The sequence below is a fragment of the Robertmurraya beringensis genome (assembly GCF_042433785.1).
Classification (GTDB): domain Bacteria; phylum Bacillota; class Bacilli; order Bacillales; family Cytobacillaceae; genus Robertmurraya_A; species Robertmurraya_A beringensis.
In genome coordinates, this window is sequence record NZ_JBHLUU010000009.1 from 1 (window position 1) to 92,834 (window position 92,834).

At 38.2% G+C, this 92,834-nt stretch carries 87 protein-coding genes, 21 tRNA genes, 1 rRNA gene, 1 pseudogene, 1 riboswitch and 1 other annotated feature; of the genes and pseudogenes, 86 read left to right on the plus strand and 24 right to left on the minus strand.

The features are described 5' to 3' along the window. Positions 1-189: 189 nt before the first annotated feature. The 27 genes from rrf to ACFFHF_RS01275 all read left to right on the plus strand — a co-directional run bounded on the left by rrf (position 190) and on the right by ACFFHF_RS01275 (position 11,141). A 5S ribosomal RNA gene (gene rrf / locus ACFFHF_RS01145) occupies positions 190-305 on the plus strand. 6 nt (positions 306-311) lie between these two features. After that, positions 312-387 (plus strand) — tRNA-Val (locus tag ACFFHF_RS01150). Positions 388-459: 72 nt separating this feature from the next. Then, positions 460-535, plus strand: a tRNA-Thr gene (locus tag ACFFHF_RS01155). Between the two features lie 8 nt (positions 536-543). Continuing rightward, a tRNA-Lys gene (locus tag ACFFHF_RS01160) sits at positions 544-619 on the plus strand. Positions 620-665: 46 nt separating this feature from the next. Continuing rightward, a tRNA-Leu gene (locus ACFFHF_RS01165) sits at positions 666-747 on the plus strand. Positions 748-782: 35 nt separating this feature from the next. Then, positions 783-857: transfer RNA gene (locus tag ACFFHF_RS01170), tRNA-Gly, on the plus strand. A gap of 12 nt (positions 858-869) precedes the next feature. Beyond that, positions 870-958: transfer RNA gene (locus ACFFHF_RS01175), tRNA-Leu, on the plus strand. A gap of 69 nt (positions 959-1,027) precedes the next feature. Further along, positions 1,028-1,104: transfer RNA gene (locus tag ACFFHF_RS01180), tRNA-Arg, on the plus strand. Positions 1,105-1,117: 13 nt separating this feature from the next. Then, positions 1,118-1,194: transfer RNA gene (locus ACFFHF_RS01185), tRNA-Pro, on the plus strand. A 14-nt stretch (positions 1,195-1,208) separates the two neighbouring features. Beyond that, positions 1,209-1,281 (plus strand) — tRNA-Ala (locus tag ACFFHF_RS01190). Between the two features lie 56 nt (positions 1,282-1,337). Then, positions 1,338-1,414, plus strand: a tRNA-Met gene (locus ACFFHF_RS01195). A 23-nt stretch (positions 1,415-1,437) separates the two neighbouring features. Beyond that, positions 1,438-1,514: transfer RNA gene (locus tag ACFFHF_RS01200), tRNA-Ile, on the plus strand. Positions 1,515-1,526: 12 nt separating this feature from the next. Then, positions 1,527-1,619 (plus strand) — tRNA-Ser (locus tag ACFFHF_RS01205). 16 nt (positions 1,620-1,635) lie between these two features. Beyond that, positions 1,636-1,709: transfer RNA gene (locus tag ACFFHF_RS01210), tRNA-Met, on the plus strand. Positions 1,710-1,746: 37 nt separating this feature from the next. Further along, a tRNA-Asp gene (locus ACFFHF_RS01215) sits at positions 1,747-1,822 on the plus strand. Positions 1,823-1,961: 139 nt separating this feature from the next. Next, positions 1,962-2,037 (plus strand) — tRNA-Phe (locus ACFFHF_RS01220). A gap of 21 nt (positions 2,038-2,058) precedes the next feature. Beyond that, positions 2,059-2,134 (plus strand) — tRNA-His (locus tag ACFFHF_RS01225). A gap of 10 nt (positions 2,135-2,144) precedes the next feature. After that, a tRNA-Gly gene (locus tag ACFFHF_RS01230) sits at positions 2,145-2,218 on the plus strand. Between the two features lie 5 nt (positions 2,219-2,223). Then, positions 2,224-2,300 (plus strand) — tRNA-Ile (locus ACFFHF_RS01235). A 35-nt stretch (positions 2,301-2,335) separates the two neighbouring features. Continuing rightward, positions 2,336-2,411 (plus strand) — tRNA-Asn (locus tag ACFFHF_RS01240). 3 nt (positions 2,412-2,414) lie between these two features. Continuing rightward, a tRNA-Ser gene (locus ACFFHF_RS01245) sits at positions 2,415-2,505 on the plus strand. 3 nt (positions 2,506-2,508) lie between these two features. Then, positions 2,509-2,580, plus strand: a tRNA-Glu gene (locus tag ACFFHF_RS01250). Between the two features lie 621 nt (positions 2,581-3,201). After that, complete coding sequence (gene glgB / locus ACFFHF_RS01255) at positions 3,202-5,139, plus strand: 1,4-alpha-glucan branching protein GlgB (protein ID WP_160549757.1); 1,938 nt, start codon at positions 3,202-3,204, stop codon at positions 5,137-5,139. Then, a complete protein-coding gene (locus tag ACFFHF_RS01260) occupies positions 5,087-6,283 on the plus strand; it encodes a glucose-1-phosphate adenylyltransferase (protein ID WP_377057446.1) in 1,197 nt (398 codons plus the stop codon). Before glgB ends, ACFFHF_RS01260 begins: the two co-directional genes overlap by 53 nt. After that, the gene (locus ACFFHF_RS01265) at positions 6,276-7,295 is read left to right on the plus strand and encodes a GlgC family sugar phosphate nucleotidyltransferase (RefSeq protein WP_160549755.1); all 1,020 of its coding nucleotides are present in this window, start codon (positions 6,276-6,278) and stop codon (positions 7,293-7,295) included. Before ACFFHF_RS01260 ends, ACFFHF_RS01265 begins: the two co-directional genes overlap by 8 nt. After that, positions 7,292-8,743: a glycogen synthase GlgA gene (gene glgA, locus ACFFHF_RS01270; RefSeq protein WP_340904992.1), complete on the plus strand. Its 1,452-nt coding sequence runs from the start codon at positions 7,292-7,294 to the stop codon at positions 8,741-8,743. Before ACFFHF_RS01265 ends, glgA begins: the two co-directional genes overlap by 4 nt. After that, positions 8,733-11,141 carry a glycogen/starch/alpha-glucan phosphorylase gene (locus tag ACFFHF_RS01275; RefSeq protein ID WP_160549754.1) on the plus strand — a complete coding sequence of 803 codons (2,409 nt, stop codon included), beginning with the start codon at positions 8,733-8,735 and terminating at the stop codon, positions 11,139-11,141. The genes glgA and ACFFHF_RS01275 overlap by 11 nt, the downstream gene beginning before the upstream one ends. A 42-nt stretch (positions 11,142-11,183) precedes the next feature. Here the strand turns inward: ACFFHF_RS01275 and ACFFHF_RS01280 are convergent, their stop codons facing one another. Next, on the minus strand, positions 11,184-12,122 hold the full coding sequence (locus ACFFHF_RS01280) for a 1,4-dihydroxy-2-naphthoate polyprenyltransferase (RefSeq protein ID WP_340904991.1): 939 nt from the start codon (positions 12,120-12,122) through the stop codon (positions 11,184-11,186). Between the two features lie 319 nt (positions 12,123-12,441). Between ACFFHF_RS01280 and ACFFHF_RS01285 the strand changes: the two genes are divergently transcribed. The 6 genes from ACFFHF_RS01285 (at position 12,442) to menC (ending at position 19,933) form a co-directional block, all read left to right on the plus strand. Continuing rightward, positions 12,442-13,845, plus strand: coding sequence for an isochorismate synthase (locus ACFFHF_RS01285; protein WP_160546880.1), 1,404 nt, complete (start codon positions 12,442-12,444; stop codon positions 13,843-13,845). Then, positions 13,845-15,596, plus strand: coding sequence for a 2-succinyl-5-enolpyruvyl-6-hydroxy-3-cyclohexene-1-carboxylic-acid synthase (gene menD, locus ACFFHF_RS01290; protein WP_340904989.1), 1,752 nt, complete (start codon positions 13,845-13,847; stop codon positions 15,594-15,596). The genes ACFFHF_RS01285 and menD overlap by 1 nt, the downstream gene beginning before the upstream one ends. After that, positions 15,596-16,414, plus strand: coding sequence for a 2-succinyl-6-hydroxy-2,4-cyclohexadiene-1-carboxylate synthase (gene menH, locus ACFFHF_RS01295; RefSeq protein ID WP_340904988.1), 819 nt, complete (start codon positions 15,596-15,598; stop codon positions 16,412-16,414). Before menD ends, menH begins: the two co-directional genes overlap by 1 nt. A gap of 18 nt (positions 16,415-16,432) precedes the next feature. Next, positions 16,433-17,251, plus strand: a complete 819-nt coding sequence (gene menB / locus ACFFHF_RS01300) for a 1,4-dihydroxy-2-naphthoyl-CoA synthase (RefSeq protein ID WP_160546883.1) — start codon at positions 16,433-16,435, stop codon at positions 17,249-17,251. Between the two features lie 110 nt (positions 17,252-17,361). After that, the gene (locus ACFFHF_RS01305; RefSeq protein ID WP_377057449.1) at positions 17,362-18,834 is read left to right on the plus strand and encodes an o-succinylbenzoate--CoA ligase; all 1,473 of its coding nucleotides are present in this window, start codon (positions 17,362-17,364) and stop codon (positions 18,832-18,834) included. Next, complete coding sequence (gene menC, locus ACFFHF_RS01310) at positions 18,824-19,933, plus strand: o-succinylbenzoate synthase (protein WP_377057450.1); 1,110 nt, start codon at positions 18,824-18,826, stop codon at positions 19,931-19,933. Before ACFFHF_RS01305 ends, menC begins: the two co-directional genes overlap by 11 nt. A gap of 55 nt (positions 19,934-19,988) precedes the next feature. Here the strand turns inward: menC and ACFFHF_RS01315 are convergent, their stop codons facing one another. The 3 genes from ACFFHF_RS01315 to ACFFHF_RS01325 all read right to left on the minus strand — a co-directional run bounded on the left by ACFFHF_RS01315 (position 19,989) and on the right by ACFFHF_RS01325 (position 23,540). Continuing rightward, complete coding sequence (locus ACFFHF_RS01315; RefSeq protein WP_160546886.1) at positions 19,989-21,041, minus strand: cytochrome d ubiquinol oxidase subunit II; 1,053 nt, start codon at positions 21,039-21,041, stop codon at positions 19,989-19,991. Positions 21,042-21,075: 34 nt separating this feature from the next. Continuing rightward, entirely contained in the window at positions 21,076-22,437 is a 1,362-nt protein-coding gene (locus ACFFHF_RS01320) for a cytochrome ubiquinol oxidase subunit I (protein WP_377057452.1), read from the minus strand. Positions 22,438-22,595: 158 nt separating this feature from the next. Next, complete coding sequence (locus ACFFHF_RS01325; protein ID WP_377057453.1) at positions 22,596-23,540, minus strand: metal ABC transporter solute-binding protein, Zn/Mn family; 945 nt, start codon at positions 23,538-23,540, stop codon at positions 22,596-22,598. A 215-nt stretch (positions 23,541-23,755) separates the two neighbouring features. On the opposite strand from ACFFHF_RS01325, the gene ACFFHF_RS01330 reads away from it, so the two are divergent. Continuing rightward, complete coding sequence (locus ACFFHF_RS01330) at positions 23,756-24,322, plus strand: beta-class carbonic anhydrase (RefSeq protein WP_160546889.1); 567 nt, start codon at positions 23,756-23,758, stop codon at positions 24,320-24,322. Here the strand turns inward: ACFFHF_RS01330 and yidD are convergent. Beyond that, positions 24,319-24,552 (minus strand): membrane protein insertion efficiency factor YidD, encoded by a 234-nt coding sequence (yidD, locus tag ACFFHF_RS01335; RefSeq protein ID WP_160546890.1) that lies wholly within the window; start codon positions 24,550-24,552, stop codon positions 24,319-24,321. The genes ACFFHF_RS01330 and yidD overlap by 4 nt on opposite strands. 150 nt (positions 24,553-24,702) lie before the next feature. Between yidD and ACFFHF_RS01340 the strand changes: the two genes are divergently transcribed. Further along, positions 24,703-25,176, plus strand: a complete 474-nt coding sequence (locus tag ACFFHF_RS01340) for an S-ribosylhomocysteine lyase (protein ID WP_160546891.1) — start codon at positions 24,703-24,705, stop codon at positions 25,174-25,176. A 34-nt stretch (positions 25,177-25,210) separates the two neighbouring features. Here the strand turns inward: ACFFHF_RS01340 and cls are convergent, their stop codons facing one another. Together cls and ytzI are read right to left on the minus strand one after the other, a co-directional pair. Further along, the gene (cls, locus tag ACFFHF_RS01345) at positions 25,211-26,659 is read right to left on the minus strand and encodes a cardiolipin synthase (protein WP_377057456.1); all 1,449 of its coding nucleotides are present in this window, start codon (positions 26,657-26,659) and stop codon (positions 25,211-25,213) included. Between the two features lie 10 nt (positions 26,660-26,669). After that, on the minus strand, positions 26,670-26,828 hold the full coding sequence (gene ytzI / locus ACFFHF_RS01350) for a YtzI protein (protein WP_160546893.1): 159 nt from the start codon (positions 26,826-26,828) through the stop codon (positions 26,670-26,672). Between the two features lie 148 nt (positions 26,829-26,976). Between ytzI and ACFFHF_RS01355 the strand changes: the two genes are divergently transcribed. Then, positions 26,977-27,423 carry a Dps family protein gene (locus tag ACFFHF_RS01355; RefSeq protein ID WP_377057457.1) on the plus strand — a complete coding sequence of 149 codons (447 nt, stop codon included), beginning with the start codon at positions 26,977-26,979 and terminating at the stop codon, positions 27,421-27,423. Between the two features lie 631 nt (positions 27,424-28,054). Further along, positions 28,055-29,050, plus strand: a complete 996-nt coding sequence (locus ACFFHF_RS01360; RefSeq protein ID WP_377057458.1) for a methyl-accepting chemotaxis protein — start codon at positions 28,055-28,057, stop codon at positions 29,048-29,050. Positions 29,051-29,120: 70 nt separating this feature from the next. Here the strand turns inward: ACFFHF_RS01360 and ACFFHF_RS01365 are convergent, their stop codons facing one another. Continuing rightward, entirely contained in the window at positions 29,121-29,378 is a 258-nt protein-coding gene (locus ACFFHF_RS01365; protein WP_119709552.1) for a DUF6154 family protein, read from the minus strand. A gap of 165 nt (positions 29,379-29,543) precedes the next feature. Between ACFFHF_RS01365 and ACFFHF_RS01370 the strand changes: the two genes are divergently transcribed. Beyond that, positions 29,544-29,873: a hydrolase gene (locus ACFFHF_RS01370; protein ID WP_377057459.1), complete on the plus strand. Its 330-nt coding sequence runs from the start codon at positions 29,544-29,546 to the stop codon at positions 29,871-29,873. A gap of 143 nt (positions 29,874-30,016) precedes the next feature. Further along, positions 30,017-30,487 (plus strand): RNA deprotection pyrophosphohydrolase, encoded by a 471-nt coding sequence (gene ytkD / locus ACFFHF_RS01375; RefSeq protein WP_377057460.1) that lies wholly within the window; start codon positions 30,017-30,019, stop codon positions 30,485-30,487. A 29-nt stretch (positions 30,488-30,516) separates the two neighbouring features. On the opposite strand, the gene ACFFHF_RS01380 is transcribed toward ytkD, so the two are convergent. The 3 genes from ACFFHF_RS01380 to ACFFHF_RS01390 are packed head-to-tail and all read right to left on the minus strand — an operon-like array spanning position 30,517 to position 33,103. After that, positions 30,517-31,323, minus strand: a complete 807-nt coding sequence (locus ACFFHF_RS01380) for an ABC transporter permease (protein WP_377057461.1) — start codon at positions 31,321-31,323, stop codon at positions 30,517-30,519. Then, on the minus strand, positions 31,313-32,080 hold the full coding sequence (locus ACFFHF_RS01385) for an ABC transporter ATP-binding protein (protein ID WP_377057462.1): 768 nt from the start codon (positions 32,078-32,080) through the stop codon (positions 31,313-31,315). The genes ACFFHF_RS01380 and ACFFHF_RS01385 overlap by 11 nt, the downstream gene beginning before the upstream one ends. A 27-nt stretch (positions 32,081-32,107) precedes the next feature. Then, on the minus strand, positions 32,108-33,103 hold the full coding sequence (locus ACFFHF_RS01390) for an ABC transporter substrate-binding protein (RefSeq protein WP_160546900.1): 996 nt from the start codon (positions 33,101-33,103) through the stop codon (positions 32,108-32,110). Positions 33,104-33,233: 130 nt separating this feature from the next. Here ACFFHF_RS01390 and ACFFHF_RS01395 point away from each other — a divergent pair, with 130 nt between their 5' ends. Further along, positions 33,234-34,013: an alpha/beta hydrolase family protein gene (locus tag ACFFHF_RS01395; protein WP_160546991.1), complete on the plus strand. Its 780-nt coding sequence runs from the start codon at positions 33,234-33,236 to the stop codon at positions 34,011-34,013. A 34-nt stretch (positions 34,014-34,047) separates the two neighbouring features. After that, positions 34,048-34,290 carry a DUF2584 domain-containing protein gene (locus ACFFHF_RS01400; protein ID WP_160546901.1) on the plus strand — a complete coding sequence of 81 codons (243 nt, stop codon included), beginning with the start codon at positions 34,048-34,050 and terminating at the stop codon, positions 34,288-34,290. A 36-nt stretch (positions 34,291-34,326) separates the two neighbouring features. On the opposite strand, the gene pckA is transcribed toward ACFFHF_RS01400, so the two are convergent. Beyond that, positions 34,327-35,913 (minus strand): phosphoenolpyruvate carboxykinase (ATP), encoded by a 1,587-nt coding sequence (pckA, locus tag ACFFHF_RS01405; RefSeq protein WP_377057463.1) that lies wholly within the window; start codon positions 35,911-35,913, stop codon positions 34,327-34,329. Positions 35,914-36,291: 378 nt separating this feature from the next. Beyond that, positions 36,292-36,430, plus strand: a riboswitch (SAM riboswitch). A gap of 230 nt (positions 36,431-36,660) precedes the next feature. On the opposite strand from pckA, the gene metK reads away from it, so the two are divergent. Together metK and asnB are read left to right on the plus strand one after the other, a co-directional pair. Then, on the plus strand, positions 36,661-37,863 hold the full coding sequence (gene metK, locus ACFFHF_RS01410; protein ID WP_160546903.1) for a methionine adenosyltransferase: 1,203 nt from the start codon (positions 36,661-36,663) through the stop codon (positions 37,861-37,863). A gap of 242 nt (positions 37,864-38,105) precedes the next feature. Beyond that, positions 38,106-40,001, plus strand: a complete 1,896-nt coding sequence (asnB, locus tag ACFFHF_RS01415) for an asparagine synthase (glutamine-hydrolyzing) (RefSeq protein WP_377057465.1) — start codon at positions 38,106-38,108, stop codon at positions 39,999-40,001. Here asnB and ACFFHF_RS01420 read toward each other — a convergent pair whose 3' ends face one another. Further along, a complete protein-coding gene (locus tag ACFFHF_RS01420; protein ID WP_377057467.1) occupies positions 40,002-40,862 on the minus strand; it encodes a C39 family peptidase in 861 nt (286 codons plus the stop codon). Between the two features lie 94 nt (positions 40,863-40,956). Continuing rightward, complete coding sequence (locus ACFFHF_RS01425) at positions 40,957-41,469, minus strand: gamma carbonic anhydrase (RefSeq protein WP_160546906.1); 513 nt, start codon at positions 41,467-41,469, stop codon at positions 40,957-40,959. 87 nt (positions 41,470-41,556) lie between these two features. On the opposite strand from ACFFHF_RS01425, the gene ACFFHF_RS01430 reads away from it, so the two are divergent. Next, entirely contained in the window at positions 41,557-42,360 is an 804-nt protein-coding gene (locus ACFFHF_RS01430) for an alpha/beta hydrolase (RefSeq protein WP_377057469.1), read from the plus strand. Positions 42,361-42,374: 14 nt separating this feature from the next. Beyond that, complete coding sequence (gene tbcS / locus ACFFHF_RS01435; protein WP_377057471.1) at positions 42,375-43,460, plus strand: tetraprenyl-beta-curcumene synthase; 1,086 nt, start codon at positions 42,375-42,377, stop codon at positions 43,458-43,460. Positions 43,461-43,492: 32 nt separating this feature from the next. Here the strand turns inward: tbcS and mnmM are convergent, their stop codons facing one another. Together mnmM and mnmL are read right to left on the minus strand one after the other, a co-directional pair. Next, positions 43,493-44,068 (minus strand): tRNA 5-(aminomethyl)-2-thiouridylate-methyltransferase MnmM, encoded by a 576-nt coding sequence (gene mnmM / locus ACFFHF_RS01440; protein ID WP_377057473.1) that lies wholly within the window; start codon positions 44,066-44,068, stop codon positions 43,493-43,495. Beyond that, positions 44,065-45,027, minus strand: coding sequence for a tRNA modification radical SAM protein MnmL/YtqA (mnmL, locus tag ACFFHF_RS01445; protein WP_340904967.1), 963 nt, complete (start codon positions 45,025-45,027; stop codon positions 44,065-44,067). The genes mnmM and mnmL overlap by 4 nt, the downstream gene beginning before the upstream one ends. A 179-nt stretch (positions 45,028-45,206) precedes the next feature. Between mnmL and ACFFHF_RS01450 the strand changes: the two genes are divergently transcribed. The 4 genes from ACFFHF_RS01450 (at position 45,207) to ACFFHF_RS01465 (ending at position 47,242) form a co-directional block, all read left to right on the plus strand. Continuing rightward, positions 45,207-45,470 (plus strand): YtzC family protein, encoded by a 264-nt coding sequence (locus ACFFHF_RS01450; protein ID WP_160546910.1) that lies wholly within the window; start codon positions 45,207-45,209, stop codon positions 45,468-45,470. A gap of 10 nt (positions 45,471-45,480) precedes the next feature. Continuing rightward, on the plus strand, positions 45,481-45,660 hold the full coding sequence (locus ACFFHF_RS01455) for a glycogen biosynthesis protein GlgD (protein ID WP_160546911.1): 180 nt from the start codon (positions 45,481-45,483) through the stop codon (positions 45,658-45,660). Between the two features lie 155 nt (positions 45,661-45,815). Continuing rightward, positions 45,816-46,232, plus strand: coding sequence for an MFS transporter (locus ACFFHF_RS01460; RefSeq protein WP_160546912.1), 417 nt, complete (start codon positions 45,816-45,818; stop codon positions 46,230-46,232). A 446-nt stretch (positions 46,233-46,678) separates the two neighbouring features. Then, complete coding sequence (locus tag ACFFHF_RS01465) at positions 46,679-47,242, plus strand: tyrosine-type recombinase/integrase (protein ID WP_160546913.1); 564 nt, start codon at positions 46,679-46,681, stop codon at positions 47,240-47,242. A gap of 130 nt (positions 47,243-47,372) precedes the next feature. Here ACFFHF_RS01465 and ACFFHF_RS01470 read toward each other — a convergent pair whose 3' ends face one another. Further along, positions 47,373-48,065 (minus strand): universal stress protein, encoded by a 693-nt coding sequence (locus ACFFHF_RS01470; protein ID WP_160546914.1) that lies wholly within the window; start codon positions 48,063-48,065, stop codon positions 47,373-47,375. 168 nt (positions 48,066-48,233) lie between these two features. Between ACFFHF_RS01470 and ACFFHF_RS01475 the strand changes: the two genes are divergently transcribed. From ACFFHF_RS01475 to ACFFHF_RS01525, 11 genes and pseudogenes are all read left to right on the plus strand, one after another. Next, positions 48,234-50,651, plus strand: coding sequence for a Na+/H+ antiporter subunit A (locus ACFFHF_RS01475; RefSeq protein WP_160546915.1), 2,418 nt, complete (start codon positions 48,234-48,236; stop codon positions 50,649-50,651). Then, entirely contained in the window at positions 50,635-51,060 is a 426-nt protein-coding gene (locus ACFFHF_RS01480; protein ID WP_160546916.1) for a Na(+)/H(+) antiporter subunit B, read from the plus strand. Before ACFFHF_RS01475 ends, ACFFHF_RS01480 begins: the two co-directional genes overlap by 17 nt. Continuing rightward, positions 51,060-51,398 (plus strand): Na(+)/H(+) antiporter subunit C, encoded by a 339-nt coding sequence (locus ACFFHF_RS01485; RefSeq protein WP_160546993.1) that lies wholly within the window; start codon positions 51,060-51,062, stop codon positions 51,396-51,398. The genes ACFFHF_RS01480 and ACFFHF_RS01485 overlap by 1 nt, the downstream gene beginning before the upstream one ends. Continuing rightward, positions 51,391-52,881 (plus strand): Na+/H+ antiporter subunit D, encoded by a 1,491-nt coding sequence (locus ACFFHF_RS01490; RefSeq protein WP_160546917.1) that lies wholly within the window; start codon positions 51,391-51,393, stop codon positions 52,879-52,881. The genes ACFFHF_RS01485 and ACFFHF_RS01490 overlap by 8 nt, the downstream gene beginning before the upstream one ends. 169 nt (positions 52,882-53,050) lie before the next feature. Continuing rightward, entirely contained in the window at positions 53,051-53,539 is a 489-nt protein-coding gene (locus ACFFHF_RS01495; RefSeq protein WP_377057486.1) for a Na+/H+ antiporter subunit E, read from the plus strand. Then, the gene (locus tag ACFFHF_RS01500) at positions 53,536-53,820 is read left to right on the plus strand and encodes a Na(+)/H(+) antiporter subunit F1 (protein ID WP_160546919.1); all 285 of its coding nucleotides are present in this window, start codon (positions 53,536-53,538) and stop codon (positions 53,818-53,820) included. The genes ACFFHF_RS01495 and ACFFHF_RS01500 overlap by 4 nt, the downstream gene beginning before the upstream one ends. After that, a complete protein-coding gene (gene mnhG, locus ACFFHF_RS01505) occupies positions 53,798-54,157 on the plus strand; it encodes a monovalent cation/H(+) antiporter subunit G (RefSeq protein ID WP_160546920.1) in 360 nt (119 codons plus the stop codon). The genes ACFFHF_RS01500 and mnhG overlap by 23 nt, the downstream gene beginning before the upstream one ends. Before the next feature lie 231 nt (positions 54,158-54,388). Then, positions 54,389-54,644 (plus strand): annotated as a pseudogene (locus tag ACFFHF_RS01510) (SDR family NAD(P)-dependent oxidoreductase); the annotation flags it as partial. A 96-nt stretch (positions 54,645-54,740) separates the two neighbouring features. Then, positions 54,741-54,959: a binding site (T-box leader), on the plus strand. Between the two features lie 53 nt (positions 54,960-55,012). Next, entirely contained in the window at positions 55,013-57,427 is a 2,415-nt protein-coding gene (gene leuS / locus ACFFHF_RS01515; RefSeq protein ID WP_377057474.1) for a leucine--tRNA ligase, read from the plus strand. Between the two features lie 117 nt (positions 57,428-57,544). Next, positions 57,545-57,844: a rhodanese-like domain-containing protein gene (locus ACFFHF_RS01520; protein ID WP_119709527.1), complete on the plus strand. Its 300-nt coding sequence runs from the start codon at positions 57,545-57,547 to the stop codon at positions 57,842-57,844. 91 nt (positions 57,845-57,935) lie between these two features. Then, positions 57,936-58,118 (plus strand): sporulation protein Cse60, encoded by a 183-nt coding sequence (locus ACFFHF_RS01525; RefSeq protein ID WP_066057499.1) that lies wholly within the window; start codon positions 57,936-57,938, stop codon positions 58,116-58,118. A gap of 13 nt (positions 58,119-58,131) precedes the next feature. Here ACFFHF_RS01525 and ACFFHF_RS01530 read toward each other — a convergent pair whose 3' ends face one another. Beyond that, positions 58,132-59,403 carry a BaiN/RdsA family NAD(P)/FAD-dependent oxidoreductase gene (locus ACFFHF_RS01530; protein ID WP_160546995.1) on the minus strand — a complete coding sequence of 424 codons (1,272 nt, stop codon included), beginning with the start codon at positions 59,401-59,403 and terminating at the stop codon, positions 58,132-58,134. A gap of 202 nt (positions 59,404-59,605) precedes the next feature. Here ACFFHF_RS01530 and ACFFHF_RS01535 point away from each other — a divergent pair, with 202 nt between their 5' ends. Both ACFFHF_RS01535 and ACFFHF_RS01540 read left to right on the plus strand, forming a co-directional pair. Further along, on the plus strand, positions 59,606-61,222 hold the full coding sequence (locus ACFFHF_RS01535; RefSeq protein ID WP_160546921.1) for a putative polysaccharide biosynthesis protein: 1,617 nt from the start codon (positions 59,606-59,608) through the stop codon (positions 61,220-61,222). Between the two features lie 22 nt (positions 61,223-61,244). After that, the gene (locus tag ACFFHF_RS01540; RefSeq protein WP_160546922.1) at positions 61,245-61,964 is read left to right on the plus strand and encodes a pseudouridine synthase; all 720 of its coding nucleotides are present in this window, start codon (positions 61,245-61,247) and stop codon (positions 61,962-61,964) included. 39 nt (positions 61,965-62,003) lie between these two features. Here the strand turns inward: ACFFHF_RS01540 and ACFFHF_RS01545 are convergent, their stop codons facing one another. Further along, positions 62,004-62,225: a DeoR family transcriptional regulator gene (locus tag ACFFHF_RS01545; RefSeq protein WP_066057490.1), complete on the minus strand. Its 222-nt coding sequence runs from the start codon at positions 62,223-62,225 to the stop codon at positions 62,004-62,006. Between the two features lie 349 nt (positions 62,226-62,574). On the opposite strand from ACFFHF_RS01545, the gene ACFFHF_RS01550 reads away from it, so the two are divergent. The 3 genes from ACFFHF_RS01550 (at position 62,575) to dat (ending at position 66,274) form a co-directional block, all read left to right on the plus strand. Next, positions 62,575-63,840, plus strand: coding sequence for a M48 family metallopeptidase (locus ACFFHF_RS01550; RefSeq protein WP_160546923.1), 1,266 nt, complete (start codon positions 62,575-62,577; stop codon positions 63,838-63,840). 142 nt (positions 63,841-63,982) lie between these two features. After that, positions 63,983-65,395: a dipeptidase PepV gene (gene pepV / locus ACFFHF_RS01555; protein WP_377057475.1), complete on the plus strand. Its 1,413-nt coding sequence runs from the start codon at positions 63,983-63,985 to the stop codon at positions 65,393-65,395. Between the two features lie 24 nt (positions 65,396-65,419). Then, positions 65,420-66,274 (plus strand): D-amino-acid transaminase, encoded by an 855-nt coding sequence (gene dat / locus ACFFHF_RS01560; RefSeq protein ID WP_160546924.1) that lies wholly within the window; start codon positions 65,420-65,422, stop codon positions 66,272-66,274. A gap of 40 nt (positions 66,275-66,314) precedes the next feature. Here the strand turns inward: dat and cysK are convergent, their stop codons facing one another. Continuing rightward, entirely contained in the window at positions 66,315-67,241 is a 927-nt protein-coding gene (gene cysK, locus ACFFHF_RS01565; protein ID WP_160546925.1) for a cysteine synthase A, read from the minus strand. Between the two features lie 209 nt (positions 67,242-67,450). On the opposite strand from cysK, the gene thpR reads away from it, so the two are divergent. The 5 genes from thpR to ACFFHF_RS01590 all read left to right on the plus strand — a co-directional run bounded on the left by thpR (position 67,451) and on the right by ACFFHF_RS01590 (position 73,128). Further along, positions 67,451-68,014, plus strand: coding sequence for an RNA 2',3'-cyclic phosphodiesterase (gene thpR / locus ACFFHF_RS01570; RefSeq protein WP_160546926.1), 564 nt, complete (start codon positions 67,451-67,453; stop codon positions 68,012-68,014). A gap of 29 nt (positions 68,015-68,043) precedes the next feature. After that, positions 68,044-69,024: an NERD domain-containing protein gene (locus ACFFHF_RS01575; RefSeq protein ID WP_160546927.1), complete on the plus strand. Its 981-nt coding sequence runs from the start codon at positions 68,044-68,046 to the stop codon at positions 69,022-69,024. A 20-nt stretch (positions 69,025-69,044) separates the two neighbouring features. Further along, on the plus strand, positions 69,045-70,013 hold the full coding sequence (locus ACFFHF_RS01580; protein ID WP_160546928.1) for a diacylglycerol/lipid kinase family protein: 969 nt from the start codon (positions 69,045-69,047) through the stop codon (positions 70,011-70,013). Beyond that, the gene (gene pulA / locus ACFFHF_RS01585; protein ID WP_160546929.1) at positions 70,010-72,148 is read left to right on the plus strand and encodes a type I pullulanase; all 2,139 of its coding nucleotides are present in this window, start codon (positions 70,010-70,012) and stop codon (positions 72,146-72,148) included. Before ACFFHF_RS01580 ends, pulA begins: the two co-directional genes overlap by 4 nt. A 194-nt stretch (positions 72,149-72,342) precedes the next feature. Continuing rightward, on the plus strand, positions 72,343-73,128 hold the full coding sequence (locus ACFFHF_RS01590) for a phosphotransferase (protein ID WP_160546930.1): 786 nt from the start codon (positions 72,343-72,345) through the stop codon (positions 73,126-73,128). On the opposite strand, the gene ACFFHF_RS01595 is transcribed toward ACFFHF_RS01590, so the two are convergent. Beyond that, positions 73,116-73,394, minus strand: coding sequence for a YtzH-like family protein (locus ACFFHF_RS01595; RefSeq protein ID WP_160546931.1), 279 nt, complete (start codon positions 73,392-73,394; stop codon positions 73,116-73,118). The two genes, ACFFHF_RS01590 and ACFFHF_RS01595, sit on opposite strands and share 13 nt — an antisense overlap. 178 nt (positions 73,395-73,572) lie before the next feature. Between ACFFHF_RS01595 and trmB the strand changes: the two genes are divergently transcribed. Then, entirely contained in the window at positions 73,573-74,217 is a 645-nt protein-coding gene (gene trmB / locus ACFFHF_RS01600) for a tRNA (guanosine(46)-N7)-methyltransferase TrmB (RefSeq protein ID WP_160546932.1), read from the plus strand. A gap of 89 nt (positions 74,218-74,306) precedes the next feature. Next, positions 74,307-75,116 (plus strand): adenosylmethionine decarboxylase, encoded by an 810-nt coding sequence (gene speD, locus ACFFHF_RS01605; protein ID WP_377057476.1) that lies wholly within the window; start codon positions 74,307-74,309, stop codon positions 75,114-75,116. Between the two features lie 132 nt (positions 75,117-75,248). On the opposite strand, the gene ACFFHF_RS01610 is transcribed toward speD, so the two are convergent. Next, positions 75,249-75,560, minus strand: coding sequence for a PepSY domain-containing protein (locus ACFFHF_RS01610; RefSeq protein ID WP_160546934.1), 312 nt, complete (start codon positions 75,558-75,560; stop codon positions 75,249-75,251). A gap of 161 nt (positions 75,561-75,721) precedes the next feature. Between ACFFHF_RS01610 and ACFFHF_RS01615 the strand changes: the two genes are divergently transcribed. From ACFFHF_RS01615 to murC, 7 genes are all read left to right on the plus strand, one after another. After that, on the plus strand, positions 75,722-76,795 hold the full coding sequence (locus ACFFHF_RS01615) for a M42 family metallopeptidase (protein ID WP_160546935.1): 1,074 nt from the start codon (positions 75,722-75,724) through the stop codon (positions 76,793-76,795). A 60-nt stretch (positions 76,796-76,855) separates the two neighbouring features. After that, on the plus strand, positions 76,856-77,386 hold the full coding sequence (locus ACFFHF_RS01620) for a DUF84 family protein (protein WP_160546936.1): 531 nt from the start codon (positions 76,856-76,858) through the stop codon (positions 77,384-77,386). Between the two features lie 82 nt (positions 77,387-77,468). Continuing rightward, complete coding sequence (locus tag ACFFHF_RS01625) at positions 77,469-77,987, plus strand: hypothetical protein (protein ID WP_160546937.1); 519 nt, start codon at positions 77,469-77,471, stop codon at positions 77,985-77,987. Positions 77,988-78,105: 118 nt separating this feature from the next. Then, on the plus strand, positions 78,106-78,420 hold the full coding sequence (locus tag ACFFHF_RS01630) for a thioredoxin domain-containing protein (protein ID WP_160546938.1): 315 nt from the start codon (positions 78,106-78,108) through the stop codon (positions 78,418-78,420). 89 nt (positions 78,421-78,509) lie between these two features. After that, positions 78,510-79,313 carry a DUF1444 family protein gene (locus tag ACFFHF_RS01635; protein WP_160546996.1) on the plus strand — a complete coding sequence of 268 codons (804 nt, stop codon included), beginning with the start codon at positions 78,510-78,512 and terminating at the stop codon, positions 79,311-79,313. Between the two features lie 188 nt (positions 79,314-79,501). Continuing rightward, a complete protein-coding gene (locus tag ACFFHF_RS01640) occupies positions 79,502-82,132 on the plus strand; it encodes a DNA translocase FtsK (protein ID WP_377057477.1) in 2,631 nt (876 codons plus the stop codon). 234 nt (positions 82,133-82,366) lie between these two features. Then, positions 82,367-83,662 (plus strand): UDP-N-acetylmuramate--L-alanine ligase, encoded by a 1,296-nt coding sequence (gene murC, locus ACFFHF_RS01645; protein ID WP_377057478.1) that lies wholly within the window; start codon positions 82,367-82,369, stop codon positions 83,660-83,662. 35 nt (positions 83,663-83,697) lie between these two features. Here the strand turns inward: murC and ACFFHF_RS01650 are convergent, their stop codons facing one another. After that, positions 83,698-84,813, minus strand: a complete 1,116-nt coding sequence (locus tag ACFFHF_RS01650) for an aminopeptidase (protein ID WP_377057479.1) — start codon at positions 84,811-84,813, stop codon at positions 83,698-83,700. A 192-nt stretch (positions 84,814-85,005) separates the two neighbouring features. On the opposite strand from ACFFHF_RS01650, the gene ACFFHF_RS01655 reads away from it, so the two are divergent. From ACFFHF_RS01655 to ytxJ, 3 genes are all read left to right on the plus strand, one after another. After that, positions 85,006-85,479 (plus strand): DUF948 domain-containing protein, encoded by a 474-nt coding sequence (locus tag ACFFHF_RS01655; protein WP_377057480.1) that lies wholly within the window; start codon positions 85,006-85,008, stop codon positions 85,477-85,479. Positions 85,480-85,493: 14 nt separating this feature from the next. Then, entirely contained in the window at positions 85,494-85,955 is a 462-nt protein-coding gene (locus ACFFHF_RS01660; protein WP_377057481.1) for a YtxH domain-containing protein, read from the plus strand. A 108-nt stretch (positions 85,956-86,063) separates the two neighbouring features. Then, positions 86,064-86,390: a bacillithiol system redox-active protein YtxJ gene (gene ytxJ, locus ACFFHF_RS01665; RefSeq protein WP_160546944.1), complete on the plus strand. Its 327-nt coding sequence runs from the start codon at positions 86,064-86,066 to the stop codon at positions 86,388-86,390. A 20-nt stretch (positions 86,391-86,410) separates the two neighbouring features. Here ytxJ and pilM read toward each other — a convergent pair whose 3' ends face one another. Further along, the gene (gene pilM / locus ACFFHF_RS01670; protein ID WP_377057482.1) at positions 86,411-88,576 is read right to left on the minus strand and encodes a pilus assembly protein PilM; all 2,166 of its coding nucleotides are present in this window, start codon (positions 88,574-88,576) and stop codon (positions 86,411-86,413) included. 241 nt (positions 88,577-88,817) lie between these two features. Here pilM and ACFFHF_RS01675 point away from each other — a divergent pair, with 241 nt between their 5' ends. From ACFFHF_RS01675 to motS, 4 genes are all read left to right on the plus strand, one after another. After that, the gene (locus ACFFHF_RS01675; RefSeq protein ID WP_160546998.1) at positions 88,818-89,894 is read left to right on the plus strand and encodes a bifunctional 3-deoxy-7-phosphoheptulonate synthase/chorismate mutase; all 1,077 of its coding nucleotides are present in this window, start codon (positions 88,818-88,820) and stop codon (positions 89,892-89,894) included. 236 nt (positions 89,895-90,130) lie between these two features. Beyond that, on the plus strand, positions 90,131-91,129 hold the full coding sequence (gene ccpA / locus ACFFHF_RS01680; protein WP_377057483.1) for a catabolite control protein A: 999 nt from the start codon (positions 90,131-90,133) through the stop codon (positions 91,127-91,129). 60 nt (positions 91,130-91,189) lie between these two features. Beyond that, complete coding sequence (gene motP, locus ACFFHF_RS01685) at positions 91,190-92,008, plus strand: flagellar motor protein MotP (protein ID WP_160546945.1); 819 nt, start codon at positions 91,190-91,192, stop codon at positions 92,006-92,008. Next, entirely contained in the window at positions 91,995-92,813 is an 819-nt protein-coding gene (gene motS, locus ACFFHF_RS01690; RefSeq protein WP_377057484.1) for a flagellar motor protein MotS, read from the plus strand. Before motP ends, motS begins: the two co-directional genes overlap by 14 nt. The last annotated feature ends 21 nt before the right edge of the window (positions 92,814-92,834 follow it).

Genomic DNA, 92,834 nt, shown 5'->3' on the forward strand with positions numbered 1-92,834 from the left:
AATCACGCAAGAAGGCCTGCCTTCTGGAGGGATTTGGCTTATGACCTCGAGCGGCTAGGCGCTGTAGCTGGACAACGATGAAACGTATTTCTTTCTTCTTCATTCATTATCTAGTTTTGAGAGAATGGTTAAAAATTTCTCTTGAAAAATTGTGAAAAACTATTATAATAAATAGTGTCGCATAAATAGTCTGGTGGCGATAGCGAAAAGGTCACACCCGTTCCCATACCGAACACGGAAGTTAAGCTTTTCAGCGCCGATGGTAGTTGAGGGTTTCCCTCTGTGAGAGTAGGACGTCGCCAGGCGTTAATGGAGGATTAGCTCAGCTGGGAGAGCACCTGCCTTACAAGCAGGGGGTCGGCGGTTCGATCCCGTCATCCTCCACCAAGATTTTTTTCACTAAGTGAAAAATAATCATCCATTAAAAATTCACTCAGTAAAAATATTATTCCTTTTCTCGCCGGCGTAGCTCAATTGGTAGAGCAACTGACTTGTAATCAGTAGGTTGGGGGTTCAAGTCCTCTCACCGGCACCATTTAGTACGAGCCATTAGCTCAGTCGGTAGAGCATCTGACTTTTAATCAGAGGGTCGAAGGTTCGAGTCCTTCATGGCTCACCAAAGTTTTTTGCTTCAGCAAAATAACTTTCCATTAATTAATATTTATGCGGGTGTGGCGGAATTGGCAGACGCACTAGACTTAGGATCTAGCGCCGCAAGGCGTGGGGGTTCGACTCCCTTCACCCGCACTTAAGTTTTTCTCTAGCAAAATAACTTATTATTTGCGGAAGTAGTTCAGTGGTAGAATACAACCTTGCCAAGGTTGGGGTCGCGGGTTCGAATCCCGTCTTCCGCTCCAAGAACTTCTTTTGCCGGGGTGGCGGAACTGGCAGACGCACAGGACTTAAAATCCTGCGGTAGGTGACTACCGTACCGGTTCGATTCCGGTCCTCGGCACCAAGGATTTTTACAAAGTAAAATATCCTTCCATTAAACTATCTTGTTACTTTGAGAGTAAATTAAAATAATGCGCCCGTAGCTCAATTGGATAGAGCGTCTGACTACGGATCAGAAGGTTATGGGTTCGACTCCTTTCGGGCGCGCCATATTAGATTTAAACGGGGAGTAGCTCAGCTTGGTAGAGCACTTGGTTTGGGACCAAGGGGTCGCAGGTTCGAATCCTGTCTTCCCGACCATCTAACTTTATTATGGGGCCTTAGCTCAGCTGGGAGAGCGCCTGCCTTGCACGCAGGAGGTCAGCGGTTCGATCCCGCTAGGCTCCACTTAGATTTTTTCACGAAACGTAGTGTAGTGAAAAAATCTTCATTAAATTAAATTTGGCGGTGTAGCTCAGCTGGCTAGAGCGTACGGTTCATACCCGTGAGGTCGGGGGTTCGATCCCCTCCGCCGCTACCAAAATTACTAAATTAGTTATCCTTGGACCTTTAGCTCAGCTGGTTAGAGCAGACGGCTCATAACCGTCCGGTCGTAGGTTCGAGTCCTACAAGGTCCACCATTTACGATATTTGGAGGTATACCCAAGTCCGGCTGAAGGGATCGGTCTTGAAAACCGACAGGCGGGTCAAACCGCGCGGGGGTTCGAATCCCTCTACCTCCTCCATATAATTTAATATCGTCGCGGGGTGGAGCAGTCTGGTAGCTCGTCGGGCTCATAACCCGAAGGTCGCAGGTTCAAATCCTGTCCCCGCAATTAAAAAGTTATTTTCAAGGAAACTTGAAAAAACTCTGGTCCCGTGGTGTAGCGGTTAACATGCCTGCCTGTCACGCAGGAGATCGCCGGTTCGATCCCGGTCGGGACCGCCATTAAATAATTCAAAGTTGGCTCAGTAGCTCAGTCGGTAGAGCACGATGAATAAGCTACAAAGCAAAACAGCCAGCGTACCGATTGAAAATCGGGACGAAGGACGAAACATAACTTTATCTAGGGTATTATCTTAAGTATGGCTCAGTAGCTCAGTTGGTAGAGCAAAGGACTGAAAATCCTTGTGTCGGCGGTTCGATTCCGTCCTGAGCCACCATTTATTTTCAATATAATTATGGCGATTGTGGCGAAGTGGTTAACGCACCGGATTGTGGTTCCGGCATTCGTGGGTTCAATTCCCATCAGTCGCCCCATAATATTTTTGCGGGTGTAGTTTAATGGTAAAACCTCAGCCTTCCAAGCTGATGTCGTGAGTTCGATTCTCATCACCCGCTCCATTTAAGGGCCTATAGCTCAGCTGGTTAGAGCGCACGCCTGATAAGCGTGAGGTCGATGGTTCGAGTCCATTTAGGCCCACCAGAACTTTTTGCACTACCTAAAAAACTTACCAATATTCCACAGTAGCTCAGTTGGTAGAGCATTCGGCTGTTAACCGAACGGTCACAGGTTCGAGTCCTGTCTGTGGAGCCATATGGGGAAGTACTCAAGAGGCTGAAGAGGCGCCCCTGCTAAGGGTGTAGGTCGGGTAACCGGCGCGAGGGTTCAAATCCCTCCTTCTCCGCCATATGGCCCCTTGGTCAAGCGGTTAAGACACCGCCCTTTCACGGCGGTAACACGGGTTCGAATCCCGTAGGGGTCATAAAAAACATTGAACATTTGTTCAATGTTTTTTTCTATTTGGTAAGTTCTTCACTAGTTAATGATATCAGAAGTAATTAACTAACCATATTAAAGAATACCTCTTTGCGTCTTTTTCCAGGTGCAAGGGTATCTGTTCTTAACTCTTCTACTAACCCTCTATTGATGACAATTTACTATCAATAGAGGGTTTATTTATCTCTTCTATTAAATGTCCTCTAACCAATTGTTAAGGTTTCCAATTTTCGACAAATGAATGAAAACCCTTTCATTTTTCAGCATAAAAATGACCTTTTCACACAAAGAAATCCTCTTAAATATATTATTCTAAATTCAATTATTTCATAATTCAAAATACACATTTTATTCATTACAACCAAATAATTAGCATATATCTCTATATCTGCATCATAAAATTTATTATCTATTAAAAAATAATTTCTATCATTTTTTGCAGTTTGCTGCGTTAAAGGGATGAATGCCGTCGAAATCATATGTCTAATAGCTAATTGTGTCGAAATGGAGAGTTAATTGTCAGAAAAATTAAAAAGGGATTTGAAAGATTGGCAAGAATTATACAGTAAAAGTAATGTACAAAACTAATGAATAGGTAGGGAGTAGAATGATTTTGGATTTGATTCATCCAACTGAATACCAGCTTCATTTATTTCATGAGGGTAATTTCTTTGAATGTTACCGTTTGTTTGGAGCCCATGTTCTTACTATTGATGAAAAGACATGCACGAGATTTTGCGTGTGGGCACCAAACGCAACAAAAGTATCTCTTGCTAGTGATGTAAACAATTGGAATGGAAGTGGTTATGAATTTAAAAAGGTGAATGATGAAGGAGTTTGGATGCTCATTGTTGAGCAGGATTTAACGGGCTGCCTTTATAAATATGAAATTCATACATCCACGGGAGAAGTATTATTGAAATCTGATCCTTATGCGTTTTTCTCTGAAGAACGGCCAAAAACAGCATCCATTTGTTACCCCTTAGATGGTTTCCAATGGAACGATCAAAAATGGCTTCAGAAAAAAGAGAAAAACAAAGTGTATTCAAGTCCTACTGTTATCTATGAGATGCATGTTGGATCATGGAAAAAGAAAGAGGACGGCAGCTTTTTAACGTATCGTGAATTAGCTGATGAGGTCATTCCTTATGTACTTGACCACGGATTTACTCATATTGAGCTATTGCCATTAGTGGAACACCCTTTAGATATATCTTGGGGCTATCAAGGAACAGGATATTTTTCCGTTACTAGCCGTTATGGAACCCCTCATGATCTGATGTATTTTATTGATCAATGTCACCAAAATCATATTGGAGTAATTATGGATTGGGTACCAGGTCATTTCTGTAAAGACGCCCACGGATTACACCGATTTGATGGATCTTGGGTTTATGAATATGAGACAGAGATTGATCGTGAAAATTACACTTGGGGTACTGCTAATTTCGACTTAAGTAAAACAGAGGTACAGAGTTTCTTAATTTCTAATGCATTGTTTTGGATGGAATACTTTCATGTGGACGGATTTCGCGTAGATGCAGTTTCAAACATCATTTATTGGCCTAATTCAGATGGTCAACGAGTAAATGAATTTGGTATTGCATTTTTAAAGAAGTTAAATCAAATTGTATATCAATATGATTCAAACCTATTGATGATTGCCGAGGACTCTACTGATTGGCCACAGGTAACTTCCCCAACTCACTACGGTGGATTAGGTTTTAACTACAAATGGAATATGGGCTGGATGAACGACATGCTTTCCTATATGGAAAAAGGGTCAAATGAACGCTCACAATTTCACGATAAAGTCAGCTTCTCCCTTCTTTATGCATTTTCGGAGAATTATATCCTTCCATTTTCACATGACGAAGTTGTTCATGGAAAGAAATCGTTACTTGATAAAATGCCAGGAGATTATTGGCAAAAATTTGCTCAACTAAGGCTACTATTAACATATATGTTTGGACATCCAGGGAAAAAACTTCTGTTCATGGGATTTGAGTTAGGTCAGTTCTCTGAATGGAAAGATGAAGAGGAATTGGATTGGCATTTATTAGATTATGAGATGCATGGAAAAATGAATCTTTTTGTAAAAGAATTGATCAAGGTGTATAAGCGCAATAAACCTTTATATGAGCTTGATCATTTACATGAAGGATTTGAGTGGATTGATGTAAATAACCGTGATCAATCGATTTTCTCTTTTGTTAGAAAAGGGGAAGAAGGAGATCCATTGGTCATCGTGTGTAATTTTACAGAAAAGACATATGAAGATTATAAAATCGGTGTTCCAAAAGAGGGAACGTATCGAGAAATATTGAATACAGATGCGGTTGATTTTGGAGGGTCCGGTGTAATTAATAAAAAGCCACTAGAAGCGATTGATGAAGAGTTTCATGGAAGAGAGCATCACATTATGATGAGGATACCTCCATTTGGGGTTTCTATATTGCGTCCAGTTAAACATCGAAAGGAGAGAAAAGGAAATGGCAAAGAAGAAGTGCGTAGCTATGCTGTTAGCAGGAGGGCAAGGAAGTAGGTTACATTCCTTAACTTCAAATTTAGCAAAACCAGCTGTACCGTTTGGAGGGAAGTACCGAATCATTGATTTTACTTTGAGCAATTGTACGAACTCAGGAATTGATACGGTGGGTGTCCTTACTCAGTATCAACCACTAGTGTTAAACTCGTATATTGGAATTGGAAGTGCATGGGACTTGGATCGAAAAAATGGTGGGGTGACTGTTCTTCCACCTTATAGTGAGTCCAAGGAGATGAGATGGTATACAGGTACTGCTTGTGCCATCTATCAAAATTTAAATTATTTAATTCAATATGATCCGGAATATGTACTCATTCTGTCCGGAGACCATATATACAAAATGAATTATGAGTTAATGCTAGATTTCCATATTGCTAGAGATGCTGATGCTACCATTTCAGTGATTGAAGTGCCTTGGGATGAAGCAAGTCGATTCGGTATTTTAAATACGGATAGTGATATGAAGGTTGTCGAATTTGATGAAAAACCTGCGAATCCGAAGAACAATCTAGCCTCTATGGGGATTTACATTTTTAAATGGTCTGTTTTAAAAGGGTATTTGGAAAAGGATGCTGTTCTTCCTGAGTCAAGTCATGATTTTGGAAAGGATATTCTCCCAACCTTATTATCAGACCAGAAGAAATTATTTGCTTATCCGTTTAGTGGTTATTGGAAGGATGTTGGGACTGTACGTAGTCTTTGGGAAGCAAATATGGATCTCCTAGATGATAAATGTGGATTAGATTTATTTGATTATACTTGGAGAATTTATTCAGTAAATCCAAATCAACCACCACAGTTTATCTCAAATGATGCACTCGTCAATGATTCACTCATTAATGAAGGTTGTGTAATTGAAGGAGAGATTGAAAAATCGGTACTTTTTCAAGGAGTAAAGGTTGAAAAAGGAGCCTATATTAAAGAATCAGTTATCATGCCTGATGCAGTGATTGGAAAAAATGTGTTTATTGAAAAGGCGATCGTCCCGTCGGAGATGGTTATACCAGATGGAACAATTATTCGTGCTTTGCCAGATGCGGAGGATGATATTGTTTTAGTAACAGAGGGATATGCTTCAAACCCTTTAAATACAGAGAATAGAGAACAAATAAATGAGGAGATGAGGGGTAAGGATGGATAGAAAGCTGCTTGGAGTAATAGATGCAACAACATATCAAAAAGGATTAGAGGATCTAATCCAACATCGTTCTTTAGCTGCAGTACCATTTGGAGGACGTTATCGATTAATAGATTTTGTTCTTTCAAACATGGTCAATTCTGGAATAAAGAGTGTGGCGATTTTTCCGAAGAATCAATACCGTTCCTTAATGGATCATTTGGGGTCTGGAAAGGATTGGGACTTAAATCGTAAGCGAGATGGGTTATTCTTTTTTCCTGCTCCTGCAGAAGAAAAAGAAATAACTTCATTTAATCATTTTGCTGCCAATAAAGATTACTTTGATCGTAGTAACCAACAGTATGCCCTCATCTCAAACTGCTTTACTGTTTGTAGTATGAATTTTGAACCTATTCTCGATTGGCATATCAAGAGCGGCTGTGATATTACAGAAATAAGAAAAGACGGACGATCTCTTCATATGTTTTTAATGAAAAAATCTCTTTTAGTAGAACTTTTTGAGACAAGAGAGCAAACGGGATATACATGTATGAGAGATGTTGTAACAGATATTAACAGTCCTTATCGTCAATGCCATTATGAATTCAAAGGATACGCAGTGATGATCGACTCGATTACAACGTATTTTAATGAAAGTATGAAGCTATTAAATCCATCCATTTGGAAGGAGCTCTTTTTAAAGAATCAGCCAGTGTATACAAAAGTAAAGGATGAGCCACCTACTCGGTACTTTACAGGAGCTACGGTGAAAAATTCAGTCATTGCCAATGGCTGCTTAATTGAAGGAACCGTTGAAAATAGTATTATTTCTCGTGCTGTAAAAATTGGCAAGGGAACGGTAATAAAAAACAGCATCATCATGCAAAAATGTCAAATTGGTGAAAATTGCGTATTAGATTCGGTTGTTTTAGATAAAGATGTTAAGGTAAATGATGGAACAATGATGTATGGAACAAAGGATTTACCATATGTGGTTCGTAAAGGAACAGTACAAGGGGCGTTGATGAATTCGTGAAAGTTTTATTCGCAGTTTCGGAATGTGTACCTTTCGTTAAATCCGGAGGGTTAGCAGATGTAGCAGGATCTTTACCTAAAGAATTGAAAAGACTTGGTACAGATGTAAGAGTAATGATGCCGAAATACGGTACCATTCCTCAAGCAATACGTGAAAAGATGACTAAAAAACATGAGTTGATTGTGAATGTTGGCTGGAGAGAACAATATTGTGGTATTGAAGAGTATGTCCATGATGGAATTACTTATTATTTTATAGATAATGAATACTATTTTAAGAGAGATTCCTTGTACGGTTATTTTGACGATGGTGAGCGGTTTGCTTTCTTTAACCGTGCCGTGCTTGAAGCGGTGCGTATACTAGATTATTATCCAGATGTCATTCATTGCCATGATTGGCATACAGGAATGATTCCTTTCTTACTAAAAACGGAATATCAAAAGAAAAACGGCTATGGATTTATGAGAACAGTATTTACGATTCATAATCTTGGATTCCAAGGTATTATGCCTAAGGAAGCTTTAAAGGATTTATTTGATTTAGATGATTCATATTTTAATACCGATCAACTTGAGTTTTATGGAAACATAAATTTTATGAAAGCAGCACTTATTGCGTCTGATCGAATTACTACCGTTAGTCCTACATATATGGACGAAATACAAACGGAGTACTATGGTGAAAAGCTGGATGGATTGCTAAGAAGTCGTTTAAGTGATCTTGAAGGAATTCTAAATGGAATTGATGATGAATTTTATAATCCAGAAAAGGATTCGTTTCTTGTAAAAACATACGATGCCAATCATCGTAATCAAAAACTAGTAAATAAAAAGGCCATTCAGAAACAATTTGGCTTACCACAGGCTTCACAAATTCCATTAATGGTTATGGTCACACGTTTAACAAAACAAAAAGGATTAGATCTTGTTAAACATGTGTTTAATGAAATTATGGCTGAGCCGATTCAATTCCTCATTCTTGGAACGGGGGATGACGAGTTTGAAAATTTCTTTCGAGACATGGAGCGGCAGTATCCAGATCGATTTAAAGCATATATTGGTTTTGATGAAGGTCTAGCTCACCAAATTTATGCAGGTGCTGATCTTTTTCTCATGCCTTCAAAATTTGAACCATGTGGGTTAGGCCAAATGATTGCGATGAGATATGGCGCTATCCCTATCGTTCGAGAAACTGGGGGTCTAAATGACACCGTGTTTGCATATGATGAATTCTCAGGAGAGGGAAATGGTTTCTCCTTCAAGAATTTTAATGCGCATGATATGTTGTATACCATTAAACGTGCCATCCATTTTTACGAAAATGATCGGGTTTGGAATAATCTTGTTAAGCATGCAATGAGCATTGATAACAGCTGGGCACAGTCCGCCTTTAAATATAATCAATTATATGCTCAACTTTTATCCAGGAGTGAAACTCATGTTTTCTAACAAAGAAATGTTCACGGAAACGTTTTTACAACGTCTCGAAATGACTTGCGGAAAAAGCTTTCAAGAAAGTACGAAGAGAGATCACTACCATACTTTAGGAATCATGATCCGTGAATACGTAAGCTCAAATTGGATCAAGACAAATGAAAGTTATCGAGCGGAGAAAGAAAAACAAGTCTATTACTTATCTATTGAATTTTTGCTTGGAAAGCTTTTGAGGCATAACCTCCTTAACCTAGGAATTGATGATGTAGTGGAAGAGGGACTAAAGGAGCTAGGAATTGAGCTTAGCGACTTAGAGGAAATGGAAGCAGATGCAGCACTTGGTAATGGCGGCTTAGGACGTCTTGCAGCCTGCTTCATGGATTCTCTTGCAACTTTAGATCTTCCGGGTCATGGATGTGGTATTCGTTATAAGCATGGCTTATTTGAGCAGAAAATCGTAGATGGATATCAAGTAGAATTACCTGAACAATGGCTTCGTCATGGCCATGTATGGGAAGTAAGGAAAGCTGATTTAGCTGTAGATGTTCCTTTTTGGGGAAGAGTAGAAGCGATCAATAATAATGGAAAGTTAGAATTTCGCCATCTTGAAGCGGAAACGGTGATGGCTGTACCATATGACCTTCCAGTGGTAGGTTATCAAACAGACACAGTTAACACGTTACGCCTTTGGAGTGCTGAAACTACTCCGTACCCAATAAATCGAGATATTATGAAATATAAGCGCGATACGGAGCTTATCTCAGAGTTTTTATATCCCGATGATACACATGATGAAGGAAAGATTCTACGTTTAAAGCAGCAATATTTCCTTGTCTCTGCAAGTATTCGTTCGATTGTGAGATCTTATCGGAAACAACATGCTAGTTTAATAGATTTTCATAAATATGTGGGTCTGCATATAAATGATACGCATCCCGTATTAGCCATCCCCGAATTAATGAGGGTACTTATTGATGAGGAAGGGATGAGTTGGGAAGATGCATGGCATATTACGACAAACACTATTTCATATACGAATCATACAACTTTAGCAGAAGCTTTAGAAAAATGGCCGGTTCGCATTTTCCAACCGTTGCTTCCACGAATTTTTATGATTGTAAATGAAATCAACGAGAGATTTTGCCAAGACTTATGGACACAGTATCCAGGGGATTGGCGAAAAATTGAGGATATGGCAATTATTGCTCATGACCAAGTAAAGATGGCTCATTTGGCGATTGTCGGTTCATACAGTGTAAATGGAGTAGCCGCCATTCATACAGAAATTTTAAAACAAAGAGAAATGAACCAATTTTATCAAGTATTTCCTGAAAAGTTTAATAATAAGACCAATGGGATTACCCACAGACGTTGGCTGATCAAATCCAATCCGAAACTAACAAGTTTGATCAATGAGGGAATTGGGACGAAGTGGGTCAATCACCCAGAGCATTTAAAAGAGCTTCAATTTTTCCAGCAAGATTCTGCTTTTCTAGAGCAGTTGTATGAGATCAAGCAGGATAATAAGAAATCACTTGCAGAAAAAATTAAAGCAAAGACAGGTATAGTCGTTGATCCTCTTTCTATATTTGATGTTCAAGTAAAGAGATTGCACGCTTATAAACGACAGCTCTTAAATGTTCTTCATATTATGTACTTGTATAATCGCTTGAAAGAGGATTCGAGCTTTCAGATGTATCCAAGAACGTTCTTGTTTGGAGCGAAAGCATCACCTGGTTATTACTATGCAAAGAAAATTATTAAGCTCATCAATACCATTGCAGAAAAAATAAATAATGATAAAACGGTATCTGACAAGTTGAAAGTAGTATTTCTTGAAAACTACCGTGTATCATTAGCTGAAGAAATCTTTCCTGCATCTGATGTGAGTGAGCAAATTTCGACTGCTAGTAAAGAAGCCTCGGGAACAGGTAATATGAAGTTCATGATGAATGGTGCACTTACCTTAGGTACACTTGATGGAGCTAACATTGAAATCAAGGAACATGTAGGCGATGACAATATATTTATTTTTGGATTAACAGCGGAAGAAGTTATGAATTATTACCAGTATGGCGGCTATACGTCAGTCGACTATTATCACCATGATAAACGTATTCGCCAAGTGGTGGATCAGTTAACGAACGGATATTTTGGCGATCTTGATAATGAGTTTGAGCCGATCCATGATTCGTTATTAATGGAGAATGACCAGTATTTTGTTTTACGTGATTTCTCATCTTATATAGAAGCCCAAAGAGAAGTAGGGAAGGCTTATGCTGATCAAAATAGGTGGTTAAAGATGAGTTTAGCCAATATAGCGAATTCAGGTTTTTTCTCTAGTGACCGAACCATACAGCAGTATGCGGATGACATTTGGAATATTTCTTCTGTAAAAGGTAAAGTTAGGTAAATAACAAAGAGGAGACCATTTTTATAGGGTCTCCTCTTTTGTTTAATTGTTTAAGAAATGTCCTAAAAATAGTCCGATTGATAACAAAAATCCAAATATCGTATTTGTTTGGGCAGTCGCTATCATGGCTGGAACCATTTGAATCGGTTTTGTTTTTCCGATGAATCCTTTGATCGCTTTGATTGCTTTTGGTGAGCTTAGCAACACGATCGCTAACCAAGCAGAAGCATAGTCTAAACCAATCAGAGTAAATACCCAAGCATAAGAGACAAGGAACATTCCTGCTAAAAGAAAGATTGCTCTTTTTTGACCAAGTAGGATCGCTAATGTTTTTCTTCCATTTTCTTTGTCACCATCATGGTCACGTATATTATTGGCAAGTAGAATGGCACCTACAGTTATGACGATAGGTACAGATATTAATACACTTATCATAGTAACAAAACCTGTTTGAATGTAAAAGGCAATCAGTATGATGAGCATTCCCATAAAGAAACCGGCAAAGATTTCTCCAAAAGGAGTGTACGCGATCGGAATAGGTCCTCCCGTGTATAGATAACCTACTGTCATTGAAACTAGACCAATCGCAGCAAGCCACCAGCTAGAATTCATACAAATATATACTCCTAACAGCATGGAAATACCATAAAGACTAAGAGCTATTTTCATAACGGTCGCAGGTTGAATTCCTTCGCGAACAATGGCTCCACCTATACCGACAGAGTGCTCGTTATCAAGACCACGTTTGAAATCATAATATTCATTAAACATATTTGTTGCCGCTTGTATAAGTAAGCAAGCGATAAGCATGGCGATAAATAAACCAAGGTCAATAGATGTTAATGGTAAGGCTAATGCGGTTCCTAATAATACAGGAACAAAGGCAGCTGTTAACGTGTGTGGTCGTGTAAGTTGCCACCAGACTCTCCAATTTTTCCCCTTAAAAGTAGGCGAAGGACCCGTTTGCATTTGTGGTTGCATCGTACCTCTCCCCATTTCTATATTTATTTGTCAAAACTATATAAGTTTAAAATAATTTATATCCAAATTCAAGTGTAGGAAAAACGAAGGAGTGTGTCAATTAAATTTTCCTCCTAATGAAGGAGACCATTTCCATATTTTCTACAATAATTTTTTGTGCAGGAATGACAATTATGGGCATAATATCTCAAAATAGATTGAAATAGCGTATAATAAGGAAAGATATAGGTTTTCGAAGGTTCCTTTTGTTGACATGATCTTGGATTGAGGTGTATCTTAAAATAAGTTTATAACGTTATTTAACAGGAGTTGTACGAATTTGGTTACCATTCAGAATACGGAGCTTAAAGAAGGGATCATTGAAGCAATTGAGAAAGCACGCAAGCTTTCAATGCCCGTATTAGTTAGCGAAGTCCAAAGGATTCATCCGGTTCAGCCTCTGTCTGTATTTGCAGCTGGAAGAGACCAATTTGTTGGCGAGCGCTTTTTTTGGAAAGATCCCTCTGATGAAGTAGTTATGATTGGCATTGGAATATGTAAAGAAATACAATCGGATCAGGCTTCTGGCCGCTTTTTTCATGTGGAGAAGCAATGGCAAGAGCTTATGAGTCATAGCATCATGCTAATGGAAGAGAAACCAACTGCTACTGGACCCATTATGTTGGGTGGATTTTCCTTTGATCCATTGAAAGAGAAAACCGATCTTTGGGCACAGTTTCCACATTCCCTTTTTCATATACCAAAGTACCTAGTTAGTGTAATTAAAGGAGAATACTATTTAACGACTAACCTTCTTTGTTCGGCTGAAGATGATGATTCAATGTATGAGCTAGCTGAACAAGAGAGAAAATCGTTATTTAATGGAATAGAAAAGCAAGAATTGCCACAGTTGACCAACTTATCACAGGTAAATGAAGTTTATCCTGAAAATTGGAAGAAACGTGTGAGCGAGGTCGTAGAATTACTAAAGGCAGGAACCATGAAAAAGGTTGTTCTTGCTAGAGAGCTCAGACTTCAATTCGAAGAGCAAATTCCAGTAGAGCCTGTGATTATGAATCTTTTAGAGGAACAGAGAGACAGTTTTATTTTTGCCTTTGAGTCTAGAGGGGACTGTTTTATTGGAGCATCACCAGAAAGATTAGTTAAAAAGGTAAAAAACAATGTGTACTCCACCTGTTTGGCCGGTTCCATAGCCAGAGGGAAGACTATAAAAGAAGACGAGTTACTAGGTAATGAACTTCTATGTGATGAAAAGAATTTGAATGAACATCAATTTGTTGTTGAGATGATTAAGGAAGCGATGGAAAAGGTATGTCATGAGGTTCGAATTCCGTCTCACCCACAGTTGTTGAAAAATAAGCATATTCAGCACTTATACACACCAGTGGTTGGAATAGCTGATGAGGAAAGTTCGTTACTTCAGCTTGTGAACCTGCTTCATCCCACGCCTGCTTTAGGTGGGGTTCCAAGAAAAGAAGCAATAGAGAGCATCCGGTTAATGGAAGACTTAGATAGAGGAATGTATGCGGCACCGATCGGTTGGATTGATTTTGAAGGTAATGGAGAATTTGCGGTTGCGATACGTTCAGGATTGTTACAAGGAAACGAGGCTTCTTTATTTGCCGGTTGTGGAATCGTTAAGGATTCGAATGTAGACAGTGAGTATCAAGAGACGAATATCAAGTTTCGTCCTATGCTTTCTGCCTTAAGGGGGAAAGAGTAATGAATCACCAACAAGCATTAACGAAATACATTGCTTCTTTTGTAGCAGAATTAATACATGCAGGAGTGAAGGACGTTGTTGTTAGCCCAGGGTCAAGGTCCACTCCTATTGCGATGATTATGGCTGAACACCCTGATCTTCGTCTGCATATTCATGTAGATGAAAGATCAGCAGCCTTTTTTGCGTTGGGAATGGCCAAGGCTTCCCGAAATCCGACCGTCTTGCTTTGTACTTCGGGAACAGCAGCAGCGAACTATTTCCCTGCAATAGCTGAAGCGAATTTATCAAGGGTACCTCTTCTAGTTATCACAGCGGATCGACCACATGAGCTTCGTGATGTTGGTGCACCACAAGCAATGGATCAGGTGAATTTATACGGGAAGCATGTAAAATGGTTTATCGAAATGTCTCATCCGGAGGGCTCCAAAGAGATGCTTCGTTATGCGCGCACTGTTGCAGGTCGTGCTGTTGCAACCGCTTTATCTTCTCCAGCTGGTCCCGTGCATTTGAATTTTCCACTTCGTGAACCACTTGTGCCTGATTTAACAAGTGAAAATATATTTATCATGCCAGAAAGAGAAAAGGGATATGTTCACATTGAACAAGGTCGTCTGGCCCTGAATGAAAATCAATTAAGATCCATTGCGAACGAGTTGAATGAACATAAAAATGGATTGATTGTTTGTGGTGAAATCGATCATCCCACCTTTGCTAATGCCATTACTATGCTAGCTGCAAAGTTACAGTATCCGATTATTGCGGATCCCTTATCGCAGTTACGAAGTGGAAACCACGAGTTTGTACATATAATAGAAAGCTATGATACATTTTTAAGAAATGACGATGCCGTAAGTCATTTAGCACCAGATGTAATTATTCGATTTGGGGCGATGCCTATTTCAAAAGCATTTTCATTATTTATGAAAAAGAATGAGCAAGTCCCTCAATTTGTGGTTGATGGTGGGGAAGGTTGGAGAGACCCATCCTTATTAACCACAAACATGGTTTATTGTGATGAAGTCGAATTTTGTGAATCTCTTCTTCCTCTTTTAAAAGAAAATCAGGATACATTGTTTCTTGAAAAGTGGCAACAAATGAATGAGATAACAAAAGCAGCTTTGTTCCGTGTAAAGGAAAATGAATCCCTCAGTGAGAGTCGTTTATTTTATGAATTAGTAGAATTGCTGCCTGATGGAGCTACTTTGTTTGTTGGGAATTCCATGCCAATCCGTGATGTGGATACTTTTTTCTTTAATAATCAAAAGTCGATCAGAATCATGGCAAATCGCGGTGCAAATGGTATTGATGGAGTGATTTCATCTGCTCTTGGTGCTGGGACGGTTCACAAGCCTATGTATTTAGTACTTGGAGATTTAACTTTTTTCCATGATTTAAACGGTCTCATTGCTTCTAAGTTATATCATATTGACCTAAGTGTTATTGTGCTAAATAACAATGGTGGTGGGATTTTTAGTTTCCTTCCTCAGGCAAGTCATCCGCAGCATTTTGAACGTCTATTTGGTACTCCGTTAGACCTTGATTTTGAACCAGCTGTCTCCATGTACGGCGGGACTTTTAGCCGAGTTTCTACTTGGATGGAGCTTACTTCCTCTTTTGAGCAAACTTTGGCGAAAGAAGGATTATCGGTTATTGAAGTTCCGACAAAAAGAGATGAAAACCTACAAGAACATCGAAATTTGTGGGATTATGTTTCCCGGGAAATTAGTCGGAATTTGCGTGGCGAAAGCTGATGAAAATTGAGGTGCATGGGGTAGAATATCATGTCGAAGTATCAGGAGAGGGTTTTCCGATTGTTCTACTTCATGGATTTACCGGTGATATTTCTACATGGTCGGATTGTGAAGAGCTGTTAAAGAAAAACTCGAGAATCATCAAAGTTGATCTTGTCGGACATGGAAAATCGTCATCCCCAGATTCGATTGAACGGTATGAAATGAAGTCGGTGGTGGAGGATTTACGTTCTATTTTTCAAAATTTAAACATAGAGCAAGCAGATGTGGTTGGATACTCAATGGGAGGTCGAGTGGCGCTTGCATTTGCATTGATGAATCCGACCTTAGTACGTAACCTTGTTCTCGAAAGTGCTTCTCCAGGACTTGTAACGGAGGAAGATAGAAGGAGTAGAAGAGAACAGGATGAACAGTTAGCCAATAAAATTCAGAAAAATGGATTAGATTGGTTCGTCGAATATTGGAGCAATATTCCGTTATTCGAAAGTCAAAAAAAATTACCAGTACTCATTCGCCAACGAATAAAAGAGCAAAGAAAGCAAAACTCTATTAAGGGATTGGCAAATAGCTTGATTGGAATGGGAACGGGGTCACAACCAAGCTATTGGGAAAGACTAAATGAGTACCCCGGTAAAGTCTTATTGCTTACGGGTTCCATGGATCAGAAATTTGTCAACATTGCTGAAAAGATGACAAAATATCTAAAAAAAAGTCAGTGGGTAAATATTGATGGATGTGGACATGCAATACATGTGGAACAACCTGAAAAATTTGGTACAATAGTAAGTGGGTTTTTGTCGAATAAATCCGATTCTTAATTAAGGGAGGAAAACACATTGACAGCTGAGTGGGTATCTCAAAGAAATTACGAAGATATTCTGTATGAAACATATAACGGTATTGCTAAGATTACCATCAATCGTCCAGAAGTGCGAAATGCATTTCGTCCTAAGACGGTCATGGAATTAATTGATGCGTTTGCTTATGCACGTGACGACCGTAATGTAGGTGTAATCGTCTTAACAGGAGCTGGAGACCAAGCATTCTGTTCAGGAGGAGATCAAAAAGTACGTGGACATGGTGGATACGTTGGAGAAGACGAAATCCCTCGTTTAAATGTTCTTGATCTTCAACGCTTAATTCGTGTAATTCCTAAGCCTGTTGTTGCGATGGTAAAAGGATATGCAATTGGTGGAGGACATGTTTTACATATCGTATGTGATTTAACCATTGCGGCTGATAATGCGATCTTCGGACAAACGGGTCCTAAAGTGGGTAGCTTTGATGCTGGATATGGTTCAGGTTATTTAGCAAGAATCGTGGGACATAAAAAAGCACGAGAAATTTGGTATTTATGCCGTCAATACAATGCGCAAGAAGCACTTGATATGGGGCTAGTAAATACAGTTGTTCCTCTTGAGCAAGTGGAGGAAGAAACAATTAAATGGTGTGAGGAAATGCTAGAAAAGAGCCCAACTGCTCTTCGTTTCTTAAAAGCAGCATTTAATGCAGATACAGATGGACTAGCTGGAATTCAACAGTTTGCTGGAGATGCTACTCTCCTTTATTACACAACGGATGAAGCAAAGGAAGGGCGCGATGCGTTTAAAGAAAAACGCAAGCCAGACTTTGGTCAATTCCCACGTTTCCCTTGATAGGTTAGTAAAGAGCTTGGCCCAAAATGGCCAAGCTTTTTTGTATGAAACCTCTAACATTGAAAATGAAAGGTCAATTTGATAACTTAGTTAGGAAGAGGGTGAAAAAATTGTCAATAGAAGTCATGCCGAATTTTCTTAAAAAGAGAGCATTTTTGACACCTAGTCGAACGGCGTTGATATTTGAAGATAAACGCTACACATTTCAACAGCTATATGTGGAATGTGTCGATGTAGCAGGTCGAATGCACACATATGGAATGAGACAGGATCAATACGTTGCACTGTTATTATCGAATCATTCCGAAAGTGTCGTTATATTGTTGTCATTACAGCTACTTGGTATAAAAGCAGTTTTGCTTAACACAAGACTAACTCGAGAAGAACTGAATTATCAGTTGAAGGACTCAAATTCAGCTTTTTTAATTACGGAAGCATTGTTTAAAGAAAAAGCGGAACAATTAGATGTACATATCGTCTACAAACATGAGTTGTTTCAAACATCATATATTGAGCCACCTCTTGTGAATGAAGTAGCTTTAGAAGAGGTTTGCTCTCTCATGTACACTTCTGGAACGACGGGTTCTCCTAAAGGGGTTATGCAAACGTATGGAAACCATTGGTGGAGTGCAATTGGCTCAAGCTTAAATCTTGGATTGCAAGATGGTGATGGGTGGTTATGTGCAGTTCCTCTTTTTCATATTAGTGGCTATTCCATTTTAATGAGAAGTATGATTTATGGAATGAAGATGGTGTTGCACGAGAGCTTTGACGTGGAAAAAACGTTGCAAGATATAACGTCTGAGAAAGTCACAACGATGTCTGTTGTAAGTACGATGCTTTCACGATTATTAGATCACTTGGATAGCCAGTTACCAAGTCATTTTCGTTGTATGCTTTTAGGAGGAGGCCCAGCTTCACTTTCATTATTAGAAAGATGTGTGGAACTACAAGTTCCAGTTTATCAAACGTATGGAATGACAGAAACGGCCTCTCAATTTGTAACTTTATCTCCTGAATATAGCTTGAGCAAATTAGGTTCAGCAGGAAAAGCACTTTTTCCATCACAATTAAAAATTGTTGATTCTTATGGTTTGGAACAGCAACCGTTAGAGTCAGGAGAAATCTATGTAAAAGGTCCGAATGTCACGAAAGGGTATTTGAATAAAGAGAGTTCGCACCTAAAAGATGGATGGTTTGCAACTGGGGACATAGGATATGTTGATGATGAAGGTTTCTTATACGTGCAGGATCGCCGTTCTGACTTGATTATCTCTGGTGGAGAAAATATTTATCCAGCGGAAATTGAAGGTGTTTTGCAAGGTCATGTGGCTATTCAAGAAGCGGGGGTTATCGGTGTGGAAGATCAGGAATGGGGACAGGTACCGGTAGCCTTTGTTGTTGTTAGGGATCCATTGATAACAGAAGAAGAGATCATACAATATTCCTCAACCAAATTAGCCAAATACAAGGTTCCTAAAAGGGTCAGCATAGTTGACGAACTACCAAGAAGTGCGTCTAATAAGCTTTTAAGAAGAAGTCTGAAGGAATGGGTAAAAGGCGGAGCATCTAATGAGAATTGAGAAAATTAAGCTATCGGTTGTCTCCATGAAATTAAAGACTCCGTTTATCACTCATTTAGGTACGGTGCATGAACGGGAAGGGATTGTCATTGAGGTAATGAATCGGGACGGAGTGTTTGGGTTTGGAGAGGTAGTAGCCTTTTCCTCTCCCTGGTATACGGAAGAGACCGTCCAAACCTCCTTACATATGCTAAAAGAATTTTTTATCCCGATGATCTTCCAGCATCACATTGAGCACCCGAGTGAGGTTTCTCCGGTTTTTAACCAATTTCGGAGAAACTTTATGGCCAAAGCAGGTCTTGAGATGGCGATATGGGACCTATATGCAAAGGAAAGAGAACAGTCATTATCAAGCCTGCTCGGAGGGACTCGAAGTGCCATTCCATCAGGAGTAGTGGTGGGGGCTAAGTCGATGAAAGAGACGCTTTTGCAAATTGAAAGAAATCTTGAGAATGGCTACAAGCGGGTGAAGGTGAAAATCTCTCCACAAAATGATTATGAGTATATTCAATCAATCAGGACACATTTTCCTCATGTTGAATTAATGGCCGATGCAAATTCTGCCTATATATTAAAGGATACTCATCGATTAAAAGCACTTGATGAGTTTGGATTGCTAATGATCGAACAACCACTAGGATACGATGATATTGTCGAGCATGCAAAGCTACAATCTGTGCTACAAACACCGATTTGTTTAGATGAGAGTATTGTCACTTTGGACGATGCTAAGAAAGCAATAGAGCTAGGAAGCTGCCGGGTAATAAATATAAAAGCTGGCAGAGTAGGCGGGATTCAAACGGTAAAGGACATTCATGATTTTTGTTTGGAAAAAGGAGTACCCGTCTGGTGTGGTGGAATGCTGGAATTTGGTATCTCCAGAGCACACAATATCGCTATTGCATCTCAGCCTAACTTCACGATTGCTGGAGATATTTCTGCCAGTAGCCGATACTGGGAGGAGGATATTACAACTCCTGAAGTGATGGTCCATAATGGAATGATTGATGTTCCAAGTGGCCCTGGTATAGGATATGAGATAAATCGTGAGAGGTTGAAAGACGTAACGATCTTTGAGGAAAGCTTTACGAAACAATGATTAGAAAAAAATCGTGCCCTCATTTGGTCTCACACCAAATATCGGGCACGTTTTTTTATGTCTTCGTTTCTTCTGGTGGTTGTTTTTGCTGTAGATATCTTTTGTCATTCATAAATAATGTCCAGAAATAAAAGAACCCTGGAAAAAGAATAGCAAAACCGGCTATATAGGTTGCGAAAATAGCTCGGAACGAATTCGGATCTGTGAATGCGTTTTGAATGGTCACCTCTGGGTAAACAATGTAAGGCAAATGTGCTTGTCCGTAGACAAGACTGGCAAGTAAGTATTGAATCGTTATGGCAATAACAGTAAGGCGAGGCATTCCCTTTGGTCCCCCAGTGACAGAAGGTAAAAACAATCCAAGCCCTCCAATGACAAAAAACACAACCGATGTAATTAAAAACGCCAGATTATCCATCATTTTTTCGTAAAGCCAAGGTGCTTCTATTCGGAGCGTAAACATAATGAGAACCGCCATTGCCAGAGAGATAGGACCTAGAATAATGGCATCTCTTCGATATACAGCATAGGCCTCATATTCTTCCGCTGTTTTTGAATAGTCTGCAAGCAATAAGGATGATAAAAACAAAGTGGAACTTATTGCAAATCCAATAAACGCGTATTCATTGGCGCTGGTAAAAAGTTTCATAAGATCAAGGGTTTGGCGGCCATCAGAAAAGTCGATATAGTTGCCATGTGTAATTGGAAGTACGCTGATGAGTAATCCAGGAATGAGTATACCTGTAATTCCAGAGATATATGTTAGTGGTTTTCGATATTCAGATGCAATATTTGAGAAAACGAGAAACGCACTTCGTAAGGCAAGCAAAAGCAAAATCATACTGCCTGGAATAAGCAATACGGTTCCAAGCGTATACGCTGCGGATGGAAATAAACTGTACACAGCAACAACAAGAGCAACAATAAATGTGTTGGTTACTTCCCATGTGGGGGACAAATATCGGTTAGCGATGTTAGTAGCCTTAGTCTGCGTTCTATTGAAGTAAATCATAGACCAGAATCCGGCACCAAAGTCCATGGTTGCCATAACAGCATAGATGAATACAAATCCCCATAACACAGTGATGGCTAGTAATGCATCTGTCATCTATTTTCACTCCTCCATTTCAAGTGGTGCCTCGTTACGTATTGGACCCATATAGTGGTACACCTTTTTGTTCGGCTCGATGTAAATCATCCTCAACGGTGTTCTTTCTAAAATAATAGAGAAGGACAAAGACCACTGAAACTCCTAGAATGACGTATACAGCTGCAAATGCTAGAAATAATACACCTAAATTTGTTGCTGTTGTCGCTGAATCGGCCGTTGACAAGACGCGGTAAATCGTCCAAGGTTGTCTTCCTGTACAAGCAAAAATCCATCCAAATTCAATCGCAAGTACTGCTAAAGGACCAGAGGCAATAAAAGTCGAAAGAATCCAACGAGGATATTTTTCTTTTTTCAAAAATTTCATCCATAGTAAAGCGAGTAGAGGTAATAAAATTAGTAAAGATCCTATGCCTACCATTCCATTGAAAAGGGTGTGAACAAATAGCGGTGGCCATTCTTCTTCTGGCCATTCTTTCAGTCCCTTAACGACGGTATCAAAGCTATTTCCCGCTAAAAAGCTTAGGGCCCAAGGAATGTGAATCGCGTACTTAACCTCTTCGGTTTCACGGTCAGTAAATCCTCCGATAACGAGAGGGGCATGTGATTGAGTTTCAAATAATCCTTCTGCGGCTGCCAATTTTTCAGGTTGGTACTCATGTAAATATTGAGCGGATTCATGGCCGTTTATGGCGGTTAATAGAGAAAATATTCCTCCAACAATGAGACTCAGTGTTAATGCTTTTTTGTGAAAATGGTAGATGCGTGTATTAAATTCAGTTCTCCATAGTTTATAGGCTGATACGGACGCAATCACAAATGCACCTGTTGTATAAGCAGATAACGCCACATGTCCCGCTGTGACAATAAAGCTCGGGTTAAAAAATGCTGCCCACGGATCAACATCGGTTATCATCCCGTTTTCGATTCTAAATCCTGTGGGTGTCCCTTCCCAGGCGTGAACATTCGTTATGAGAACAGCAGATGCTAAAGCACCAATTGCCACAAGTACGAGGCTTGTGATTCGAGCCCAAGGAGGAATACGCTCAGCAGCATATACATAAATGGACATAAATAGTGCTTCAATAAAGAAAGCATATATTTCAATTTGGAAGGGAAGGGCCATAACGACACCGATCACTTCCATAAAACCTGGCCATAATAGAGATAGTTGAACTCCAGCGATTGTACCTGTTGGAATCCCGACACCAAGTAGTACGGCAAAGGCTTTTGTCCAGCGCTTAGCCATAACTACATACTCTTGGTCTTTCGTTTTTTGATACATAAGCTCAGCCGTAAGCATCATAAAAGGCAAGCCTACCCCGATCGTTGCAAAAATAATATGAAAACCCATAGTAGTTCCGAATAACGAGCGTGCAATTAGTAAATCATCCATTACGATCTCCCTTTCAATATACTCACCACTTTATTCTTTTCTAATAAAAAATAAATATGTAATCTTTTCCTATTTTCACTAGAAATAAGGCGATATAGTGACAGATAATGGATCTGAAAACAGTGAAACCCCCTCGAATACCGAGGGGGTGAATTATACTATTTGTTTAAAGCGGTTTGTAATGCTTCCAAATTATCTTTCATAATGGTAAAGTACGTGCGTTCATCTTTTACATCTGCATCCGTTAAGGTTGATAGATTATGGAGGGTTAATGGTTCTGCACCAATTTCCTTTTGAACAATTTCAGTTAGCTTTGAGCTTACATTTTGTTCGAAGAAAATATAATGTAGATCATGTTCCTCGGCTTCAGCGATAATCGTTTCAAGCTCTTTTTGAGTAGCCTCATTTGTTGAAGCCAAGCCCGACACGCTGATTTGCTCAAGTCCGTAACGCTCTGACCAGTAACCAAATGCGGCGTGAGATACTAAAAATTCCTTGTGTTTTGCTGTGCTTGTTACTTCAGTAAAGTCTTCATTTAATTGCTGTAATTCTTTTTCTAGTGCTGCGAAGTTTTCTTCGATTTGCTCTTTATTATTTGGTAACTTTTCAAGAAGTTGCTCTTTAATTTCTTCTGCTAGGCTAATAGAATAAATAGGGTCAAGCCATACATGTGGGTCTACATCACCATGATTATGTCCATCTTCTTCTTCGTGAGCATGTTCATCTTCCGCATGCTCTTCAAAGGTGATATGTTCAGCAGTTGCTACTAAAGTGACGTTTTCATTTTTTAGGGCTTGTTCTGCCTTTGAAACGAACCCTTCTAAACCTAGACCAATGTAGAAGAAAAGGTCAGAATCTGCAAGATCAATCATGTCTTTTTGAGATGGCTCAAATGAGTGTTCATCTGCACCATTAGGATAAATGGAGTTGACACTTACTAAATCTCCACCAATACGTTCTGTGAAATACTGTAGTGGATAAACGGTTGTATAGATTGATAGTTTATCGTTTTCTTGACTCGTTTCAGTTGTTTCTCCCTGACAACCTGCAAGAACTGTGGCAATGAGTAGCATTAAAATAAATACTGTATTTTTACGAAACATGCTTAATCTCCTCTCGATTATGGATAAAACGTAATAATTTCGATTTAAAGTATATAAAGATAGTTGTAATTTTGAATTTTAATAGATAATCCGAAACGGTTACGATTTACATTAGTTATATTACCTAAAAGTCGAGATTTATGCAACCAAAAAAATTGTCTTGTTTTGCAATTATCTTGTATTATAGTCATAAGTACAAATAAGGGGGTACCAGGATGAGATTGTTAGATGAAATTTTAGAGTATAATCAACAGTTTGTTGAAGAAAAACGGTATGAGGAATATACAACAACAAAATTCCCGAACAAACGACTGGTTATTTTAACTTGTATGGACACAAGATTATTAGAGCTGTTACCTAAAGCGATGAACGTCTCAAATGGGGATGTAAAACTCATAAAAAATGCTGGTGCACTTGTTACGCATCCGTTTGGAAGTATTATGAGAAGTTTACTTGTAGCTGTGTATCAGTTGCAGGCAGATGAGGTTCTGGTCATTGGTCATTATGATTGTGGAATGAGTGGAATGAAGGCTGATGTAGTCATCGAAAGCATGAAAGAGCGGGGAATTACTCAAGAGACGCTTGATATGCTTAACTACTCTGGCATTAACGTCTCCGAGTGGATGCATGGATTTGACAATGTGTCTGATAGCGTGAAGCACAGTGTGAACATGATTAAGAAACATCCTCTACTTCCAAAAGGAGTTCCTGTACATGGACTTGTCATTGACCCTGAAACAGGTAGATTAGACGCTGTTGAAAATGGGTATGAGGGCATCTAGTTCTTTCTTTCCTTTTTTTCGGGAACATAATCAAACCCACCTGGATGAAAAGGGTGACATTTTAATAAACGTTTAATGGTTAGGTAACCACCTTTAATCGGTCCAAATCTTTGAATGGCCTCTAATCCATAGTGTGAGCAAGTGGGGTAGAAGCGACAGCTTGGTGGCTTGAGCGGAGAAAGGGCAATTTGATAGAAACGGATAAAGGCAATCATCGCCTTTTTTAGCATGTAAATCTCTCACTTTCCTCTTCCTATATACGAACAACATAACATAAATAGGATAATTAGTCTAAAAAATGGCATGTGGTTAAGTAGAGATAATGCGTAATAATTGTTGTATACTGAAAAGAGAAATTGAATGGGATAGGAGTGGAACAAATGCCTTCTGTAGAAAGCTTTGAACTAGATCATAATGCAGTGAAAGCCCCTTATGTAAGACATTGTGGAGTACATAAAGTGGGTAGTGATGGAGTTGTTAATAAATTTGATATTCGATTCTGTCAACCAAATAAGCAAGCAATGAAGCCAGATGTTATTCATACATTGGAACACTTATTAGCATTTAACCTACGTGAGCATGCTGAGAAATATAGCCATTTTGATATTATTGATATTTCTCCAATGGGATGTCAAACAGGTTATTACCTAGTCGTGAGTGGAGAGCCTTCGGTGGAAGAAATTATTGATCTACTCGAGGATACGATGAAATCAGCCGTGGAAATCGTTGAGATTCCTGCAGCTAATGAAACACAATGTGGTCAAGCGAAGCTTCACGATCTTGAGGGAGCTAAACGATTAATGCGTTTTTGGCTTGAACAATCAAAAGAAAATTTGAAACAGGTATTTGCCTAAAAAATAGAGCCGAGCATTTTTGCTCGGCTATTTTTTATAGAATTGGTGACAATAGCCTTGATATTGATTCTTTTAGACGAATCTTCACTGGTCTTTTTATATAATTCTCAAGAGTTAATTCCGTTGAAGCCTTCATATCCTCAGAAAATTGTTCCATTAGTATGTTAGAAAATCCTTTATGATAGATGAATGCGTTCACTTCAAAATTAAGGCGGAAGCTTCGTACATCGATATTTGCTGTCCCAACAGATGCAATTTCATGATCTACGACAATGGATTTTGAATGGATAAACCCTTTTTCATAAATATAAATTTTTGCCCCAGCTTTCAGCATTTCTCCAACATAAAAATAAGTAGCCCAATAGACAAACATATGGTCTGGCTTATTGGGGATCATAATTTTTACATCGACTCCACATAAACAAGCGATTCTTAATGCATCTAAAAGACTAGAGTCCGGAATAAAGTATGGGGTCTGAATAAAAATAGTTTCTTTTGCTAAAGAAATCATTTTTATATAGCCATTTTTAATTTGTTCCCACTCTGAGTCAGGTCCGCTTGTTACAATCTGTAGGCCAACATCTCCACTGCTAATTGGATGTTGGAAGTAACGAGGGGAATAGTTAATATCATACCGATAGGAAGCTTGGTTCCAATCGAGAATAAACCTAGTTTGTATAGGGTGTACTGCTTCACCAACAATCCGAATATGTGTGTCACGCCAGTATCCGAACCGTTTATTTAATCCTAAATACTCATCTCCTACATTAAATCCGCCTACATAACCGATTTTTCCATCAATGATAGCGAGTTTACGATGATTACGATAATTTAATCGCAAATTAATTAAAGGAAGCTTTGAAGGGAAGAAGGCTTCAACCTCTCCGCCAGCTTGGCGCAGCTCCTTGAAAAATGATTTTCTTAATGATCGGGAGCCTAGCTCATCGTAAAGAACCCGAACCTTTACTCCAGTACGTGCCTTTTGTGATAACACTTTCATTAATCTTCTGCCGAGTTCGTCGTTTTTGATGATATAGTATTGCAGATGGATATGGTCTTTAGCATTCTCTATATCATGAAAGAGTGAGTGAAATTTTTCTTTGCCATCAGTGAAAATTTGAATGTCGTTATGTTGAGAAAACGTGGCAGCATTATTAATTAAATGCATATGAATAAGGTCACGACTTTTTTCTTCGGTTGAATTTTGGAAAGGAAAACTTCTTTGGTTCAATTGTGTGATTTGCTCTTTGATTAAAGACTCTATTCCTACTTTGTCACGATCTTCCCAATAAAACATTTTCTTTCTGCTTAAATTTTGTCCAAAAAGTAAATACATGATAAAGCCGAGTACAGGAATGAAAAATAGTACTAAAATCCAGGCCCAGGTGGCACTAGGATCTCTTCTTTCTAAAAAAATGACAATGATAGCAAGTAAAATGTTGAGGAAGAAAATAATTCCAACAAAAATAGAAAGTATATTCACTAAGATACCCTCACTCTTCTTTTTTTTGATCGCTTTCTGTATGTATATTTGGGTTATCCTCAAGTGAATCAACGGTATGTTTATATGAATAGGCCTTTGAAGTTGTGACAACCGATAAAAGTAAGACAATACCTACAATGATGAGACAAATAATTAGAACAGTTATCATATTATTCCTCCTTTCTCCCATTCTATTTTAGCATGTGTGATTAAGAACTTTAATTATTTGTCACTTGGTCAAACGTTTTTTCTTGTCCATTATGGGTAATATAACAATGGGAGTAACACCATGGATAAGAAATTTAGGAGGAGAGCATATGGATAATAAACTACATGATGTGTTGAACAGCCAAATCTCTAACTGGAGCGTGTTATTTGTAAAGCTACATAATTTTCATTGGTATATTAAAGGGAAAGACTTTTTTACACTGCATACAAAATTTGAGGAGTTTTATAACGAAGCAGCTATTCATATTGACGAATTAGCCGAAAGACTCCTATCCATAGGAGGAGAGCCCATTGCTACAATGAAGGAATACTTAGAGAAATCAAGTATCAAAGAGTCTACAGGTAGTGAAACAGCGGTTGAAATGGTTCAAAGCCTCTCAACTGATTTTTCATTGTTAATCGAAGAACTAAAAAGTGGAATGTCTTTAGCGGAAGAGATGAACGATGAGGCAACAGGTGACATGTTCCTAGCGATTCATTCCACACTCGAAAAACATGTGTGGATGTTAAAAGCGTATTTAGGTGAATCAGTATAATTGTAAAAACATCTTGAACAGAAACGGGTTCAGATACCTATCACTTTTTATATAAATACGTTTGAAAATCTCTTATATTTGTTATACCTTTTGTCCTGCAAAATGCAGGGCTTTTTGTTGTGTAGGAATATTACAAAGTGCCACCTAATGTATCATGCATTTTATTGCCAAGATACTGTTATAAAACTAATGTTGATTTCACTGAGTTTGAAAATAACTGGATAAATTCCGACTAAATTGGGAAATACCCATATTTCCTTAAGAATAAGAGGAGTTTTTCCGCTTATGTGATCCAAATCTTTAAAATTCGGCTTATTTAGAGCAGTTAACCGGAATTCCTCCGCTTATTTCTGCTTCTTAAGCTTCCTCTAAATACATTAGCCGGAAATTCTCCGCCTATTCATTCTCTTACCTATTCGAAAACATCAATGAATAATTACAGAGCCAAAGTCTGTAACCTTACATTTTGATAACAGACCAGTTGCTTGAACAGGGTTGTTTTTTTTTTGTTCATAAATTATTAAAATTTTTCTATTCTCTGAATCGACATTTTTTTCAGAATTGTGATATTATTTATCGTATCATGTCACAAAACATAACATAGATGTTCGGTTGAGAGGAGAATGAGTAGATGGTCAGTACTCAAGAGAAAAATTTAAATGTATCCGTGCTGATGAATGAATTAAAGCAAGAAAATAGTAAGATGGAAGGTGTTATGCAAAATATTAAAGACATTTCCATGAAATCCAATATATTAGCATTAAATTCAGGAATTGAGGCAGCAAGAGCGGGAGAAGCAGGACGAGCATTTTCAGTTGTTGCCAAGGAGATTAAAAAGTTTGCTCAAGATTGCTTAGATTCTAGCAAAGCAAGTGAGAGTATTATTAAAAGTATACAAACAAAGGCAAATAATATTATTGCATTAAGAACGGTAGATATTGCCTTTGATACGATTGATAAAATTGATCGGAATTTATTTGAAAGAAATTGTGATGTTCAGGCATGGGCAACCTTTGATGCCATTAAGGAATGTTTAATTCAGCCTACTCCTGCTTCCAAAAAGACAGCTGAAGCATTCATGAAAAATATTTATAAGATTTATGAAGTGTATTTTGATTTATTCGTTGTTGATTTATCGGGAGAAATTCTGGTTGCCGCGCAAAATCAGAGTCAAGTTGGGCGAAATATGAGTGACCGGGAGTGGTTTCAAGAAACGGTAAAAACAAACGATGTGTACGTTACAGATATGTACTATTCTTCTGTTGTTGAAGGGCATACCATGGGGTATTCTAGTCCGGTTCGAAATGATGCAGGGGAAGTCATTGGGGTATTCACCACCCGATTTAACTGGGAGTACATTTATGACATTATTGACCGCGTTCAAACAGATGAAAAAAGTAAGCTTTATGCCATCAATTCAGAAGGTTATGTTATCGCTTCAAAGGACCGTACTGAAATTTTAAAAACCAAGCTCACTCATTTAAAAGCTGTCCAAAATATTCTATCCGGAAGAGAAACTCGAGGGTATACGATTGAGGATAATCAAATTTTCGCATACTCATTAACAGAAGGGTATAATGCCTATAAAGGTAAAGGTTGGTCAGTTATTGTTGCAGAGACTATATAGAGTAAAATAAAGGAAGCTGACTAGTTTTAGTCAGCTTCTGTATATGTGCTTTCGTTTCTTCTATGTACCGTTAGTGAAAGTTCCGTTGTTGGAAGTTTGGGATTTTCCGTTGGCCGTATTCTTCTTGAGCAAATTTCCCTTTCAATCCTTCAATGAGATAGACACCAACTAAATCGTACAATTCCTGCTTATCGAGATCCTTAATAATATTTAGCAAATCTTCTTGCGTTAACTCCTCTAAAAAGGCAAAAGCAAGCATATCAATATCTTCTTCATCACCTGTTAACTTGTGCCGATAAAACTCGTATATTTCATCTACAAGCTTCACGATTTTCACCTCCCTTATTTTTATTATAAAGGTATTGTTATCATTATACTTCAGCAATACCCGTAAATATGTAAACTATTCTTTAATTTTCTTCATGAAGGTGTTGGGAAAAAGAGAATAAATCATTTCCATGTGCTAATTATAATAAAAAAGGGAGTGTCGGTCATGGATAATGAGAGAAAGACATACTATATTTCGGTTAGCACAGGAGAAATCACACAAAGCAGAACGAGCTCTCCTTGGAATTTTAAAATTGAAGCCACAGATGATGAGATCATTCAGCTTCGTGAGTATTTTGATCAAAATCATGCAAATGACTGGGAAAACTTTTTCCGTGCACACGTTCCATATGTACAATATCATCATGATAGAGAAAATGATGCCTATGATTCAGTTACGGTTCAAGTGTATAAAATGATCTATAATCTCGGTGATGAAGAAGCTAAAAAACATATTGAGTCTATGGGTATTCTAAACAACAAACCGCTTACGTAATTCGAAAGCGGTTTGTCTGTTTTTGCATCTTTATTTCTTTGATACCTTATCAACTTCAATCCCTTCGACAGATATACAATTGGAAAAACAACTGGTTTCCGCTATGATGTAAATAACATAGAAGGATTAAGGGTGAAGGGTTCATGGAGATGTTTAGGGATCATTTGGGAGCACAAGTGTTGCTCTCGTTTGGAGAAAATAGGTTTGGTGCTATTGTCAAACATGTTCTTATTTTAAGTAAATATAAAAATGGGTGGATACTGACCAAACATAAAAAAAGAGGTCTTGAATTTCCTGGTGGGAAAGTGGAGCCCGGGGAAACATTAGTGGAAGCTGCAACCCGGGAAGTATTCGAAGAGACAGGCGGCGTGTTAAATAAGTTAATAAAAATTGGCCATTATGAAGTTCGTAATGGGGATGAGAGATTTATTAAAGCGATTTTTTACGGAGAGATTAAGGAACTGATAAGGAAAGATGACTTTCTAGAAACGGATGGCCCTGTGTTCATTGATGATCCACACCTAAGTGATCGATTGAGTGATGATTATAGTTTTATTATGAAGGATGCTGTGGTTGAAAAGAGTATGAATTACATACAAACGCATTTGCTGTAAAAAAGAGGCAAGGATGAACCATCGCCTCTTTAATTACTTTTAATCAATTTTCTTTCTAATAGCTCAACTAACTGGTACATGATGGTCGCGAAAACGGCAATAATCAGTAAGGAGAGTAGTACAAGGGTGAAATTAAATACCTGAAAGCCATAGATAATCATATACCCCAGTCCTTTAGACGAAACGAGGAATTCTCCAACGATGACCCCAACCCAAGAGAGTCCAACATTCACCTTAAGTGTTGAAATGATGGTAGGGAAACAAGCTGGAAGGATGGCCTCTTTGAAACATTGGGATCTGGTGGCACCGAATGTTTGTAGTACTTTAATATAATTGGGATCCACTTCTTTAAACGCTGTGTAAACGACAATGGTCGTAATGATGACCGAGATGATTGCACCCATCGCAATGATAGAAGTCATATTTGGACCAAGTGCAACGATTAATATTGGACCTAAGGCAACCTTGGGCATAGCATTTAAAATGACTAGATAGGGATCAAGTACCTTTGACAGGAAAGGTGACCACCAGAGAATGGCAGCAAGAATAGTTCCTAGAAGTGTTCCTAAAATAAAACCAAGAACGGTTTCTGATAACGTGTAACCTAAGTCTACGAAAATTGTACCATCTTGGATTTTTTTTATGAATAAATCCCATACTTTTGAAGGGGCACTAAAGATTAATGGGTCAATCCATTGTTTCTTGCTTGAAATCTCCCATCCTAAGAAAAATACAAAGAAGATAATAAATTGGTAGAAACGGACCCATCTTTTTTCATATGTGAGCTTTTTAATATAATTCTTATGAAGGAGCTCTACTGGCTGGTTATGATTCAAGTGATTCCAACTCCTTCCATATTTCTTGGAATAGCTGAGAATAAATTTCGTGATTTCTTGCTTGAAAAGGAGAGAGTTCTCTTAACTCCTTTGGAACCTCAAATGACTGGTAAATTTGGCCAGGACGAGCAGAAAATAAATAAATTCTGTCACTCATGGCGATAGCTTCTCCAATATCATGTGTGACAAGGATGGCTGTTTTTCCGAAGGATTTTAGTGTCTCAGACACAAGATCCTCTAGTCGAAGTTTTGTTTGATAGTCTAGAGCAGAAAATGGTTCATCTAGCATAAGTAACTTCGGTTCCGTTACTAAAGTCCTAACTAGTGCAACTCGTTGTCTCATTCCACCAGAGAGTTGTTTAGGATATTGTTTTTCATAGCCCTTTAATCCCATTTCTTCAAGAAGAGAAAAGGCATATTCCTTTTTAGCACTGTCTTCAATTCCAAAAATTTTTAAACCAAGCAATATATTTTCCTCAATGGTTTTCCAAGGAAATAAATAATCTTGCTGGAGCATATATCCGATTTTTTTTTTAGATTTGTTAACAGAACGATTCTCAAGCAGGATGGTACCCTCCGTTGGTTGAAATAATCCTGCTATGATTGAAAGTAGGGTTGTTTTTCCGCATCCACTTGGACCAAGGAAGGAGATGAATTCTCCTTCCTCAAGTTCAAGTGAAATGTCGGAGAGGGCTGTTGTAGCAGAGGTCTTAGTAAAATACGTGTGATGGATATGTTCTACCTTTAAAAAGCTCATAGTCGGCCACCTCGAAATTAATAAATTTTATTTCATTACCTCTTCGGCAATTTCGGTATTTACAAGCACACTGTGATCCACTCTTTTTGGTAACTCGCCAGCTTCATCCATAATATTTTGAAGGTTTTCCCATTCTTCTTCATCAAGCACTGGATTAGTTGCATAAGATCCCTGGCTCTTGTATCGGTCAACTACCGTCTCGATTAAGCTTAAGTCGGTATCCTCGAAGTAAGGAGAAATGGCTTCAGCGATATCCTTTGCAGAATTCTCTGCTACCCATTTTTGAGCTTTATAAATAGCTCTTGCGAATTTTTCAACGGTTTCTTTGTTTTCCGTCATATAGCTTTCTTTTGACATAAAGGTTGTATAAGGTACCATACCTGACTCTGTTCCAAACGAAGCGACAATATGACCTCTTCCTTCCTGTTCAAACACGCTCGCGGTTGGTTCGAAGAGCTGGACGAAGTCTCCAGTTCCAGAAGCAAAGGCACTTGAAATATTGGCAAAATCAATATTTTGGATCAGGTTCAGGTCGTTATGGGGATCGATATCATGCTGTTTTAGCACGTATTCCCCAACCATTTGTGGCATACCGCCTTTTCTTTGACCTAAAAAGGTCGATTCTTTCAGCATATCCCATGAAAAATCATCAATTTTTTCACGAGATACAAGGAAAGTACCATCTGTTTGTGTAAGTTGCGCAAAGTTGATGACAGGGTCATTTGCTTCTTGAGCATAAACGTAAATAGACGTTTCAGAGCCAACGAGAGCAACATCAATACTATTGGATAGCAGAGCAGTCATTGTCTTGTCTCCACCTGAGGTAGTGGTTAGCTCAATATCCAAACCTTCTTCTTCAAAAAAACCTTTTTCAATGGCAACATATTCAGGTGCGTAGAAAATGGAACGGGTCACTTCGCCAATTCGTACTTTCTGGACTTCTTCCTTGCTGCAGGCAGCAATCGGTATAATGAGAATAACGACTAGGACCATGGAAAAGAAAATCTTAAATGACTTTTTCATTTTATGGATAACCTCCTTAATAGATAACCTTTTTCAGTGAACGGTTTGTGCGCCTAACATATCGTATGAAGTCGAAAAAAATGTGTGAATGCCTGGATGAAAAACATCTGTAAAGGAGTGTGACAGTTGGATGTATTGTTTAGATATTGTGGATATGGAGCGGTTTCCTTCGCCTCATCCTTATGTGGAATTATCAATAGTCACGTATTATTCTGAGGGATATAAGGTGAAAGGGATGTTAGCGGAACCTAAAGGAGAGGAAGCGTTAGATGGCTTTTTATATTTAAGAGGAGGAATTAAAGGTGTAGGAAAGGTTAGACCTTCAAGATTGGTGCAATTTGCTTGTGAAGGGTTTATTGTGTTTGCACCGTTTTACCGGGGAAATCAAGGAGGAGAAGGAAATGAAGATTTCGGTGGAGATGATCGAGAAGATGCATTTGCAGGGTATCGAATCCTACAACAACACTCAAGAGTGAAAAGGGTACATGTATTTGGATTTTCTCGTGGCGGAGTGATGGCATTATTAACTGCCATCAAGTTTCCTGATACGGCCTCTCTCGTTACCTGGGGTGGTGTAAGTGATATGAATCTTACATATATAGAAAGAGAAGATTTAAGAAGGATGATGAAGAGAGTCATTGGTGGTACACCGACGAAATATCCAGAAAGATATAAATTTCGGACTCCGTTGTATGAGATTGAACGATTACACTGTCCCACTTTAATCATCCATGGATCAAAGGATCAAAATGTAAGTGTGGATCATGCCAGACGATTGGAAGAGAGGTTAAAGGATAGGGGTCATCCAGTGGAGAGCTGGTATTTTGAGGAGTTGACACATTATTTTCCTCCAAATATTAACCGAAAAGTCGTTACAGACTTAACTCAATGGATGAAAAAACAGTCATAATAATGATAATATATAGGAAAAGGAGTGGAGAATTATGGGTATGCCATTAGAGCTTAATACAATGATTGTTACTAAGGGTAGAGAAAAGCGAGTGGAGGAAAACTTGTTTACACTAACCAAAGAAGGATACCGCTTATATCCAATAGACATTCCTCTTGAGGTAAGAAGAACGATTGAAGGGGAAGTTAGTGGAATGGCAAAAATTAAAAAAGTGATTTTAGAAGGTGAACAAACGACGATTGAGTATCAATTGATCTCTTTACATTCATCTAACTAAAAGAGCGTAATCGACTGATTACGCTCTTTTTAAAACTTATACTAAAGGACCGCCTTTATCGACAATCTGTGCTGAAACATTGGCGAATTTTTTAAAGTTATCTTTGAATTTTGTGGCTAGTTCGTTCGCTTTCATCTGGTATGCCTCTTGGTCAGCCCATGTTCGGTTTGGCTGAAGAACATCATCTGGTACACCAGGAACATGTAGAGGGATTTCCAATCCAAAAATAGGGTCTTTGCATGTTTCTACATGATTTAGTTCCCCTTCAAGAGCTGCCTGTACCATTGAGCGTGTGTATGATAGCTTCATTCTACTTCCTACACCATACTCACCACCAGTCCAGCCTGTATTCACTAGATAAACCTTCGCATTATGCTCGTCAATCTTCGTTCCTAGCATTTCAGCATAGCGAGTTGCTTCTAATGGTAGGAAAGGAGAGCCGAAGCAAGTGGAGAATGTTGCTTGTGGTGAAGTGATTCCTTGTTCCGTTCCAGCAAGTTTTGATGTGTAACCGCTTAAGAAATGGTACATTGCTTGTTCCTTAGAAAGCTTTGCAATGGGAGGTAGTACCCCGAAAGCATCAGCTGTAAGGAATATGATTGTATTAGGATGTCCTGCGACACTTGGATCGACGATATTACTAATCGATTGGATCGGGTAAGCAGCACGCGTATTCTCAGTTAATGTTCCATCATCATAATCAGCGACTCGTGTTTCCTTATTCAGCACGACGTTCTCTAATACAGATCCGAAATGAATGGCGTCAAAGATTTGAGGCTCCTTTTCTCTTGAAAGGTTAATGCACTTAGCGTAGCAACCTCCTTCGATATTAAAAACACCATTAGCTGACCAGCCGTGTTCATCATCTCCGATTAGGCGTCGATTTGCATCAGCTGATAAGGTCGTTTTCCCTGTTCCTGATAAGCCGAAGAATAAAGCAACATCGCCTTCAACGCCGACATTTGCTGAGCAGTGCATTGGGAGAATATTATTTTCAGGCAGTAAGTAGTTCATGATGGAGAAAATGGACTTCTTCATCTCTCCTGCATATTCTGTGCCGCCGATTAATACGGTCTTTCTTTCAAAAGAGACAATGATAAAAGTCTCTGATTTCGTTCCATCAATCATAGGGTCAGCTTTAAAGTTTGGAGCTGAGATGACTGTGAATTGTTCTTCATGAGTCAAAAGCTCTTCTGCTGTTGGTCTAATGAATAACTGGTGGGCAAATAGATTATGCCATGCGAACTCATTTATCACTTGTATGGGTAGGCGATGCTTCTTATCTGCACCAGCAAACCCTTTGAAAACAAACAGCTCATCTCTATCTTTCAAGTAACCTAGTACTTTATTATATAAACGTTCGAATACTTCTGGAGAGATTGGTTGGTTAACTGTTCCCCAGTCAATCTTGTCCTTTGTTGAAGCTTCTTCAACGATGAATTTGTCTTTAGGAGACCGACCAGTATATTTTCCTGTTGTTGCTCGAACTGCTCCTGTCGAAGTTAAGACTCCTTCGTTTCTAGTAAGAACCTTTTCAACTAATTGTGGTACAGATAGTTGCACATGCACATGACCAGAGGCTAACAATTCACTTAATTGGTTAGAAATACGGACAGAGTTCATCTGATGACTACCTACCTTTATTTGTTATTTTTAATTAGTATAACACATTAACTTAATTAGTCTATACTATTTGAAAAAATATTAGAGGGTGCAAGAAAAAACATCGTATTCGACCTATTTTTAAGCCTTTTTATTTCATAAAAGGATGGATCGCAGGCAATAGTCTATACTATTAATAGAAGGGACAAATTCAAATGGGAACAATTGCGTTATATGATGCTAAGTGTTCATATTATTCTTCCAGATGGGAAGGTCTTGGGAATATGGAAATGGGAAGATATTAGTTGCTCATTATTTGAAGAAAGAACCAACTATTTTTCATAAAGATGTTGACAGTATTTGACGAAGTACGGTATTATTCTACATTGAACGGATACTCTCTTATCCCGAGCTGGTGGAGGGACAGGCCCTATGAAACCCAGCAACCTGCTTTAATAATTAATTACATAAACTGTAATTAATATAAAAGAGAAGGTGCTAACCTGAGGCAAGGATTTTAGTCCTTGAACGATAAGAGCGAAAGGCGCAAATTACTTTGCTATCACCCTTTCCTCAAGCAGGGAAGGTTTTTTATTTTGCATAAAGTTTTTATTGCGGTGGGTAATTTTTCAAACCTTCATAATAAAAATGGCATGTTTATTTCATACTACTTAGGGAATGAGTTCCGTATCAAATGGAAGGTTTTGTTTATGTTGATATGATAAGCATACCTTTTTCTCAAGTATAAATAAAATAGGAGGTCAGGAGATGTCAAAAAAACGTCGTTTATTTACATCCGAGTCAGTTACAGAAGGTCATCCGGATAAGATCAGTGACCAAATTTCAGACTCAATTTTAGATGCTATTTTAGCAAAAGACGCAAATGCTCGTGTTGCTGCTGAAACGTCAGTAACTACAGGGTTAGTATTAGTTGCTGGGGAAATTACAACCTCTACATACGTAGATATTCCAAAGATTGTTCGCGAAACAATTAAGGAAATTGGGTACACTCGTGCAAAATATGGTTTCGATTCTGAAACATGTGCGGTTTTAACTTCTATTGATGAGCAATCAGCTGATATTGCAATGGGAGTAGACCAAGCACTAGAAGCACGTGAAGGATCCATGTCTGATGAAGAAATTGATGCAATTGGAGCAGGAGACCAAGGATTAATGTTTGGTTTTGCTTGTAATGAAACAAAAGAGCTTATGCCTCTTCCAATTTCTTTAGCACATAAACTAGCTCGAAGATTAACTGAAGTTCGTAAGGAAGATATTCTACCTTACCTTCGTCCTGATGGTAAAACTCAAGTTACAGTTGAATACGATGAAAATAATAAACCAGTTCGTATTGATACCATTGTTATTTCAACACAGCACCATCCTGAAGTAACATTGGAGCAAATTCAACGAAATCTTAAAGAGTATGTTATTAATCCTGTTGTACCAGAAGAGTTAATTGATGAAAATACAAAGTATTTCATTAACCCAACTGGACGTTTCGTAATCGGTGGACCACAAGGTGACGCTGGATTAACAGGACGTAAAATTATTGTTGATACGTACGGTGGTTATGCTCGTCACGGTGGCGGCGCATTCTCTGGTAAGGATCCTACAAAGGTTGACCGTTCAGCTGCTTATGCTGCTCGTTATGTAGCAAAGAATCTTGTTGCTGCAGGCCTAGCAGATAAAGTGGAAGTACAGCTTGCATATGCAATCGGTGTTGCACATCCAGTATCTATCTCTATTGATACTTTTGGAACAAGCGAAGTAAGTGAAGAAGTTCTTATTGAAGTAGTTCGTAATAACTTCGATCTTCGTCCAGCTGGAATCATTAATATGCTTGATTTAAGACGTCCTATCTATAAGCAAACTGCTGCTTATGGTCACTTTGGCCGTACAGATGTAGATCTTCCATGGGAGCGTACTGATAAAGCTGATACACTTCGTAAAGAAGCTCTTGAAAGATAATATTAATAGTAAAAATTCAGCCGGGAGTTACAGAAAATTTGTAACTCCCGGTTTTTCTTTTCGTCTATAAGGGTATGGTGGTTTAGAAGCAAAAAGGGATGTAAACAATGGGTAGTAAGCTTGAATTTTTAGGAAATGGTCAATTTGACAGTGCGATTCGATAATTTTAGTGGTAGTATTAATAGGTATTCTTTCTGAATGGAAGATTAAACTCGTAAGAACGGAGTAGGTGAGTTACATACATGTGTGGTTTTATTGGATGTGTTCATGACAAATCGCAAGTGTTTAGTGATGGACAAAAACAACAATTTGAAAATATGAATAATGTGATTACACATCGCGGACCTGATGATGACGGATATTTCTATGATTCTCATGTTCAATTTGGGTTTCGTCGTTTAAGTATCATTGATATAGAAAGTGGGCATCAACCCCTTCATTTTGAAAACGAAAGATACTGGATTATTTTTAACGGTGAAATCTATAACTATGTTGAATTAAGAGAAGAGCTTTTGGCAGAAGGAATTACCTTTGCAACAAGCTCTGATACAGAAGTAATTATTGCTCTGTATAGCCATCTGAAGGAAAAAGCTGTGGAGAAGCTTCGTGGAATGTTTGCCTTTGTTATTTGGGATAAGGTTGAGAAGACGCTTTATGGAGCACGTGATCCATTCGGAATCAAGCCTTTCTTCTACTTTGATGACGGCGAAAAGACATTTTTTGCATCTGAGAAAAAGAGTATTTTACTTGCACTGCAAAACGTTGTATTGAACTATGATTCTTTACAGTATTACTTAACGTATCAGTTTGTTCCTGAGCCTCATACGATGTCAGAAGGTATTTCAAAATTAGAACCAGGACACTACTTTACAAAGAAAATGGGCTCTGAAATGGAAATCAAGCGTTATTGGAAGGCTCATTTCCACCCAGTAAGAAAGTCAGAGAGTGATTTTGTAAAGGAAATAAAAGATGTTCTTTTTGATTCTGTCAAAATTCATATGAGAAGTGATGTTCCAGTTGGTTCCTTCCTTTCTGGTGGAATTGACTCTTCGATCATTGCTTCCATTGCAAAAGAATTCCATCCAGCGATTAAGACATTTTCTGTAGGTTTTGATCATAATGGGTTTAGTGAAATTGATGTCGCTAAGGAAACGGCTGATAAGCTAGGAGTAGAAAATATTAGCTATATCATTACTCCAGAAGAGTATATGAATGAAGTGCCGAAAATTATGTGGCATATGGACGATCCACTTGCAGACCCTGCATGTGTTCCCTTATATTTTGTCGCACGTGAAGCTCGTAAGCACGTGACAGTGGTTCTATCTGGAGAAGGTGCAGATGAGCTATTTGGTGGCTACAATATTTATAGAGAGCCTCAGAGTCTAGAGGTGTTTAATAAAATTCCACAGATTGGAAAAGCGTTTTTACGTTTGCTAGCGAAATTGATGCCAGAAGGTATGCGTGGGAAGAGCTTTATTGAACGTGGTTTGACTCCATTAGAAGAACGCTATATCGGAAATGCAAAGATGTTTAGTGAGTTGGAAAAGAGTGACCTTTTAAACACGTATAACAAAGGTTTAGATTTCACTAATATCACAAAGCCTTTATATAAAGAAAGTGAAGGCTACGATCCAGTTGACCGTATGCAGTATATTGATATTCACACATGGATGCGTGGAGATATTTTATTAAAGGCTGACAAAATGACCATGGCTCATTCGTTAGAGCTTCGTGTCCCATTTTTAGATAAAGCCGTTTTTGAGGTTGCTTCTAAAATTCCAACAAGTTTAAAAACAGCGAACGGAACAACAAAGTATGTTCTTAGAAAAGCAGCAGAAGGAATTGTTCCAGAACATGTTCTTAATCGTAAAAAGCTGGGCTTTCCTGTTCCTATTCGTCACTGGTTAAAGGCTGAGATGAACGAGTGGGCGAAGACGATTATTAGAGAAAGTGATACAGATTATTTATTAAATAAGACGTATGTGCTTCAATTGCTTGAGGATCACTGTCAAGGAAAAGCCGATAATAGCAGAAAGATTTGGACGGTGCTCATGTTTATGGTATGGCATCAGGTATATGTAGAAAAAAAGTACTCCTTCGAGAAGGAATACTTAGCGGAAAAAGTATTACAAAGCTAATTAGCGAGGGAGGTAGGTAATTGCCTGACTTCCCATTTGCACCCAGGATTCTTCAAAATCCATTATGGGTGCTTTTTTATTTTTTTCTCCTGTTAATGGATCGTTAAAGTAAACATAATCCTTATCAAAGCCTGTTAATAAAACTGAGTGTTCCTTGAAGGTAATCTCAATTACCCCACTTGGAGTATGCCAGGTCACAAATTCTTTGGATGACAGTTTTTTATAAGAGGTATTGGTGATCACCCAGACCGGACGTTTGTCTGAAAGGTGTATTTTTAATGTATTAAAAGGTGAACCGGTTAAATCTTTAATTTGTCCGGGTAAATATTTTTCAGCCAGTTCTTTAATGGGTTGATGGTACACGCCTAAACCAGGTAATTCTTTTGTATACATGCTCCCGACAAATCCGTCATTAGGATGGCCGTAGTAAACTTTTCCACCGGAGACCTTGTAGGCTGTAGTGTCTTTTTTGATTTCTTCAGCAAGGGTCATCTTATCTACTGAAATATTTGCGTATTGTAATAGCATGGCTAAACTTGTAACTTCACAGCCCCGTGGAAGTTCAGGAAGTTGGTTGATGACTGGTGCATCTAAGAGAACGGTTTCCTCTAGCGGAATAATCGTAAGGTCGACTTGATCATCGATAAAAGTGTTCGTCGAATGTAGAGGGGCTTGTACCCAGGTTTTCATTCGACCTACAGCCTCCGCAATATGTGGTGTTTGTGCTAAGGTGAAGAACCCTAGTAAAACCACTCCAATTATAGAAAAAGAAGTTTTAAGAGAAGCGCTTCTCTTTATGAAACGTGAAAATATAAATAGTATGAAAATTAAAATTCCTATTAATATGATTAGTGTAATCATTGGCACCACCGATACAACATGTAGTTAAGCATTTTATTATTAGTTATATCGGCATATTTCCTCTAGTTTTAAGATACTTTTTCTAAGAAAATTCTTATTTTTGTATCGATTTATAGTATTGCCCTTTTTCTACGTACTGGTTCATGATTCGGTCACGATCCTTAATATCTTCCTCGGTCAACTCGCGAATGACCTTGGCTGGGCGGCCGAATGCTAGCGTGTTCGGTGGAATTTTCTTTCCTTGAGGAACTAAACTTCCGGCTCCAATGAATGCACCTTCGCCAATTTCTGCCTGATCTAGTATAATAGAACCCATTCCAACTAAAGCTTTCTTTCGGATGATGCAGCTATGCAAAATCACTTGGTGACCGATCGTGACTTCGTCTTCAATTATGAGCGGATTATTTGGACTTTGGTGTAAAATAGAGTTATCCTGAATGTTCACGCGGTCCCCTATAATAGTTGGGGCAACATCTCCGCGGATAACCGTGCCGAACCATATGCTTGTATGTTCACCAATGACAACATCTCCCGTTACAGTCGAATATTCGGCAAGGTACGCACTTTTGGCAATTCTCGGGGTTTTATCGTAATAAGGATAAATCATATACATCCTCCTTTAAGTAATCATATATATTTACTATAACGAATTTATATCATATTTTCTTATACTTTTTTAGAAGGAGCAATACATATGTGGAAATGGGAAGCAGAAGGGACTGCTAGAGCAGTTATTGTGATCGTTCATGGGGCGATGGAGCATCATAGAAGGTACGGTTGGCTCATAGAGCAGTGGAGAAATTCGGGCTTTCATGTCGTCATGGGTGATCTGCCAGGTCATGGATTAACGACTAGATCAAGAAGAGGGCATATCGATTCTTTCGAAGAATACGTGAATGAAGTGAAAAAGTGGATTGATGCATCGTATCAATTTGATTTGCCTGTCTTCTTAATTGGTCACAGCATGGGTGGACTGATTACACTAAGGCTTCTGCAAAAAGAGCGATTAAATGTAGCTGGCGTCATTCTTTCCTCTCCTTGCTTAGGTTTAGTAAACAAGCCTTCTCCAATCTTACATGCAGCAACTTTTATTTTAAATAAAGTGTTCCCAGCCTTACGAGTATCTTCAGGAATTACTTTTGACATGGTGACGAGAAATGAAGATGTAAGAGAGTTGGATCTTAAAGACACTTTATATGTGAAAAAGGTATCCGTGCGCTGGTATCGTGAGCTAGAAGAAGCGATGAAGAATGCATTCGCAATGATTAAAAGAACTCAGGACACTCCATTATTAGTCGTTCAAAGTGGGGATGACAGGATCGTAGATAAAGAGAAGGTAAGAACTTGGTTTAACTCCGTCCCATTATCGGAAAAACGTTTCAAGGAATGGCCTAAATGCTATCATGAAGTGTTTAATGAACCAGAACGGGAAGAAGTATTTTTATATGTAAAAGATTTCGTAGAAGGTCAGTTAAAGGGACTAGGATATATTGTGTGAGTGAGGTGAAATGAATGAGTGTTCCAACAATGCCCATCAGCTTAATGACAGAAGTGTATAGAAAGGTTCTACCTGCTGTTCATAGAGAACTGAGGGGTTGGAAGGCACGAGCGGAAGAAATTCCGAATCTAGAGCTCAGGAAGCAAGCACTAGCTAGCATTGAACACAAAACGTTTCATTGTGAAGGCGGTGGAATTCTTTCTTTAATGGGAATGGATCGCTATGAAGAAGCGATTCGTTTTATCGTTGCTTATCAGACGATTAGTGATTATTTAGACAATTTATGTGACCGGAGTACTTCTCTTGATCCGATCGATTTTGCGACATTGCATGAATCAATGGAACATGCTCTTACCGTCGGGAAGGAGCAGAAAAATTATTATGAGCATCGAGAAGACCAAGATGATGGAGGATATTTACATGACCTCGTGGCAACCTGTCAGGAGGTGCTTGCAGGGGTAGATAAATACGAAATGATTCGAGAACACTTGCTTGAGTTATGCCATTATTATTGTGATCTACAAATCCATAAGCATGTTCAACAAGACGAACGAATTCCCCGACTTAAAAATTGGTTTGGTAAGCATAGAAGCAAAATCCCTGAAATGGAATGGTATGAATTTTCTGCTTGCTCGGGTTCTACATTAGGAATCTTCTGCCTTGTATCATTTGCGATGAGCAAAGGATTTACTCATCATCATGCGGATTCCATTCGTGAAGGTTATTTCCCTTATGTGCAAGGATTACATATTCTTCTGGATTACTTTATTGACCAGGAAGAGGATTTAGATGGTGGAGATCTTAATTTCTGCTTTTATTATAAAGATGAAAAAGCGCTGTTCGAACGACTCAATCATTTTGTAAATGAAGCGGATCGACACATTGAAAATCTCCCATATAAAAGGTTTCATCAGTTGATTAACCGTGGTTTATTAGGTATTTATTTATCAGATGATAAAGTACGTAATCAAAAAGGAGTAAGAAAGCTTTCACGAACAATGATATGGAATTCAGGTCCAATCGGGTTATTTTTTTATATCAATGGTCGGCTGTATCGCTCCGTGCAAAAATGGAATATTTTCCGAGCTCGTACACAGTAAAACAGTCTGAAATCAAATTTCAGACTGTTTTTTTATGAGCGTTTTTCAATAGCAATGATAAAGGGGGCATTGTTTTTCTGATTTTCAAACTGATAACGAAGGACATGCGCTTTTAGCTGGTCCAACCCTTTCACATATTGCAAAAGTTCATCCCGTTCTATGGCTCCTTCATCATGCCCATGATAAATAACAAGGACAATGATCCCCTCGACAGCTAAAAGGTCAAAAAGCTGTTCAATGGCAGAGATCGTAGTTTCTGGTTTTGTCACAATGCTCTTGTCCCCACCAGGAAGATAGCCTAAGTTGAAAATTGCTGCTGTTATCTGGCCTTTTGCTGATTCCGGAATAGAGTTTTTCAATTCTTCATGTCCACGATGAATAAGGGTGACACGATTTGAAAGGTTTTCCTCGGTCAGGCGTTCTTTTGTCGCTTGAATTGCTTGTTCTTGAATATCAAAACCATACACATGTCCTGTGCCGCTTGCGAGCTTTGCTAAAAAATAAGTATCATGCCCATTTCCTAGAGTGGCATCAACTGCAATGGTATCCGGGAGAAATGCTTTTTCAAGTAAGTTTCTAGCAAAGGGTAAAATTCTTTCTAGCTTCATAAGCTGGTGGCCTCCACGCGATAGAACTTCCCTTGCCAGCTGTCTCTTCTTTTGAGTTCAGCGTCAATTGAATTTAAGACTTCCCACTTATTCACGCTCCACATCGGCCCAATCATTAAATCAATCGGTCCATCCCCGGTAATTCGATGGACAATCATTTCAGGTGGTAAAATTTCTAATTGGTCACATACTAAGCTTACGTAGTTTTCTAAAGAAAGAAACTCTAATTTGCCCTTCTCATATTGTTTCACCATAGGTGTTCCCTTTAAAAGATGTAATAAATGAATCTTGATTCCTTGAACATCCAGCTTTGCCACTTCTTTTGCAGTTGTCATCATCATGTCATAGGACTCAAGTGGCAACCCATTAATAATATGTGAGCAAATTCGAATATTATGCTTGCGAAGCTTGTTTACTCCTTCAACATAACATTGGTAATCGTGAGCTCTGTTTATCAATAATGCAGTTCTTTCGTGGACTGTTTGAAGGCCAAGCTCTACCCATAAATAAGTTCTCTTATTCAGTTCGGCTAAATATTCAACAACATCGTCAGGTAGACAATCCGGTCTTGTTGCTATTGATATACCTACCACACCTTCTTGGGAAAGGACGCTTTCGAATTTCTCTTTTAATTCTTCAATGGGTCCGTGCGTATTCGTATAAGCTTGAAAATACGCCATATATTTGCCATCTTTCCATTTTGAGTGCATTTTTTCCTTTATATCTTGGAACTGGGTCGTTAAATCATCTACTCTATTTCCTGCGAAATCTCCTGAGCCTGCCGCACTACAAAAGGTACAGCCCCCATAAGCAACCGTACCGTCTCGGTTCGGACAATCAAATCCACCATCAAGTGCAACTTTAAAAACCTTATGTCCAAAAGTTTGTCTTAAGTGGTAATTCCATGTATGGTATCGTTTATTATCTGATGCGTATAAAAAAGGATGCAACTTACTCACCTACGTAGTCTCCTTATAATCAAAGTCTCCTCATTTTATCAGAAAAAGAGGTGACAACCAACTGGATAAAACGATTGGTGAGTTCTGCCACTAGAGAGAAGTTGTAAGAAAAGGAGTACTTGCACAAACTACATATGAAGCATATTGCTTCTTGTCATAAGAATAGGGGGGCTTTAAGAATGGCAACTCATGAATCCATGAATAACCTCTTTGAGAAATGTAATGCGGTTCTCCGAAATGCCGAGACGCAGTATATCATAAGCAGTAGACAGGATCATTATAACGATGAGAATCTTGATATTGCTATGAAAGAACTAGAGGAAGCTTACAATGATGTCGCGAAAATGGCATTAAGTGCAAATGAGGTACAGCGAGAAGACTTACACCGTATGAGGCTGCAAATTCAACAACTCCAAAACCAAATGACGCTACTTGATCGATAGGGGGAGAAGGATGAAAAAGCGTTCGAAACAAAACAACCCTGAGCAAAAAACAAGAAATGGAATCAATAATCAAGACGTAGAGCTTGGATCTGATTTCGATCAGGTTAAAGCTTCAAAAAAGAAGTATGAAAACAAAGGCGGCCAGCCTGTGAAATCAAAGTTTCATCCAGAACCGGAGCAAAGCTCTTAAGCAGATAAGAGTCCCACAGTCGTTGGGACTCTTATCTTTTTGTTTGGCTCTTTTCTAAAACCCCTAAATTTTGGGCAACGTAAATTGCATTAAAGGCACTTCTACCGCCCTTCCTTCCATACCGTTCCTGCCATTGTGGGGCTGCACTTGGCGGTTTGGTTGCATCGTACTCCTTTCAATGGATTTTTGTCGCAAACACGCTAATGTATATCCTCTTTTTATTCATAGCGTTGTTTGGTTATCGCGGAATTCAATCAAGTAATAGTGGTGGTAAGCAAACCAATATTATAGAACAATCTACCTCAGTGAAAAGCCATGCAAAGCTATATGCTCTGTTGATTTTATGTATCGGGTATTTGTTATGCTGGGTTGGTTATGTACAGTGGCAGTCTACCATTGCATCACACACACAGGAGCTCGGGATAACATTGAAGCAATATAGTGTATTATGGACCATAAACGGTGCGTTGATTGTTGTTGCTCAGCCAATCATTAATAAAATATTGAAACCATTTGCTCATCACATCAAAGGGCAAATTATGCAGGTATTCTTATCTTCGTTGTTTCTATAGCTAATGAATTTCAAAATTATTAAAGCAGGTTATTAACTACACGTCTGTACTGCTGTGCTTATTCATGTAATGAATCATACCCTTTACTATGTCATATCGAGCTTTTTTATAGTATGTTACAGTTGCCTCCAAGCTGAATTTCATGCAGTCACTATTAACGCTACTTGATGAATTAATCTAAAACGTCTCAATCCGTTGGTATCACAAGGGTTGAGACGTTTTTTTATTATAAATAATCTACGCAAAACTTATATTAGCACTAATTGACCTTCTTAATCATCCTTCTTCAACAAACGGGGCAGCATTCCTGAAATGAAGATGGACTTTAATGGATAGGGATGTAATTTTAAAAAATAAAAATAATAAAACGAAGATATAATTATTTGTAAGGTTACATAGTATGTGATAACATAATGTTATGTAACGTGATTCGGGAGGTAATCCACATGGAGTATGTCGAGCCTATACGAAATATTGATAGTATTAATACGATAAAAAGCTTATTAAGAAAGAAATCACAAAGAGACTTACTTTTGTTTGTACTCGGTATTAATACAGGAATCAGAATAAGTGATTTGCTATCATTAAAGGTTAAAGAAGTAATGGATGAAACAGGGATAAAGGAATTTTTATACATAGGAGATTCAGCTTGTACTGAAGGAAGGGCCTATTACTTAAATAGTAGCGTTAAAGGCGAATTGATTAGATATTTTGATATGGTAAATTGTAAAAAAGAAGATTATTTATTTAAGTCGTCTAAGTATGACCAACCTATTAGTCGACAGCAAGCATATCGAATTATTAATAAAGCTGCCAAGGAAGCAGGGATCCCAGGAAAGATAGGTACGCATACAATAAGAAAAACCTTTGGTTATCACGCCTATCGAAAAGGAATCGCAATCTCCATTCTAATGGAAATTTATCATCATCATACTCCTTCGGAAACGTTAAAATATTTAGGAATAAATAAAAATGAAAAGAGCCTAATAAGAGTGGATGTAAATTTGTAAATTGACCTTCCAAATATAAAGTCATGAAAAAAAACTCCACTTTAAGTGGAGTATCAATAGTAGATATAAATCAACTAAGCTTTAACCTAAATGAAGATAAAGTACGATCCAAGACGCACCCTTAACATTCCTATAAGAAATTGTCATCAGAGTCTATACTTGTATCAATATCAACATTAGTTAACTCTTTTACATTTCCTTCTTCAACCTGAACTTGAAGAGTTTCTGAACCAATCATAAATTTAAAGATGCCATTATTAAAGTCTGTTCCAAATTCCTTAAAGAATATCCCTTCATATTCGACATCTTTTATATGCTTAAAATGCAGGCGATAATAATCAGCTTCTTTGACTAAATATGCGCGGACACCTTTTTCATAATGCCGGTCGGGATTTTTTAAATAACGGGCAACAGAAACAATATGGAGGTCGACAAAGGGAATTTCACGTAGCAACGAGTTTATAATAGATCCTTTTGCAATCTGCTCCCAACGACTTTGGGCTGTCTGCCCAAGAATAATTTGAGTAATATTTTTTTCTCTTGCAATCTCTGCAATTACTTTATGAATAGGTCTTTTTTCATTGTCTTTGATGATAAACTCATCAGCATTATGTTCGTTAGCAAGATTTTTCCATTTTTCAATATCGGCTGACTTCTCCGCATCTAAGTCATCAAACGGTTTTGAGTCAACTGTTAAGATATACAGTGGGCAGTCAAGCATATTGGCGATCTTACAACCCCGTTGAATAAGGCGTTTACCATTTGGACCATAATATACGCAAACAAGTATGCTTTCGTCCATGTGTTCTTTTGTTTTTTTCAAGACATGTTCACCTCGGGATGGCTGTCAATTTTATAGTTTTATTGCTATCTTTATAAACTATGTATGAATATAACTCATGCAACAAATTGAGTCAATCTATTTAATTATTTCCAGATTATGAATTAAAATGGAATTTTAATCGAAATAAATTATGAAGGAGGACCTTAAATGACTGGACTTCACATGACGATATTGATCCCGATTTTATTTACTATGCTCGTGCCTTTTCTTTACAAGAAATTCACTCCGCGCATACATACGGGTTGGTTTGTCCTCTTCGTCCCTATGGGATTATTTATCTATTTATTCTCCTTTATTCCCGAAATCTCTAATGGGAATACAATCCTTTCCACTATAACGTGGATTCCATCTTATGGAATTGATTTCACTACTTACATTGATGGATTAAGTCTTATGTTTGGCTTAATTATTGTTGGAATAGGTACACTTGTTGTATTTTACTCCATTTACTATATGTCGAAGTATCGTGAAGCGCTTCATAATTTCTATATTTATTTGCTACTATTTATGGGAGCAATGCTTGGTGTCGTATTTTCTGATAATATTGTTGTTTTATATGTGTTCTGGGAAATGACAAGTATCTCATCCTTTTTATTAATTGCGTATTGGTATGAGCGTGAAGGCTCACGCAATGGTGCCCGTAAATCAATGTTAATCACCATATTTGGTGGTCTAGCTATGCTAGCTGGCTTCATTATGCTATCAATGATGGCGGATACCTACAGCATACGTGAAATGTTTCGGAATGTAGATGTGGTCAAATCACATCCATTGTTTATTCCCGCAATGATGTTGGTGTTACTTGGTGTATTTACAAAGTCTGCACAATTTCCATTTAGTATCTGGTTACCAGATGCGATGGAGGCCCCTACACCTATCAGTGCTTATTTACATTCTGCCACCATGGTAAAAGCGGGTATTTATTTGGTTGCTAGGTTCACTCCAATTTTTGGAGGTACTGCTGAATGGTTCTGGATTGTCTCCGGAATTGGGGTTGTAACTCTGCTATATGGATCAGTTAATGCAGTAAGACAAACAGATCTTAAAGCTTTATTAGCTTATTCTACGATTAGTCAACTTGGATTAATTATGAGCCTCCTTGGATTAGGATCAGCTGCACTGTTATTTGGAATAGGTGATGAATCGACTGTATATACAGTCTCAATCTTTGCTGCGATTTTCCATTTAGTGAACCACTCAACTTTTAAAGGGTGTCTGTTTATGGTTGTTGGGATAATTGACCATGAGACTGGAACACGTGACATTAGAAGACTCGGTGGCTTAATGCACCTTATGCCTATTTCGTTTACACTTACTGCCATTGGAAGCTTCGCGATGGCGGGACTTCCTCCATTTAATGGATTTCTAAGTAAGGAAATGTTTTTTACAGCGGTCAAAAATGCCTCAAACATGAGTGTGTTTAATATGGAAAATTTCGGATTGTTATTTCCAGTTATAGCTTGGGTTGCGAGTGTATTTACCTTTATCTATTGCATGATTTTACTATTAAAGACTTTTAGAGGGAAGAATAAGCCTGAAAACTTAGATAAGGTTGTACATGAAGCACCGATTGGCATGTTAATTTCGCCTATAATATTAGCTTCTTTGGTTATTATTATTTTCTTTTTCCCTAATGTGTTAGCACAGTTTTTATTAAAGCCAGCATTGTATGGTATATTACCTAGTCTTGCTGCAACAGGTGGACTAGAAGTTAAAATAAGCGCATGGCATGGCTGGAATCTAGAGTTATTTATGACGATCGGGGTAGTTGTGGTTGGGACTTTATTGTATGTTTATTTGAAAAAGTGGTATCGATTCTATCATTTTTACCCAGAAGCTTTAACAATCAATAATTTCTATAACCTTGGGCTAGAAAAAATGGAGAAATATTCTCGATTTATTACAAACCAATACATGACAGGATTTATTCGCGATTATCTTGTCTATATTTTTGCATTTATCACCTTAACTATTGGTGGAACGCTATGGTTATTTGGGGGTGCAACGTTTGATGCCTCGAATGATGCGCCTGTTTCCATCATTGAAGTCGTGTTAATAACCTTAATGATTGTTGCATCATTAACTGTTCTTTTCTCTAATTCGAGATTGACGTCAATTATTGCAGTTGGTGCACTTGGATTTTTTGTTTCTTTTGTGTTCGTCCTATTTAGAGCTCCTGATTTGGCGCTCACTCAATTGGTTGTCGAGACAGTAACAACAGCACTTTTCTTATTATGCTTCTATCATTTACCAAAATTACGGAAAGAAATGAATCGCGTCCGATTTAAGGCAGTAAACGCAGTTGTTTCAATCGGAATAGGAGTAACTGTTACGCTTGTTGCTTTATCGGCAAATGGAACTCGTCTTTTTGACCCCATTTCAAGCTACTATGAGAATTCTTACGAGCTTGCAGGGGCTAAGAATATTGTAAATGCGATCTTGGTTGATTTTCGAGGGATTGACACAATGCTTGAAATTCTCGTCTTAAGTATTGCAGGACTAGGTGTCTATTCATTAATCAAGCTCAGAATAGATAGGGGGAATGAGAATGAAGGAGCCGAATGATGTAATCATACGAAGTGTGACCAAAGTGGTGGTTGTCATTATTTTGACATTTGCAATCAATCTGTTTATTTCAGGGCATCATCACCCAGGTGGCGGATTTATAGGTGGTTTGGCATCGACTTGTGCTTTACTCCTCTTGTTTATGACATTTGACATTGAATCGATAAGGAAGAACATCCCAGTGGATTTTAAAGTTTTGGCAGCGGTGGGAGTGTTGATTGCTGTGTTAACAGGAGTCGGTTCTCTAGTTCTTGATGTACCATTTTTGACACAGGCTTATGGCTATTTTAACTTACCCTTTTTTGGGAAAACAGAGTTAGCAACAGCAGTAATTTTTGATGTAGGAGTAGCACTAGCTGTTATTGGAACTGCTCTTACAATTATTTTGAGTATTGGTGATGATCAATGATGGAAACGTTAATGTCTGTACTTGTTGGCGTGTTATTTTCAATTGGTGTTTACTTGATATTAACAAAGAACCTATTACGCATCATTTTAGGTACATCAATTGTAGGTCATGGAGTAAATATGCTTATCATTACGATGGGAGGACTTAATATGGGGGATCCGCCGCTACTAGGGATAGGAAATGGAACATTCACTGATTCGTTGCCTCAGGCCCTTCTATTGACAGCGATCGTTATTAACTTTGCAACGACTTCTCTTTTTTTAGTCCTCAGTTATCGTGCTAATAAGGTATTGGGTACAGATAATACAGAACAGCTGAGAGGTTTTGAGAATGAATAACTTGGTGATTATACCCATCATCGTTCCGGTCATATTAGGAATGGTTATGGTGATATTTAGAAAAAATATATTGCTACAGAGATTTCTTAGTGTTATTTCTTTAGTTGCCATAACGATTACGTCACTTATATTGATAAACCAAATTCATGCAAATGGAATTCAAACTCTTCAATTAGGTAGTTGGGAGGCGCCTTTTGGTGTAAGTATGGTAGTTGATATGCTCTCAGCGTTACTTCTTCTTGTAACTAGTCTGGTTTCCCTTTGCTGCATATTATATGCCTTTCATACAATAGGGGAAGAAAGAGAACAGTTTTATTTTTATCCGTTATTTTTGTTTTTAATTACAGGAGTAAATGGATCATTTATTACAGGTGATATATTTAATTTATTTGTTTGTTTTGAAGTTATGTTAGTGTCATCTTATGTATTGATTTCCTTGGGAGGCACAAAGGTACAGCTTAGAGAGTCAATAAAGTATATATTGATCAATATTCTTTCCTCTTTCTTCTTCCTTGTAGCGATCGCCTATTTATATGCCATTACTGGTACATTAAATTTCGCTCATCTTTCAGTTCGCATTGCAGAAGTTGGTCAAGAGGGACTTATGACCACAGTAGCCATTTTATTTTTAATTGTGTTTAGTTTAAAAGCAGGTTTGTTTCTATTTTATTGGTTACCTGGTTCGTATAGTGCTCCTCCATCCCCAATTGCTGCAATCTTCGCTGCTTTATTAACAAAGGTTGGAATTTATGCCATTATGAGAGTTTTTACGCTCATTTTCTATCATATCCCAGAGGTTACACATTTACTAATTGGTATCTTGGCCGCAGTAACTATGGTTTTAGGAGCAATTGGAGCGGTAGCCTATTGGGATATTAAACGAATTTTGACATACAATGTGATTGTTGGTGTAGGATTTATTCTTGCAGGAGTAGCATCTTTTACAACTGTTGGAATGGTAGGCTCATTATATTATTTGATTCACGATATGATTGTAAAAGCACTTATCTTTCTATTAGGAGGAGCAATCATCCATTTAACAGGTACTAGTAAAATAAAAGAGTTGAGCGGTCTTATTCGTTTACACCCGCAATTAGGCTGGATGTTTTTTATCGCAGGTTTATCATTGGCAGGAATTCCCCCTTTAAGTGGGTTCCTGGGAAAAATATTTATTTCTGAAGGAACGTTTGAAGCAGGTTATTATTGGCTAGGTGGAATTGGACTTGTAACTAGCCTTATGGTACTGTATTCGATCATGAAAATCTTTATGAATGCTTTCTGGGGATACACTGATTTAACTGAAGAGGAAGAGAAGGGTTCAACGAAGGGATTATTATTACCATTAGGTATACTCACATTTTTAACGATTTCATTAGGTTTGGGTGCAGAGGGAATTTCTGAATATGTTGATATAGCAATAGAGGTGTTAATGAATCCAGAAATTTATATAGAGGCTGTGTTGGGCCCTAATTTTAGCAAATAGGATTTTAGCTGATTCATTTCTTATCGATTGCTACTAGACAAAATGATAGCGAGGAAATGCTAGTTCATCAATATACTGAAAATGTCTCAAAGCTTTGTTCAATGAGTAAGTTATAAGATCGCAAAAAAAATATATACAGATTGCTTCCTTAATCTTGATTCAGAAAGGGGTGGTAACATTGCCCATCCAGGTATTAATCAATTTGTTTATTGGGGTATTATGGATGTTCTTGCAGGATAATTGGAACTATTTAACCTTCTTTAGCGGTTATCTATTTGGTTTACTCGTGTTATTTATTTTACGCAGGTTCTTTCCTTCAGGATTTTATATAACGACCCTAGTAGCAGTTGTTAGATTGTTTTTTGTATTTATCCATGAACTGTTTACATCAAGTATTGCGGTCGTTCGACATGTCGTAAAACCTAAATTAAACATCTCTCCGGGTATTTTTACATTAGATACGGAATTAGAAGGTGATTTGGAGATTACGTTATTAGCTTTATTACTATGTTTAACACCTGGTTCTGTTGTAGTCGAAGTATCTCCTAATAGTAGAACCTTTTATATGCATGGGTTAGATATTCCTGAGTCGCGAGATTCAGTGTATAAATCAAAAGTGAGATTTGAAAATGCCATAAAGAGGGTGACACGTGTATGACAAATGTAATTCTATTGTTATCTCTGTTTTTTTTGACCTTTTCTATAATTACCATTATTTACAGACTGGTAAAAGGTCCTTCTACTCCAGACAGAGTACAGGCTCTCGATACATTAGGGATTAATTTAATATCAGGAGTAGCAATTTTTTCTGTCTTATTAAGAAATACAGGTTTTTTCGAAGTTATCTTATTAATTGGTATCCTTTCATTTATTGGTACGATTGCTTTTGCAAGATTTATTGAAAGAGGTGTGGTCATTGTTCGCAAACAGTCCGACTGAAATAATTCCCGTTCTATTTATTTTAATTGGTACGATTTTTTGTTTTTTAAGTGCGATCGGACTGGTGCGGTTTCCTGATGTTTATACACGGTCACATGCAGCATCAAAAAGTACAACATTAGGCGTTCTTTTTAGTCTAATTGGAACCTTTCTATTTTTCTTAATGGAAGAAGGATATTTTAGCATCAGATTATTTTTAGGAATCTTTTTTGTATTTCTAACAGCACCCGTTGCTACTCATGTTATTATTCGTTCCGCATATCGTTCGAAAGTTGAGTTGGCAAAAGAAAGTGTGCAGGATGACCTGAAAAGAGTGATGGAGAGCAGTAAATCTTGATTAGTTAATTCTCATTAATCACAATCAGTAATTACTATTCCTAAAGGTACAGAAACACCATTAGCGTCAGAGGGAGCTGAAGTCTACGTAAATGACAAGTTTGGCAATAGTGACGTTACAATAACACAGTGAAGGAGGATCTAGGAATTGGGGAGTTTGAGATTAAAGAGGAGTAGTCACTCATTTGTGGATAACTGATTTTCCAATCTTCTTGCTTACAGACAAACCAACATGTTAACGTCACCATTTACGTTAACAAAGCATGTGTTGCCTCATATGAAAAAACAAGGCTTCGGGAGAATTATTAATATGGCATCTATCAACGGGTCTGCCCTTCCCATTATTTTCTTCTGTGTGAACATTGCTTCGCACTATTATAAACGGCTACCGAATTCCCCTTTTTATATACTTCTTGAAAGCAAGTGATGCGGCAAAAGGGATTACTGGTCAAGCGGTCGTTATTGACGCAGGTTATACAGTTCAATAAAAAAATACACACACTCTACTCCTTATCTTCATATGCTACAAAACACAACTTGCATCGAACTAGAAAATACACTACAATAGCATCATACTTAAATATGTGGTGACCATGATAAGGAGTAGTAGTGAGAAATACCTGAAAGTAGAGAGTTGACGGATGGTGAAAGTCAACCAGGTGTCCATGAACTCGCCTTTGAGTCGCAAGTGTGAAAGAAAGTAATGCTTGCCGTATTCCGCGTTAAGGATAATGAAGCGAGTGACTTGTGCACTAATGTGGGTGGTACCGCGGGAGATTCTACATAATCCTCTCGTCCCTTTTTATAGGGACGGGATTTTTTGCGTTTAAACAAGTATTTTTAGGAGGAATTAAAAGTGAGCTTTAATCATCAAGAAATTGAAAAAAAGTGGCAGAGCTTTTGGGATGCTAACAAGACGTTTCAAACAAGTGAAGAAAAAGGTAAACGCAAATTTTATGCGTTAGATATGTTTCCATATCCATCTGGAGCTGGACTGCACGTAGGGCATCCAGAAGGGTACACAGCAACAGATATTTTATCACGTATGAAGCGTGCGCAAGGTTATAACGTGTTACACCCAATGGGATGGGATGCGTTTGGTCTTCCAGCTGAGCAATACGCATTAGACACGGGGAATGATCCTGCTGAATTTACAGCATTAAATATTGCCACATTTAAGCGCCAAATTAAGGCATTAGGCTTCTCATACGATTGGGATCGCGAAGTGAATACTACTGATCCTGAATATTATAAATGGACACAATGGATTTTCTTAAAATTGTTTGAAAAAGGCCTAGCCTATATTGATGAGGTAGCGGTAAACTGGTGTCCAGCACTTGGAACGGTGTTATCAAATGAAGAAGTTATTGATGGAAAAAGTGAACGTGGTGGTCATCCCGTTGAACGCCGTCCAATGAAGCAGTGGGTATTAAAAATTACTGCGTATGCGGATCGTTTATTAGAGGACTTAGAAGAACTTGACTGGCCAGAGAGTTTAAAGGATATGCAACGCAACTGGATTGGTCGTTCTGAAGGAGCCGAGATTACTTTTAATATTGAAGGTAATGACGGGCAGTTCACGGTCTTTACTACAAGACCTGATACATTATTCGGTGCAACGTATGCGGTATTAGCACCAGAGCATGCATTGGTTGAGAGTATTACGACAGATGACCAGCGTGATGCGGTTCAATCCTATATTGAACAGATCAAAAGTAAGAGTGATTTGGAGCGTACGGATTTAGCGAAAGACAAAACGGGTGTATTTACGGGTGCTTATGCAATTAATCCGGTTAATGGAGCGAAAATGCCAATCTGGATCGCTGATTATGTACTTGTTAGCTATGGAACAGGAGCAATTATGGCGGTACCTGGTCATGATGAGAGAGACTACGAATTTGCTAAGAAATTCGAATTGCCAATTGTGGAAGTAGTTGCAGGTGGAGATGTTTCTAAGGAAGCTTACACAGGTGATGGTGAGCATGTAAACTCTGACTTCTTAAATGGAATGAACAAAGAAGAAGCCATTTCTCGAATGATTGCTTGGTTAGAGGAAAAAGAAATCGGAACGAAGAAGGTTACGTACCGTCTACGCGATTGGTTATTTAGCCGTCAACGCTATTGGGGAGAGCCAATTCCAGTCATTCACTGGGAAGACGGAACAATGACAGCTGTTCCTGATTCAGAGCTTCCATTGATGTTGCCAAAAACGACAGAAATTCGTCCGTCTGGAACAGGCGAATCGCCACTTGCGAATATCGAAGACTGGGTAAACGTAGTTGACCCTGTAACAGGGAAAAAAGGACGTCGTGAAACAAATACGATGCCGCAATGGGCAGGAAGCTGCTGGTACTACTTACGTTATATTGATCCGAAGAATGATCAAGCGTTAGCAGATCCAGAAAAATTAAAAGAGTGGCTTCCAGTTGATATTTATATCGGTGGGGCAGAGCATGCGGTTCTTCACTTGCTTTATGCACGATTCTGGCATAAGTTTTTGTATGATATCGGTGTAGTAAGCACGAAGGAACCTTTCCAAAAATTGTTTAACCAAGGGATGATTCTAGGGGAAAACAATGAAAAAATGAGTAAATCAAAAGGAAATGTCGTAAACCCTGATGAAATCGTTGGAACTCATGGTGCGGATACTCTTCGCTTGTACGAAATGTTCATGGGACCACTTGAAGCTTCAATTGCATGGTCGACACAAGGATTAGACGGTTCACGTCGCTTCTTAGACCGTATTTGGCGCTTACTAGTGGATGAAAATGGTGGAATTTCAGAGAAGGTTCAAACGGTTGATTCTTCTAGTCTTGAGAAGGTCTATCACCAAACGGTGAAAAAGGTGACAGAGGACTTTGAAGGATTACGCTTTAATACGGCGATTTCTCAGTTAATGGTATTTATTAACGATGCTTATAAATCACCAGTACTTCCAAGAGACTATGTGGAGGGCTTTGTGAAATTGCTTGCCCCGATTTGTCCACATATCGCTGAAGAGCTTTGGTCAAAGCTAGGTCATAACGAAAGCATCTCTTACGAAGCGTGGCCAGCATTTGATGAAGCGAAGCTGGTTGATGATGAAGTAGAAATTGTTGTTCAAATTAATGGTAAGGTGAAGGCGAAGCTGATGGTTCCGTCTGATGCAAATAAAGAAGCACTTGAGCAAATTGCTATGGATGATACAGTCGTTAAAGAGCAAATTGATGGTAAGACTGTTCGCAAAGTGATTGCTGTTCCAGGAAAGCTAGTGAATATTGTTGCTAATTAATAATGTTTGATTTGAGCACCTGTTTTCGGGCAGGTGCTCTTTTTCTAAAATAGAAAGATTGAAATGTACCGAGCAAGTCGTGTACGATAGAAGAAAAATTAAAAGGGGTAATGTTGGATGGTAAAAGAAATTACAACTGCAGAGTTACAAGAAAAGCTAGAAAAAGGGGAAAAGTTAGAACTGATCGACGTACGTGAGGATGAAGAGGTAGCGGCTGGAATGATTCCAGGTGCAAAGCATATTAAAATGGGCGAGATCCCAATGCGTTTAGACGAATTAGATCAAGATACAGAATACATATTTATTTGCCGTTCAGGCGGAAGAAGTGAAAATGTGTGTTATTTCTTGCATGATCACGGCTATAATGTAGTAAATATGGTCGGCGGCATGATGAAATGGACTGGAAAAGTAGAATAATGTAATGGGGGGCCTAGGAAACTAGGCTTTTTTTATGCTTTTAAAATATCTGAATTTTGTTAATACTCCATAATAAAAGGAGTGAGGATCCATGATTCAAGTAAAACTGTTTGATGAGGAGCATGAAAAAGACCTTGAAAAGAAAATGAATCGTTTTCTCGAAAAGGTGGATGAACAAAAACTAGTTGATATTAAATACAATATTGCTGCCTTACCAGAGGACGTGGATGAGCAAATTTATTGTTTTACAGCCATGATTATATATAAAGCCTGAGGAAGAAAAAACCTCAGGCTTGACTCAAGGCATATTCGGCACTATTGACTCCAGCTAATCGTCCTGTCACAAGGGCAGAAGTAATATTATACCCGCCAGTATATCCGTGGATATCCAGTATCTCCCCACAAAAATACAATCCATCAACAAGCTTGGATGCCATTGTTTGTGGTTCAACCTCTTTCACAGACACTCCGCCACCTGTAACAAAGGCTTTTTCTAGGGAAAGAGTTCCATTCACCTTAAACTGAAACTGTTTGCAGGCTTTCACAAAGTTTCGAAGCTTATCATGGGAAATGACTCCACCCTGTTCGTTTGCATCGATGTCAGCAACTTGTAATAAAAACAATAAATAGCGTTCGGGTAAATAGCCCTTAAGTATATTTTTTACACTTTTCTTTGGATCGGCCTTCACCATCGCAATGATTTCTTGGAATAGGGGCTCCTCTTTTTTACCTGGAAGGGCATCAATACTCATTACCACTTCCTTTAGGCTCCATTTTTTCATCGCTTTCACCACATACTGGCTGCAACGAAGTACTGCTGGGCCACTAATCCCAAAGTGAGTGAAAATCATATCCATCTCATGGGTGATGAGAGGCTTGCCCTTTGGATTCAACACACTCAGGCCGACTCCACGCAATGACAATCCTTGCAGCTCTTTTGATTGAATGAAAGGTTCATTTGAAGTAATAGGAACTTCTGTTGGAAATAACTCTGTGATGGTATGTCCGGCCTTTTCCGCCCAAGCATACCCATCTCCTGTAGATCCGGTATGAGGGACCGATTTACCTCCAACTGCCAAAATAATCGCAGAGGCAGAGTATCTCTCTTTGTTTTTTAATCGTACGGCAACAGCTTTCCCATCTTCATATTCCACCGTTTCGACTGGGGAGTTTGTGAGTATATCCACCTTAAGCTCTTTCATCCTTCTGATCAAAGCATCAACAACAGATTGTGCTTTATCTGAAACAGGAAACATCCGTCCATGGTCTTCCTCCTTCAATTGAATGCCAAGCTTTTCAAAAAAAGAAATAATGTCCTCGTTATTGAATATAGAAAACGCACTATATAAAAAGCGACCATTCCCTGGGATATGCTTAATGATTTCGTCCACTGGAAGTCGATTCGTCACATTACAGCGACCACCTCCAGATATGGCAAGCTTTCGACCTAGCTTGTCTCCTTTATCAATTAAAAGTACTTTAGCTCCCTTTTCACCTGCCGCTATGGAAGCCATCAGCCCAGAAGGCCCTCCGCCAATGACGATTACGTCATAGTTCATATCTTTCACCAACTTTCCATCACCATTATAAGTCAGCTTGTTAAGAAAGAAAACTTTTCCACAAAAAGTAGCATCAGAGCACGGAGTTGTGTACACTCAGATTAGGTTCACATAAAAAACAAAGTTTTTTTCAAACTTTATGATAAAATATGAATTTGGCGTTTGAAATAATTTTCGGCATTTCTACATAGGAAGGGATCACATGCAATCTAAGTTATTACGTGGAACATTTATTTTAACTTTAGGAACATTTATTTCAAAATTATTAGGTCTTTTTTATGTTATTCCGTTTGCAAGGATTGTAGGAGAGACAGGAACCGTCCTGTATCAATATTCCTATGTTCCTTATACTATATTTATCAGTCTTGCAACGGCTGGAGTTCCTCTAGCTGTAGCTAAGTTTATTTCTAAATATAATGCTATGGAAGAATATGCGGTGGGTAGGAGGCTCTTTAAGTCAGGATTAGTCGTTATGCTTGGAACTGGTATGGCTGCCTTCCTAATTCTATATTTGTCAGCACCAATTGTAGCAGACATAATCATTGCTGATCATGACAAACAAACCAATCCTAGAGATATTGTAACAGTCATTCGAGCAGTGAGTTTTGCTCTAATCATTATTCCGTTTATGAGTTTAATTCGCGGGTTTTTCCAAGGCCATCAATCAATGGGGCCATCTGCGGTGTCACAGGTGGTTGAACAGGTTGTTCGTATCGCATTTCTATTAGCTGGGGCTTTTATCGTCTTGAATGTAATGGAAGGTGAAATTGTTACTGCTATTAGTATTGCAACGTTCTCAGCCTTTGTTGGAGGCTTGGGTAGCTTATTTGTTCTCTTTTGGTATTGGTATAAGAGAAAGCCACATCTTGATGAATTGCTGCTACAAGATAAGGGGAGCGTTCAAGTATCTTTAAAAGATATGTACAAGGAAATACTGATTTATTCGATTCCATTTATTCTTGTTGGAATTGCCAATCCATTATTTCAATGGATTGATACGATGACCTTTAACCGGGCAATGACTTCGATTGGTCTTGGAAGTATTTCAGAAAGAGAGCTTGCTAAATTAAGTTTTAATACACATAAGTTAGTGATCATTCCAGTATCGTTGGCAACGGCTTTTTCGTTAACGTTAGTTCCGAGTATTACTCAAGCCTTTATTTCAAAAGACCAAAAAGGAGTAAACAAGCAACTCAACCAAACCTTCCAGGTGCTGATGTTCATTACATTGCCTGCTGCACTTGGATTGTCACTACTCGCTGAGCCTGCGTATACGGTTTTTTACGGACCAAATGCATCTGGGACTGACATCCTGCAATTGTATGCACCAGTAGCGGTTCTGTTTGCTCTTTACTCCGTGACAGCAGCGATATTACAAGGAATTGACGAACAAAAGTTCACCATTCTAAGTCTATTAGTAGGAATATTAGTGAAGCTCTCCCTAAACATTCCATTCATCAAGATGTTTGAGACAGACGGAGCGATTTATGCAACCGCACTTGGTTACGGAGTTGCCATTGGTATTAATTTGGTCGTTATCAAAATATTCTCCGGATATCGCTTCCGCCTCGTTTTGCGGAGAGGATTGCTAATTGTTATTTTTAATGTTTTTATGATCCTCGTAGCAGCGCTTGTCTACTATTTAGCAACAATGGTTTTATCACCAAAATCTGAGATACATTCTATTATTATCATCCTCCTTTCAGCAGTGGCTGGAGCAGGGATTTATGTATATTTAAGCTTTAAAACGCGCCTCATTTACTTTTTATTTGGCGAACGTGTGGAAAGAATTATGAAGAAGGTAAAACTAAGAGGGTAAGACTCCACTAGGAGGGAAACAATTGCGTATTGATAAAATGCTCGCTAATTTAGGCTATGGAAGTAGAAAAGATGTAAAAAAACTGTTAAAAGACGGCGCAGTGGTCGTGAACGATAAAGTAATAAAAGATTCAAAACAACATGTAGATCCAGATAATGATGTGATTACCTTAAATGGAGAAATAGTTGAGTATAAGGAATTTGTTTATTTAATGATGAACAAACCTCCTGGTGTCATATCAGCAACGGAAGATAATCACGATGAGACGGTGATTGATTTGCTTGAATATGAGGATCAAGTGTTTGAACCGTTTCCAGTTGGTCGCCTTGATAAAGATACGGAAGGACTCTTACTAATAACAAACGATGGGCAGCTCTCTCATCGTTTGTTATCTCCCAAAAAGCACGTCCCGAAAACATACTTCGCTGTGATTGAAGGAATCGTCACTAGCGACGATGGGGAAGCTTTTCAAAAGGGAGTCACACTCGATGACGGGTATTTGACGAAGCCAGCACATTTAACCATTTTGAAATCCGGATTAACATCTGACATTGAGTTAACGATCACAGAAGGGAAATTCCATCAAGTAAAACGAATGTTTGAAGCGGTAGGAAAAAGAGTGATCTATTTAAAAAGATTATCGATGGGACCTCTTAAGCTAGATGAGACGCTTGAATTAGGGGAGTATCGAGAGTTAACGGATGAGGAATTAGAAGAGTTAATCCGATATGAAGTGAAATAAAGGGTTCGCCCTTCCGATAAGAGAAGGGCGAACCGTCATTTAAGATGATATTTTTACCTTTTTTTCGGTTGTTGTCCATTTTCCACGACTTGGACTTTCGACTAGGTCGTTATAAGCTAAAACATTTAGATCTCTCTGGATCGTTCGAGGAGTGATACCAAATTCCTCCACAAGCTCTTGCGTCGTGACAATTCCATGGTTATTAATAAACATGTAGATGGATTTGATACGGTTTAACATCCGGTTAGTCGAAGGTTTCAAAAAACCACTCCCTATCCTTTTTTCAAACCTTTGGCAAATAGCTACAACGGACGACTTCTTGAAGATGACTCTCCAAATGTATGTAAGCTTCTTGTCCCTAGACAACCCCTTTGCAAGTGAATTATAAGCTGACTTAATGAAAATGTCTTTTCTTGTAGATTATTGTACTCTTATTTACAGATAATTTCTACTTTTACATAATAATTTAATAAAATGTAATATTTTCTTTAAAAAATTCCCCCTTTTTCTTGCTGCTGTTATATTCTATTACTTAAGTCATACCAGTTATGATAAGAAATTTGATTTTTGAAAAAATAGGACAATAATAATTTGAGAGGAATGACACAGATTGAATTCTTATTTACCTTCACAGCTAGTCCATCGCAAAGAGAATATCTATTTTGCACTTGTATTAACTTTTAGTATTTTAACCTATCTTTTTTTAGTTTTTTCTATTTTAGGAATTGGAATTATTATCATCATGGTCCTCTTATCCGTATTTTTCCATGGGTTGATGGTCGGAGGCATTAGAAGAAATGGCGTTCGTATAAGTGAGGAACAATTTCCTTCGCTTTATCAAAAGGCACAGGAAATGGCGGCACAAATGAGTTTAGAAAAGATGCCACAAATGTATGTTATTGAGTCTCAAGGAATGTTGAATGCATTTGCGACCAGATTTTTTGGAAGAAATATGGTGGTCCTTTATTCAGAGATTTTTGAACTGATTGAAAGAGATGCAGAGGATGAAGTACTATTTGTTCTCGCTCATGAGTTTGCTCATTTAAAAAGGAAGCATGTAACAGTGAATTTTCTTCTACTGCCAGCCATGTGGATCCCTTTTTTAGGAGATGCATACTTACGGGCATGTGAATATACGTGCGATCGTTATGCAACCTATTACTCTGGCTCACTTCCAGCATCGAAAAATGCTCTAACCATTCTAGCAATTGGAAAGGAGCTTTATAAAAAGGTTAATAAAGAGTCATATATGCGACAAATTGAATCGGAAGCAGGCTTCTTTGTTTGGTTAAATGAAAAGCTCTCTACCCATCCTCATCTGCCAAAAAGATTATATGAAGTTGATAAATTCTTTTCTGATACAGAAGTGGAGACATTAAAAGAACCAAAAAGAGGAATCGTCATTGGAGTAATCATAGCCCTATTGTTATCACTTGTATTTGCTGGTGGAGTGTATATGACCTTTAAGGCATTAGAGAAATTCAACTTCTCTGAAGCCTTTGAAATCGAGGGTATGACACCCCTAATGGAGGCAGCAAGTGAAAACGATACAGAGGCCATTTCCACTCTTCTAGATGAAGGTGCGGATATAAATGAAGCCGATAGTGAAGGCTCAACGGCTCTACATTGGGCGGTATACTCCGGTTATTATGATGCTGCAGCCATATTACTTGAAAATGGAGCAGATGCCAATACGGTCGATATATATGATGCCACTCCACTCATCAGTGCAGTTTTTGCTGAAGACGTGGAAATGGTAAAGCTGTTGTTAGAATACGGAGCAGATAGCAACTACATGGATGCCTCTGGATATACCGCATATGATTACGCAGTAGATTACGAAAATGCCGAACTACAGGAGCTACTTGGCCCATAATAAAAAATGCTGTCCACAAATAAGGACAGCATTTTTTATTATAAAATTTTTTCTAGCAGTGGTCCTGTCCTTGTGGTTGTCTTTTCCAGCACGGGGATATATTATTTAAGTCAAGTAGATTGGATTTATTAGGAGGATTTTCGTGACAAACATCAATTGGTTTTCAGAAGTCGAAAAAAGAAAGGAATCATTAATTGTAGATACACAAAAGCTTTTACAAATAAAAAGTGTTCTAGATGAAGAAAATGCCACTGATGATGCACCGCTCGGACAAGGGGTTAAGGATGCACTTGTCCACATGCTTGAACTTGGGAAGTCAGATGGATTTTCAATCAAGAATGTAGGAAATCTTGCCGGGCATGTAGAATTCGGAGAAGGAAAGGAAAGTGTAGGAATTCTTTGTCACGTTGATGTGGTCCCAGAAGGAGATGGATGGTCGAGTGACCCGTATGCTGCGGAAATTCGTGAGGGAAACATATATGCTCGTGGAGCCATTGATGATAAGGGACCAACGATGGCCGCTTATTACGCGATGAAAATTGTCAAAGAACTTCAATTGCCTCTATCGAAGAGAGTGAGAATGATCATTGGAACCGATGAAGAAAGCAACTGGCGCTGTGTGGAGCATTATTTTGAACATGAAGAAATGCCAACTATGGGTTTTGCGCCAGATGCTGATTTTCCGATCATATTTGCTGAAAAAGGAATATCGGATTTTGATATTATGCAAAGGATTTATGAAGCGGAGGATAACAGCGGAACCACTGTATTATCTTTTCAAGCAGGCAGACGCTATAATATGGTTCCAGACTTTGCCAAGGTAGCCTTACATACCAATCAAGAAGAAACACATATTATTCAAGAATTTCAAACCTTCCTTAATGAGCAACAGCTGAATGGAAAATACTTAGTTGATAATGGTGAACTTATTTTAGAACTAGAAGGAGTATCTGTGCATGGGATGGAACCTGATCTTGGTAAAAATGCCGGCATTCTTCTTGCCGTATTCCTAAATAAATTACCGCTAAGTGGTCTAGAAAAACAGTATTTTTCCTTTATTCAAACCAATTTCTATCAAGATAGTCGTGGGAAACAATTGGGAATTGATTATACAGATAATATCTCTGGGGATCTTACGATGAATGTTGGGAAACTTTCTTTTACAAAAGAAAATGGAGGGATGTTAGGAATCAATCTTCGTTACCCAGTCACAGCTGAACTTGATCAAATACAGGGAAGGTTAGCTCCTGTTCTACATGAACAAGGTTTTGAGGTTCAAAATGTATCAGACTCCAAACCTCATCATGTAGATGAAAAGGATTTTCTAATTCAAACCCTGAAAAAGGTTTATGAAGAACAAACCGGTGAGAAGGCAGAGTTACTTGCAATTGGTGGGGGCACTTATGCACGTTCACTGCAAGCTGGAGTTGCCTTTGGGCCATTATTTCCAGGTCGACCGGACGTGGCACACCAAAAAGATGAGTATATGATTGTAGAGGATTTGCTAAAAGCAACAGCAATCTATGCTCAGGCGATATATGAATTGGCTAAATAATTAGAGGACAAGGGGAGTGTAGGTATGGAATACGTTATTATTGGTGGAGAAATAGTAGATCGTGGACATGCAACGGTCGATATTGAGGATCGTGGCTATCAGTTTGGCGATGGTGTCTATGAAGTGATACGGGTGTATAATGGAAAAATGTTCACAGCTAGGGAACATTTGATTCGATTGCAAGAGAGTGCGGAAAAGATAAGCATTCAAATACCTTATCAGCCGACTGAACTAGAGGAAATGTTAAAAGGTTTGATTGACAAAAATAATCTTTCTAATGGCATTATTTATATGCAATTTACACGGGGAGAATCTCCGCGTAATCATGCCTTCCCTCACAATGTAGCGCCTACTTTTGTTGCATATACGAGAAAAGTGGATCGTCCAGTTAGCAGTATGCAAGAGGGTGTAAAGGCTATCTTTATTGATGACATTCGTTGGCTGCGCTGTGATATAAAGAGTCTGAATTTACTAGGGAATCTCCTTGCCAAACAAAAAGCAGTAGAAGCTGGTTGCTTTGAGGCCATACAACATCGAGGTGATATTGTAACAGAAGGCAGTTCCTCTAATGTAGCCATTGTAAAAAATGGAACGGTCATCACTCATCCAGCGAACAACTTGATTTTAAACGGAATAACAAGACAAAAAGTGAAGCAAGTATGTGAGCAAAATAAAATTCCTTTTGAAGAAAAAGAGTTCACAATTGAAGACGTTTTACATGCGGATGAAGTATTTTTATCTGGAACAACTGTGGAGGTAACACCAATTGTAGAAGTTGAGGAGAAAAAAATCTCCGGAGGAACTCCAGGTCAAGTTACGAAAAAGCTTCAGCAGTTGATAATGGACGAAATAGTGAAGGAATGCGGAACCATAGAATAATTAAAATAGGCTGCCTTTTATGGCAGCCTTCTCTAGTATCTTAAGAAAATAAATCACTTGAAAGATATCTTTCACCGGTATCACATGCGATGCAGACAACCACATCATCAGGGCCAAGAGTTTTAGCCACTTCTATGGCAGCGTAGCAAGCGGCACCTGAAGATGGACCAACTAATATTCCTTCTTCACTAGCCAATCTTCTTGTAATTGTGTAGGCGTCTTCATCCGTTATTTTATGGATATGATCGTATACATCCTGGTTTAGGATATCAGGAATAAACCCTGGGCTCGTTCCAACTAGTTTATGCTTCCCGGGTTTGCCACCAGAAAGGACCGGTGAGCCTGCAGGTTCCACTACATGAACTTGCAAATGTGAATAATGTTCTTTTAACACTTCACCGGTTCCAGTGATGGTTCCTCCTGTTCCCGCGGTAGCAACAAACGCCGAAAGTGGCTTGCCTATTTCCTTCATAGCCTCAACAATTTCAAGAGCAGTAGAATGTCTATGTGCATCTGGATTTGCTTCGTTTTCAAATTGCATCGGCAAATAACTATTTGGTATTTCATTCGCTAGCTCTTGTGCCTTTTTGATCGAACCAGGCATTTTTTCATCGCCTGGAGTTAAAACAACTTCAGCACCGTATGCCTTTAATAGATTGATACGTTCCTTTGTCATTGTATCGGGCATCACTAATATTGAACGGTATCCTCGGGCTGCAGCATTCATGGCTAATCCAATGCCTGTATTCCCGCTAGTTGGCTCAATAATCGTTGCACCCTTTTTTAATAATCCCTTCTGTTCAGCTGTAATCATCATGTTGAATGCCGCACGATCCTTTACACTTTTACTAGGATTAAAAAATTCGAGTTTTAAATAGACGCTAGCCCCATTTTGAGGTGCCAAACGATTTAATTTAAGTAAAGGGGTTTCCCCAATAAGTTCAGCAATATTTTGAACAACTTTCATTTAAATGTACTCCTAACCTTCAATTATTTTCCTTAGGATTCGAAATTTTTACTACAATAATGGGAAATGTAACATATAAAAGAGATAACCCTATTATACCTAAAGAGGTATATTATATTCAAACATATATGCCTCGTATAATAGTCATTTTTCGATTCAGTTACAATCTCTGTTAAAATAAAAGAAAGCTTGAAAGGTTGAAAGTTAAAATGGATAAAAAAACTCATTTTTTTTATGCAGTAAAAATACCGAGTGATACGAAGAACCTTATACATACTAAATTACTACCCCTTGGAAAGGAATTTCCCTTTCAAAAATGGGTTCATCCAGAGGATTACCATATTACTCTAGCCTTCTTGGGAAACGCAGAAACAGGCATGTTGGAAAAGTCAGTACAACTTATATCTGAGGCACTAAAGAAAGAGCGTGCTTTTCCTCTAAATATCGAAGGACTAGATACTTTTGGAAGAAAAGAATCTCCAAGGATTTTTTGGTTGCGGTTAGTGGAACAGACTTGTTTATATGAAGTACGGAAAAAGGTATTTCATGCATGCGAATTAGCAGGCTTTTCCCTTGAAAAAAGACCGTTTCATCCACATATAACAGTAGCGAGAAAGTGGAAGGGAGATTCTCCATTGGTGCACGAATCGCTACAACAAGAGAACCCTTTTACTCGTGAAGCGATCTCATTTGTTGCAAATGAAATCGTATTGTACCAGACACATTTGGAAAGAGAACCAAAATACGAGGTTGTTCAATCTTTTAAGTTATAGATTATCTGTTTATAGAAAGGAAAACCCGCATGGGACAATTAATTAAGCTGCAAGATTATGTTTCACGTTACGAACAAAATATTTATGAATATCCAACTAGATATGTAAGATTGAAAAAACAGCAATGGGAAAAGATTTACTCCCTCTGGAAGTCTGATTCTATTATTGAAAGTATTCAGCCTGTATCAACCAATTGGTTAGAAGAAGACAAACAGCCGTTAGTTGATCGGATGAAGGGATTTTTTAAAAGAGAAAGAAAAGACGAAGATGTAGAGGAAAAGGAGATACAATCGGGTGTTCAAGAGTCTTCAGGTCTATCATTTTCCCCTTCATTTACCTTTAATCCAGCTTCTGAAGATGAGCTTAAGCGTCAATTTCTCGACCAATTACTTCGTTTTCAAATGAAATGGGCGACCACCACCTTGTTAGAGCAATCCCATATTAGTAAAAAGTATTTGTACGATCACAGACTTAAGTACTTTTTGCAACGCTTTCCCGATACCACCCTTGTGATGTATGAGCCAATCTTCCTGTTGAAAAAAGCTCCGGTAGAAGTAGAAACAATTTTAATCACTCCAACAGATGTGTGGTGTATCCATTTCTTAGAGGAAGAAGACCATGCTGTATTTCTAGGAACGAAAGAAAGGTTTTGGGTAAAACGTCATCAGGATCAAGAACAAAAGGTGTTAAGTCCGCTTATTGGACTTAATCGTACAGAAAAAATTGTAAAGAAAATATTTGAGTTGTATGAAATAGAGTTACCGATTCATAAAGTAGTATTAAGTAGAAATGGCTATATTGATTTTCCCTTTCCACCCTATGGTTTACAGCTCATTGAAAAACGAAATTACGAAGAATGGTTTCAAACGATGAGAAGCAATAAAACTCCACTAAAGCATGCACAGCTAAAAGCAGCCCAAATGCTTCTTCAGTTTAGTCAAACAAGTAGTATGCGCCGACTAGAATGGGATGTTTTAAATAAAGGGGAACAAGAAAAAAAAGAATTCTAGACATGTATGGGATGAGAAAAATGGGGAAATTATACTTTATTATTAATCCAAATGCCAAAAATGGCTATAGTTTAAAAGTGTGGGCTAAAGTAGAAAAAGAATTAGAAAAACAAAAAATTACCTATGAAGCGTTTTTGACTGCCTATAAAGGAAATGGTGCTGAAATAGCGATGCTTCTTGCTAAGCAAGAGGGTGAGGTATCAATCACAGTGGTTGGAGGAGATGGAACATTAAATGAGGTAGTAAATGGGGTCATCTCTTTTCCTAATGTGAAAGTTGGATTTATTCCTGCTGGTTCTGGAAATGATTTTGCAAGAGGATTTCAAATACCAAGAGATCCTCTTCATGCATTATCTGTATTGCTAAGAGAGCGAAAGCAAGAACCGAGCTTAACCGACGTTGGTAAAATATCTTGTTCGAGTAAGGAGGATCTGTACTTTATAAATAACATGGGAGCAGGTCTCGACGGCTTAATTTCCAAGCTCGCTAATCAATCCAAGATGAAAAAATGGCTAAATAAATTTTCCTTGGGAGGCCTAGTATACGTGTACTTGCTTATCAAGGAAATTCTTATTTTTAAACCGACAGATGTTCAACTTATTGTGGATGACATCCTTTATGATTTTCCTGCTACCTGGTTTGTAACTGTGGCTAATCAGCCGTTTTATGGTGGAGGAATGCAAATTGCTCCGAAGGCAAAAACCGATGATGGATTGTTAAATATTATTATCGTATATCGTTTATCAAGGCTAAAAATGCTTTCTGTGTTTGTAAGCGTTTTTTGGGGTGGTCATGTCGCCTTCAAAGAAGTGAAGATGTTAACTGGGCGAGAAATTCAAATATATTCTTCTACCCCAATGATGGCACATGCCGACGGTGATTATTTTGCTGAAACTCCTTTGCAAATTCAGGCTTGTCAGCAGGTGTTGCCAATTATCACAAGGGGAATAAAGAAGGATAGGAGGCAGAAGGAGCTGAAAAATGCATGATTATTATTGAAAGACTTTTTTATGCCTATTTAGATGATGTGAACATAATTACGATCTTATTACCTATGAGTTATCATAATGGCGAGTCTAAGGGATTTTCACTCAAGGTTGGTGATCATACTGAGAAGTTAGCAATTAGTGAAAAAATAAGATTACATGATAGGGTTAAATATATTTGTCATACCGACAAGGAACCAGAAATCGGATTGACTTATTGTGTAATGGATGAGCATGGAGGGGAGACGGATCTTCAGATAGGCGCAATTATTCGAACTCCTCAGTTTGATGAAAAATTTTACTATGACGGCCCAATGGGAATCCAATATTCACCAGAAAGGACCATCTTTACACTTTGGGCGCCTACCGCCACACAATGTCAGTTGAAACTCGCTAATACTGATGATGCTGAAATAAATCATTATGAAATGACTCGCATGGAAAGAGGGATATGGGTCATTACGGTAGAAGGAGATCTGGAAGGATATCACTATACTTATCTCGTTTGTGTAAATCTTCAATGGAGAGAAGCCGTAGATCCTTATGTTGTGGCTGTTACAGCAAATGGGGAACAAGGAGTGATAATCGATTTAAATCGAACACCAGTGGTAAGTAAACCGCTAACGGGATTTAATTCCCCTACTGACGCTATCATTTATGAGGCACATATTAGAGATTTAACCATCCACCCCAATAGTGGAGTGACCGATAAAGGTTTATATTTAGGTGCGAGTGAAAAAGATACCTTTACTAGCCATGGTCAGCTTACTGGTCTTAGTTATATCAAAGATTTAGGAGTCACTCACATCGAACTGCTCCCGCTTCATGATTTTGCTGGTGTTGATGAGCTAGGGGATAAGGAAGATTATAACTGGGGTTATAACCCCATACACTTCAATGCTCCTGAAGGAAGTTATTCATCGAATTGTCAGGATCCATATGCCAGAATCAATGAGTTAAAGAAGTTAATTGACATTGTTCACAAAGAAGGACTTCGAGTCATTTTGGATGTTGTATACAACCATGTATACATTAGAGAAGACTCTTCTTTTGAAAAAATTGTACCAGGCTATTATTTTCGACATGATCAGAATGGTATGCCCTCGAATGGAACAGGAGTAGGAAATGATATTGCTTCTGAACGAAAAATGGTGAGGAAATTTATCGTCGAATCGGTCCTATTTTGGAAAAAAGAATACGGTATAGATGGGTTTCGCTTTGATTTGATGGGGATCTTAGATATAGAAACGATGAATGACATTAGAAAATCGCTTGATTTATTGGATCCTTCGACCATTATGATTGGGGAAGGCTGGGATTTAAATACTCCGATCGCCATTGACACAAAGGCGAGTATTCGTAATCAGAAGAAACTTCCAAGAGTGGGTCAATTCAATGACTTCTTTAGGGATACCGTTAAGGGTAATACATTCAATCTTCATGATAAAGGCTACGCTTTAGGAAATGAAAGATACTTCGAGGCTGCAAAGAAAATTTTAGCAGGTAGTGTAGGTTTGAAGGAAAAGGGGTTATTTCAAGAACCCATTCAATCGGTAAACTACATCGAATCTCATGATAACCATACCTTCTGGGATAAACTCCTCCTATGTGAAAAAGAGGAGCCTGAAGATATTAGGAAAAAGCAGCAGAGATTGGCAACGGCATTTGTTCTCTTATCTCAAGGAGTGCCTTTCTTACATTGTGGGCAAGAATTTCTTCGGACAAAAAAAGGAAATGGAAATAGTTATCGATCACCTAATGATATTAATCAAGTAGATTGGGACCGAGTATATGAAAACAAAGAGCATGTAGACTATATCAAGGGTTTAATTAAATTAAGAAAATCACATCAAGCCTTTCGTTTTCATTCAACCGAACTGATTAATAAGCATATGTCTTTCTTACCAGTGGAAAAGCCAGTTATTGGATACACCCTTCGTGATGTTAGGAAATTTGGAATATGGAGTGAAATCATCGTTCTATTCAATCCTCTTAAAACAGAACGTCATGTTTCGTTACCTACCGTTGATTGGACGGTCATCGCGGACCAAAACATGGTGGAAATAAATGGTATTCATCAAATAAATGAAAAAGAATGGAGTCTCCCTCCACTTAGTGTTTATGTACTAGTAAAGTAATAAAGTACGATGTCTCTACTTGACGAAGGTAACACTAGGAGATAAAATCTATTAAGATGGCTATTGTCGATTTTTTTACAATAGCCGTCTTTTTTACTTGTAAGATACTTATGCATGACCAAGGTGAATACTTAATAAAGTAAAGCTACTTATTATAGAAACTAACGACGCAGTTAAAATGAAGGTGAACAATTTTGGAACACTTATTTGGACAAGAGTGGGAAATCGTTCCTGCAGGAGGAGCGACAGGAGAAGCGTTTATTGCACAGCATGAAGATCAGAGGCTCTTTCTTAAACGAAATTCCTCACCATTTCTTGCCGTATTATCAGCAGAAGGTATTGTTCCGAAGCTAATTTGGACGAAAAGGCTTGAAAACGGGGATGTAATTACCGCTCAGCAATGGTTAGAGGGTAGAGAGCTAAAGCCGCATGATATGAACACGAAAAGAGTGGCAAAGCTCTTAAAAAAAATACATCAGTCAGAAGCCTTGCTTGGAATGCTAAAAAGGATGGGGAAAACTCCATTAGAGCCTGTTCATCTTTTGTCCATTTTAGTGCAAGAGCTTGATGAGGATGTAAAATCTCACGTGGCCATTCAAGAGGCTCTATTATTCTTGCAACAGGAGCTCGATGGTATACATTATGAGGAAAAGGTTGTATGTCATTGCGATGTTAATCACAATAACTGGTTGCTCACAGAAAGCAACCAGTTGTATCTGATTGATTGGGATGGTGCGATGATAGCCGACCCTGCCATAGACTTAGGAATGATGCTATATTGGTATCTCCCGCAAGACAAATGGAGCGAATGGTTAGCCATGTATGAAATAGAGCTCACGGACGAATTGATGCTACGAATGAAATGGTATACGATTGCACAGACCATCTCATCTATTCAATGGCATAAAAATAAGGAACGATACGAAGAGATGAATCACTGGGTGAATTATTTGTCAACTCTTGTTGCTCAAGAGAATTGATCAATTTCTGATACCCACTGGCCAAGTTGTTCTTGGTGTGACTCGATATGTTGATCTAGTTCATTCGTATTTGTACCGTGCTGAGAATAGCTGTAAATTTGTTCTAGTACATTCTTTACATTATGATCGAGTTCTGAGTTAACCATCAGTGATTTTACTAAACGTTCTAATTGTTCACATTCAGATACGGACCCGCAACAATCGGTACTGTGATTCGTTAATATATCTTTTAATAAATTCATTTGATCTTTCTGTTCTAAAGGCATCCGATACACCCTTTCAAGGTTGCTTAAAAATACGTAAAAAGGAATTTCACATTTAGGTTGTGAATTCCTTTTTTTATTTATACGTAAATTAATTATATGGACGAAGTATTAGTTTTGGTTGCAACAAGATTGTTCACATGATATGGTTTGAACGATAGATTATTTTAGGGGTGTCAACATGCGTTTAAGAAATAAGCCTTGGGCAAAGGATAGACTCGAATCCTATCCGCAATATGTTGTAGCAAAACCAGAAAGCTACAAAGGTAATTGGACCGAAGTATTTGGGAATGACCAGCCTATTCATATTGAAATCGGAACGGGTAAAGGTCGTTTCATTACTGAAATGGCTAAAGCAAATCCACATATTAATTATATTGGTATTGAGGTATATAAAAGTGTTATTGTTATTGCTCTCGACCGTCTAATTGAAGAAGACCTTCCGAATTTGCGACTAATGAATGTGAATGCGGTCGAACTTCAGAACTATTTTGCTAAAGGTGATGTGGATCAAGTTTATTTAAATTTCTCTGATCCTTGGCCAAAAACACGGCATGAGAAGAGACGGTTAACGTACAAAACTTTCCTTTCCATTTATGAAAATATTCTGGTGGATAACGGCGAGATTCACTTTAAAACAGATAATCAAGGGTTATTTGAGTTCTCTCTTCGAAGCTTTTCGGAATATGGAATGCTTTTAAAGTATGTAAGTTTAGATCTTCATAATAGTTCTTATGAAGGAAATATTATGACAGAATACGAAGAGAAGTTTTCCTCCAAAGGCTTTCGTATCTATCGTTGCGAAGTTCAATTTCAGAAAAAGTAAGCAGTCCTACTATTGTAGGACTGTTTTTTTCGTAAGGAGTTGGGTAAGTTAATAATATTTACGGAGATTATGTGAAGGGGGAAGAATGAATGCTCACTCCAGAACAGCGAATTGAGTTACATGGATTTAATAACTTAACAAAATCACTTAGCTTTAATATGTATGATATTTGTTATACAAAAACGAGGCAAGAGCGGGAAGCTTATTTAGATTATATTGATGAACAATATAATGCCGATCGGTTAACGAAGATTTTAAAAAATGTATCCGATATTATTGGTGCACATGTTTTAAATATTGCTCAACAGGATTATGTACCACAAGGAGCAAGTGTAACGATTCTCGTTTCTGAAGGACCAGTAGTAGAAGTTCCCACAGAGTCAACATATGATGAATCACCAGGACCATTACCAGATAATGTTGTATTTCAGTTGGATAAAAGTCATATCACTGTTCATACGTACCCTGAGTACCATCCGTATGAAGGAATAAGTACTTTCAGAGCGGATATTGACGTTTCTACCTGTGGGGAAATATCACCACTTAAAGCGTTAAACTATTTAATTCATTCATTTGATACAGACATTATGACAATTGATTATCGAGTACGTGGATTTACACGGGATAAAGATGGTCATAAATTATTTATAGACCATGATATCACTTCCATTCAAAACTTTATTCCAGACGAAATCAAGGATCAATACGATATGATTGATGTGAATGTGTACCAAGAAAACATTTTTCACACGAAGTGTAAATTGAAAAATTTTGATTTAAATAATTACTTATTTGGATACACAATGGATACGTTAAGCGAATCTGAACAGAAAGAAATCACTGAAAGCTTAACATCTGAAATGGATGAAATTTTTTATGGGAAAAATTTTCTGCAGTAAATTGAGTGAGTCTATTGGCGCAATAGACTCTTTTTGAGCAAGAGCGGGCGCTAAAGTGGAATAGTCATTATGAAATGATTGAATCCGTGAAGAGAAAGACGTAAGAAAAGCTGCCCTATAGGGCAGCTTTTCTTAAAGAGGGTACACTTCTATAATGGATCCAGTCTTTGCATCTGAAACAAATTCGTATTGCTCTAACGTGTCATCTACCGTACGTGATACTCCACCTTTATAAACATCATAGGTGATGTTGTTCTTTTCAAACCGCTCTGTTGTCATTTGAATCCAAGAGCCGCTAATGGGACCTCTTTCTTTAAATTTTGCTTTTGCGTGTGATAGGGCTTTTTCTGGGGATACTTTGCCCTTTTGGGAGACCCATTCGCTTGCCAGAAAGCCTGAAATAATTCCAACAGAAACACCAGTTAAAAATGATTTCCAGTTCATAAAGCCCCTCCTTATTTATCCAAATAAATCCTCCTTCCATCATATCAAATTTTACGTACATAATTAAGAGTAGCAATCAATAAAGTGGTAACAGATGGGAAAGTTAAGTAGAATAAAGATGGTACATAAAGAGTCATGTGAATATTAGGAGGCCATTATACATGAATTCGAAGACATTACAGCTTTTCAAGACGCTTACGGAACTTCAAGGTGCATCTGGAAATGAGCATTTGGTTAGGAAGTTTATGCGTGAACAATTAACTCAGTATTCTGATGAAATCATTCAAGATAATTTAGGAAGTATTTTTGGTGTGAAGCATGGAAATGCCAATGGTCCTCGTGTCATGGTTGCGGGACATATGGACGAGGTTGGATTTATGGTAACGGCGATTACAGATAATGGGATGATTCGTTTTCAGCCTTTAGGTGGTTGGTGGAGCCAAGTTCTACTAGCACAGCGTGTGCAGGTCATGACGAATGACGGTCCTATTATTGGAGTGATTGCTTCCATTCCTCCTCATCTTTTGGATGAAGGTAAGAGAAGTAAGCCGATGGAAATTAGCAATATGTTAATTGATATTGGGGCTGATAGCAGGGAACATGCGAAGGAGCTAGGGATTAAGCCGGGACAGCAAATTGTGCCAATTTGTCCGTTTACCCCGATGGCAAACGAAAAGAAAATTATGGCTAAGGCTTGGGATAACCGATATGGCTGTGGCCTCGCTATTGAATTATTAGAAGAAGTGCAAGGAGAAAGTTTACCAAACACATTATATTCTGGTGCAACTGTTCAGGAAGAAGTTGGACTAAGAGGTGCACAAACAGCAGCAACTTTAATAAAGCCAGATATCTTCTTTGCTCTTGATGCAAGTCCTGCAAACGATGCGACGGGTGATAAAAATGAGTTTGGTCAATTAGGAAAAGGAGCGTTGCTAAGAATTCTAGATCGATCTATGGTAACCCATCGAGGGATGAGAGAGTTTGTTCTAGATACTGCAGAAACGCATAATATATCCTACCAATACTTTGTCTCTCCAGGTGGGACTGATGCAGGACGAGTGCATATGTCAAATGAAGGAGTCCCGAGTGCTGTTGTAGGAATTTGCTCTAGATACATTCATACGGCTGCTTCGATTGTTCATGTTGACGATTATGCTGCTGCAAAAGAGCTTTTAATAAAACTGGTAAAAGCTTGTGACCAGACTACAGTAGATACAATTAGACAAAATAGTTAAAAACGGTAGGGAGGTAACCTTTGGGAACCTCCTTTTACATTGAAGCTGAGGTGCAGTTATATGTATGTGGCAGTAGGTTCGAAAAACCAAACGAAAGTAAAAGCTGTTGAAGAAGCATTTAAAAAGTATGACGCAAAGGTTAAGGGAATGGATGTCCCATCTGGAGTAAGTGAACAACCCTTCTCCGATGAAGAGACCATACAAGGAGCCATTAATCGAGCGCAAGCAGCCCTTGAAAACAATGATGCAGAACTGGGGATAGGTCTAGAAGGTGGAGTACAGCAAACGAAATTTGGGATGATGTTATGTAATTGGGGTGCATTAGTACAATATGGAAAATCTCCTATAATAAGCTGCGGGGCTAGAATCTTATTACCAAAAGAAATTGAACATAGGCTTATAGTAGGAGAAGAATTGGGTCCGATAATGGATGATTTCATGAAAAAGACAAATATTCGAAGCAAAGAAGGGGCAATTGGAATCTTTACGAATGGACTTATTCCGAGGCAGGAAATGTTTCTTCATGTTAGCACTTTACTCGTTGGCCAATATGAATACAGGAATATAAATGGTTTGGAAACACAATTGTAACAATTGTAAGGCTTGTCATTGGATAGGGAGACGGGTATGATAGTAAGGAAGACAATAGTTCCTATGTAGGGAGGAAGAAAGTATGAGAAAGTATTTACAAGCATCTCTCCTCTGTATAGCTGCTCTATTTTACCTTAGCGGATGTTCTGCATCCTTTGACGAAGAGGAAACAGAAACAGTGGATGTTGTGGAGAACGCTTTTAAGGAAGAGGCTAAAAAACCAAATAATAAAACTGAGGAAATGGAATATTATTTACCTTTTGGTTTTGAAGTGGAAGAAGAATCTCCCAATAATATAATTTTAAAGAATGGTTCAAAAACATATATATTGTTTTACAATCCAATAGAAGGTCAAGATAGTGAAGTTGTTTACCAATCAACAGTCGATCAAGACAAATACGATACTGATAAAGTGATCAAAACGGATGGGAAATTTGGCTATCTATTGGTAAAAAAGCTTGAAGATAACCTAAATGAGCTAACAATTGGTGTCGGTGGAATGAAAATTACGACAGAAACAAAAACAAGGTCTCTTAGCAGCGAAGCAGAAATGATGATTAACATCGTCAATTCAATAAAGTTAAAAGAAAACGAAGGATGAAGTCCTTCGTTTTTTGTTAGAAGCTAATTTCTTTCAAAAGAAGCTACAATGCTTTAGAATATGGGGTAGTCTGAATAACTATTAACGTACTGTATAAACTGTTATGGGAGGTAATCATATGAAAATGCTTGAGAGTGTAGAACAGTTTGAAACGATGAAAAACAACGGGAAACATATATTTATGTTTTCAGCAAACTGGTGCCCAGACTGCCGAGTGATTGAGCCAGTCTTGCCAGAAATTGAAGAGAAATATAGCGAATACAATTTTGTACATGTGGATCGTGATCAGTTTATTGATTTATGTATTAGTCTAGATGTGTTTGGAATCCCAAGCTTTATCGCGTTTGCAGATGGAAACGAATTAGATCGTTTTGTCAGCAAAGACCGGAAAACACAAGAGGAAATTGAACAATTCATCGAAGGATTATCATAATGGAATAGCTCCCAATCCTCCAAAGATTGGGGCTATTTCATGTAGAATAAAAACGAAATGCTCCAATAAGGAGGCAAGTATATATGAAAATGGATAGTAAAAAAATGAAGGCGGAGCTCGAAAAACGCCTTAGTAGTGCTAACCGTACTATTACTTATGATCGAAAAAATGATCATTTACGTATTGAAAGCAAGGATAGTGGAAGAGGTATTACCGTTGAGCTGCCTAGAATTATAGCAAAATGGGAAGTAGACAAAGAAAAGGCCATTGATGAAGTCGTATACTATGTTGAGGAAGGCCTTAAGGCAATGGATGAGAAAACGATTCAAGAAGGTGAAAAGACTCGGATTTTCCCTGTCATACGTTCTACTTCTACGCCTGTTGTATCGCGCGAAGAAATTCCTTTAGTATATGATGATCATACGGCAGAAACTAGGGTTTATTATGCTCTCGATTTAGGAAATGCGTACCGAATCATTGATGAAGCATTAATGGCAAAGGAAAATTGGACGAGAGACCATATCCGCGAAGTAGCTCTTTTCAATGTGAGAAGCCTTAAAACGACCATGAAACGTGATGAAGTGGCAGGAAATATCTTTTATTTTCTCAATACAAATGACGGGTATGATGCAAGCCGAGTTCTAAACGATTCATTTTTAAAGGAAATGAGTTCGAAGATTACAGGTGATATGGCGGTAGCGGTACCACATCAGGATGTACTTATTCTTGCAGATATAAAGAATGAGACTGGTTATGATATTCTCGCACAAATGACCATGAGCTTCTTCGCTAGCGGTCGAGTGCCCATTACGGCACTATCCTTTTTATACGAAAATGGGGAATTAGAACCGATCTTTATCTTAGGAAAAAACAGAAGCAAAAAACCAAACTAAAGGACCAATTACGGTCCTTTTTGCGTTTTTAGTTTGTACTGGGATGAAAACCAACACAGACCTACTAGCGTTAGGTCAAAAGATTCAAAATTATATTATTACTAGCAATCTTTTATTTCTTGTCGATATTATAGTATTCAATGATAAAATAAGAAGACATGATGAGAATGAAGAAAGAGTGATAAGGTTTGAATTGGTTTAAGAAATTGTTTAGTAAATTAAGTGATGATAAAGTGGAAGAAATATATGAACAAAAGGTAGAGCCATTTAAAGAAACAAGAAAAGAACAAAAGGATATGGATGCTCGAATCGTTTATCAGTATCCGAAGGGGAAATTTAAGTTCCCGTTAATACCAGATGAAAGAGAAATGCAGAAACCATCTAGAAAAAGTAGAGAAGAGAGAACGTCTTCCCGTCAGCGAACAGAACCAGTCATGAAAAGTGAAACCGTTCGTTCGAAACCTAGAGTAGGCTCTATTACAAAAAGCAACGTAAGTCCTCCTAATAAAAGTGAAACAAATAATAGAGATGTATCCAAAAGACCGTTTCGACCAACAGAAATTCCCTCTCCAGTCTATGGGTTCCAGAAAAGAGTCAGACATCAGGAAGAGAAACCGGTAGAATACGAGTTAAACTCCTTCTTGAAGAATGAATACATAGAGCGTTCTTCCGAAACTCCTGTTCAGGTAAATAAAATAGTGAAACAGGATATTGAAGAGGTTCATGATCAAGGAGAAGAAACGGTAATAAATACGGATCTGATTGAATTGATTAGCATGGATGTTAGGGAGGAATCGATTCCTGCAGAACCAGAAGCAGAACCAGAACATGTAGAACCAGTTGTAGAGGAAGAGATAGAGAGCTATGTTCTATTGGAGTCTACCGGGGAATTGGAAGTTGCCGTAACTGCTGAGCTTTCTGACCTGGAAGAGGAAAAACTGGAAGTTGACCAGAATGTACAAATAGAACAACAACTGAACGTAGTTGAACAGAATGCTCAGATAGCAGAACTGAACATAGTTGAAGAGGTTGAACAAATAGAAGAACTGAACGTAGTTGAAAAGGTTGAACAAATAGAAGAAATGTACGTAGCTGAAGAGGAAATTGAACAGGTCGAGGGGCAAACAATCGAAGAAAGCACCCAACCGAATTCTGAACAGGGGAAATTAGATGGTAATGAAGAACCTCCTGTTGAACCTGCGCCTAAACGCAAGCATTTGCCTTTTAACGTATTAATGTTGAAAGAAGATCGTCGTAAATTAGAGGAAAAAAGGAATCAAATAAAGAGTGAAGCCACTTTTGAACCACCGAAGCCATTGATACCTGAGAAGGAAGCCCAAGCCGAAGCCGATGAGCAGCCTTCTAGCGTCAATGAGATAGTGGAAGTGATCGATGAGGAAAATCCGTACTACGTATTCCCAGAGCTCGATCTCCTGACACCTCCCGTTATTTATGATACAAGTGGAGAATGGCTTGAAGAGAGGGAAAGGCTTCTAAACGATACGTTAGAAAGTTTTAATGTTCGAGCAAGTGTGGTAAATGTTACACAAGGTCCATCGGTTACAAGGTTTGAAGTGCAACCGGAGCCAGGTGTAAAGGTAAATAAAATTACGAATCTAGCAGATGATATAAAATTAAGTCTTGCCGCAAAAGATATTCGGATTGAAGCACCGATTCCAGGGAAGCACACGATCGGGATTGAGGTTCCGAATGAAGTGAGTAGACCAGTGTTACTCTCAGAAATTATTAACAGTACAGAATTTTTACATTCGAAGTCACCGTTAACAGCTGTACTCGGACTAGACATATCCGGGAAGCCGATTGTAACTGATTTACGTAAAATGCCTCATGGTTTAATTGCAGGAGCCACTGGATCAGGGAAAAGTGTGTGCATAAATACAATCTTAGTCAGCCTTCTCTATAAAGCTAGACCTGATGAATTGAAGCTTCTATTAATTGATCCGAAGATGGTAGAGCTAGCGCCTTATAATCAAATACCGCATCTCGTAAGCCCTGTAATTACCGATGTAAAAGCAGCAACAGCGGCTCTTAAATGGGCTGTTGAGGAAATGGAAAGACGATACGAATTATTTGCACATACAGGCGTACGTGAGATCAATCGATTTAATGAACAATGTGAACAGCATAATCAACATGCTGATAAGCTACCGTTCATTGTCATTATTATAGATGAATTAGCGGACTTGATGATGATGGCCCCTGCAGATGTCGAGGAAGCGATATGTCGTATTGCTCAAAAGGCCAGGGCATGTGGGATTCACTTAATTATTGCAACGCAACGACCGTCTGTTGATGTTATTACCGGTTTAATTAAAGCAAATGTTCCTACAAGAATTGCCTTCTCTGTATCAAGTCAAATCGATTCTCGTACGATTATTGATATCGCCGGAGCAGAACGTCTACTTGGTCGTGGGGATATGCTGTTTTTAGAAAATGGATCCTCAAAGCCTGTACGTCTTCAAGGTACTTTTGTATCGGATGAAGAGATTGATCAAGTAGTAGCTCATGTTCGACGAGAACAAAGTCCAAACTACTTGTTTCATCAAGAGGAGCTCTTAAAAAGGGCTGCTGTTAGTGAAGAAGAAGATGAACTATTTTTTGAAGCTTGTGAGTTTGTCGTTGACCAAGGAGCTGCTTCGACCTCGAGTCTTCAAAGAAGATTCAAGATTGGTTATAATCGAGCAGCTAGATTAATTGATATGATGGAGAAAAACGGGTATATTTCTGAAAATAGGGGTAGTAAACCTCGTGATGTATTAATTGATCAAGATGATCTTCAGAGTATTCAAGAAATGTAAGTATGGTTATTTTAGTCTTTTTTTCATACACTATGGAGTAAAATAGACATAGAAAGAAAAGGTATTATGGCCAAACGTTTCATAGTTTTTATAATTAAATAATGATATAATGTCACAATATGATAAAATCGAGTTCACTATTTGCAAACAAAGAGAGCGACATGCAAAAATGAGCAAATAAAAGAAAATGTCATATACTGTGATACAGTTAGAAGATGGTTGGAGGTTCTTTATATGACAATTTACCATTTTGTGGGTATAAAAGGATCTGGAATGAGTGCGCTGGCACAAATTCTTCATGATATGAATTTTGAAGTTCAGGGTTCAGATGTTGAGAAACGTTTCTTTACACAGACGGCCCTTGAGCATCTTGGAATAAAGATCCTACCTTTCCAAAAAGAAAATATTGTACCAGGATTAACAGTTATTGCTGGAAATGCCTATAAAGATGATCATGAAGAAATTCAAGAAGCGATGAAACTAGGATTGCCTGTCATTCGATATCACCGTTTCTTAGGTGATTTTATGCAAAATTTTACTAGTATTGCTGTGACTGGTGCCCACGGGAAGACATCTACAACCGGGCTCCTTTCGCATGTCATGAGAGGTGCAAAACCAACTGCGTTTTTAATCGGAGATGGTACGGGTAAAGGAGAAGAAAATGCTGAGTATTTTGTGTTTGAAGCATGTGAATATAGAAGGCATTTCCTTTCGTATTTTCCAGACTATGCAATCATGACGAATATTGATTTTGATCACCCTGACTATTTTGCTAATATTGATGATGTATTTTCTGCATTTCAAGAGATGGCATGGCAGGTGAAAAAAGGGATTTTTGCTTGTGGTGATGATGAGCAACTTCAAAAAATTCAAGCAAAAGTACCTGTTGTTTTTTATGGCTTTGGGGAAGAAAATGACTTCCAGGTTAGAAATGTTGTAAAAACTACTGAAGGAACGACCTTCGATGTATTTGTTAGAAACACTTTCTATGATACATTCCAAGTGCCAACCTTTGGTGACCACAATGTATTAAATGCTCTTTCTGTTATTGCCATTTGTCACTATGAAGAGCTTTCAGCTGACAAGGTTAAAGAACAACTCTTAAGTTTTACAGGTGTTAAGAGAAGGTTTACAGAAAAGCACGTCGGCTCTCAGGTATTGATTGATGATTATGCCCATCATCCAACGGAGATTAAAGCGACAGTTGATGCAGCTAGACAAAAGTATCCCGATCGTGAAATTGTTGCTGTATTCCAGCCACATACATTTACAAGAACACAAACATTTCTAGAGGAATTTGCTGATAGTCTTCAATTAGCAGATAAAGTATATTTATGTGATATCTTCGGTTCGGCGCGAGAGAACCATGGTAAGTTATCGATCGAGGACTTACGGAATAAAATCGAATCGGCTGAAATGATCAACGAGGAAAATACAGAGACTCTAAAGCAACATGAAAACAGTGTCATCTTGTTCATGGGAGCAGGAGATATTCAAAAATTCCAAGAAGCATACGAACGTCAGTTATAATAAAAAGATGCAGCTTTAGTCGCTGCATCTTTTTGTTATTTTAAATTCTCAGGATTTAATACTTCGAGCTCTTTAATTACGAAGCGTCCATCCTTTCTAACTAGCACATCGTCAAAGTACATTTCTCCTCCGCCATAGTCGCTGCGTTGAATATTGACCATATCCCAGTGAATGTTTGAATGGTTTCCATTAAAGGCATCATCATAACATTGACCAGGCGTAAAATGAAAGCTTCCATCAATCTTTTCATCAAATAAGATATCTTGCATTGGATGTAAGATATAAGGGTTCACACCAATGGCAAATTCACCAACAAAACGTGCCCCTTCATCTGTATCGAATATTCTATTAATCCGCTCTGTATCATTTGCTGTTGCCTCAACAATCTTTCCGTCTTTAAAAGTTAGTTTTACATTTTCAAATGTAAAGCCTTGATATGGAGAAGGAGTATTATAAGTAATGACACCGTTGACAGAATCACGTACGGGAGCCGTATATACCTCTCCATCAGGAATATTCATTTGTCCTGAGCATTTTATGGCCGGAATATCTTTGATTGAGAAGGATAAGTCCGTTCCTGGTCCAGTGATTCGTACTTTGTCCGTTTTGTTCATTAACTCGACTAACGCATTCATCGCATGATCCATTTTCCCATAATCTAAGTTACAAACATTAAAATAAAAATCTTCAAAACCCTCTGTGCTCATTTTTGCTAGTTGCGCCATGGATGAGTTTGGATAACGCAGGACCACCCATTTGGTTTTAGGAACACGGATATCACGGTGTACTTTCTTTCCGATCGTTGATCCGTGAATTTTCATCTTGTCATCAGGAACATCTGCGTGTTCATTGATATTGTCGCCGGAACGTAATCCTATGTATGCATCCATTTGACTCATAACGTTTGCTTCAAAATCTGCCATCAAGTTAAATTGTTCTTCCCGGGCACCTAGGAGCAAAGCTCGATCCACTTGCTGATCTTTAAGAAGTACGAAAGGATGTCCTCCTGCAGCATACGCTTCCTTCACTAATGCTGTTACAAGCTCTCGCTGCAAACCAAAATTTTCAATTAGTACCTTTTCACCAGGCTGAAGCTTTACTGAGTAATTGATTAGGTTTTTTGCTAGAAGCTCAATACGTGAATCTTTCATTTTTTTCCCTTCCTTTTAAAAAACTTTTAACACATATATTATTGTAACCTAAAGGGCGAAAGTTGGCGCATTTATAACAATTTTGTTTTATTTATGGTAAAATTTTAGTATTGATTTATTACAATTGACGTTTAATGAATTCTTGGTAGGGTAAGTAATGAAATGTAAGCGTCAATGGAGGTGTAGGATATTTTGGAGTGGATACTTTATGTCAGTGCAGGGATTGCGGCGATTGCTTTTCTTATTTTGGTCATTTTTCTATCCAAAGCGTTACAGTCACTTCAAGTAACCTTAGATAGTATATCAAAAACATTAAATGGATTGGAACGGCAGCTTGACGGAGTCACAAGGGAAACAACGGATTTGTTGCATAAAACAAATGCCCTAGCGGAAGATATTCAAAAGAAATCAGAAAGCTTGGGAAGTGTCGTTGATTCCGTTAAAGATGTTGGAGTAACGATTCAAAAGTTTAATTCATCCCTTCAAACGATTACAAACTCTGTCAACCTTGCTGTTGAGCAGAATAAGGACAAGGTTAGTCAAGTCCTCCAATGGAGCAATGTCCTTCTTGAAATGAAGGATCGATGGACTCATAGGAAAAAGGAAAAGACTGTTGTTGAAGAAGGGATTACCGAAAAGGGAAGAAGAGAAAGAGGTTATTATTAGAGGAGGAATAACATATGGTGAATCACGATACTGAAAAGGAAAATCGACAAAACGTAAACGAAACATCAGGGTCGAAGGAATTTTTAATGGGTGCTATCATCGGTGGGCTAGTTGGAGCAGCAACGGCACTATTCCTCGCTCCAAAATCAGGAAAAGAAATGAGAACGGAATTAAACACGCAAGCTGAAAGTTTGAAAGGGAAGACCAGTCAGCTTTATGATGTAGCAAAAACAAAGAGCACGGAATTAGCAGAAGTTGCTAAAGTAAAGTCCTCTTCCATTGGACAAGCTGTTTCTAAACAATCCAATGACATGATGAGTAAAGTGAAGTTAATCAAACCTGAGACTGAATCGGAAGCAGATGTCGTGTATGAAGATGATTTTTCTCCCGTGTTAAGTGATGATAAGGAGCTTCAAAGAAAGCTGGAGGAAACAAAAAGAGCTTTTGATGAAACAGAATCTCAATTAAATCATTAATAAGCAGATAAATGTTCAAAAACGCAGTGTAATGATATTATATCTACACTGCGTTTTTTATTACAATTTGTGTAAAATAAACTTATACATATCTTAGGAGGGGTAAGAATGGAACAAATTCAAACGAAGGAACAATTTGATGCTCTTGTGGAAAATGAGAATTTTTATCTACTAAAGCATTCGAATACTTGTCCAATCAGTCAAGCAGCTTATGAGGAATACGAAGAATTTACTAGTAACTCAAGTGTTAAGAACTATTACTTAATTGTTCAAACATCAAGAGATCTTTCAAATTATATCGCCGAACGTTTCCACATTAAACATGAGTCACCTCAAGCAATCCTTTTTGTAAAAGGGGACGTTGCTTGGCATGCTTCACACTGGAAGATTACAAGCAAAGCATTAGCTACCGTAACGCAAGAAAATCAATTATGATAAAAAAAGGAAGCTAGGTATCATTTGATAACCTGGCTTCCTTTTTGAGTTGGAAAAATAATCTGTAAAGAGTCGAACGGTTCAAGATGTTCATAGAATGTTGTTTCTTCGTTATTCCTCAAGAGCAAGAATGATCCATTCGATTCTTTTGGAAGGTCAATATCTACCTCTTTAAAAATGTCTTGAAAGATAAATGGCTGTAACCGTTGATGGGTGATGCTTAAGGAGTCATCATCATAAAGGGTACTAGCCTCATGTAATTTTTGATCCCCTCTGTTCACAACGGTGATACTCTTTTTTAAGAGTATTTCTTTATCGTTAAATGTAACTGGTATTGTTTGATTAAGTATATATTGATTTTCATCGGCGAGGTCTTGTACAGTAATATTTCCTCTCATTTGCACAGTGATTTTATCATAGTTCTCAAAGCTACTTTGAAGTCTTGTTTCCATCCCATTACGGTAGAGCTTTCCTGAAAAGGAGGGATAAAATGTATGCTTACCATTCAGGGTTAGATGAAATGGTCGAAGTTCTTCTATAAGGTTAGTGAGATTTAGATAATGTAACAGGTCTTCAAGTGTCTTTGGATAGTGAAATTGGATTGTATCCCGGTCATTGAGTAGATGATTTTTATTTACGGTTTCTCCATTGCATATAAATGTCGGTTCAATTTTGTATGTTTTTCCATTGATCTCTATTTCATTGGTTGGGATTTCATCAAGTAATTGGCCAATAGATAGAGTGGTACGTTCGCCATCTTGTCCTTTTTCAACATACAGGATATCCCCGTTTTCAATAGAATCATCTAGAGCACAACATTCTCCATTTTTCATTAATGTTGGAGGAAGACCATATTGACCAGGAATGGTAATGTTTTTTTCATTTAAAGTAACGATCATGGCTAGTCCTGGTCGACCGTACAGTTTATTCATTTTAATTCCTGCTGCTAATAAACAATCTCCAACGGTTAATTCTTTTACCTCGAACAGTCTAACGGGTTGTTCATTTACGTAAACCGTCATATATTGTACCGGTGATTGTTTAGCTGCTAATGCAATACCAATGGGAGTGACAAGCTCTGGTCCTTTTGTGATCGTCTCAGAGACCGTTAAGGATGAAATGGCATCAATCCCTCTAATGGCGACTCGATTTAAAGGAAGCTCAAGTTTCTCAGCAATTTTCTTTGGAAGTTCAGGTGTTAAACTTCCACCACCGACTAGCATAACAGCTTTAGGAGCTTTTCCATTGTTAAGCTGTAGTACCTCATCACAAATGGATTGTGAAAGGCGGTCTATGGCATAAGAAATTTGTTCGATTACGTCCTCCTTCGAAACCTCAGTCTCAAATCCTAAAATGTCATTGACTGTTATGGACTCTTGAGTGTTTATTTGTCTTTTGGCTATTTCAGCTAAAGGAAAATCAAGTAAGTATTGATCACTGATTGCCTCTGTAATTTCATCTCCGGCGATAGGAACCATTCCATAGGCAATAACTGTTCCCATATCCGTTAAAGCAATATCGGACGTACCAGCACCGATATCTACCAAGGCTACATTTAATCGTCTCATGGAAGGGGGGATAAGAACATTGATGGCTGCTATTGGTTCGAGTGTTAATGCTTCCATCTCTAATCCTGAGCGTGTTAAGGCAGCTAGTAAAGATTCAACGACAACTTTCGGTAAAAAAGTTGCGATAATTTCAACGGATGCCTCATCTCCTTGTTGGTCAATCAGGCTACCGATTTCTTCTCCATCTAAACGATAATAAAGGACAGAATATCCGACACAATAATAATAATGACTTTTCTCTTCTTTATATTTCTCTGCAACCGCTGCTTGGGCGTGTTGTACAGCTAAAAGCTCCAAATGAAGAATGTCTTGTTTTTGCATAATTGGTTTACCGTTAATGGGCAGTGAAACCTTTGAGCGTTCTGTTCGTAAAGCCCTTCCTGCAGCAGCGACGCAAACTTTTTGCAGAGGACCATGTTTGATTTCAAGTTTCTCTTTTATTTGCGTAATGAGCTTTGCTACAGCCATAACATCATGAATTTGGCCATCTAACATAGCACGCTCCGAGTGTTCTATCGACAACATATCGACGACATGGTATTGACTATTTGTTTCTTCAAGAATAATGCCAACACATGAGCGAGTACCTATGTCTAAAGCAAACAATTTATTTGACAAAGAAAATCACACCTTCTAGCTTAGGTTCATATAATAAAGAATCTACTTTAATACTTAAAAGCGTTTAATTATTAAAGAAAATTGCGTGACATTTGAAAATATTTCATATATAATTACTCTAACTTATATAGAAATGTAACACACTTTATGAAGCGGATAAAGAACAATCCTTTTTAGGCTTTTCATTTCGCATGTAATAAAGCATTGTTTTCAAATCTACTAATCAAAGGGGCGAGAAATGATGAGTAATGTTGAGTTAGATCAGCTTAGAGACCGTGTTGACGAGTTAAATGTTGAACTTTTAAAGTTAATTAATGAAAGAGCTAGACTTGTTCAAGAAATTGGCCGTGTAAAGGAAACACAAGGGGTATTCCGTTACGATCCAGTTCGTGAAAGAAGCATGCTTGATATAATTAAGGAAAACAACGATGGACCTTTCCAAAATTCAACGGTTGAACACATCTTTAAAGAAATCTTTAAGGCTGGGTTAGAGCTTCAAAAGGATGATCATAGCAAAGCGTTGCTTGTGTCTCGTAAGAAGAAGCCTGAAGATACAATTGTTGAAGTTAAGGGAGAAAAACTTGGCCATGGTATTCCACAATTAATTTTCGGACCTTGTGCGGTTGAGTCGTATGAGCAGGTTGCTGCTGTTGCTGCTTCAATTAAAGAAAAAGGATTAAAATTCATGCGTGGTGGAGCATACAAGCCTAGAACTTCACCTTATGATTTCCAAGGACTTGGTATTGAAGGATTAAAAATTCTAAAAAGAGTAGCTGATGAATACGATCTTGCTGTAATTAGTGAAATCGTAAGCCCAGCTGATATAGAGAAAGCTGTTGACTATATTGATGTTATCCAAATCGGTGCTCGTAATATGCAGAACTTTGAGCTGTTAAAAGCAGCAGGTGCTGTAAATAAGCCAGTTTTATTGAAGCGTGGACTTGCTGCAACTATTGAAGAATTCATTAATGCAGCAGAATACATTATGTCTCAAGGTAATGGCCAAATTATCCTTTGTGAGCGTGGTATTCGTACGTATGAAAGAGCAACAAGAAATACATTAGATATTTCAGCTGTTCCAATCTTAAAGCAAGAAACACATCTACCAGTTCTTGTTGACGTAACACACTCAACTGGCCGTAGAGATTTACTTCTTCCGATGGCAAAAGCGGCTCTTGCTGTTGGTGCTGATGGAGTAATGGCAGAAGTGCATCCAGATCCAGCAGTTGCATTGTCTGATTCTGCTCAACAAATGAACATTGATCAATTTAATGCTTTTTACAAAGAAATTCAAGCTTCTAACTTAGTGCGTGTATAAGAAATAACACAAAAAACCGACTTATGAGAGCTGATCATAGGCGGTTTTTTTGCGTTTTCCGTCGTAAAATTGTTTTTTTTGTTAAATAGATAGCCTTTACATTGCGACATTTCACTATGTGAAGTATGATAATGATACATAAATAGACAAGTTTCGATTTTTATATAATGGTTAAAAATGACAGACTTGCAGTAAAATAAACCTAAAGTTAGGACGTATATAGAAGGAGTGGTATTGTGAACATAACAATTTATGATGTAGCACGTGAAGCAAATGTTTCCATGGCTACAGTGTCACGTGTTGTGAATGGAAATCCAAATGTAAAGCCAGCTACAAGAAAGAAAGTTTTAGAAGTGATTGAAAGATTAGGTTATCGTCCAAATGCTGTGGCCAGAGGATTAGCAAGTAAAAAAACAACAACAGTTGGAGTTATTATTCCTGATATTTCGAGCCCGTTTTTTGCAGAACTTGCACGTGGAATCGAAGATATTGCGACGATGTACAAATACAACATTATTTTAAGTAACTCAGACCAAAACAAGGACAAGGAGTTACACTTATTAAACACGATGCTAGGTAAACAGGTAGATGGAATTGTTTTCATGGGTGGAAATATCTCCGAAGAACATGTGGCAGAATTTAAAAGATCTCCAGCTCCTATTGTACTTGCTGGTTCGCTTGAAGATTCTGAACAAGTGCCTTCTGTTAATATCGACTACGAACAGGCAACCTTTGATGCTGTAAATACCTTTATTGAAAAAGGTCATAAAAGGATTGCGATGGTTATTGGACCTTTCCATGAACCAATTAATAAAGAGAAGAAGTTGGTAGGGTACAAGAAGGCGTTAGAGGCAGCTGGAATTTCAGTTGAGGAAGACCTTATTGTTGAGGGTGATTATACGTATGATTCAGGTATCGAGGCATTCGAAAAGTTACTTGAACTGTCTGATAAACCAACAGCAATCTATGTAGGATCTGATGAAATGGCAGTTGGTGTTGTTCATGGAGCACAAGATAAAGGGTACAGTGTGCCTGATGACTTCGAAGTAATTAGCTCAGACAATACTAGAATTTCTCTTATGGTAAGACCACAACTAACAACGGTTATTCAACCACTGTATGATATCGGTGCAGTTGCGATGCGTTTGTTAACGAAATTTATGAATAAGGAAAAAGTCTCAGAACATACAGTAGTACTTCCGCACCGAATTGAGCATAGAAGCTCAACAAAGTAAACAGTTTGTCGATATGTAAGGTAGATGACAAATTTGTTTATGATAGTTGGGAGAGAAACTATGAAAAAGCTTGATGTTCTAACACCTATCGGATTGACGATAGGTGTAATTATGCTGTTATTTGGAATTGTTTACAACGGGGGAATGAGCGGACTATTATCATTTGTTGACCCTGCATCATTGCTTATTGTTATAGGCGGACTACTTTCAGGCTTACTTGTCAGCTTTTCTTTAAAGGATATAAAGCAGATGATCAAAGTTATGAGACAGTCTTTTTCTTCTGACGAAAGGAAGCTTCAAGATTTGATTGATACCTTTGTTCATTTATCGGGCAAAGCGAGAAGAGAAGGTCTTCTTTCACTTGAAATGGAGATTGATCAAGTAGAAGATCGTTTTTTACGAAAAGGGATGTTATTAGCTATTGATGGAACGGATCCTGATGTGATTCAAGATATTCTATTAGCTGAAATTGCAGCGATGGAAGAACGTCATAGAAAAGGAAGGGCGATTCTTGAGAAGGCTGGTGATTATGCACCAGCTTGGGGGATGATTGGAACACTAATAGGGCTTGTTCTCATGCTCAAAAATTTAAATGACCCATCAACACTAGGACCTAATATGGCAATCGCTTTATTAACCACTCTATATGGATCCTTGCTTGCGAACCTTGTCTTTATACCTATTGCAGCAAAACTAGAGTTGAAGACAGAGCAGGAAGCTTTTTTAAAACAGATCATTGTTGAAGGAGTTATTGGTGTACAATCAGGACAGAATCCGAATCTTCTTCAAGAGAAGCTAAGTGCATTTCTGTCTCAAGAAGAACGTGAAGCGAAGGAAAAAGAGTTAAATCGCGAGGATTTAGACGATGAAATTTACTAAAAAACATCGGCAGTCTCCTAAAGGGGCACCACGATGGATGGTAACCTTTTCTGATTTAGTCACCTTAGTACTTGTCTTTTTTATTCTTTTATTTTCTATGTCACAAATCGATCTCATTAAGTTCCAAGCACTAGCTGACTCGATGAGAGATAAGCAACTCCTAGATTTTTATCCTTCCATTGTACCACTTGAAGGACAGGGTGAGTCGGAACAAGAAGAGAACAGTGAAGCTGCTCAAAGTTTAGATGATCTTTTGCAAGAGGTCCAATCCTATTTAGACGATAATGGATTAAACAACATCATCGTTGCCAATCGAACAGAGCGAGGTGTAGTGTTAGTTCTTCAAGAACAAGCGCTGTTCCGGTCAGGGGAAGCAGAGATTCTAAATGAATCCAATGCTTTTTTGGATAAAGTGGGAACGATGCTTGGGGAAATGCAGAATCTTGTAAAGGTTGAAGGCCACACAGATAATCGACCAATTACGACTGAGCGGTATCCATCCAATTGGGAGCTTTCTGCAGCTAGAGCTGGTTCAGTCATCAGATATTTAATTGAAAACTTTCATCTTGATTCAACTAGGTTTATTGCTGTTGGATACGGTGAGACGAGACCGATTGTTCCCAACAATAGTGAGGAAAATTGGCAAAAAAATCGTAGGGTAGAGATTGTCATCTCTGATCCAAAATACAATGTCAATGATGTTAATGGCGTTTTATTATGTCCCGAAATTGACGTTACTAATTGTCCCAACACTGACGGATTCACTGTCCAAAATGAAGGGGAAGCACCTTTATGCTTCCCCTAGAATCTTACAAATCAACGTGAT

Excerpts from the sequence above, each read along its gene's own strand:
- ACFFHF_RS01490 (WP_160546917.1), top strand. The coding sequence starts at position 51,391 with ATGAATAACTTGGTGATTATACCCATCATCGTTCCGGTCATATTAGGA.
- metK (WP_160546903.1), top strand. The coding sequence starts at position 36,661 with ATGTCAAAAAAACGTCGTTTATTTACATCCGAGTCAGTTACAGAAGGT.
- ACFFHF_RS01625 (WP_160546937.1), top strand. The coding sequence starts at position 77,469 with ATGAGAAAGTATTTACAAGCATCTCTCCTCTGTATAGCTGCTCTATTT.
- ACFFHF_RS01390 (WP_160546900.1), bottom strand. The coding sequence starts at position 33,103 with ATGAAAAAGTCATTTAAGATTTTCTTTTCCATGGTCCTAGTCGTTATT.
- ACFFHF_RS01260 (WP_377057446.1), top strand. The coding sequence starts at position 5,087 with ATGGCAAAGAAGAAGTGCGTAGCTATGCTGTTAGCAGGAGGGCAAGGA.
- motS (WP_377057484.1), top strand. The coding sequence starts at position 91,995 with ATGAAATTTACTAAAAAACATCGGCAGTCTCCTAAAGGGGCACCACGA.
- glgB (WP_160549757.1), top strand. The coding sequence starts at position 3,202 with ATGATTTTGGATTTGATTCATCCAACTGAATACCAGCTTCATTTATTT.
- ACFFHF_RS01675 (WP_160546998.1), top strand. The coding sequence starts at position 88,818 with ATGAGTAATGTTGAGTTAGATCAGCTTAGAGACCGTGTTGACGAGTTA.
- ACFFHF_RS01475 (WP_160546915.1), top strand. The coding sequence starts at position 48,234 with ATGACTGGACTTCACATGACGATATTGATCCCGATTTTATTTACTATG.
- thpR (WP_160546926.1), top strand. The coding sequence starts at position 67,451 with ATGGATAAAAAAACTCATTTTTTTTATGCAGTAAAAATACCGAGTGAT.
- ACFFHF_RS01620 (WP_160546936.1), top strand. The coding sequence starts at position 76,856 with ATGTATGTGGCAGTAGGTTCGAAAAACCAAACGAAAGTAAAAGCTGTT.
- ACFFHF_RS01430 (WP_377057469.1), top strand. The coding sequence starts at position 41,557 with ATGTGGAAATGGGAAGCAGAAGGGACTGCTAGAGCAGTTATTGTGATC.
- murC (WP_377057478.1), top strand. The coding sequence starts at position 82,367 with ATGACAATTTACCATTTTGTGGGTATAAAAGGATCTGGAATGAGTGCG.
- ACFFHF_RS01275 (WP_160549754.1), top strand. The coding sequence starts at position 8,733 with ATGTTTTCTAACAAAGAAATGTTCACGGAAACGTTTTTACAACGTCTC.
- ACFFHF_RS01395 (WP_160546991.1), top strand. The coding sequence starts at position 33,234 with ATGTATTGTTTAGATATTGTGGATATGGAGCGGTTTCCTTCGCCTCAT.
- asnB (WP_377057465.1), top strand. The coding sequence starts at position 38,106 with ATGTGTGGTTTTATTGGATGTGTTCATGACAAATCGCAAGTGTTTAGT.
- ACFFHF_RS01480 (WP_160546916.1), top strand. The coding sequence starts at position 50,635 with ATGAAGGAGCCGAATGATGTAATCATACGAAGTGTGACCAAAGTGGTG.
- ACFFHF_RS01315 (WP_160546886.1), bottom strand. The coding sequence starts at position 21,041 with ATGACAGATGCATTACTAGCCATCACTGTGTTATGGGGATTTGTATTC.
- ACFFHF_RS01595 (WP_160546931.1), bottom strand. The coding sequence starts at position 73,394 with ATGCCTTTAGAACAGAAAGATCAAATGAATTTATTAAAAGATATATTA.
- ACFFHF_RS01420 (WP_377057467.1), bottom strand. The coding sequence starts at position 40,862 with ATGATTACACTAATCATATTAATAGGAATTTTAATTTTCATACTATTT.
- ACFFHF_RS01340 (WP_160546891.1), top strand. The coding sequence starts at position 24,703 with ATGCCTTCTGTAGAAAGCTTTGAACTAGATCATAATGCAGTGAAAGCC.
- ACFFHF_RS01575 (WP_160546927.1), top strand. The coding sequence starts at position 68,044 with ATGGGACAATTAATTAAGCTGCAAGATTATGTTTCACGTTACGAACAA.
- ACFFHF_RS01485 (WP_160546993.1), top strand. The coding sequence starts at position 51,060 with ATGGAAACGTTAATGTCTGTACTTGTTGGCGTGTTATTTTCAATTGGT.
- trmB (WP_160546932.1), top strand. The coding sequence starts at position 73,573 with ATGCGTTTAAGAAATAAGCCTTGGGCAAAGGATAGACTCGAATCCTAT.
- motP (WP_160546945.1), top strand. The coding sequence starts at position 91,190 with ATGAAAAAGCTTGATGTTCTAACACCTATCGGATTGACGATAGGTGTA.
- ACFFHF_RS01360 (WP_377057458.1), top strand. The coding sequence starts at position 28,055 with ATGGTCAGTACTCAAGAGAAAAATTTAAATGTATCCGTGCTGATGAAT.
- ACFFHF_RS01660 (WP_377057481.1), top strand. The coding sequence starts at position 85,494 with ATGGTGAATCACGATACTGAAAAGGAAAATCGACAAAACGTAAACGAA.
- ACFFHF_RS01580 (WP_160546928.1), top strand. The coding sequence starts at position 69,045 with ATGGGGAAATTATACTTTATTATTAATCCAAATGCCAAAAATGGCTAT.
- ACFFHF_RS01635 (WP_160546996.1), top strand. The coding sequence starts at position 78,510 with ATGGATAGTAAAAAAATGAAGGCGGAGCTCGAAAAACGCCTTAGTAGT.
- ACFFHF_RS01530 (WP_160546995.1), bottom strand. The coding sequence starts at position 59,403 with ATGAACTATGACGTAATCGTCATTGGCGGAGGGCCTTCTGGGCTGATG.
- ACFFHF_RS01615 (WP_160546935.1), top strand. The coding sequence starts at position 75,722 with ATGAATTCGAAGACATTACAGCTTTTCAAGACGCTTACGGAACTTCAA.
- ACFFHF_RS01325 (WP_377057453.1), bottom strand. The coding sequence starts at position 23,540 with ATGTTTCGTAAAAATACAGTATTTATTTTAATGCTACTCATTGCCACA.
- ACFFHF_RS01650 (WP_377057479.1), bottom strand. The coding sequence starts at position 84,813 with ATGAAAGATTCACGTATTGAGCTTCTAGCAAAAAACCTAATCAATTAC.
- ACFFHF_RS01385 (WP_377057462.1), bottom strand. The coding sequence starts at position 32,080 with ATGAGCTTTTTAAAGGTAGAACATATCCATCACACGTATTTTACTAAG.
- ACFFHF_RS01370 (WP_377057459.1), top strand. The coding sequence starts at position 29,544 with ATGGATAATGAGAGAAAGACATACTATATTTCGGTTAGCACAGGAGAA.
- ytxJ (WP_160546944.1), top strand. The coding sequence starts at position 86,064 with ATGGAACAAATTCAAACGAAGGAACAATTTGATGCTCTTGTGGAAAAT.
- yidD (WP_160546890.1), bottom strand. The coding sequence starts at position 24,552 with ATGCTAAAAAAGGCGATGATTGCCTTTATCCGTTTCTATCAAATTGCC.
- ACFFHF_RS01280 (WP_340904991.1), bottom strand. The coding sequence starts at position 12,122 with ATGCAACCACAAATGCAAACGGGTCCTTCGCCTACTTTTAAGGGGAAA.
- ACFFHF_RS01610 (WP_160546934.1), bottom strand. The coding sequence starts at position 75,560 with ATGAACTGGAAATCATTTTTAACTGGTGTTTCTGTTGGAATTATTTCA.
- mnmM (WP_377057473.1), bottom strand. The coding sequence starts at position 44,068 with ATGAAGCTAGAAAGAATTTTACCCTTTGCTAGAAACTTACTTGAAAAA.
- ACFFHF_RS01330 (WP_160546889.1), top strand. The coding sequence starts at position 23,756 with ATGAGATTGTTAGATGAAATTTTAGAGTATAATCAACAGTTTGTTGAA.
- dat (WP_160546924.1), top strand. The coding sequence starts at position 65,420 with ATGGAATACGTTATTATTGGTGGAGAAATAGTAGATCGTGGACATGCA.
- ACFFHF_RS01400 (WP_160546901.1), top strand. The coding sequence starts at position 34,048 with ATGGGTATGCCATTAGAGCTTAATACAATGATTGTTACTAAGGGTAGA.
- cysK (WP_160546925.1), bottom strand. The coding sequence starts at position 67,241 with ATGAAAGTTGTTCAAAATATTGCTGAACTTATTGGGGAAACCCCTTTA.
- menH (WP_340904988.1), top strand. The coding sequence starts at position 15,596 with ATGAAAATTGAGGTGCATGGGGTAGAATATCATGTCGAAGTATCAGGA.
- ACFFHF_RS01265 (WP_160549755.1), top strand. The coding sequence starts at position 6,276 with ATGGATAGAAAGCTGCTTGGAGTAATAGATGCAACAACATATCAAAAA.
- ACFFHF_RS01525 (WP_066057499.1), top strand. The coding sequence starts at position 57,936 with ATGATTCAAGTAAAACTGTTTGATGAGGAGCATGAAAAAGACCTTGAA.
- ACFFHF_RS01320 (WP_377057452.1), bottom strand. The coding sequence starts at position 22,437 with ATGGATGATTTACTAATTGCACGCTCGTTATTCGGAACTACTATGGGT.
- ACFFHF_RS01535 (WP_160546921.1), top strand. The coding sequence starts at position 59,606 with ATGCAATCTAAGTTATTACGTGGAACATTTATTTTAACTTTAGGAACA.
- pckA (WP_377057463.1), bottom strand. The coding sequence starts at position 35,913 with ATGAACTCTGTCCGTATTTCTAACCAATTAAGTGAATTGTTAGCCTCT.
- ytzI (WP_160546893.1), bottom strand. The coding sequence starts at position 26,828 with ATGATAACTGTTCTAATTATTTGTCTCATCATTGTAGGTATTGTCTTA.
- menC (WP_377057450.1), top strand. The coding sequence starts at position 18,824 with ATGAGAATTGAGAAAATTAAGCTATCGGTTGTCTCCATGAAATTAAAG.
- ytkD (WP_377057460.1), top strand. The coding sequence starts at position 30,017 with ATGGAGATGTTTAGGGATCATTTGGGAGCACAAGTGTTGCTCTCGTTT.
- ACFFHF_RS01450 (WP_160546910.1), top strand. The coding sequence starts at position 45,207 with ATGGCAACTCATGAATCCATGAATAACCTCTTTGAGAAATGTAATGCG.
- ACFFHF_RS01630 (WP_160546938.1), top strand. The coding sequence starts at position 78,106 with ATGAAAATGCTTGAGAGTGTAGAACAGTTTGAAACGATGAAAAACAAC.
- ACFFHF_RS01425 (WP_160546906.1), bottom strand. The coding sequence starts at position 41,469 with ATGATTTATCCTTATTACGATAAAACCCCGAGAATTGCCAAAAGTGCG.
- speD (WP_377057476.1), top strand. The coding sequence starts at position 74,307 with ATGCTCACTCCAGAACAGCGAATTGAGTTACATGGATTTAATAACTTA.
- ACFFHF_RS01520 (WP_119709527.1), top strand. The coding sequence starts at position 57,545 with ATGGTAAAAGAAATTACAACTGCAGAGTTACAAGAAAAGCTAGAAAAA.
- ACFFHF_RS01500 (WP_160546919.1), top strand. The coding sequence starts at position 53,536 with ATGACAAATGTAATTCTATTGTTATCTCTGTTTTTTTTGACCTTTTCT.
- menD (WP_340904989.1), top strand. The coding sequence starts at position 13,845 with ATGAATCACCAACAAGCATTAACGAAATACATTGCTTCTTTTGTAGCA.
- ACFFHF_RS01455 (WP_160546911.1), top strand. The coding sequence starts at position 45,481 with ATGAAAAAGCGTTCGAAACAAAACAACCCTGAGCAAAAAACAAGAAAT.
- ACFFHF_RS01465 (WP_160546913.1), top strand. The coding sequence starts at position 46,679 with ATGGAGTATGTCGAGCCTATACGAAATATTGATAGTATTAATACGATA.
- pulA (WP_160546929.1), top strand. The coding sequence starts at position 70,010 with ATGATTATTATTGAAAGACTTTTTTATGCCTATTTAGATGATGTGAAC.
- tbcS (WP_377057471.1), top strand. The coding sequence starts at position 42,375 with ATGAGTGTTCCAACAATGCCCATCAGCTTAATGACAGAAGTGTATAGA.
- ACFFHF_RS01355 (WP_377057457.1), top strand. The coding sequence starts at position 26,977 with ATGGATAATAAACTACATGATGTGTTGAACAGCCAAATCTCTAACTGG.